The sequence below is a fragment of the Flavobacterium sp. genome, from assembly GCF_017744675.1.
Taxonomy (GTDB): Bacteria; Bacteroidota; Bacteroidia; order Flavobacteriales; family Flavobacteriaceae; genus Flavobacterium.
Map to the genome: position 1 here is coordinate 173015 of NZ_JAGIAV010000006.1, position 115343 is coordinate 288357.

Below are 115343 nucleotides of genomic sequence, written 5' to 3' on the forward strand. Positions count from 1 at the left end.
TTTTGCTTACGGATATGATAATGACGGTAAGATTCAGGAAAAAGACAAAGATAATGCCCCAAGAGGAGCGGGAACACTAGAAACTACTATAGAAGATTATAGTAAGTTTATAACGGCAGTTTTGAACAAAAAAATACTAAGTGCTAAATCGTATAAAGAAATGTTTAGTCCGCAGATTCGTATTCGTTCTAAAAATCAATTTGGACCTGGAGCCTTAGAAGACGGAAATTGGAATGACAAAACCGAGCTTTCTTATGGTCTAGGTTGGGGATTGGTAAAAACACCTTATGGTTATGGTGCATTTAAAGAAGGTCAAGGCTCTGGATTTCAGCATTACGGAATTGTTTTCCAAGACAAGGGAATTGCAATGGTAATCATGTCAAATAGTTATCCAACAGGAAAAATAATTAAGTATTTACTGGAAACAGGAATAAAAGACACTTTCACGCCATGGGAATGGGATCAATATATTCCGTATGATAAAAACTTTTAAGCTTCTAAGATGCTAAGCTCCTAAGCTTCTAAGTTTGTTTACCTTAGTGTTCAGAAGCTTAAAAAACTTAGAACCTTAGCATCTTAGAACCTCAGAACCTTAGATAGAATTTCTATCAATAAAATTAAAAGGAACTTTTACCTGACCTCTTTCTTTATTCAAGATCATTCTCGCGGCGGTTTCTCCCATTACATTAAAATCGGTAGACATTACGGTAATGCCTAGCAAATCTTTTAAAGGAGTATCGTTGTATGAAATGACGCCAATATCTTTTCCTAAAACAAATTCTTCATCACGAATCTGCTTTACTAAATTCACCAAATCAGATTCTTCAATAGTAATAAATAAATCTCCTTTTTTAAGGATCATATCATCGTAAACTTCACTCAGAATTTCAAAATTGATTTCGTGTTCAACGCAGAATTTTCTGAATCCGTGTAGAATTCGTCTCGGATAAGGATAAACCGCTTTGTCTGGATAAACCAGAATCAAACGCTTGTATTTTGATATTTTAGAAAGGCCTTCAATTAGCGCATTATAAATATCATTTTCAAAATCCTGATAAATTTTGATTACATCATCACCAGTTCCTAATTTGATATTGTCTAAAACAACCAGCTTTTCTTGCGGGATATTTTTAATGGCATTTACAACATTATCCGTAAAACTTAAGTGCTTCAGTTCATCTGTTTTAAAATGTGTTGTGATAACATAATAATCGTAAGCTCCTTCAAACTTATCTAAGATATTTAAAAACAGCGTTTCGTCACAGTGGTAAATTTGAAGATCTACATGTGCATTGGCTCCCAAAGTATCAATAAACGAACTGTAGGTTTTCATTTTGTACGAACTCAGTTTGTTGGTTAAGAACAAAATATTAACCTTAGATTCTAGCTTAGTTCGGGTAATATAATACCCTTTTCCTCTAATAGAAGAAATGATTTTTCGCTCTTTTAAAATATTATACGCTTTTTCAACAGTATCGCGCGACATGTAGAACTCTTCGCTAAAACTGTTGATAGATGGAATTTTTTGATTGATTTTTAAATTTCCGTTGGCGATGTTCTGCAGAATAGAGTCAACAATTTGTTTGTATTTGGGAACTCGAGAATCTTCGTCTATTTTAATAAATTTAATCATGTTCATTGTGAGGAAATTTATCTCGCCCTTCAGCGAAACTCATTTTTAATCTAACTAACTAAAAAAATCTCTTCTGTATAAAAGAATCTGTTATACAGAATCATTTTAAGCACGAAAAAGAGAATTTGACAAGGCTTGTAATCTTTTTTTTATGATTTGCAAATTTTAACCCTAATGCAGAATCAATAATTACGAAATCGATTGCTAAAATAGCCATTTTAAATTTGTTTACCCAATAATTACAGGTCGTTATTTCTAATAATCTTTAGTTTTAACAAAAAATATAAAATATGTAAAGGATAGTACAGGACAGTTTTGTTTTTGACATTCTCTTATTTTACAAAACCAAATTACTATCTAACAAACCAAAAACTAAAATTTATTAAATGGAATCATTATTAGGAATCATTTTTCATTCTATCGGAGGATTTTCTTCGGGTAGTTTTTATATGCCTTTTAAGAAAGTGAAGGACTGGGCTTGGGAAAGCTACTGGCTCGTAGGAGGATTTTTCTCTTGGCTGATTGTGCCGCCAATTGCAGCTTACTTAACGATTCCAAATTTTACTGAAATTATTGCAGCAGCTTCTCCATCAATAAAAACCTTCACATTTACAATGGGGCTAATCTGGGGAATTGGCGGTTTGACCTATGGTCTGGGAGTTCGTTATTTAGGAATGTCTTTAGGGAATTCTATTACTTTAGGATTCTGCTCGGCATTTGGAGCTTTGGTTCCATCTATATATTATGATTTAGTTCCAACTGATGGGAAAATTTCATTCTCTCATATGCTTTCTAATCCTGGCGGACAGCTTGTTTTATTAGGAGTTGTAGTGTATCTGGTTGGAATTGCCATTTCTGGGAAAGCAGGAATGCTGAAAGAGAAAGATTTTGCAACTGGTCATGAAGATAAGGATAAAGACTTCAATCTGGTAAAAGGTTTGATTGTAGCGGTGATTTCAGGAATTTTAAGTTCGTTTTTTAATTATGGAATCGAAGCTGGAAAATCGATGGCAGAACATGCTGTAGTAAATGGTGCAAATCCGTTGTTTCAAAATAATGTGACTTATGTTGTCTTGTTATGGGGAGGACTTACAACCAATTTCATCTGGTGTCTTTATTTGAATTTTAAAAATAAATCAATTAAAAATTATACCGACAAATCTACGCCAATAACTAAAAACGTTTTGTTTTCTGCTCTTGCTGGAACCATGTGGTTTTTACAGTTTTTCTTTTATGGAATGGGAGAAAGCAAATTAGGAAATGGAGCCAGTTCGTGGATTCTGCACATGGCAACCATTATTCTAACAGCAAATTTTTGGGGATTTTACCTAAAAGAATGGACGGGAGTTTCTAAGAAAACATTAAGAACTTTTTTCTGGGGAATTGGGCTTATTATGCTAGCAATCATCTTGGTAGGAATTGGGAACTCATTATAAATAATTACAAGAAATAATCTAAAATACTATATGTCGAATACAAACACAATTAATAATATGAATTTTAAGCATGTAAGCTACCTTTGGGATGAAGCTAAGGCAGCAGCACTAGCAGGTGATGAAGTAGCGCTTTTTATTTATCGTTCTAACTTGTTAGGAGCTGATTTAAGATTGACCAATTACGGAGGAGGAAACACTTCTGTGAAAATTACAGATAAAGATCCTCTTACTGGAGCCTCTTCTGAAGTAATGTGGATTAAAGGTTCTGGCGGAGATATTGGAACGTTGACAAAATCAGGTTGTGCGGCTTTGTATTTGGACAGACTTCGTAATCTTGAAAATGTTTACAGAGGCATTGAGTTTGAAGATGAAATGGTAGAATTATTCAACCACTGTATTTTCGATTTAGCGTCAAAAGCGCCTTCTATCGATACGCCTTTGCATGGTTTTCTTCCATTCAAACATATCGATCACTTGCATCCAGATGCAGCAATTGCGATCGCTGCAGCGAAAGATGGAAAGAAAATTACAGAAGAATTATTCAACGGAGAAATCGGCTGGGTAGGCTGGCAGCGTCCAGGATTTGATCTTGGCCTTCAATTGAGAGCTTGTCTAGAAGAAGCAGAAAAAAACGGTAAAAAACTGCGCGGTATCATGTTAGGTTCTCATGGTTTATTTACTTGGGGAGACACTGCATTTGACAGTTACATTAATACATTGGAAGTAATCGAGAAATGTGCTTCTTATTTAGAAGATAACTACGGAAAAAAACGTCCCGTTTTTGGAGGAAAGAAAATCGACAGTCTTTCAGAAGCAGACCGTAAATTGAAAGCGGCAAAAGTAGCTCCAATTTTAAGAGGCTTCTGTTCGTCAGAACGCCAAATGATTGGGCACTACACAGATGATGCAAGAGTTTTAGAATTCATTAATTCTAATGATCTTTCAAAATTAGCTCCATTAGGAACTTCATGTCCAGATCACTTTTTGAGAACTAAAATCAGCCCGTTGGTTTTAGAATTAGATCCAAACGAAGATTTATCTGATGTTGCGGCTGTAAAAGCAAAATTAGCGCCAGCTTTTGAAGCTTACCGTGCTATGTACAAAGACTATTACAATGCATGTAAAAAATCAAATTCACCAGCAATGCGTGACCCAAACCCAGTGGTTATTTTATATCCTGGAGTTGGTATGTTCACCTTTGCTAAAGACAAAACAATGGCACGTTTAGCATCTGAATATTACATCAATGCAGTAAACGTAATGAAAGGTGCAGAAGCAGTTTCAGAATATACTTCTTTACCGCATCAAGAAGCTTTTGATATTGAATATTGGTTATTAGAAGAAGCAAAATTACAGCGTATGCCAAAACCAAAAGCATTGTCTGGAAGAGTGGCTTTAATCACGGGTTCTGGAGGCGGAATTGGAAAAGCTATCGCTAAAAAATTCGCTCAAGAAGGCGCCTGTGTTGTTTTGAATGATATTAACGAAGAGCGTTTAGAAGGCGCTGCAGCAGAGTTTGTAAAAGCATTTGGTAAAGATGCGGTTTCGAGCACATTATTGAATGTTACGGATGAAGTAAGTACAGAAAAAGCATTAGACGAAGCTTCTTTAGCTTTTGGAGGTGTTGACATTATTGTAAACAATGCTGGAATCAGTATTTCAAAATCTATCGCAGAACACACTTTAGAAGAGTGGGACAGATTGTACGATATCTTGGTTAAAGGACAATTTATTGTTTCTAAAGCCGGAATCGAAGTAATGCGCAAACAAGGTTTTGGAGGTGATATTGTAAATATCGTTTCTAAAAATGCTGTGGTTGCTGGTCCGAACAATCCGGGTTACGGTTCGGCAAAAGCAGCTCAAGCGCACCTAACACGTCTTATGGCTGCAGAACTTGGTGCAGATAAAATTCGTGTCAATACAGTAAATCCTGATGCTGTAATTTCAGATTCAAATATTTGGTCTGGAGGATGGGCAGAAGGTCGTGCAAAAGCATACGGAATTACAGTTGAAGAACTTCCGGCTTACTATGCAAAACGTACGCTATTAAATGAAATCATATTGCCCGATGATATCGCAAATGCTTGTTATGCTTTTGTTGGAGGTTTACTTGATAAATCTACAGGAAACGCTTTAAACGTAGACGGCGGCGTTGCCATGGGCTTTTATAGATAAAGATTGTTTAGGTTTTTATATAAGTTTGTTTAAGCAAAAGTGGTTTTTTGTGGTCTAGCGTTCGAATTCTTTCGAACGTTAGATTTTTTTAGCATATAACATTCGCTTTAAGCAAAGAAAACGTAACAAAAAAGTGAAGTAAAACCAGAGTACAGTATATAAGTTTAGAATATTAAATGCGTAAAATTGAACGCAGATGACGCAGATTCGCTATCGCGAAAACGCTGATTGAAGCAGATCTTTATTTTATGGTTTCACGCAGATTTAAAAAGATTCTAGCAGAGAACGCAGATTTTTTTTAGATCATCTCAAATTAGAATCTTTAGATCTGCTTAAATCTGTCTAAATCTGCCTAAATCTGCCTAAATCTGCGTGAGACAAAAAAATCGTTTTTTTCCGCGTCTTCGCGATAGCGAATCCGTAAAATCCGCGTCCCAAAATTTAGGCAATGCGTGTTAAAAAAATATACTAGAAATATAAAATTTATATATTGTAAACTCTATTAAAGAATAAATAACTATGTTAATCTCATCAAACCACATTGAATCTCATAACGAAGATTTATTAAAAAAACACCAGAATAAATTAATTTTTACAGCGTCAGAAATAAATGATACAGAAGCGATTATCCAAAAATTAATCGACTTTCAAATTGCCATTCCATCTTGGGCTCTAGGGACAGGAGGAACAAGATTTGGGCGTTTTGCTGGAGGAGGAGAGCCTCGTTCTTTAGAAGAGAAAATCGAAGATGTGGGATTGCTTCACAAATTAAACAATGCTTCAGGAGCGATTTCACTTCACATTCCGTGGGATATTCCAACCAATTATCACGAAATTAAAATATTAGCAGCGCAGCACGGATTAAAATTCGATGCCATGAACTCGAATACGTTTCAAGATCAGGCAAGCGCTGAGTACACTTACAAATACGGCTCTTTACAAAACGTAAACAAAGCAGTTCGTAAACAGGCAATTGCCCACAATATCGAAGTGATTAAACACGGAATCGAATTAGGATCGGAGTCTTTGACCGTTTGGTTAGCGGATGGTTCTAATTTTCCTGGACAATTAAACTTCAGAAAAGCGTATCAGAATACATTAGAAAGTTTAGAAGAAATCTACGATGCATTGCCTTCAAACTGGAAATTATTTTTGGAATACAAATGTGCTGAGCCTAATTTTTATTCTACAACAGTGGCAGATTGGGGACAGTCTTATTCTTATGTTCAAAAATTAGGAGACAAAGCAAAAACACTGGTAGATTTAGGACATCATCTTCCAAATGCAAACATCGAACAAATTGTTTCTATTTTATTAATGGATAATAAATTAGGAGGTTTTCACTTCAATGATTCAAAATACGGAGACGACGATTTAACCGCTGGAGCATTAAAACCATATCAATTATTCTTGATTTTCAATGAATTGGTTGAAGGAATGGATGCAAGAGGAATGAATCACGCCAAAGATTTAGGATGGATGATCGATGCTTCTCACAACATCAAAGATCCGTTAGAAGATTTACTGCAATCTGTTGAAGCGATTATGATTGCTTACGCTCAAGCGCTTTCTGTAGATAGAAAAGCATTAGAACAAGCGCAAGAAGAAAATGACGTCGTAAAAGCACAAGAAATTCTTCAAAATGCATTCCGTACAGATGTTCGCGCACTAGTTGCAGAAGCTCGTCTGCGTTCTGGAGCAGCATTAAATCCGGTAGCATTATACCGTTCGCTTCAGGTTAGAGAAAACCTAGTTGGCGAGAGAGGTTTAAAAACAATGGCAACAGGCTTATAATTATAAATTGACAATTGATAATTAACAATTTACAATTAAAATAAATGAATGTAGTTGCGATTTTTGATATTGGTAAAACAAACAAAAAGGTTTTTTTATTTAACGAAAATTATAAAATTGTCTGGGAGAAATCGGTAAATCTGGAGGAAACGACAGACGAAGACGGATTTCCGTGTGAAGATATCGAAGTGCTGAAAAACTGGATTTTAGATCGATTGTCTGAAATAAAAGCACTTAGTGATTATGTTTTAAAAGCAATCAATTTCAGCACTTACGGAGCCAGTTTTGTTTATATTGACGAAAACGGAAAAGTTTTAACTCCTCTGTATAATTATCTAAAAGATTATCCAGAGGATTTAAAAACTGATTTCTATGAAAAATACAAAGGAGAAAAGAAGTTTGCGGTAAAAACAGCTTCTCCGGTTTTAGGCAGTTTAAATTCTGGAATGCAGATTTACCGATTGAAAGAACAAAAGCCAGAAATCTTCGAAAAAGTAAAATACTGTTTGCATTTGCCGCAGTTTTTGAGTTTTCTTTTAACGAATGAAGCTTACGCCGATATTACCAGTATTGGCTGTCACACCAATTTGTGGAATTTCAAAAAAATGAAATACCATAAATGGCTCAAAGAAGAAAATATTTCAGAAAAAATACCGCCAATACATTTTGGCAAAGATGTCATTATGACCCGCGAGAACCTTGCAATTGGAGTTGGTTTGCATGATAGCTCATCGGCGATCATACCATATACAATCAACTTTACAGAACCATTTGTATTGTTGTCTACGGGAACTTGGAGTATTTCTTTAAATCCATTCAACAACAAACGACTGACTTTTGACGAATTGCAGAACGATTGCCTTTGCTACATGCAATACACCGAAAAACCAGTAAAAGCAGCGCGTTTATTTGCTGGAAACGAGCATGAAGTACAGACCAAACGTTTGGCACAGCATTTCAATGTTTCTGTTGATGCCTACAAAGAAGTTTATTTTGACAAAAAAATCGTAGCCAACTTGCGAGCGCTCAATTATCAGATTATCTATCCTAAAAAGTACAATTTCGATATTCTGAAAGAATGCCCTTTTCAAAAAAGAGATCTTTCGTATTATAAAAATTACGAAACCGCTTATCATCAATTAATGTTGGATTTGGTAGAGCAGCAGGTTTTTTCTACAAATTTGGTCATTCAGAACAGTCCGGTAAAAAAGATTTTTGTGGACGGAGGTTTCAGTAAAAATTCGATTTACATGAACTTATTGGCAGAAGCTTTTCCCGACGTAGAAGTGTATGCCGCTTCGATGGCGCAGGCTAGTGCTTTGGGAGCAGCATTGGCCATTCATGATAACTGGAATCCAAAACCGATACAGAATGATTTAATTGACTTGAAATTCTATAAACATTAGGTAAAAACGGTCTGTATGTTGTAAATTTGCTGAGAAACGTAATTTCTACATTTTTTATCCTACACGCCTAATGAACAACACACTAAAAACTACAACATGAAAATTGGACTTTTTATACCTTGTTATGTCGACCAATTTTATCCAAAAGTAGGAATAGCAACCTACGAATTACTTCAAAAATTAGGTTGTGACGTCGAATTTCCGATGGGACAAACCTGTTGCGGACAACCAATGGCCAATAGCGGTTACGCGCATTTAACAAAAGGATGCGATGCCAATTTTATTGCCAATTTTTCTGGATTTGATTACATAGTCTGTCCCTCTGGAAGTTGTGTTTTGCATGTAAAAGACCATTTGCATGACGAAAAGCAAGAAGAGAAGGCAACAGCCATTCGAAATACGGTTTACGAACTTACGGAGTTTATAACCGACGTTTTAAAAATCGACCATATCGACGGAAGATTTCCGTATAAAGTCGGAATGCACGTAAGCTGTCACGGCCAGCGCGGATTAAAGCTTTCGCAAATGTCTGAATTGAACGCGCCATTTTTCTCTAAACCAGAACAACTATTGCACAGTATCAAAGATCTTGATTTAGTTGAATTGACTAGAAAAGACGAATGCTGTGGTTTTGGAGGTACATTTTGCGTTACCGAAGAAGCCGTTTCTGTAAAAATGGGTCAAGACAGAATTAAAGATCACGAAAGTCATAATGTGGATTATATTACAGGCGGAGATATGTCTTGCTTAATGCATTTAGACGGAATTCTAAAAAGGCAAAAAAGCAAAATCAAAACCATTCACATTGCTGAAATATTAAATTCACTCGAAAATTAATTTTTTTCTACCATTAAGATATTAAGTGAATTAAGTTTAGCTTGAAATATTTAATTGATAAAAAAATAAGAGATTTAAGTGATTTTAAAGTAAGCTTAATTTTCTTGGTCATAAAGTTTAGCTTAATTTACTTAATATCTTAATGGTAAAAACAATTTTTACAGATGTCATCAGAAAAAATAATACCGCACAGCGAAGCCGCAGCCAAGTTTAACAAAGACGTAGAGCGTGTCAATTGGCACGACGAAACACTTTGGTTTGTGCGTGCCAAAAGAGATAAATCAGCGTATCAGATTAAAGATTGGGAACTGCTTCGAGAAACAGCTTCTCAAATAAAATTTAATGTGCTTTCTAATATTCATGATTATTTAGTTGAATTTGAAGCGAATGCGCAACGAAACGGAATAATCGTGCATTGGGCAGCCGATGCCAAAGAACACAACGAAATCGTGCATTCTATCATGGCCAAACATGAGGTTAAGCAAATGGTGAAATCCAAATCGATGCTTACAGAAGAATGCCATTTAAACGATTATTTAGCCGAAAAAGGAATAGAAGTAATCGATTCTGATTTAGGTGAATACATCGTTCAGCTTCGTAAAGAACCGCCAAGCCATATTGTACTTCCGGCGATTCACTTGAAGAAAGAAGATGTAAGCGAAACTTTCCACGAACATTTGGGTACGGAAAAAGGAAACTTCAATCCGCAATATTTGACAGAATCGGCTCGCCAGAGTTTAAGAAATACTTTTTTAACTAGAAAAGTAGCTTTAACAGGAGTCAATTTTGCGGTAGCCGAAACAGGAGAATTTGTGGTGTGCACCAACGAAGGAAATGCTGATATGGGCGCGCATTTAGCAGATGTTCATATTGCCTGCATGGGATTCGAGAAATTAATTCCGAAGAGAGAGCATTTAGGCGTTTTCTTAAGATTATTGGCAAGAAGCGCAACAGGACAGCCAATAACTACTTTCTCAAGCCATTTTAAGAAGCCAAGAGACGGAAAAGAAATGCATATCGTAATTGTAGACAACGGAAGAAGCACGCAATTAGGAAGAGAAGATTTTAGAAATTCATTAAAATGTATTCGTTGCGGCGCTTGCATGAACACTTGCCCAGTTTACAGACGCAGTGGCGGACACAGCTATCACAACGCGGTTGCGGGACCAATTGGTTCTATTTTAGCGCCAAATTTAGATATGAGCAAAAATGCCGATTTGCCATTTGCAAGTACGCTTTGCGGTTCGTGTACCAATGTTTGCCCTGTAAAAATCGATATTCACGACCAATTGTACAAATGGCGTCAGGTTTTGGTAAAAGAAGGTTATACGCCCAAAGCCAAAACGGTAGCCATGAAAACAATGGCAACTGTACTGGCAAATCCGACAGTTTTTACTATTGCTGGAAAGTCAGGACGATTTGTAATGAAGAACATTCCGGGAATGGTCAATAATAAGATGAACAAATGGTACGATCAACGCGAAATGCCAGATGTTCCCGAAGAATCTTTTAGAGAATGGTACAAGAAAAATTCGAGAGAATCTAAAGATAAAAAGAATGAGTAGTAAAGGCGAAATTTTAAAAAGAATAAAAGCAAACCAGCCTAATGAGGCTGCACAATTACCAGATCTGAATCTTTTAGGTTCTGAACAATTCGATGTGTTAGAAACTTATAAAACCGTTTTAAAAGGAATTGGAGGCGATCCTGTAGAAGTTGCAGATTACAGCGAAATCATCAATTATATCAAATCGAATTATAATTTAGAAAAGAGACTCATCACTACGATTCCAGAGCTTTCAGAAATTGCTTCTTTAGATTGGAAAACGGTTGATCCGCATTCGCTTCAAGATGTGGAGTTAACGGTTGTAAAAGCACATTTTGGAGTTGCAGAAAACAGCGCGCTTTGGGTAACCGATGATATTTTAGGTCAGCGTGTTGCACCTTTCATAGCGCAATATTTGGCCATTATCGTTCATAAAAAAGATCTTGTTCCAACAATGCAGCAAGCGTATCAAAGAATTGGAAACATGGAATATGGTTTTGGAACTTTTATAGCTGGTCCGTCAAAAACAGCTGATATTGAGCAGTCTCTGGTTCTTGGAGCCCACGGAGCAAGAGGATTAATCGTATTTTTATTGGATTAAGTTTTTTATCTTTTTACTGGTGAAAATATTCCCATAGAAATAATGCTCAGTAGGGAATGGTTTATTAAAAAACAAGACCAAACATAAAATCACAATTAGAAAGCAGGAATGTTTGCCATTTCTGCTTTCTTTTTTTAAAATTTTCCTAAAATTAGCTTATAATTGTACTTTTTACAATAATATAATAATGTACATTTTGAAGCGTTTAGTTCTACATCTTCTACTGCTAATTGGGTTTTCTTTGGTAGGATATTCGCAGGATTATCCGATCAAATTTCTTGATATTTCAGACGGTTTGTCCAATAATTCCATCATCACAATTTATCAGGACAAAGAAGGTTATATGTGGTTTGGAACCTATGATGGTTTAAACCGTTATGACGGCTATAATTTTAAAGTCTTTAGAAACAGAATCAACGATAAGAAATCTCTGTTATTCAATACCATTTACAATATTGAAGGCGATTCTAGAAATAATATTTGGGTAGGAGGAACTAGCGGAATCTGTATTTATGATAAAACAAAAGCATCATTTCATACCGTCCAGTATACGATGTGGGACGATAAACCCAAAGTGCTTCAAGATATTATACATCAGATGCGTTCCGTGTCAGATAATTTGGTTTTGGTTGCTTCACAGAAACTTGGATTATTGGCTTTTGAAAACGGTTCTTTCACAGGAAAACATATTCCGCTCAACGCATTAGGAAACAGAATTACGATTTCTAATTATGATGCTATTGCAATTCAGGAAAATAAACAAAAATCTGGATGTTGGATATATGTCCGCAATGTTGGAGTTTGCGCATATAATTATAAAGAAAAAGACTTAAAAGTTGTATTCCCGCTTTCAATTGGCGTAAAAGCCATGAAACTTTCTTCTGATGGAAATCTTCTGTTAGGAACAGACGAAGGTTTATTTTTAATGAATACCAAAACAGGTTCTATTTCAGAAAACTATTTTACCAATAAATGCAGCGTTACAGATGTTTTAGAAGATAAAAAGGGAAAAACTTGGGTTACAACAGACGGTTGCGGGATTTTCTACATTAATCCAAACAGTAAAAAACTTCTTTCTTATAACGAACAGTTGGCCAAAAGCAATTCGGTTTGGAGTTTGTACGAAGATAAATCGGGCAACAAATGGTTTGGTTCGCTTCGTGGCGGAATCAGTATGCTGAGCGATACGCCAAAATATTTCAAAAGTATTCGTTATAATGCTCAAGATCCAGCAGACAACTTTATTTTGTCTTTTTGCGAAGACGAAAAAAAGAACGTTTGGGTCGGTACAGACGGCGCTGGTTTGAAATATTGGGATAGAAAAAACAACAGTTATACCAATTATGGGAACGCGCTTTCTAGTCCTTTTATAACGGGAATAGTTCGTGACAATCATAACGATATCTGGATTTCGACTTGGGCTGGAGGAATCAATAAAATAAACAAGAGCACTAATAGCGTAAAAAATTATTCTTGCTATAATACGCATACCAAACAAACCGAGAAAAATATCTGGTTTATCTTTAAAGATTCAAAGGCAAATATTTGGGCAAGCTCGACAAACGAAGGTACGCTGTATCTTTTAAACCGAGATAAAGACGCCTTTGAACTTTTTGATAAAAGAATCGATAATCTGCAGTGCATGATCGAAACTTCTGATGGAAAACTATGGGCAGGAAATTACACTTCGCTTTTATCTATTGATAAAAATACTCGGAAAATCACTAAAAAAATAATCGGAAATCCGATAAGATGTATTCACGAAGACAAGGACAAAAATCTTTGGGTGGGAACCCAAGAAGGCGGTCTGCTTTTATTTGACCGAAAAACAAATACATTTAAAAGATTAACAATAGATGATGGTCTGCCTTCAAATTCCATTCTGAGGTTATTAGAAGATAAGGAAGGAAATTTATGGATGAGCACGTACAACGGAATCTGCCGTTACGATAAAAAAAGTAAAACATTCCGCAATTTTTCTGTAAATGACGGACTTCAAAGCAATCAGTTTAGTTTTAATGCTGGAACAAAACTTTCATCTGGAGAATTTCTTTTTGGAGGTATAAACGGCTTTAATGTTTTTTATCCCCAAACGATAAAAGGCTTTATTCAAAAAAACAATGTGCTTCTTACTGATTTCTACGTCAATAATCAGCTTATTGAAGAAAGTAAGGCTGAGGTTGATGTCGATTCAAATAAAATAAAAGAAGTTAGTCTGGAATACGATCAAACCACTCTGTCATTAGAATTTGTGGCATTAGACTATAATAATGCAGATAAAATAAATTACGCCTATTTTTTAGAAGGCTGGGATCAGCAATGGAATTATGTAGGCCAAACTCGAAAGGCAAATTATTCAAGACTTCCTGAAGGAAAATATACTTTTAAAGTAAAAACTACCAATTTTAAAGGAGGCTGGAATAAAGAAGTCAGTTTAGTTTCTATCGAGGTTTTACCGCCTTGGTACAGAACCTGGTGGGCGTATACATTGTACCTTTCTGCAATTGGCGGAATCTTGTTCTTGTATTTGGATTACAATAAAAACAAAGAAAAATTAAAGTATAAGGTAAAAATCGCTGAGCTTGAAAGTAAAAAAGAAAAAGAGATTGCCGAAAAGCAGTCTTCTATGTTTACTTATATTTCACACGAATTTAGAACACCGCTTTCGCTGATTATTAATCCGCTGAAAAAAGCAGTTCAGAAAGAAATTGTAGAAAATGGTTCTTCTGGAAGCGATTTGGCCATTGCACATCGTAATGCCAGAAGACTTTTGAGTTTGGTTGATCAGCTTCTCTTATTAAGAAAAGCAGAAAACGATGCTGATTCTCTTCGCTTGTCGCCAATTAATGTAAACAATCTTTCTAATGAAGTGTACCAATGCTTTGTCAATCAGGCCAAAGATAAAAGCATTCATTATACTTTTACAATTCCAGATCATGAAATAACCCTTATTGGAGATTATGAAAAGATCGAAATTTCGCTTTTCAATTTAATGTCAAATGCTTTCAAGTACACGCCAGTAGGAGGTGAGATCAATTTGACTTTGACGGAAAATGATCAAGAAGTTTTTCTTGAAATAGCGGATAGCGGAGACGGAATTGATAAAAAAGATATTGATGTTATTTTTGAAAAATTCAAACAGATCAATTCAAAAGTTTCGGTTGGAACTGGATTTGGCATTGGACTTTATATCGTAAAATATTTCGTTGACAAACATAAAGGTTCTGTAACCTGCAGCAGTGAAAAAGGAAAAGGAAGCACTTTTAAATTGGCATTTTTAAAAGGAAATAGTCATTTTGAGGATATAGAAATTACGAATGAAAAACCGCAGCGAAGCCAATTATTTGACGAATTGATTCCAGATGAAATCGAAGAACCGATTTCTACAGCAATGACTTCTATTGCCGACAGTGATTTTAAAAAGACCATGTTAACCGATAAGCGAACTGTTCTTATAATTGATGATAATGCAGAAATTAGAGCCTATCTCATTAAGTTATTTGCGGATAATTACATAGTTTATAGTGCCGAGAATGGAGAAGAAGGTTTAAAAATGACCAAAAAACAGATGCCAGATCTTGTCATTAGTGATATTACTATGGAAGCTATGGACGGTTTAGAGTTGTGTCGAAGAATTAAAGAAGATAGTGCGTTATCGCATATTCCAGTAATTTTATTAACGGCATCTAAAAATCCGGAGACCCATTTGCAGGGCATTAATGAAGGCGCAGACGATTACATCACCAAACCATTTGATGATGATATTCTTACCGCAAGAGTCGAATCGTTATTGCGAAACCGCCATAACCTGCGTACCTATTTCTTAGATCATATAACATTAAAAGAAAATACGCAGAAAGTTCCTGTCGAATATCAAGAGATATTAAAAAAATGTATCGAGATTGTGGAAGCTAATATTCATAAAAAAGATTTTACGATTCGAACTTTTGCCCTTGAAATGGGCATGAGCCACAGAACGCTTTATACCAAAATCAAAATTATTTCTGGTCAAACCTTAAATGCTTTTATTCGTTCACTGCGAATTAGAAGAGCAGCAATGCTCATGCTAACCGAAGATATGAATATTACTCAGGCCAGTACAGAAGTAGGTTTTGAAGATCCGAAATATTTCAGGCAACAGTTTGTTAAACTCTTTGGCATGACGCCTTCAGAATACATCAAAAAGTATAAAACGTCATTCAATTCTGACTTGAATATCATTAAATAAGCAATAGATTCCTTTTTGCCGTTGCATAATTTGCGTCTTTTTAAAATGAAAACCCGATTTTTTTTATCCGACTCAAACGTTTTAGCTGAAAAACTGCGTTTTATTCAATAATTGTATATTTTGTAAAAAATCCCCCATGATTTTAAATACTCTTCAAAATTTGACTCAAAATAATGGTTAATTGCAATTTTGACCTCCTTTTTTTTCCAATTTACCCCTCATTAGAAGTGTTATTTAAACATTTCTTTGCAGTGATAGCAATCGAGAAATAGACTTTTGCTATTAGTCATAAGTGTTAATTAAGATAGTTAGTTATCTGTTTAAAGAGATGAGCCCTCTTTAAATTTTAGATTAGTAGTGGTTGGTTTACATTACTTATCATCCCGCAGTTTAAAAACATAAACTGCGGGTTACTTAAAAAAGACACTTATTATAAACTTAAAAGGAAATAAAAAAGAAATATCTAACCATTAACCAAACTCAAAATAATATGAAAATGACCACATAATGATGTACTGCTGTTTTTTCTGCCTCGTATAAAAATAGCATAACCTCGAATAACCTACGATAATTAAAAAACAAACTTTGACTTTAGAAAAAAAACTAACTAACCTAACCTCAAAAATTAAAGAAATGAAAAAAAATGTATTTTTATTTTTTCTTGCTCTTTTTGGCCTTCTCGCAACAACTGGATGCCAAAACAATGAATCAGGATTTCCAAGTTCTGATAACCCTACGGTGGTAGTTTCTACAAAAGAGATTTATGGAGCTCCAAGTAGAAAATTTGAAATAAAAGCTGCACTTGCAGATGATCTAGGATTAAAAAGCGTAGAGATTCAGATTCCAGAATTATCGCTGGATAAAGTAATTTCTTTTGGAACAGATCCGCTTTTAAAAACCTATAATTTAAGTTACTTTTTTGAAGTTCCTGCAGATAGAGGAACGTCAGAAGCTTTCAAAATTAAATTAGCGATTACAGACGTTTCAGGAAATGTAGTCAACGAAGAGATTAACCTGCGTTTGGATGGTGAATTTGCGGCTCCTAGCATAACCATGGTGACGCCAAAAGAAGGTGCGGTTATTTTGTTGTCTACGAGCAATGACATGCCAGTAAATTTTGTGGTAAACGATGATTCAGGAATCGATTATGTACAAGTAAAATGTGAAGCTTTAGGAATCGATGAAATGATTCAGCTATCGGGAGCACCACAGTCGTATACATTCAATAAAACGTATAAATTGCCAGTAACGGCTGCCAATTATGTTTTAACGATTACAGCAAAAGACAAATTTGCGATTCCGAATACAGGAACATTAAACGTAAATATCGTAGCTACAAACGAGTATCCAGCCATTTATTTATGCGATCAGCCAAAAGGAACCAATTTAACGACAGATGCAGTTGGGGTTCCGATGTATTTCCATGAAAAGAACGGACAGGATTTCGAATTCAAGTATTATGCTGATAAAGACAACAAAGAAGTCTATTTCTTAGGTCAGGAATCTGATTTTGCCCCTCACTGTTTTGGCTTAAATAGTTCAGGAGAATTAGCAGATGATGTGGCTTCAACTCCAATTATTTTACCAACAAAAGGATATTACAAAATAAAAGTAAATCCAAATACCTTAAAATATACTGTAGAGAAATATACGCCAACAAGTAAAGTTTGGGCAGATGTTGCAAACGGTTTATGGCATGATGATGCTGCACAAAGAAGACCATTTGTAAGTGTTTGCGGCGGCGGAATTCAAGGAGCAACTTGGGATACTTGGGATGCTTGGACTCAAAAAAGTTTACACCTTGCAAACAATCCTAGCAATCCTTATCAATTAGTGGGCGAATATACTTTAACAGGAACATTGGAGGCAACTTTTACAGGCCAATGGTGGGATCCTTCTTGGAGACTAATCAAAAACGGAATTGCAACTATGTCGCCAGGAGAAAATGGAAATGCCAAATATCCTGCCGCTCCAGGTGTATATAAAGTAGTTTTAGATACCGAATTAGAAAGAGTATTTATCACAAAAAAATAGTGTGTTATAACATAGTTGTAACAGTAAACAAATAAAACAGCTTGATATGAAATTTAAATATATAGGATTTTTTATTGCCCTTTTGTGTACTGCTGTATCTTTTGGACAAATAAAAATAAAAGGTACTGTTAAGGATAAAGCCAATGTGCCGATTCCAGGAGTAAATATAATAGTGAAAGGAACTTCGACATCGGCAGCAACCGATTTTGATGGAAATTATGTTATCAGTGTTCCAAACAAAAATGCACAAATCGAATTTTCATTCGTAGGGTTTACTTCTCAGCTTGTGCCTGTTGGAGATAAAACAGAGATTAGTGTTGTAATGCAAGAATCAAGTCAGACATTAGATGAGATAGTGGTAGTAGGTTATGCCGCTGTAAAAAAGAGCGATGTTACGAGTTCGATTTCTTCTGTAAAAGGAAAAGAACTGCAAACGATGACTGTTGGTAACGTAGCAGAATCGCTTCAAGGAAAAGTTTCTGGGGTGCAGGTTACAGGACAAGGTGGTCCGGGCGCACAGCCAAGGGTTTTAATTCGCGGTATTTCGACTTTAAACTTAAACACAGATCCGTTGTATGTAGTAGACGGAATCCCGATGGGAACAAGCATCAATTTCTTAAGCACTAATGAAATTGAATCTATGGAGGTTTTGAAAGATGCTTCTGCAAGTGCAATTTATGGTTCTCGTGCTTCTAATGGTGTTATTTTAATTACCACTAAAAAAGGGAAAGTAGGCAAAACGAGATTCAATTTTGATTTAAGTTCTGGTATGCAAATTATGAATAATCCTTATAATATGGCTGATGCCGAGGGTTATGCGACAATTATGAATAAAGCTTATAACAATTCTGGCTATTCCGACTATCTTCCGAACCCATCTCAATACCGAGGAAAAACGACAGATTGGTGGAAAGCAGGAATTAGAACAGGAACACCAGTTACAAATGCTTCTTTAGGTCTTTCAGGAGGTTCTGATAAGCATACCTATGCCATCAGTTTAAATTACTATGATTCTGACTCTATGTACGGAATTGGCGGTTGGGAAAGAGTAACTATGAGAATTGCGAATGATTTCAAATTCTCTGATAAATTCTCAGCAGGAATTACTTTAAACCCACGTTATGAAACTTGGGGAGCACCAAACAACTGGGCAGATTTTGATAAAATTGATCCAATTACGCCAATTTACAAACCAGCAGATCAGTTAAGCGGAACAGAAAATGAATACAGCATTTATGCAAGATCTCCATCTTATGTTTGGAATCCGGTTGCAGCTGTAAAACGTTATGATGATTATACAAACAAATACAACTTAAATACAAACGGGTATTTACAATACGAACCTATCAAAGGTTTAGTATTCCGTACACAAGCGTCTGTTGAAGTTGGAGACGAAGTAAGAAATAAATTTGTTCCAGACTTTATAATTGATGCGGCTCACGAAAAACAAGAAATTAATACGGTTGAAAAGTGGAATACTACAAACGTAGATTGGACATGGCAAAATACCATTACGTATTCTAAAACATTTGCAGAGAAACACAATGCTTCTTTGATGATTGGTAACACGATGGAAGAATACAACGGAAATAATCTTTGGGGTTACGGAGAAGGTGTGCCAAATAACTCAGATTCTATGAGAGAGTTAAATGCTGCTACTAAAAATAAAGACAGTAAAGGAAACAGCTGGTCTAGTTCGTTGATGTCTTATATTTCTCGTTTTTCTTATAACTATGATGGTAAATACTATTTTACAGGAACATTTAGACGTGATGGTTCTTCAAAATTCATGACCAATAACAAATGGGCAAATTTCCCTTCGGCATCGGTTTCTTGGAGAATTTTAAACGAAGGTTTTATGGAATCTGCCAAAGAGGTTGTTAGCGATTTAAGATTAAGAGCAGGATGGGGTAAAGTAGGTAACCAAGGTTTGCCAGATGCAGTTTATCAGTCAAATATCGGACAAGGATATTATGTAATTGGTGGTAACGTGGTAGATACTTCTTTTCCTTCTTCAATGGCAAATAAAGACATTAAATGGGAAACGGTAGAAGATATAAGTTTTGGTCTTGATTTCGGGTTCTGGAAAAATAAAGTTACAGGTTCATTGGAATACTACAAAAAGCAGACACATGATATGCTGTTCTTAAAACAGTTTCCAACTTATAGCGGATTCCCAGGATATTCTACAATGTGGACAAATATTGGATCAATGCAGTCAAGCGGTATCGATTTATTGCTTTCTTATAAAGATAAAAAAGGCGATTTCTCGTATGGTGTAGATGTAACTTTTACAACGGTAAATGTAGATATGTTGTCGCTTTCTGCTGACGGAGAAAGGCTTTATGGATCAAGCAATAGAACTTTGACTGTAAAAGGAGATGAGCCAGGTTATTTCTACGGATATGTAGCTGACGGATTATTCCAAAACCAAACCGAACTTAATGCGCATACAGATGAGCATGGAACTAAATTACAGCCTTACGCAAAAGTGGGAGATGTTCGTTTTAAAGATATTAACGGCGACGGAAAACTAGACGACAAAGACAGAACTAAAATTGGTTCTCCTTGGGCAGATTACAATATTGGTTTGAATTTGAATTTTGCCTACAAAAACTTCGATTTAGTAGCCAATTTTTATTCAAGCATTGGAAACGATATTGTAAACACCAATATTTCAGATTTGTATAATGGTGCAAGCTTAACAAACAAAGTTAGCGGATTAGATCAGATGGCTTGGCATGGAGAAGGAACTTCAAATTATATTCCTCGTTTGTCTAAAGATGATAACAATGAAAACTTTACCAAATTCTCTTCTCTTTATGTGGAAGACGGCTCTTATGTGCGTATGAAAAATTTACAGGTAGGATATTCTTTCTACAACAAATTTGGATTAGATAAATTAAGAGTTTCATTATCGGGTCAAAATTTATGGACATGGACCAACTATACAGGTGTTGACCCTGAGGTAGCTGGAGGTGACCCAGATAAACAAGATAGAGTAAAAGGATCAGGTTTTGGAGGATGGAATTATCCGGTACAGCCAACAATCTTGATGGGACTTAATGTTGCATTTTAATCAAAACGATCATGAAAAAAATAATAGTATCAATAATAGCTTTTTCTCTATTAGCAGTTTCTTGCAGCGATTTTATTGAAAAAGAACAGAGAGGAACGCAGACTTTGGAAAACTATTTCCAAACCGCGCAAGAATGCGAAAATTATACCAATGAATTAACGCAACGTTTATTGCTGGCAAAAGACTGGTGGACTTTGACTGCGCCAAGAGTAACCAACGAAATGTCAACAGACGACGCTTGGATGGGAAATACAGGACAAGACAGCGGAGCACATAGACCATGTTCGCAATATCTTATCACTCCTGATAATATGGGTGATATGAATAGTATTTATACAGCCCATTATTATACCATTCAATCTGCCAATATAGGTTTAGAAAGAATGGCTCAATCGCCAATTACAGATGCTCAGAAAAACCAATATATGGGCGAATCTTTATTTGTGCGTGCGTATTGCTATTACGAATTGGTAAATCTTTTTGGAGGAGTTCCTTTGTACACAAAATCATTAGGAACGGGAGATTTAACTTTACAGAGAAGTTCTGCTGCAGAGGTATATGCGCAAATTGAAACCGATCTTAAAGATGCCGCTGCTAAATTAGAAAGCGCTCCTGTAAATAAAGACGGTAGAATAAACAAATGGGCGGCTTATGCTTTATTGGCGCGTGTTTCTTTATTTCAAGAAAAATGGGCTGAAGCAAAAACATATTCAAACAAAGTAATTACAGAAGGGCCTTTCCAATTAGAAGCAGATTTCTTAAATATTTGGAATGTCAACAATCACAATGGAGTTGAATCTATTTTAGAAGCGCAGTCTTCTTCAGTTCAAAACAGAGATTTAGGAGCTGCTTTGCCAACTTTAGCTGGAGCTAGAGGAGAAGACAAAAAGAACTTTCCAAGCAATGATGCCGCTGATGTTTTAGACGGATGGGGATGGTGCATGCCAACAAGTGACTTAGAAAATGCCTATCTTTCTGAAAATGATGTAATTCGTCGCAGAAGCACAATCACAAAATGGGGAGAAGCAGCTTACGGAGATGAAGTTTTAAATCCAACGCATAAATTTAGTTTAAACGACAATAAATCAGGACGTATTTGCCGCAAATATTATATTCCGATTGCAACACGTCGTTCTTTAGATAAAAAAGACGGCCACTTGCCATTAAACATTCCATTGATTCGTTTGGCGGAAATGTATTTGACAAGAGCAGAAGCAAATTACCATTTAGGTGGAGATGCATTAGCAGATATCAACATCATTAGAGCACGTGTAAAATTAGATCCAAAAACAGGAATTTCTGGCCCAACTTTATTGAAACAAATCTATAAAGAACGCCGTTTAGAATTGGCTTTTGAAGGATTGCGTTTATTTGATATCCGTCGCGAAAAAGACCCAACAACAGGAAGACCGGTAATAGAATCTTTAATGGGGCCAAACGGAACTTTTGTAAAATACAATTTAAGTTCAACAGATCCTTATGAAACCACTAACTTGAGAGAACCGCAAGACAAAGGAATCAATTTTGATCCTTCGAAACACTTATTGTGGCCAATTCCGCAATTAGAAATCGATTTGAGTGGTAATGTCATTAAACAAAATCCTGGATACTAACATGAAGTTTAATAATCAAAATAAAGTGAGTCTGCTATGTGCAGGCTTACTTTTCGCAAGTTCCCTTTTCGTAAGCTGTGATGCTGAAAAATCTGAAAATTCAGGTTCAGAAAATGCAGTAGCAGAATTGAATGTGAGTTTAGATATGAATCTTCAAACCATGGAAAGTTTCGGAGCTTCTGATGCTTGGCAATGTAATTTCATTGGAAAAAATTGGCCAACAGACAAAAAAAATAAAATAGCCGATTTACTATTTAGCCAAGGTGTAGATGCTGACGGAAATCCAAAAGGAATTGGATTATCATTATGGCGTTTCAATCTTGGAGCAGGAAGTACAGAACAAGGCGAAGCAAGTGATATTGCCGACGAATGGAGAAGAACAGAATGTTTTACTGCAGATGGAGTTTCGTACAATATGTCAAAACAAGCAGGTCAAGTTTGGTTTATGAAAGCGGCAAGAGAACGCGGTGTAGATAAACTTTTGGCTTTTGCCAACAGTGCTCCAGTTTATTTAACTCAAAACGGAAAAGCTCACGCAACAATCAAAGAATTTTACAACCTAAAAGAAGGTAAAATGCCAGATTTAGCCGATTTCTGGGCAACATCTTTAGATAAACTAAAAACAGAACAAGGATTAACCATAGATTACGTGAGCCCGTTTAACGAACCTCAATATGAATGGGATGGTTCTGGACAAGAAGGTTCTCCAGCTACCAATGCTAATATTTATAGTTTTATAAATGTTCTTTCTCCAAAATTATTGGCAAAAGGCTTAGAGGCAAAAATTGTAGTAGGAGAAGCAGGAGCTTACGAACCTTTATACAAAACTGTTTCAGGAAAAGAAAGCAGATCCAACCAGATCGATTATTTTTTTGCAGCTAATTCTACTAAAAATATCAGTGGTTTAAGCAATGTGAAAAAGACAATTTCTGGACATAGCTATTGGCAAGCTTGGCCATTGAACGAAATGATTTCTTCAAGACAGTCGGCAGCAGCGAGAATCCAATCAGTTGGGGGAATTAGCCTTTGGTCATCGGAATATTCTGTTTTAGAAAGTCCGGGAACATCTGAATTGCCAGGAGGTGCAGGACCGGGAAGAGATTTAGGAATGTCATTGGCGCTTTGGACAGCACGTATCATCAGCACAGACATTGCAGTTGGAGGCGTCACGTCTTGGCAGTGGTGGACAGCAATTAGCCGTGGAGATTACAAAGACGGTTTGGTTCATGTGGATGATGGCGCAACTAACGGAGCAGGAAATGCAGATTATTGCAAAAATGATGGATACATCAGAGACTCTAAAACGCTTTGGGCTTTGGGTAACTTTTCGTTCTTCGTAAAACCTGGAATGGTAAGAGTTCAGATTCCAAGTATTGACAATTCAACTGCTTTAAACGATGTTATGGTTACGGCTTATAAAGATGCAGTAAATAAAAAAGTAGTAATTGTTGCAGTAAACATTAGTAAATCGGCCAAAAAGTACAATCTAAAGCTTTCAGGAGGAACAGTTACAGATAACAAATTGACTCCTTACACAACTTCAGAAACAATGAGTTTGAAAAAAGGAACTACGGTTGATGCAGCGAGTTTAGAAATTCCAGCAAGATCGGTTGTGACGTATGTTGGGAATTATAAGTAGAATGTAAAATTAACCGCAAAGACACAAAGAAAAGCGCAAAGTTCGCAAAGCTTAATAAAACTTAGCGAACCTTGCGGAAACTTAGCGCCTTTGCGGTTAAAAAACAAAAAATTAAATGAGGAAAATATATCTCTCGCTTTTACTAGTAACATGCTCGCTGTCTTTTGCACAACGAACGGTTACTATAAGCACAGATAACGTAGTACAAACCATGGACGGTTTTGGAGGTTCTGATGCCTGGAGAACACAGTTTGTAGGCAAGAATTGGCCAGAACAGAAAAAAAATGCCATTGCAGATTTGCTGTTTAGCAAAGAAATCGATACACAAGGAAATCCAAAAGGAATTGGGCTTTCGATTTGGAGATTTAACCTTGGTGCAGGAAGTACTGAGCAAGGAGAAAACAGTAAAGTTTCAGACGAATGGAGAAGAAGCGAATGTTTTTTAAATGCTGACGGAACTTACGATTTTTCAAAACAAGAAGGACAAAGATGGTTTCTGCAAGCGGCCAAAAAACGCGGAGTAGAAAAGTTTCTGATTTTTACCAATAGTCCGCCAGTGCATATGACGAACAACGGATTGTCTTTTGCTTCTCAAAAGAATAAACTGAATCTAAAAGATGGTGCAATTCCAAAATTTGCCGATTTCTTAGTTCAAAGTATTCAAGGATTGGAGAAAAAAGAAGGGATAAAATTCGATTATGTGAGTCCGATAAACGAACCGCAATGGGAATGGATGCCAAAAAATGGAGACACTAACAGTCAAGAAGGAACACCGGCAACCAATCAGGAAATATACGATTTGACCAAAGCGCTTTCAGAAAAACTGAAAACTAAAAAAATGAGCACCGAGATTGTAATTGCTGAAGCCGCACAAATCGATTATTTGTACGAAAATGTAAATGCCGAAAACCGCGACAATCAGATTGATTATTTTTTCGGAAACACTAAAACGAATGTAACTAAGTTTTCAAACGTAAAAAATGTAATTCTCGGGCACAGTTATTTTACAACATGGCCAGTTGAAAGACAAGTTTTAAGCAGAAAATTAATTGCTGCAGCAATAAAACAAAAACCAGGTTTGAAATACTGGCAATCGGAATATTGCATTTTAGAAAATCCAGGAGAAGCTGAAATTCCGGGAGGTTCTGGCGGAGGAAGAGATTTGGGAATGCAGACTGCTTTGTTTGTAGCCCGCTTAATTCATAATGATATTGCAGTAGCCAATGCCGCATCATGGCAATGGTGGACTTCTATTACAAGAGTAGATTACAAAGACGGCTTAATTTATCTGGATGATGGACAAAGCAACGGAGGAACAGCTCCAGACTATGTGAGAAATGATGGCCAATTCCATGATTCTAAACTGCTTTGGGCTTTAGGGAACTATTCGCTTTTTGTTCGTCCAGGAATGCTTAGATTAGATGTTCCAAACCAAAACGAATTAGACAAAGCAAATGATGTAATGCTTACTGCTTACAAAGACGTTCAAAATAAAAAACTGATTGTAGTGGCAGTCAATTGCGGAAAATCAGCTCAGCAATACAAATTTGATTTATCAAAAGGAACTTTAAAAAACAACGAGTTCACACCTTACGTAACTTCTGATACATTAAACTTAAAAAGAGCCGAAGTTCAAAAAAATGGAAACCTAGAAATCCCAGCAAGGTCTATAGTGACGTTTGTGGGAGAGTTGCAGTATTAAAAAATTGTTTCACGTTTCAGGTTTCAAGTTACGTTTGAACGTGAAACCTGAAACGTGAAACCTGAAACAAAAGAAACAATTAATAAACAAAAAGAAGCTTAGAACCTCAGAATCTTAGCATCTTAGAACCTTTAGAAAAAATGTTAACTAAGAAAACTTTAATCCCCGTACTTCTCTTTTCATGCGTATCGGCATTTAGCCAGATATCGTTTGGAGATTCTAAAAAAATAAATGACAACTGGAAATTCAATCTTCAAGAAACTCCAGATGCAAAAAATAATGCTTTTGATGATAGTAAATGGCAACAAGTAAATGTGCCGCACGACTGGAGCGTAAAAGGACAGTTGAGTCCAACTTTGGCAAGCTGTACAGGATATCTTCCAGGCGGAATTGGCTGGTATAGAAAATCAATTAATATTCCGCAAAGCAAATCTGGTGAAAAAGTCTATTTGTATTTTGAAGGAGTGTACAACAGAAGCGAAGTTTTCATTAACGGACATTCTTTAGGAAAACGTCCAAACGGCTATATTTCATTTGCTTATGACGCCACTGAGTTCGTCAAATTTGGTGGAGAAAATACTATTTCAGTTCGTGTCGACCACAGTCAAAGTGCCGATTCAAGATGGTACACAGGTTCCGGAATTTACAGAAATGTTTGGTTGGTTTATGCAAATCCTGTTCACATTGCGCAATGGGGTGTTTACGCTTATCCAGAAGTAAATAAAGGCAACGGAATTTTGAATGTTGAGGTTGAGGTTGAAAACGCATCAAAAGGAAAAGCAAGTTTGACAATTGTAAATGAACTTTTCTCAAAAGACGGAAAATCAGTAGCAAAATCATCTTCTAAAGTAGACGTGGCGGCGAACCAGAACGGAAAAATTTCGACAAAAATCAATGTTAAGAATCCGAAACTTTGGGATTTAGAGAATCCAAATTTATACGAATTAAAAACTACTGTTTTACAAGACGGAAAAGAAATCGATAAAACAGTAACGCAAACTGGTTTTAGAAGTTTTACATTCGATCCTAATAATGGTTTTGCCCTTAACGGGAAATGGATGAAAATGAAAGGCGTTTGCTTGCACCATGATGCAGGAGTTTTAGGATCTGCAGTTCCAAGAGAAGTTTGGGAAACCAGATTAAAAACCTTGAAAGAAATAGGCGTAAATGCCATTCGTACCAGTCATAATCCGCAAGCACCAGATTTTTATGAACTTTGTGATGAATTAGGATTGTTAGTTTTAAACGAAGCGTATGACGAATGGGAGTTCCCAAAACGCAAATGGTTAGAAGGCTGGAACTATGGAACGCCAGGATTTGAAGGTTCGTTTGATATTTTTGCTGATTGGGCAGAAAAAGACCTAGAAGATTTTGTGCGTCGTGACAGAAACCATCTTTCTGTTTTCGGATGGAGTATTGGTAACGAAGTAGATTATCCAAACGATCCATATTCGCACCCTGTTTTAGATCAAGGAAAAAACGGATTCGGACAAGCTGCTTACGGAGGTTACAAAAAAGACGCTCCAGATGCGATGCGTCTTGGCGCGATCGCAAAACGTTTGGTTGCAGCGGTTAAAAAATACGACAAATCACGCCCGACAACAGCAGGTTTAGCTGGAGTTGCGATGTCTAATGAAACAGAATATCCAGGCGCTTTAGACATTACAGGCTACAATTATACAGAAAGCAAATATCAGTCAGATCACCAAAAATATCCAAAAAGAGTAATTTTTGGAAGTGAAAATGTTCACGATATGGAACCTTGGCTCGCCGTAAAAAACAACAAACATATTTTCGGGCAGTTCCTTTGGACAGGAATCGATTATTTAGGAGAATCAGGAAGATGGCCTTCAAGAGGATTTTATTCTGGTTTAGTTGATTTTGCTGGAGTTATCAAGCCAAGAGGCTATTTCCGCCAGTCATTGTGGTCAGATAAACCAATGGCATATTTAGGAACATATCCGTTGACAAACGATAAAGATGTTTCTAAAGATGCATGGGCAATCTGGAATTACGAAAACGGACAAAAAATCCGAGTGGTTTGTTATACCAATGTAGCAAAAGCCCGTTTAGAATTGAATGGAAAAGTAGTGGGAGAAACGAAGTTGTATGATGAAAAAACGGGAATTATCTATTGGGATATTCCGTTTGCATCAGGAAAATTAGAGGCAGTTGGTTTAGATGCAACCGACAAGGAAGTAAGCCGTTATGCCATCAATTCTACTCAACAGCCATTTGAATTAACCATTGCCGCTAAAGATATTACCATTAACAAAGACAAAGGCGTGGCTAAAATTATGGTTCAGGTAAAAGACCAAAACGGACTTCCAGTAATGCTTTCAGACAACGAAGTGACTTGTACCATCAATGGCGCAGCAACATTATTAGGATTGGAAGCAGGAAACAACAGCGACATGACTGATTATACAGATAATGTACAGCGTGTTTTCCACGGACATATTGCCGCATATATTCAGGCAAATGGAGATTCGACAGCACCCATTAAAGTGAAATTTACAAGCCAGTGGTTAAAACCTGTTGAGGTTACTGTAAATGTGAAATAACAAAGCAAGAAAAGACCTGACAGGTTTTTAAAACCTGTCAGGTCTAATTTTTGTCTGTAACAATAAAATTTCATTATATTTAAAGTGTAAAAACCACACATAAAAAACGCAATGAAAATTACAAACTTACTTACAATGGCGATAGGAGCCTTTTTTCTATCAGCTGGAACTAACGCTCAAAACAAAACATTTCAAAAAGAAGAATTCAAACAATGGGCCAAGACCCCGCCAATGGGCTGGAACAGCTGGGATTGCTACGGACCAACAGTTGAAGAACACGAAGTAAAAGCCAATGCCGATTATATGGCAAAAGAGCTTAAGAAATTTGGATGGGAATATGTTGTTGTAGACATTCGATGGTTTGTTGAAAATGACAAAGCAGGAGGTTACAATCAAACAGATCCGCGTTACGTAATCGATCAATACGGAAGATATCTTCCAGCCGTTAATAGATTTCCTTCAGCAAAAGACGGACAAGGTTTTAAACCATTAGCCGATTACATCCATAAAAAAGGATTAAAATTCGGAATCCATATTATGCGCGGAATTCCTAAAAAAGCGGTTGAAGACAAATTGCCAATCAAAGGAGCAAACGGAATCACAGCAGACCAAGTTTATTCTACAGCATTGCAATGCGAATGGCTGAGAGATAATTATACCATTGTAGCAGACAAACCAGGAGCGCAGGAATATTATGATTCTATTTTTGAATTATATGCGCAATGGGGAGTAGATTTTATTAAAATTGATGATTTATCAAGACCGTATCACGAAGGCGAAATCAATTTAATCAGAAATGCAATTGACAAATGCGGACGTAAAATTGTTTTAAGCACATCGCCAGGAGAAACACCAATTTCAGCAGCGCCACACGTATCTACACATGCCAATATGTGGCGTATGGTAGATGATGTTTGGGACACATGGCCGCATATCACACATTTAATGGATGTTGCTCAAAAATGGTATCCGTATATCGCGCCGGGAACATGGCCAGATTGCGATATGATTCCGTTAGGACGCATTTCAATCAGAGGAGAAAGAGGCAATGACCGTATGACACGTTTAACAAAAGACGAGCAATATACTTTGATTACATTTTTCAACATCTTCAAGTCTCCCTTATTCTTTGGAGGCGATTTGCCAAGTAATGATGCCTTTACCTTATCATTATTGACAAATAAAGAAGTCGTAAAAATGCACAATCAAAGCACCGAGGTTAAACAGCTTTTCCAGAAAGACGGAAAAATTGCCATTACTTCAAAAAATCCAAATGATGGAAGTGTTTATCTAGCCTTGTTTAATATTTCGGATAATGCTTCGCAAAAAGTTGCCGTAAACCTTTCTGATTTAGGAATTTCAGGTTCAGCAGAAATTTTGAATATGTGGACAGGCGAAAAATCAAAAACAACTTCAAAAGAAATCGGATTAGAATTAAAACCTCACAGTTCTGTTTTATATCAATTAAAAAGTAAAAAATAAATGAAAAGAATATTTCTTTGCCTTGTATCATTACTAAGCCTTTTTGATCCTTTACAAGCCCAAAATACAGCAAAAGGAATTCCGCCCGTTATTGCCGACAAAGATCTAACAGCGTATTTGTTCGTTTATTTTATTGGAAATAAAGTCGAAGAAGAAGCAGTTAATTATGCCGTTAGCACTGATGGGTATCATTATTATGTACTTAATAACAACAAACCTATTTTAGACAGTAAAACGATCAGTTCGACAGGAGGAGTCCGTGATCCGCATATATTGCGTGGCGAAGACGGCAAGACATTTTATATGGTTTTGACCGATATGACTTCTTCAAAAGGTTGGGATAGCAATCGTGCCATGGTTTTACTAAAAAGCACTGATTTGGTAAACTGGAAAAGCAACGTTGTCAATATCCAAACTGCATTTTCAGGAAACGAAGACTTAAAACGTGTTTGGGCGCCACAAACTATTTACGACGCAAAAGCAGGTAAATACATGATTTACTTTAGCATGCAGCATGCAGGAGGACCAGATAAAATTTATTACGCTTATGCGAATAAAGATTTCACGGCTTTAGAAAGTGCTCCAAAATTGTTATTTGTTCCAAAGTCGGGAAATGCCTGTATTGACGGTGATATCATCGAAAAAAATGGAGAATACCATCTTTTTTACAAAACAGAAACCAATACGCCAGGAATCAAAGTGGCAGTTACAAAAGATTTGACTTCAGGAAATTGGATTGAAAATGATAACTACCTGCAGCAGACCAAAGATGGAGTAGAAGGTTCGAGTGTTTTCAAACTAAATAATTCAGACGAGTATATTTTGATGTACGATGTGTACACCAAAGGAAGATATCAATTTACAAAAACGAAAGATTTAGAAAATTTCAGCGTAATTGACAATGACATCTCAATGGATTTTAATCCGCGTCATGGAACTATTCTTCCGATAACTTGTTCTGAATTAAAGCGAATTACAGACAAATGGGGAACGCCAGCAAAGCTTCCAAAAGTAAACCATAATCCAGTTTTGGAAGGGTATTATGCCGATCCTGAGATTTTGTATTCCAACAAAACAAAGAAATATTACATCTATCCAACAAGCGACGGATTTGATGGCTGGTCGGGTTATTATTTTAAAACTTTTTCTTCTGATAATTTAGTCGATTGGAAAGATGAAGGGATCATTATCGATCTCAAAAAAGACGTGACTTGGGCAAACAGAAATGCTTGGGCGCCTTGTATCGTGGAGAAAAAGATAAAAGGGAAATACAAATATTTCTACTATTTTACAGCAGCACAAAAAGTTGGAGTTGCCGTTTCGGATAATCCAACTGGACCATTTAAAGACAGCGGAAAAGCAATTGTGGCGACAAGACCCGAAGGCATAAAAGACGGACAAGAAATTGATCCAGATGTTTTTACAGATCCAAAAACGGGTAAAAGTTATTTGTATTGGGGAAATATGTATATAGGAGTTGCGGAATTAAATCCTGATATGGTTTCGATCAAAGCAGGAACAACTCAAGTAATTGCAGTTGATGATACTTTCCGTGAAGGAACCTACGTAATCTATAGAAACGGAAAATATTATTTCTTTTGGAGCGAAGACGATACAAGAAGTCCGAAATACAAAGTGAGATATGGAATTTCAAATTCTCCAACAGGACCGCTTGAAATTCCAAAAGATAATATCGTCATTCAAGGAAACCCAGAAGAAGGCATTTATGCAACAGGACACAATTCTGTTTTACAACTTCCGAACAAAGACGAATGGTATATTACCTATCACAGATTCTCTTATCCAACAGGAATCAAAATGGGAGATGCTGGAGGTTTTCATCGAGAAGTCTGCATCGATAAATTAGAGTTTAATGCAGATGGAACTATCAAACAAGTTGTTCCAACTCATGCGGGAATTGAAGCTTTGAAGAAGTAATTTCAGCATTTAATTTCCAATAAAAAAAGCTGTTTCTAAATAAATAGAAACAGCTTTTTGTTTTATGATAAAATAGGTATTAAGCCGTTTGATCGTCTATAGTAGCGTCAGGAGCATTTTTCTTTACCGATTCGATTCCGTTTTCTCTCGCGGCTACGCTTTCGTACATTTCGCTTGAACCGATGATTTGGCCATTTCCAGCTTTTAAATTGAAATATGGTTTTCCGCTTTTAGATTCTAATCTGTCATAACGATCATCGTCTGCCGCATTTTTTTTAACAGACTCAATTCCATTATTACATGCCGCTTTTGTAGTGTAGCCTTCGCTTGTTAAAATGGTCTGACCATTACCGGCTTTTAAATTAAATTGAAACTCTCCGTTGGCTCTAGTAGTGATTACAAATTTTCCCATGTAGTTTATTTTTAAAGTTAGGTAATATTATATTTTGCTATTGATAAAAATACAAAACTTAGTAATATAAATCATACGCCTGTTTAAAAAAATGATTACCTTATTGATAAAAAATTAAAACTGAGTTTATATGCCTAAACGGAAGTCAGAAACACTTTTTTCTTCTAGATTGATTTCTTCAAAAATACTTTGCGTTCCTTTGTCTACAGGACATTGTGTGCTAATTCCCATCCAGATTTCTTTTGGATAATTGTTTTTGTACAAACGAACCATCTGCCAATTCTTTTTATCTAGCGAATAATAACTTGCAACCGTTTTAGTATCAGAACTGATTTTCATGTAAACAGAAGGTACTTTCACCACATCATGATTATTATCGTCAGAAGTTCCCATGGTACGAACGGTTACCACTCTGTGATTGCCTCTTTCGTCCTGTTCGAAACAAAATTTCTGATAAAAACGATCATTCACATAAAGATATAAAACACCAGCATTATACAAACCTTTCTCTGTAAACTCAGGCGTAACTTTCGCGCTAAGCGTAAAAGGTTTTGTGTTGTCTACTTTAGACAAAAGCATGGGTGCAGTTGTGTTGGACAATTTTCCGTTTGGATCAGAAAAGTAATCTGATTTTTCACCCGCTTTAAAAGTGATTTTTTCATTTGCTTCTAGTTTTATTAGCGAGTCGGCACCGTTAACCGCTTTTGTAAAATGTATAGAAGACAGTTTAATATCGCAAGGCGAACCATTGACAAATGCAGAATCTGTTTTTGTTTCTTCTTTCGATGCGGCTTTTGAAGATTCGTTTTTATTATTGCAGCTTAACAAAACAGAAAGACTAAGAATAATAAAAATGTTAGGAAAAAATGTTTTCATAGATTATTTTTTTGGGATAGAAAGTGATATTTTTAATGTTCCAAAAATAGAATTGCTTTAAAAAAGAGGCAATACGTAAAATTAACCAATTACAGATTTAAATGCCACAGACTTCTTCGATCGAAAACCAATTAATGACCACATTTTTAGAACAAAAATTTGAAATTGGAGAATCTAATGATATCGAAATGTACAAGCAGTTTGTGAACAATTATGTCAAAATTGAACAATGTGTGGCCGTGTTATCCGATTATCAATCTGATAAAAGCTATATCTACGCTGGAAATTTCGGTTCTGTTTTCGGACTCCCAAATGAAAATGCTGTAATCGATTCTGCTTTTGAAGAATGTATTTTTACCAAAATCAATTCAGAAGATTTGATCGAAAGACATGTTTTAGAACTTAATTTCTATCAGTTTTTAAAAGGAATACCAAAAGAAGAATATAGTAATTACAGCACGTTTAGCCGACTAAGAATGAAAGAATCGGTAGAAAAATGTGCTTATATAAATCATCGAACAATTTATCTCAAAACGTTTAGCAACGGCAGTATTTCTCTTGCATTGTGCCTTTATATTCCATCGACCGATTTACAACCTAGAAAAGGAATTGATGGAAAGATTTTTAATATTCAGACAGGCGAGGTAATCGAGTCTGAGAAATATAAAAATAAGGCAGAAGCCATTCTTTCAAAAAGAGAAATAGAAGTTCTAACCAATGTTGCAAAAGGATACAAAAGCGAACAGATTGCATCAGAAATGCATATTTCGGTCTATACTGTAAGACGTCATAGGCAAAACATCATCGAAAAATTGAAAGTTACCAATACTGCAGAGGCAATACAAACAGCCATGGTCATGGGAATTATTTAGCTTTAAACTTTAATAGTTAAATTTGATATTACGTAAGAATAATCTTTATATTTGAAGAAAAAAAATAATATGAAGAAAATATTTATTCTTGCGTTTGCAGCTGTTATTGTAACATCTTGCAATTCTAAAAATAGTAAAGATGAAAATAATGCTGTTTTGACAGACACCATTGCAAATAATGAAAAAGAAGATACCGTTGAGAGCATTTCTGTATATGAAGGAACATTGCCATGTGCAGATTGCGAAGGAATAAAAACAATTTTAAAAATTGATGCTGTAGATAATAAATTCCAGTTATCCAGTATATACCAAGGAAAACAGCCTGAAAAAAGCTTTACAGAAAAAGGTAATATCAACACAGAAAGAGGTTTAGAAAAAGATCCTGATGGAACAATTTTTGTTCTTAATTGGGACAAACCAGAAAAAGATCAAACGTATTATGGTTACTACAGCAAAAATCCTGAAAAGCTCTATTTGCTAGACAGGAACAAAAAAGTAATCAAATCTAAGCTGGATTATTTTTTAGAATTAAACGAGTAAAATAATGTAAGACCGTTTAAATAAAGCTTTTCAAAGAAAATATTATAAACTTAACGACTTTGACAGTACTTAAGTTTGTAATATTTTTTTATTTTTAGGCTGATAAAAAAGTACCATCAATATTAATTTCTATTGATGAAGATTGACTATGAAAGAAATCAGCGAAATCCTGAAAGCTTACACCCAAGCAAAATCTGAGGGAAAGAAAACGGCTTTAGCAACAGTAGTAAAAGTTGAAGGTTCGTCTTACAGACAGCCTGGCGCGCGCATGCTTGTTACCGAAGACGGCATGCTTACCGGTGCAATTAGTGGAGGCTGTTTGGAAGGCGATGCATTACGAAAAGCACTTCTTTCTATAAATCAGAAGCAAAATAAACTTGTAACCTACAATACAAATAACGAAGATGATGCTGAAGTGGGACTGCAGCTTGGGTGCAACGGAATTGTTCATATCCTTTTTGAATATATAAATGAAGAGGTTGAAAACAATCCGATTTGGCTTTTAAAACAATTAGAATTAGAAAGAAAAGAAGCGGTGATCGTAACCGTTTTTTCTTTAAAAAGAAATACTTTTCAGATGGGAACCGCTTTGTTTTTCAGAAAAGACAGTCCGCTTATAAATTATAATGATGAAGTTTTAAACCTAATTTCTGATGTAAAAGAAGTGTTGGAAAACAAAACATCGGTAGTAAAAAGACTTCAAGAGGAAAACAGCAACGAAGCCTTAATCGAATATGTAAAACCCTCTATTTCACTTGTAATTGCTGGAGCAGGAAATGATATTCAGCCATTGGTAAAAATGGCTGTAGTTTTAGGGTGGAGAATTACTGTTGGAGAAGGGCGAGCGACACACGCGACAGCAAAACGTTTTCCGAAAGCCAATGAGGTTTCGGTTGTAAAAGCAGAACAATTTCTGCATAATATAACAATTGACGATCAGACGTATTTTCTTTTAATGACGCACAATTACAAATACGATTTGGCAGTTTTAAAAGAGTTATTAAAGACCGATTTTCATTATATCGGAATTCTGGGACCAAAATCAAAATTCAACAGAATGCTCGACGATCTTTTGATGGAAGGAATTACTGTAAACAAAGAACAGCTTAAAAGAATTCACAGCCCTGTTGGTTTAGATATTGGCACAGAAACCTCTGAAGAAATCGCTTTGTCAATTGTATCAGAAATAAAAGCTGTAGCTTCAGAAAAAAGCGGAACTTCGTTGAAATATAAAGAAGGGAAAATACACGACGAAATTCATTATGGAGAATAAACTTCATCATAAAACAGGTATTATTATTCTGGCCGCTGGCAATTCTTCCAGATTAGACAGGCCAAAACAATTACTGAAATACAAAGAATCGACTCTGCTCAAGAATACAATTTCAGAAACCTTAAAAGTTAAAAATTCGTTTGTTATAGTGGTAACAGGCGCTAATTATGATGTAATCGAAAAAGAAATTAATGCATCTGAAATAACATTTTCTTTCAATCCAGATTGGAAAACAGGAATGTCTTCGTCAATTGTAAAAGGAGTTAGCAAATTACTAGTTGCAAATCCAGATTGCGAACAATGTATTTTAGCAGTCTGCGATCAACCTTTTGTCACGAGTTTTATTTTTGAAAGTTTAATTTTGGAATCCAATAAAACTAAAAAAAGAATCGCTGCTTCGGCATATTCAGAAACCTTAGGAACGCCGGTTCTATTTCAAAAAAAATATTTTCAAGAGCTTTTGGAATTAAAAGGTAAAGAAGGCGCCAAAAAACTCATTAAAAAATATATTGATGATGTAGTTTCAATTCCTTTCGAAAAAGGAAATATTGATATTGATACGGAAGAAGATTATTCTAAGTTGATTTCGAATTGAGTAACAGAGTTACAAAGAGACAGAGAAACAGAGAAACAAAGGTTTTTATGTCGATTGTCTAGATCCAGTTTGTCATCCTGACGAAGGAAGGATCACACTAGAAGCTCCATTATAGAATGTCTCAATCTTTGTCGATTCTCGTGTGTGATCCTTCCTTCGTCAGGATGACAAAAAAACTTCGCGTCTCTGCGACTTTGCGAGATTAAAAAAGAAAAAAACTTTGCGAACTTTGCGCCTTTGCGGTGAAAAATTATCAGCCACGTAGCTTCCCAGCCAATTCCAAAACCCGCTCCACAGCAGTATCAATTTCCTCAGAAGTCGTAAATCTTCCCAAACTAAAACGAATCGAACTCAAAGCTTCTTCATCAGATAATCCCATTGCTTTTAAAACATGCGAAGGTTCAGAAGTCACTGCCGAACATGAAGCGCCATTTGAAACCGAAATATTTCCCAAACCCAAAATCAACTGTTCTGAATTTACACCTGGAAAACAAATGTTTGAAGTATTGTAAATTCGGTTTTGAGTATTTCCGTTTACAAAAGAATCTTCAAATTGCAATAAACCTTTTTCAAGTCTGTCTCGCAATAGAGAAACTCTATTTTGATCTTTTTCTAATTCATTTACAGCAACTTCACAAGCTTTTCCTAAACCGATAATTCCGGGAACGTTTAGCGTTCCGCTTCTTAATTTTCTCTGTTGTCCGCCTCCAAGAATTTGAGGGGACAATTTGATTTTGGCTTTCGCCGAAATGTATAAAGCGCCAACTCCTTTCGGACCATAAAATTTATGTGCAGATAAAGTCAAAAGATCAATTCCGAGGTTTCTTATATCAATCGGAATCTTGCCGACAGCCTGTGTGGCATCACACATAAAAAGCACATTTTTAGCTTTCAGAATTTTAGAAATTGCGCTACTATTTTGTATGACACCTGTCTCATTATTAGAAATCATTCCAATGAAAACCAGTGTTTTATCAGTAATTATTTCTTCCAAAAGTTGAAGATTTAAAAGTCCGTCAGAACCAGTCGGCAAATAAGTAACTTCAAAACCAATGCTTTCCATAAAACGGCAAGTTTCAAGAACTGCTTTATGTTCGGTTTGAACGGTAACAATATGTTTTCGGTTTTGATCAGCCAAACCTTTTATAGCTAAATTAATAGCTTCTGTAGCGCCAGAAGTAAAGACGATTTCATCAGCATCTGCATGAATCAAATCTGCGACTTGCCAAGCCGCATTTTCAACCGCCTCTTTTACCGTTAATCCAGCCAAATGAGTTCCCGTTGAATTCGCATATAAGTCAGTAAAATACGGAAGCATCGCATTTACAACACGTTCATCAACACGGGTTGTGGCATTATTATCAAGATAAATGATTTCTTGTTGTGGCATAATTTGGGCTTATTTCAGTAAAAATACAATTTTATAATCTCGCAAAGTCGCAGAGACGCAAAGTTTTTTAAACCATATAAGTGATATAATTTCAATTAAGAAAAAACTTAAAATTCCTTATATCCCTTATATGGTTATTTTTTTGAATTAAACTTTGCGTCTCTGCGACTTTGCGAGAATTTATTTATCATGCTTTGCGAACTTTGCGAAAACATTGCGCCTTTGCGGTTAAAAAATACGAAATTGTAATTATTCTAAATAAGAGTAATGTTTGAATTTCATAACTTTTTGTGATAGAAGATCATTAAATTTGTTAGAATGACAAAAGTGAATTGGCTAATTTAACAAATAGACTGAATGGCTTCTAAAAAAACAAACCAAGATAAAGTAACGCCCGAAGATGCAAGTTCGCGTCGTGACTTTATAAAGAAATCAGGACTTTTTACCGCTCTTGCTCTGGCACCTCCTTCATTGGTAATGGCTTCAGACAAGAAATGGGATGAAAAAATTGCGGAGTATTTAGAAACCGTACCACTTTCTATTGAAGTAAATGGCACAAAACACAATTTGAATATTGAGCCTAGAACTACACTGTTGGATTTACTTCGCGAACAATTACAGCTTACGGGAACCAAAAAAGGCTGCGACCACGGACAATGTGGCGCTTGTACCGTTCATGTAAATGGAACTCGAATTTTGTCTTGTCTTTCTCTGGCAACGATGCAGCAAAATGCCCAAGTAACTACAATCGAAGGACTCTCAAAAGGAAAAAAACTGCATCCCATGCAGGAAGCTTTTATCAAAAACGATGGCTTTCAATGCGGATATTGCACTCCAGGACAAATCATGTCGGGAATTGCCTGTATCAAAGAAGGCCATGCCAACAGCAGAGAAGAAATCAGGGAATATATGAGCGGCAACATCTGCAGATGCGGTGCTTATCACAATATTGTGGACGCTATAACTGAAGTGAAGGAAGGAGGGAAGGAACTATGAAAAACTTTCAGATCATTAAAGCCTTGTCGTCTTCATCGGCAGTTACAGGAAAAGCAAAAGATGATTCTTCTATGTTTATCGCTGGAGGAACCAATCTGGTTGATTTAATGAAGAAGAACATTGTGGCACCAGACAAATTAGTTGACATCAATGGATTAGATTTAAAGAAAATCGAGTTTTTAAAAGGAAAAGTATCAATAGGGGCTTTGGCTAAAAACAGTCAGGTTGCCGAAGATGCTTCTATAAAAGAAAAATATCCTTTGCTGGCATTGGCTTTGGCCGCAGGTGCTTCTCAGCAGATCAGGCATATGGCAACGGTTGGCGGTAATATGCTTCAAAAAACACGTTGCTCGTATTATTACAATGCCGATATGCCTTGCAATAAACGTAATCCAAAAAGCGGATGCGGTGCTATTGGAGGTTCTAATAGAATGGCGGCGGTTTTTGGCGCTTCAGATAGTTGTATTGCGGTTCACCCAAGTGATATGTGTGTGGCTTTGGCTGCGCTTGACGCGAAAGTTTTGGTAGAAGGTCCAAAAGGAAAAAGAGAAATTAATTTTACTGATTTCCACAGACTTCCAGGAAACACGCCTGAAAAAGACAATACTTTAGATAGTAGAGAATTGATTACCTCGGTAGAAATTCCAGATAATAATTTTACTAAAAATGTCCATTATCTAAAAGTTCGCGACCGAACAAGTTATGCCTTTGCATTGGTATCGGTCGCAGTAGCATTAGATATAAAAAATAATACTATAAATGATGTCAAACTAGCAATGGGCGGTGTGGCACATAAACCTTGGAGATTGACTGAAACTGAAAAATTCTTGAAGGGAAAAACAGTTTCAGATGATCTATTCAAACAAGCAGGTGATTTGTCTATGAAAGGCGCCAAAGGATATGGGGACAATGATTTTAAACTAACGCTTGGAAGAAACGCAGTAACAGAAGCACTTACAATAGCAGCATCAAAATAATTAAATTATGAGCAAGACAAGTAATATTAATAGAGTTGACGGATTTGCTAAAGTAACGGGCTCTGCAACTTATTCAGCCGAATATAAAACACCGGGTGTGGTTTACGCCTGCCTTGTAGGAAGTACAATTGCAAAAGGAAGAATCAAAAGCATTGATACTAAAAAAGCCGAATGGGCGCCAGGAGTTTTGGCAGTAATTACCCATTTGAATGTAGACAAGCCTTCTGGATATCAGAAAGCAAAAGACAAACATAATTTTGGACAGCCGCTTCAGATTTTTAAAGACGATTCGGTTTTGTATTACGATCAGCCAATTGCTTTGGTGATTGCCGATACTTTTGAGCGTATGCGTTATGCAGCAAGCTTGATTAAAGCAGATTATCTTAAAGAAGAACATTCGACAGAACTTAAAAAAGCAGCGGAAAAAGAGAAAAAAGTAGAAACCGATAAAGGAAATGATTACCATCGCGGCGAACACGATGGTTATAAAAATGCTGAGGTTATTTTGGAAACAGAATATACGATTCCAACCGAAGTTCATAACCCGATGGAATTAGCAAATATCATTGCCAAATGGGATGGGAATAAACCGATTTTATATACCAAAAGTCAAGGTGTTGAAGGAACGCGCCGAAGCGTAGCTGGAGTTTTTGATGTTCCAGTAGAAAATGTTGAAGTGCATGCAGAATACGTTGGAGGTGCTTTCGGTATGGGACTGCACACGTGGCCGTATGAAATTGCAGCCTTGATTGGTGCGAAAAAATTAAATCGTCCCGTAAAATTGGTTTTGCATCGCGAACAGATGTTTACCAATGTCGGTTTTAGACCTTACACCATTCAAAAAATGGGATTGGGCGCTACGAAAGATGGAAAATTGACTGGATTGACGCATGAAGCCGTTGCTATGACTTCGAGTTACGAAGATTTTATGGAAGGAACGGTAAACATGTCTCGATTTATTTACGATTGTCCGAATGTTTCTACGCGTTACAGAATTGTGCCTTTAGATACTTGTACGCCAATCTGGATGCGCGGTCCAGGAGAAGCAACAGGTTCTTTTGCTTTGGAAAGTGCCATGGACGAATTAGCATATAAATTAAACTTAGATCCGATTGAATTCAGAAAACGCAATTATGCTGAAAAAGATCTGGAACAAAATAAACCGTGGAGCAGCAAATTTCTTTTAGAATGTTACGAAGCAGGAATGGAACGCATTGGCTGGAACAATCGTAAAAATGAACCAGGTTCTGTAAAAGAAGGAAGCTGGCTCGTAGGTTACGGAATGGGAACGGGAACTTTTGGCTGTTATCGAAGTCCAACTTCGGTAAAAGCAAAATTCTTAGCCAATGGAGATTTAGTGCTGCAATGCAGTGTCAACGATATGGGACCTGGAACAGCAACAATGATGACGGCAATTGGAGCCGAAGCAATTGGTTTGCCTACTGAAAATGTCATTATCGAAATGGGTAAAAGCGGGTTGCCGAAAGGTCCAACGCAAGGAGGATCGGCAACGACTTCATCTGTGGGTTCTGCAGTGCACGATGCCTGCAATTTATTGGTAAACAAAATAATCGAAATAGGAAGCAAAAATGCTGCTTTAAAAGGAATCGCCATTACAGATCTAACTTTTGAAAATGGTGCTGTTTCTTCTAAAAAAGACAAATCAAAATCGGTTACGTTAGCCACACTTTTGAGCAGTAATAAATTAGAAGATTTTGAAGTAGAAAATCTTTCTAAAGCCGCCGAAGAAGCTAAGAAATATTCGATTTATTCGTTTTCTGTTCATTTTGTAAAAGTACTTGTGAACCCGAATTTGGGTAAAATCAGATTGGCTCATGTGGTTTCTTGCGCCGATATTGGAACCGTTATCAGTCAGAAAACTTCTGCTGGACAAATGTTTGGTGGAGCAGTAGGTGGAATCGGAATGGGATTGATGGAAGCGTTAGAAATCGATCATCGTTTTGGTCGTCCAATCAATAATAACTTCGCCGATTATCATGTTCCTGTAAATGCAGATATTGAAAAGCAGGAAGTATTTTTCGTAAACAAAAAAGATCCAATCAGCAACCCAATGGGAACAAAAGGTCTTGGAGAAACAGCTTTAGTAGGAATGGCACCCGCAATTGCAAATGCGGTTTTTAACGCCACAGGAAAACGCGTGAGAGATTTGCCAATTACATTGGATAAGATTTTAGAAACTATTGCATAAATTTTTAGCTACAGATTAAAGAGGATTAGAAATGATTTTTATTATAGCCGCGAATTACACAAATTAGCACGATTTTTTTTTCTAATTGATAATTTAAATTTGTGGGAATTTGTGTAATTCGTGGCAAAAAAAAAGTCGCAAAGCTTAAAAAAAAGGGACATTTATAATGTCTCTTTTTTAGTTTCAATAAGACAAAATATGTCGCTCCTCTGGAGCTTTAGTTTCATGACTTAGAATTTTCTATAAATATTAAGCTCCGCTGGAGCTACTAAATGTTCTAAGAGAGTCCCAGCGGGATGAAATATTTGTAGAAATCAGTTTCTTCCATTTCTAAAAGCCCCAGCGGGGCGATATAAATCGTTATTGTAAACAATCTAAATCAAACATAGCCCAAGGTTTCAACCTTGGGAACGTAATGTGAATCTCTTCCTGTTTATTCCGCATGTTTCCCATGGTTGAAACCATGGGCTATGTTCTGAAAATATTTGTCTAAAACATAGAATAAAAAAAGAGACATTTTTTTGATGTCTCTTTTTTTTATTTGATTATGATTGTCAATTTATTATTTAACAGTAATAGGCAATTCAACCGTTGTTTTATCCCATCCAATAACTAAATTAGCGATATTACCTTGAGCTGTAAATGCGATAGATAAAGCTTCAATCGTTTCGCTTACAGATTTAACTGGAACAGAAACTCTCACAACATCTTTGCTTTCATCATAAGCATAACTACCCCATAAATCTATTTCTTTATTGATGATAATTGTCCATTTATCTTTTTCTGGAATAGCAAATAAACTGTAGTATCCCGCAGGAACTTTTTTACCACCAATTGTTACGTCTTTGTAGAATTTGATTTCTGTATTTTCATTAGCGCCAACTCTCCAAACCTCACCAAATTTTACTACATCGCCAAAAATAGTTCTTCCTTTTGCAGAAGGTCTTGCATAAAGAACTTTGATAACTGGATTCGGATTGTCCGTTTTTTTGAATTTAACGGCTTTGTTTGGGAAATAAGAAATATCAACCGGACTAGCATCAAGAGGAGCAAATTTTACTATATCTTGTGCCTGAACTGTAAAAGCAGCAAACAATGTAACTGCTAGTAAATAAAATTTTTTCATAGGATTACAATTTTTAGATTAACTACAAAGTAAATTAATAATGAAGAAAAATCATATAATTTACAACCTGTTTTTTGTTAATGAATTGATAATAGGTGTTATAATTTATTGCTCCTTTTTCTTTTTGGCGTACCAATCCTGCATGATATAAAACGCTTTTTTCTTTTCGCCATCATTCGAAATTAAACCTTTACGATTGTAGCCGTCCTGAATTCCTGGCAGCAGTCTTTTCGGTGATCTGAAATCAACCAGAATCCACGGACTTAATCCGCTTAGGTGTGGAATCTTTTCGATCATTTTTAAATTCTGAATGTATAAATATTCCTGATATTCTTCGGTCCAGCGCTCGTTTTTCTCTCCGTGGAAACCTGCTTTAGCATCGCCTCCAAATTCAGAAACAATAATCGGTTTGTTGTATTTTGATTTCCAAGTGATTTTTTCGGCATCTTCTAGATTTCCGCCGTACCAGCCCAAATATTGGTTGAAAGCCACAACATCTAAAACTTCACCAATTGGATCATCAATGGTTTCTTTTTTAGTTAATAAAGCAGCGCTGATTAATCTTGTGTTATCTAAAGATCTTGTGTGTGAAGCTAAGTTTTTAATGAAAGTATTTCTAGCATCAGAAATCGGAGTTTCATTTGCCATAGACCAAATAATAATACAGGCTCTGTTTTTGTCTCTCGTGATAGAAGCAGTTAATTGATCTTCGGCATTTTGATACGTATTTTTATTCGTGAATTCGACAGTCCAATACACTGGAATTTCTTCCCAAACCATGATTCCCATTTTATCAGCTTCGCGAATGATATTTTCGTTATGCGGATAGTGCGCCAAACGAACATAATTACAACCTAATTCTTTTGCCCAGTTTAGCAAACGCAAAGCATCTTCGGGAGAATTAGCACGTCCGCCTTTAGCATTTTCTTCATGAATCGAAATACCGCGTAGAAAGATTGGTTTTCCGTTTAGCAGAATTTTGTCTTCTTTGGTTTCGATGGTTCTAAATCCAATTTGATCTTTTAATTTTTTTCCGTTAAAGTCAATCGTTACTTCATATAATTTCGGATTTTCGGGTGACCAATACGAGATTTTTTTAGCAGGAATTTCGAAGTTTAAAATTCCCTTTGCATCCGCTTTTCCTTTATAATTGATTTTCAATTCCGGAATAGAAATCGAAACATTATTCTGAGAAGCTTCTAAATTATTGATTTTAATAAAACCAGAAATAGCATTGGCATTACCTTTTTTCAGCTGAATGCTATAATCTTCTACAAATGAAGCTTCTTCTTCAATCAAAGTCACATCGCGTGTGATACCGCCATAATTCCACCAATCGGTATTGACAGTTGGAACATCTTCTTTATGGCGCGTGTTATCTACTTTTATAACCAGATAATTGTCTTTTGGCTGTACGATTGAAGTCACTTCATAATTAAATGGTGTAAAACCGCCTTCATGAGTTCCCAGTTTTTTTCCGTTCAAATAAACATCAGCCTTATAATTGATGGCTCCCAAATATAAAAACAGACGTTTCTTGACAGCCAAATTATAATTGAAAGACTTTTTGAACCAAACATTTCCTTCGTAATATTTCAGTTCAGGAATCTGTGAATTCCAATCGCTAGGGATATTGATTGTTGGTGATTTATCAAAATCGTATTCTACCAGTTCCTGTTTGTTTTGAGCATGATAATTGGTAAAAAATGCTCCTTTGGCTGGTTTTTCACTTTTATCGTATTGATCTAAGTGAAAACTGTAAAACCCAGTTTGATAGGGATCGACAATATAATTCCAAACTCCATTTAGTGAAGTGATGTTTCGGTTTGGGACGTTAGAAATTAAACCTTGCGACTGTCCAATTGCGAATGATGTAAGGAATAATAATGTTAGAATTTTTTTCATTTTGTAATCTTGTTTGCGTAATATATGTCGTTCCTATGGAACTTAATTGGTGTGACGTAATTAATTCCACCGGATTTCATCCGGTGCTACCGATCTTTCGTTCCTAACGGAACTTTTTTATCTTTTTAATCCATTAATCTGCGGTATAAAAAACTTAGAATCTTAGCACCTTAGCATCTTAGAGTCTTAGAATCTTTTTACTCAATAGGAATCTTTAAATATTCCCCTTTAAAACTTTGATTCAAAGCTGTCATTTCGATTGGAGTATTAGAACCGTCAGGAATCACTTCGATAGACGCTTTTCCGTTTGCCATTCTGATGGATTCGCTTCCGGTTGGTGTTCCTTGATTTTTTAGTGTTTTTCCTCCCTTTAAACATTGAAAATAAACACTTGCTTCATAATCCAAACAGCGTAAATTGTTATTGTCTACTGCAATTGCGGTTACTAAGTAATTCCCGTTTTTTAGCTTCTCTGATGACAATTGTAATGAAACCGCCGTGTCATTTTTATTGAAACGGTAATTCACTTTCAAGGTATCAGAAACTATTTTTCCTTCTTTTGTTTTTCCAATGGCAATTAAAACATTTTCACCTTTTGCAAAATTGACATCCCAAGTTAAGCCATTTGCAGGATAAAGGGAAAGATTTCGCTGTTTTTCTCCTAATGATTTTCCGTTATGGGATAAAGTCACTTTATCGCAGTTACTAAAAACACTGATAGTTCTCGGTGTATTTTCAGGTCCTTGACGTTCTGCCCACGTATGCGATTCGATGTAGGTGAAAGGTGCTGTCGCCCAATAACTTTTGAAAACATAATATGCGTCTTTCGGAACTCCATTTCTGTCTGTAAGTCCTTTTTGGTTCATGTACGGAATGTCATCTTCTGGACGTAATGGCGTTGCAAAATCCTTAAATGCCCATTGAATATTCCCTACAAACGTTGGGTCATTCTCGGATATATGCAAATGCCAGTCAAACAAATCAACTATATAATTTTCGCTCCAGTCACCAATTTGTGCTATGTTTGCCACTTTTGTCTGAACAATCGCTTCTTCCCAACCTTCGGCTTTTATGACATTTTCTCCTGTAACCGGATTTTCGCTGTGACGACCTACGTGGCTGTCTCCGCCATATTCGGCATGAATAAAATGTTTGTATTCTTTTTTGTAAACGTCAATTGCTTTTTGATAGCTTTTGTAGCTTCCAGAATACCATCCTGACCAAATAGAAGGGGAGAAAACATCTACAATATGCGAACCTTCATAATATTTTCTAATGGCAGTTTTTCTCGTCGGATCTAATTTGTGTGCGATATCATTCAATTCGGTTAAAAACGTATTTGTTTTTTCTGCATTATCGCCATCAGGAAAATCGGGAAGCCAGTTGATTTCGTTTCCTAAAGACCAGATTATAATACTCGGATGATTGTAATTTTGATTGATGATTTCTTCCAGCATATTTTTGGTGTTGGTTTTCCAAACCTCATTTCCAATTCCGCCACGGCACCAAGGCAGTTCATCCCAAACCAATAAACCCAATTCGTCACACGCTTTATACACTTCTGGATCTTGCGGATAATGTGCCAATCGCACAAAATTTGCACCCATATCTTTTATCGATTTCATGTCGGCCCAATGCTGTTCGTTGGTCATTGCGGCGCCAACTCCAGCTTGTTCTTCATGTCGATGCGTTCCGCGAATCAGGAGACGTTTTCCATTAAGGTAAAAAGGGCCGTGATCTTTAAACTCAAACCATCTAAAACCAACTTTTTCAGAAACGCTGTCTTTGATTTGATTTTTTTCGGATAAAGAAGCCGTCAGTTTATATAAATTTGGTTTTTCGGTATCCCAAAGCTCTGGGTTTTTGATGTTTTCGAAAGTAATGGTTGCAGTTTTATCTGAAACTGAAATTGTTTTACTTGCTACTTTTTTGCCTTTCGGATTTTTTAAAGTTATCGTTAATGATAACTCTTTTGAATTATCAGGATTTATGATCGAAGAAACAACTTGTACAGAAGCTTTTTTAGCTGAAACTTCGGGAGTTGTGATTTTGATATTGCCGATATGATTTTTGTTTTTCGAAACCAACCACACATCACGTGTAATTCCTCCGTAAATAAAGAAATCGCTTTTTTGAGATGGAATAATTTCGATATCATAACTGTTGTCTACGCGAACAAAAATGTCGTTGTTTCCTTCTTTGATTAGTTTAGTAATGTCGATCGAAAAGCCAATGTAACCGCCAATGTGCGAACCAGCTTCCTTACCGTTTACATAGACTTTAGTCGTTACGTTTGATCCTTCAAAATACAAAGAATAAACCTGATTTTGATCGATTTTAGGAATATTGAGTTTCTTTTGGTACCAGCTGGCATCACGTCTGTACCCAGGTACCAAATCAGTGGCATCTTCGGCATTCCAAGTGTGTGGTAAATTTAACGAAACCCAATTTGAAGCTTTTTGTGCTTCGTTGAGGTTTGAAGTATGATTTTCTAAATAAAGCCAATTGTCGTTAATGTTCATTTTTGTCTGAGCAAAACTGCCCAGACAAATCTGAAACAAAACAAAAAGTGCAAAAATTGAGAATGTATTGTTGTGTTGTTTTTTCATAGGTTATTTTTTTAGTGACAAAGGCTCAAAGTGACAAAGGCTCAAAGTGCCAAAGAGACAAAGTGACAAAGGCTAAAAAAATTTGTCACTTTGTAACTCTGTTCCTTTGTTACTTCTTCCTCAAAAGTGCTTCCAAAAAATAATAATCGGCATAGATTATTGGTTCGTCTATCTCGTCGTGTTTTGGCCAGTTTCCAGTGCTGTGATCCAATAGGAATGGTGCTTTGATTTGTGTATCCAAAATATATTTTTCTGTCTGTACTGAAGCCATTAGTTTATCAGCGAAAGTCAAATAACTTTTATTTTTAGTATAAGTATACAATTCGTATAATCCTGATGCCATAACCATTGCGGCAGAAACATCGCGTGGAGCATTTGGAATACTTGGGTCTTTTAAATCCCAATACGGAATTCCGTCTTCTGGCAGGTTTTTATTGGTCATAAAAAATTTTGCCGTTCCTTCGGCTTGTTTTAAATAGGCAAGGTCTTTTGTGTATCGGTACGACATAGTGAATCCGTAAACTGCCCAAGCTTGACCTCGAGCCCAAACCGAATCATCGTTGTAACCCTGAAGTGTTGTTTTCTTTTGTACTTCGCCTGTAGTGGGGTTATAATCGATAACATGATAACAAGAGTTGTCTTCTCTAAATTGGTTTTTTAAAGTTGTATTGGCATGTTGAATCGCAACATCACGGTATTTCGGATTTCCAGATATTTTAGAGGCTTCAAATAGCAATTCTAAATTCATCATATTGTCGATAATTACCGGAAAATCCCAGATCTCTTTGTTGAAATCCCAAGAACGTATAGAACCCACTTTTGGATTAAACCTTGTGCATAAAGTTTCGGCGCCTTTAACAATTACGGCTTCGTATTCTTTCTTGTTTTCCACTTTTAGAGCTTCTCCAAAACTGCAAAACACTTTAAAACCTACGTCATGCGAATTACTATTGACACTTTCCTTTTTGCTGAAAGGAGTCCATTTTTGAGCTTGTTCTTTGTATTTTGAATTGCCTGTAAGTCGGTACAATTGCCAAAGGTTTCCAGCAAAAAAACCGCTTGTCCAGTCTCTCGACGGCACTTTGCGAATCTCAAGGGTTTTGGTATTCATACTTCTCGGCATCGACATCGAATCGGCTGGATAATCTAGCAGCATTTTGTAACGCGTCTCTAGTTTTTCAGCCGCTGCTGATGCGGTTTTGGTTTGAGGGTTAATCCCAGGCTTGCATGCCGTTACCAGCGATGCAAAGCCTAGAATTAGAGAAATGAAACTGACATTCTTCATATTAAAATAATATATATTGTGATATTTGGACGCGGATTGGACGGATTTGCTATCGCAATCCCGATAGCTATCGGGAGCGGATTTAAACGGATTTTTTATTTCACGCAGATTTTTCAGATTAAAGCAGATTTAAACAGATTATTTTAAAATGCGTTTAAAAAATATTCTCTCGCTCCCGATAGCTATCGGGATTGCAGATTTTGGAGATTTTTTATTTCATCTAATACGCATTGATTGTAATTAGATCTGCTTAATCTGCCAAATCTGCGGGAAAACTAAATCAGCGTTATCTGCTAAAATCTTTTTAAATCTGCGTGAAACCAAATGCGCTGATTTTTTCTCTCGCAGATCTCGCAGATTTGGCTGATTTTTTTTCAAGCAGATTAAAATTAAATTTAATCTGCTCAATCTGCTCAATCTGCGGGAGAATAATTATGCATTAAGCAATAAATAAAATCCGTTTCATCCGCGTCCTAAATACGATTAATAACCAGGATTATTCGGTTTTAAATTCGGATTAATAGCCAATTCTGTTCCCGGCAATGGCCATAAATAATCCCTATTTGGATCAAAATTAGCATGCGGTTCTAAGCCGTTTGGTCCAAAAACTTCTGGTCCGATTTTTAGCCTTTTAATATCGTACCATCTCACATATTCAAAAGCTAGTTCTAATCTTCTTTCGTCGATCACCATTTTTCTGAAATTAACTTGAGATAATCCAGGCGTTACGTTTGCTGGAAAAGAAACCAATTTTCCTGCTTTGTTTCTTGCTCTAGCGCGAACGCGATTTACGTAACCATCGGCTTCTGTTGTTCCTGGATTAATTTCATTTAAAGCTTCGGCAGCCGTTAATAAAACTTCAGCAAAGCGCATGGTAATGTAATTATGCTGCGAAGTTCTTCCGTTAGCACCTGCTTTTCCCGGAAAACGGAAATATTTCGCAATATGCGGACGAGGCGCTTTTTCGTTGTCGCTAGAAGGATAAACTTGAAGCGATCCGCCTGGACCTGTTTTCTTTCTGATGATCGTATCAAAACTTACCGCTCTTCTGTAATCTCTCTGATCCCAAGTGTTGAACACTTTTAAGGAAGGAACAGCAACAGAGAAACCTTGTCCGTAGCTATAACTGTCATCTTTTAACGATCCTGTAAAGAACGCTGTATAATCCTGACCGTAATTTCCTGATGTTAAGTTGTTAAAGTCGATTGTAAAAAGAGGTTCTTTTAAAGAAGCCGTTTTAGTAGCATTAAATAAATCTTGAAAATCGGCATCTAGTCCTAAACCAAATTTCGCTTCATTTGTAATGACATATTTTGCTTCGTCATAGGCTTTTTGGAAATTTCCTAAAGTAAGGTACACAGAAGCCAAATATCCTGCAGCTGTACCTTTTCCTGGAACTGCTTTTACTTTTGGTTTATCATCTAGCCACTGTTTTGCAAATTCTAAATCGGCAATAATTTTCGGATAAACATCTGCTTCTTTGGTTTTATGCAAAGAGTTTACTTGCGACACATCATTCACCACAAAATCAACATACGGAATATCTCCGAAAAGACGAACCAAATGATAATAGGCAAAAGCTCTTGCAAAATAAGCCTGTGCTACAATAGCGTTGACTTTTGCTGGATCTCCAGGTGTTTTTTTAGCGCCTTCAATCGCCTGATTTGCTGCTGTGATAATAACATAAGATTGAGGCCAAAAGTTGGCTACAAGAGCATTTGTATCATTCATAGACATGTCATTTACGTCGATACGCGCGGCTTGCGTCGTTCTATCGCCAATATCGGCCATATCGTCGCGAAGCATTAGGGCAATTGTAAATTCTCTTCCCCAATAATTGTTGTGGGCAATATTAGCGAAAGCTCCATTTACAGCGGCCTGTAAATCGTCTGTGTTGTTGAAAAAGTTTTCTGGACGAATAATTCCTACTGGTTTTTCTTCTAGATCAGAACAGCTGAAAAAAGCGAGTGTTCCAAAACAAAGAAGAGCTATATATTTTTTCATAGTTGTATTAGATTAAAATTTTAAATTGAATCCTGCTGTAAACGTTCTTACGTTTGGATATCCTCCGTAATCCAATCCTAAATAAGTGTTGCTTCTTGAATTAGAATCGTTTAGATAGTTTGTTTCAGGATCTGTTCCAGGATAATTGGTAATTGTCCAAATGTTTTGCGCACTGATATAAAAACGAACTTTGCTTAATCCCATTTTTGCAACTATTTTTTCGTCTAAACTGTATCCTAAAGAGATGTTTTTTAAACGGATATAACTTCCATCATAAACAAATCGTGAAGTAATTCTTTTCGTTCTTGCTGCATTTGCAGGAACATTGGTATCGGTATGAGTTGGTGTCCAAGCATCTAAAACCTCAGTTGTAGCATTATTGTTTCCAGAAGCCAATTCCATCAAAGTATAATTTAAGATTTGACCTCCTTGCGAACCTTGGAAGAAGATATTCAAGTCCAGATTTTTATACGTGAAATCATTGTTGAACCCGAAGATGAAATCTGGGTTCGGATTCCCGATAATGGTTTTATCCTGAGAATCCAATTTTCCGTCACCGTTTACATCTCTGAATTTCTCACCACCTGGAGCCGTTTCAAAGTTTCCTGGCAAAACGGTTTCACCTTGCTGAATTACACCATCATAAATAAATCCGAAGAAAGAACCAACAGGCTGGCCAACTCTTAAAATCTGCGACTCTGTAGCTAAGAAATGTCCAGGAGCAGAATTGATTAATAGATCTTTGTTGTCAGCTAATTTCAACACTTTATTTTTGTTTGAAGAAATATTGAAGTTCGTCGACCAAGTAAAATCGGCACCGATAAAGTTGCGCGTATTAATTCCTAATTCCCATCCCTTATTTTCCAATTCTCCCACGTTTTGGAGCTGAGAAGCAATTCCAGAGATTCCTGGAAGCGGTCTGTTGAACAATAAATCTTTGGTGATCGTTTTATAATAATCTGCTGTAATGCTAATTCGGTTATCAAACAAACCTAAATCAATTCCGTAATCCTGCTGATAAGATGTTTCCCATTTTAAGTTCGGATTATCCAATGAAGTCAGCTGTACCGCATTGGTAATCACGTCGCCGCTCACAAAATAAATTTCAGAAAATCGAGAAAGAGTAGAGTAGGCACCGATTGAAGGGTTTCCTGTTGCTCCATAACTCGCTCTTAATTTCAAGTTAGAAACCGTTTTATTGTCTTTTAAGAAGTTTTCTTTGCTAATGTTCCATCCAATGGCTCCCGAAGGGAAAGTTCCGTATTTGTAATTTTTACTAAAACTTGAAGAGCCGTCTCGTCTTGCAGTAAACGTTATCAAATATTTATCAGCATAATCAAAATTTAACCTTCCGAAAGCAGAAATCAATTCCGTTTCAGATAAGCCAGAATCAGGTTTTAAGAAAACGGTTCCAGCGCCTAAATTTCGGTATGAATTGGTATTCGTTAAAAATCCTCTAGAAGCAGCATACGAATTTTCGTTTTTGTTTTTCTGATAAGAATATCCTCCCAAAACCGTCAACATTCCTTTGTCGATAATTTCACGTTTGAAAGTCAGATAATTCTCTGTTAGGAAAGAAGAAAATCTGGTATTGTTTACAGAAGCTTCTCCTTTGATATTTTTTCCTGCAATTAAAGTAGAAGGGATAAATCTTCCTGTTTGCGAATTGTTGTCTGTTAAACCTAAAGTAGTTTTAAAATCAAGATCTTTTGTGATTTGGTATTGGGCAAAGAAGTTGTTTCGATTTACGACAGAAACCGTTTCCAAGATATTTTCCATTGCGGTTGCGTATGGGTTGTCAATATCGTCTCCAATTGGAGCAGTGGTGGTATACGTTCCGTCTGCATTGTAAATTCCTTTATCAGGCATAAAACGATAAGCTGAAGCAATTACACCAGCGGCACCAGTTCCTCCAGCGCTTGTCTGGCTCACAATTCCTTCTTTGTTTTGTTTGCTTGTAAAAGTGTTTAAACCCACTTTAAACTTTGGCGATAAATCGGCTTCAAGATTACCTACAATAGTGTATTTGTCAATTCCAGAATTGATTACCACTCCATTTTGATTGAAATACGTTCCAGAAACATAATATCTCACGCTATCCGATCCGCCAGAAAAAGACAATTGCGTATTCGAAATCATTCCTTCACGATAAATAACATCTTGCCAATCTGTATTTGCAGGACCTTGTGTATGAGTAGTAAAACTTTTTCTGTAAGCAGCAAACTGATCTGCGTCTAACAAATCCAATTTATTATTTACCGACTGAATAGAAGTCGAATTACTGAATTCTATTACAGGTTTTCCCGCTTTTCCTTTCTTGGTTGTTACCATAATAACCCCATTCGATCCGCGAGATCCGTAAATTGCCGTTGCCGAAGCATCTTTTAAAACTTCAATAGAAGCAATGTCTTGTGGAGCTGGCATAGAAACTCCTGCAAAGCCGTCAACCACAATCAGAGCGTCTCCGCTGGCATTAATTGAGGTTCCTCCACGAACTCTGATTTTTGTAGGAGCTCCAGGCTCGCCACCATTATTAGACATTACCGAAACACCCGCTGCACGACCTTGCAAAGCCTGTTCTGCATTTAAAACAGGATAAGCCGTCAGTTCTTTTGCTGTGACAGAAGAAACAGATCCTGTAATGTCGCTCTTTTTACGCGTACCGTAACCTACTACAATAACTTCGTCCAGTGCTTTTGTGTCTGGTTTTAAACTTACGTTGATAACATTTTTAGTTCCTACAGGGACTTCAACGGTCTGAAATCCGACGAAATTGAAAACTAAAACAGCATTTTTCTCTCCTACAATTACCGTATAATTTCCGTCCATATCGGCAGAAGCGCCAACAGAGGAGTTTTTGATATATACATTAGCACCAGGAAGTCCGAGTAAATCTTCGCTGGAAGTTATTTTTCCAGTCACTTTTCGTTCTTGTGCGTGCATCACGATATTTGCCAGTAAAAAAGATACCAGCAAACACCATTTAAACGATTTGTTTTTTTGGTTTGTAAACATTCATTTTTTGGTTTTAAGGTTAATAAGTTAGATAAAGTAGAAAAGCAATAAACTCATTCCGATTATGAGGATTACAAATAGAATTTGCAGCAATAAGAAATTTGTTTTTTTGATTTTCATATCGCAAATGTATAAGTGGCAAAAGAAATAGAAATACAAAAAAGGGTATCTAAAAATACAGATACCCTTTTTAAAGCCTTTAAAAATACGGATTTTCTAAAAAGTGGCCGAAGATTTATAAAATTTGTCGGCGTATTGAGAGGGAGTTTCTCCGTACTTTTTCTGGAAGCATTTGCTAAAGTATTTCGGATTGTTGAAACCGACTTTATAGCTGATTTCTGAAACCGTCAATTTATTTTGTTCTAATAATTGAGCCGCACGTTTTAATCTGATTTCGTGAATAAACTCATTTGGCGTGCAATTGGTCCAAGCTTTAATTTTTAGAAACAGCATGGTTCGGCTTACGCCTAATTCTGAACAGAAAAACGGAATATCAAATTGTTCGTTTGAAATGTTTTCTTCTACAATTTTAAAAGCTTTTTTCAAAAGTTCTTCATCTAGAGAAGAAACCGTGATTTCTGACGGAATAAAACTGTCTTCGCTTGAAAATTTAATTCGTAGACGTTCCGTTGTGTTGAGAAGATTTTTTACGCGAAGCCTGAATTCCATTAAATTAAAAGGCTTACTGATGTAATCATCGGCTCCGCTTTCCAATCCTTCAAATTTGTAAACCAATGATGATCTAGAAGTGAGCAGAATAACCGGAATATGACTGGTTTTAATGTTTTCTTTAATTTTCGAACAAAGCTCTGTTCCAACCATTTCAGGCATAATCACATCACTGATAATCAAATTCGGAACAAACTTCAACGCTTTTTCTAAAGCGATTCTGCCATTTTCGGCTTCAATAATGTTGTAGTCTTTTTTGAGAAGATTTTTCATGAACTTTCTCAAGACTTTATGGTCTTCAACAAGTAGAATAGTCTGTTTTTCATCGTTCACAATTAAGTCTTCGATGTCATCATTTTCAACAACTTCCGATGATTCCAATTGGGCTGCATATTGCGCCACATCATCACTGATTTTAAAATCAGGAATAATTTCGCTGTCCAAAAGATGTTCGCGTCCAAGCGGCAAAGTCACTTTAAAAATAACGCCTCCCGTTGTTTTGTTGGTAACATCAATTTTTCCTTTATGCAGTTCTACAATGTTTTTTACGATCGAAAGGCCAATTCCTGTTCCTTTATTATAATTCTTCTGAACCTGATTGTGCATCGGAATTTCAAAAAACAAATCGAAAATTTTATCAATATGTTCTTCAGAAATGCCCACGCCAGAATCTTCAACAGCAATAAAAAGATTCTGCTGATCGTGATTGATTTTGACTTTGATAGAACCACCTTTTGGAGTGTATCTAAAAGCATTTGAAATCAGATTATAAAAGACACGCTCCAATTTATAGCGGTCAAAATATACCAGAATTTCTTCGTTTTCAGTTTCAAATGTATAGTCGTAACCGCCGTCTTTGGCATATTCGATAAAAGATAAAAAGATTTCTTTGGTGAATTTGACAATATTTCCGTTTGCAGATTCTAGCGTAACTTGATGATTTTCTAGTTTTCTGAAATCCATTAAGCGGTTAATCAAACTCAACAGATGATTGGCGCTTCCTTCAATAACCAGAAGCTTTTTGTACATTTCGTTGGTTCCGTTATAATCGGCTAAAATTTGCTGCAACGGACCTAGAATCAAAGTTAAAGGCGTTCTGAATTCATGCGAAATATTGGTAAAGAAGTCTAGTTTCAGTTTGTTATTTTCTTCAATTCGCTGCGTTTCCAGATATTCCAGTTCCAATTTTTGTTTCAGTCGGGCTTTCGATTTCATAATCCAAATCAAACCGTATAAACCTAAACCAATTACAATTCCGTACAACATAAATGCCCAGATACTGCGCCACGGAGCGGGATTTACAATAACAGTTAAAGTTGCAGGAGTCTTATTCCAAACGCCGTCGTTATTTGCTCCGCGTACTTCAAAGGTATACGTTCCTGGGTTCTGAATAGCAAAATTAACCTCACTGTTTTTCGTAGTTGTCCAGTTGTTTTCTAAACCTGTTAGACGATAACTATATTGATTGTTTTTGGATCGAATGTAATTTGGAATTGCAAAACTGATTGAGAAATTCGCTTTGTCGTAATCAAGGGTTATCGTTTTGGTAAAACCGATGCTTTTTTCTAAAATTCCGTCTTTATCATGCGCATTTACTGTTTCGTTTTTAATTTTTAAATCGGTAATTAGAACCTGAGGAGCATAATGGTTTAAGGAGATTTTTGTGGCATCAAAAAAAGTTGCTCCCGACGGACTTCCGAAATAAAACTGATTTGAATCTAATTTTAAAGCCGAGTTATCATTGAATTCGTTACTCGCTAAACCGTCTTTCTGATCGTAAATTGCGATAGACTTCTTGATTGTATTGTATTTAATGATTCCTTGATTGGTACTGATCCATAAGTTTTTATCGTCATCTTCTAAAATAGAATGGATGGAAGTAATGACGCTGTTTCCAACTTTTAGATTGACTGGATTGAATTTTTTTCCATCAAAATAATGAAGTCCTTTTGCTTTTGTTCCGACCCAGATTTTGTTTTGGGAATCTTGAAACAAAGTCAGGATATCATCACCTGATAAAGCTGAATGATCGTAAAAGAAATGCTGTATTTGGTATTTCTTCGGATTAAAATTTTGAAGCGGAATGCGATTTAGACCATTTTGTGTTCCTACCCAAAGGAAGTTTTGACTGTCAACTAAGATTGTTCTTAGAATATTGTTGGTTAAAAAAACAGGTTTGGTGTTGTCGTTTCCAATAGAATCAAAAGTTTTGCTGACCGTATTGTAGCGAATCAGTCCTTTTCCAAAAGTGCCAATCCATAAAATAGTGCCTTCTGTTTTTAGAGCATATACGCCGCTGTCTTTTAGCAAAGCGGCTAAGTCTGACGCAATTCGGTTGTCTTCTATTCGTTTAGAAACGGTGTTATAAGCCGATAATCCTTTAGAAAAAGTCCCAATCCATAAAATATGATCGTCTGCCAAACACATGGCTTTGATGTCATTTTTGTTGGCTTGCCCAGTCGTGCTGTTAATATAATTTACAGCTTGGGTATTTTTATTGTAAATCGTGATTCCTCCGCCTTCAGTACCAAAATAAATGTTCTGGTTTTTATCTGCAATGATCGAACTTACCACATCAAAACTCATCGGAATCTTTTTAGAATTCTGATTGTAATTGGAGAAATTAACGTTTGAAACATCCCAAAGATTTACTCCTTTGTAATAACATCCGATCCAAATGGAACCTTTTTTATCCATAAAAACGGACTTTACTTTGTCGATTCCGTTGTTATTATTGGTGTTGTTAATTTTCTGCAGACTTTTATCTTGTCCTAAAATATAAATTCCGTCGTAAGCGCCAACCCATAAAGCGCCTTGTTTGTCTATTACTAAAGAACGAATATCCGTATTGATTTCGCGGTATTTGTCGGCAGGTAAAAACGAAACAAAAGCCTTTTCTTTTAAGTTGAATTTTAAAAGCCCTTTGTTCTTTGTTCCCACCCATAAACTGCCATCTTTGTCTTCGATTACAGATTGCACATTAAGTAAATCTGTTGTGTTTAACGGATAATTTTTAAAGCTGAATTTTCCGTTAATTCTATCTTTCAGCTGACATAAACCTTTTGTGGTTCCGATCCAGATTTCGCCATTTTTAGTTTTTAGAATGTTTAAAATATTATTGCTCGGAAGGGTAGAAGCATCATCATCTGAATGAAAAACGGAAGTGAACAATCCTGATTTTTTGTTGTAAATCGTTAATCCTTTTGAAGTTCCGAACCACATTTCGCCGCCAATTTCCCTAATGCTCCAAACGGCATTATTACTGATCGTATGATTGGCTTTGGTATGAAGATATCTGGTAAAACGATTCGAAACAGGATCGTAACAGTTTAAACCATTGTAAGTTCCGACCCAGATTTTTCCCGAATTGTCTTCTTCAATCGCTAAAATATCATTGTTGCTGATGGAATATTTATCAGTAGCATCATTTCTGAAAATCGTAAATCGGCTTCCGTCATATTTGTTTAAACCATCGCGGGTTCCAAACCACATTTGCCCCAATTTATCCTGATGAATAGCAATGACAGAACTCTGTGAAAGCCCATCAGTTGTGGAAAAATTTTTAAGGCGGTATTTATTTTGGGAAAATAGATTCCCGAAAACAAATACAATTGTGAGAAAAGCTATTTTATATTTCATAGCGTTTATGTTTAATTTTTTTTAGCCACGAATTGCTTCGCCAATTCGCTGTCGCTCGAGTCACGAATTTACTCTAATCTTTAGGACTCGATTTATGTGGTATTTGTTAGCTGCAAATCCACGAATTATTCGCAATCTTAATTTGAATAATTCGTGTGTATTTAACCATTTCAACACAAATAAAATCAATTTAATGGATTAGAGAAAATTCGTGAATTCGTGGCGAAAAAATCCTTGCAAACTGTAGCAGATATTTTGGCTATTTTAAGCGTTTTTTTAACTGATAATCATACAACGAAGGAATTTTTTCGATCGGCATATTCAAAAATTCAATATAAGGATCAATATCGTATTTGATTTCGAATTTTGCATTTCCAAGAACACCAATAATTCTGGCTAAAGCACCGTCTTTCATTCCGTATAGTAAAACTGGTTTTGAAGTATCTGGATTCTCAACTTGAACGTTTAGATTCCAAAAAGTGCTGAAAGGTCCGTGAGAAGGTTTCCAGTATTCAGCGCCGCCTCCGCCAAACAAAGCGTAACTATTGTTTTTATCAGCTTTTAAATGAACGGTAATATTGTCAAACAAATTTTGGTGATTGGCTCCAGAATGCTGGTCTAAAACAGGATCTGTAAATATTTCACAATCTTTATAGACGTTTTTAGTCGCAAAAGTATTGAAACTTAAGGGATGAACAGCAGAATTATATATTTTCAGATTTTGAACCAAAACGTTATGTACTCCGCCTAAAGTTACGGTATAATGCGCCAAATGTGGGCCGTCGGTTGTTATATCTTGAATCGTTATGTTAGAAACTTCTTCGGCTAAAATGCCGCTATCAGCATTGGTGATTTTAACATCTTTAACCCAACTATTGAAAAGACGAGTCAGGAAAATCCCATTATTGCCAGGTTCAACATGATGCGCTACTCTCGGAATGTCAGGAAAAGTAAAACGAAGATGCTCAATTCCGACTTCGTTTAAATGTTTCCATTCTACCAACTGTGCCTGATAACTTGGTTTAACCGAAATGGTTAATGGTGTTTTTAAGGTAATTTTAGAGCCTGAAATTTTAGTGATTTCAACCTGCTGTCTCACAATTGGCAGCTTTGGAAATTTCCAATGATGAGAACCAGGCTTTACTTTGGCTCCTTGATATAAATCTTTAATGATTTCGCCGTTTTCGCCATCTTTATTAAACAATTGCAATTCGACAATATCTCCAACTTTCAAGTCTTTTACATCCGAAACGGTTATAATATGTTCGCCCATTTTCCCCGAACTGACTTTCGCCAACGGATTAGATTCAGGTTCGTATTTATCGAGATACGATTTTACACGTTCGCCTGGAACTTGCGTCCATATAAAACCGCCCGACCATGCGTATTGCGAAAAAGGAAGATCGATATTGTTTTCGGGTTCGCGCTGTCTTTTGTCGAAAGTAGTGAGATATTCGCGGAGTTCAGCCAAGACTTCCGAATCTTTAAGATACATCATCGGTCTCGGACAATAAATCTCGGTTCCATTTTCAGTGGAACCAGCACCGCGTAAGACAAAATTGCTTCTTTCGATGTAGAGAATTTCGCTAAGAATAATTCGTCCTGCAGGCAATTGCAAAATTACGTTTCCTTCAACGGCATTAGCTACTTTAAAAGCTTTTAAAAGCGCTTTTGAATCATCTAATTCGTCATTGGCTTTTACTCCAAAATCCGTGGCATTAATGACCTTTCCTTTGGCTTCAGGAATTTGGCTTTCGCCGAAATGATATCCTGCGTAACTGAAATCAGGGAGATAATTGGTTTTGGATGTAATTATTTTAGGTAATTCCTGCGCCAATAAAGTATTCATGAAAAGACCGCAGGATGTAAGAAGGATTTGGCGAATCATGGTTTTGTGGTTTTTGTGGTTAGTTAGTTTTTTTGAGAGTTTGCTACTAAGGCGCTAAGGCTTTATATAAAAACTTTGTGTTCTAGTCTCGCAAAGACGCTAAGTCGCAAAGGTTTTGTATCATTAAGTCACGAATTTTCTTCTCTCGCAGATCACGCAGATTTAGCGATTTTTTTCTCATAGCCAATGGTTTCAACCATTGGAACGCAACGTAAATCACAATACATTTCCCAAGGTTGAAACCTTGGGCTATGTTTGCTTGTATGTCTTAAAAACTTTGCGTCTTAGCGCCTTTGCGAGATTAAAAAAAACAAGTTTTATTTTATTTCACGCTCCCGATAGCTATCGGGATTAAAATGATTTAAGCAGATTGCACAGATTTATTAAATTTAAATCTCATTAAAATCTGCATAATCTGCAAGATCTGCGAGAGAAATAAAAAAACTTCGTGTCTTAGCGCCTTAGCGGCAAAATCCTATAAAGATCGTTTTATTCCAATCTCAAGTCCGCGGAGTTCTGCAAGACCTCGCAAGCGGCCGATAGCAGAATAACCCGGATTTGTTTTTTTCTTCAAATCGTCCAGCATTTGGTGTCCGTGATCTGGACGCATTGGCAATTTGCTGTTGTTTCTTTTTTCAACTTCCAAAATTGCTTTTACCACTTCGTACATATCAACATCACCCTCCAAATGGTTGGCTTCGTAGAAACTTCCTTCTTCGTCGCGTTGGGTGCTTCTTAAGTGAATAAAATTCATTTTATCGCCATGACGTCTTACTATTCCTGGCAAGTCATTATCAGCACGAACACCGTAAGAACCTGTACACATGGTAAAACCATTGGATGGAGAAGGAGCAGCATTCATTAATTCGATCAAATCTTCTTCTGTGCTCACCACTCTTGGCAAACCTAAAATTGGGTAAGGCGGATCGTCTGGGTGAATGGCCATCAAAACACCCTTACTTTCAGCAACCGGAATAATTTCTTTTAAAAAGTGAAAAAGATTATTCTTTAAAGCTTGTCTGTCAATATGATTGTAAGCGCTTAAAGTCACTAAGAAATCTTCAACGGTATAAGCTTCCTCTGCACCCGGAAGTCCAGCCAGAATATTCTGTTGAAGTTTTACTTTATCATCAGCAGTCATGGCCTCAAAATAGCTTTTTGCCTTTTGTTTCTGCTCTTCAGAATATTCATTTTCAGCACCTGGTCTTTTCAAAATAAATAATTCAAAAGCAGCAAAAGCGTTGATGTCAAAACGTAAAGCTTTTGAACCGTCTTCAACCGTATAAGACAAATCGGTTCTTGACCAATCTAAAACCGGCATGAAATTATAGCACACGCATTTAATGCCGCATAAAGCCAAATTTCTGATGCTTTCTTTATAGTTTTCAATGTATTGAAGATAATTTCCAGTCTGTTTTTTAATGTCTTCGTGAACGGGAATACTCTCCACAACCGACCAAGTCAAGCCAGAAGCTCCTTTTTTAGGATCTCCATCTTCGTGTTCAATTTCCACTTTTCTTTTAATGATTTCATCAATACTCCAAACTTGCCCGTTTGGAATGTGATGTAAAGCTGTTACAATTCCAGTTGCACCGGTTTGTTTAATATCTTGTAAAGAAACAGGATCATTTGGTCCGAACCATCTTAATGTTTGTTCCATTTTTATGTACTTGTTTTAATATTTTTAAATACTTGTAGCGGCAAAACCTCCGTCTACTTTTAATGTTATTCCCGTAACGAATTTCGACATGTCGCTGCATAAAAATAAAAGCGCACCGTCAATATCTTCTGGAGTTCCAAATCTTCCCATTGGCGTGTGATCAATGATTTTTTCGCCTCTTGGAGTCAGTTTTCCTTCTGGAGTCAGTAATAAAGCGCGATTTTGCTCTCCAATGAAAAAGCCTGGAGAAATAGCGTTTACACGAATTCCTTCGCCGTATTTTTGAGCCAATTCAACCGCCATCCATTGTGTAAAATTGTCAATTGCCGCTTTGGAAGCCGAATAACCCACCACTCTCGTTAAAGGTCTTTGCGCCGATGCCGAAGAAATGTTGATGATGTTTCCTGATTTCTGCTTTGCAAAAAGCTCAGAAAAAACCTGAGTTGGAAGCATAGTTCCAATAATATTTAGGTCGATTACTTTTTGTAAATCATCACTTTTCATGTCATAAATAGCTTGATCTGGCTGAATCGTGGCACCTGGCATATTTCCGCCGGCAGCATTAATCAAAATATCAAGACGGCCGTATTTTTCAACGATAAAATCTCTAATTTTTTCTAATTCTTCTTTAACCAAAACATTCGCTTGAACAGCAAAACCTTTTCCTCCGTTTGCTTCAATAGCTTTTACAGTACTCTCTGCTTTTTCAAGCGACTGAGAAACGATTCCGACAATAACACCTTGTTTTGCCAATACATTTGCAAAATTGCTTCCTAAAACTCCGGCACCTCCCGTAATCAAGGCAATTTTTCCTTCTAGATTGAATATCGAATCCATTATTTAGTTTAATTTTCAATACTTTAAATTCCAAATTCCAATTTGGAATATAAAGTGTGGTTATGATTAGTTTTAATATTTTGTTTTTTAAAATTCCCAATTATTCGTCACTGAGTTTGGAATTTGGAATTTCAAATTTTGGAATTTTAACTTCTGATAGCTTCAATCAGATCCAAAACTCTCTTTGTTTCTTTTTCAATTGTCTCATAAGCTTCGTATTCCATTACTTCTTTGCTGATTAATTTGCTGCCCATTCCAACGGCAGAAACGCCAGCATTAAACCAAGTTTCAATGCTTTGTCTGGTAGTATCAACGCCTCCTGTAGGCATGAAAATTAAGTTTGGAAAAATGTCTTTAATGGCACTCATAAAATCTGGACCTAAAATATTTCCAGGAAAAAGTTTAATGAATTGTACTCCGGCATTTTCAGCTGCAATAATTTCAGTTGGAGTCATACAGCCCGGAGCGTATAAAATATCTTTTGAAATTAAAAATGAAGCTACTTCAGGAACAAAACCCGGACTGATAAAAAAGTCGGCTCCTGCTACATAATAGGTTTCTGCCTGCGCCAAATTTTTGATGGTTCCAATTCCTAAGAGCATTCCTGGCATTTCGGCATTTCTTACTTCAATCATTTTTTTGAAATTAGAAAGCGCTTCAGGGCCACGGCTTGTATATTCAACGGCTCTAATTCCGATATTATATAAGGTTTTTAAAACCGCAAGACTTTTGCTTTCGTCAGCATTAAAATAAAGCGGAAGCATTCCTTGTTTTACAATAACATCAATCGAGTTCTGAATCGTACTCATAATTATATTTTTACTTTAATAACAATCTTTTTAAGCGCTCCCTTACCAATCATTGCAGTATGAACATCTTCTGGAAATAAGATGGCAAATTGTTTTTCCTGCATTTCAAAAAAGGTATCTGGTGCATCATGGAAAAATCGAACGTCTCTTTCGTCACTGTATTCGCCATTCGGATTCACACATTTCTCTCTAGGTTTCCACGCAAAAGTTTCAGGACCTTTAATCGAGATCTGTATGTCAATGTTTTTGTCATGGCATTCAAATCCTTTTACCGCTTCTTCTTTTGTGTTTCCTTCTCCCACAATTACAATTAGTTTTAAACCTTCACCAATTTCAAAAGCGCCTTCTTCAAGATTCGCAATATCATTTTGGCTTACATAATCAAAAGCTTTCTTGAAATTGGGATGCAAACCGTAGTATTTTGATGCATTATGTAAGGAATCTAGTATCATTTTAGTATGTTTTATTTTTGTTTTTTAATGTTATGTGTATATTTGCGTGTGCGTACACGGTATTTTACAAATGTATGCAAAATGTAATGTAAAACAACTTATTTTTGATAAAATAAATTAATTTTACCCTACTGCTTTTATTTTTTTAACTTAAAAAGAATCAATATCATAACAATAAAAAAAATTGCCGAATTAGCTAATGTTTCTGCCGGAACTGTCGACAGGATTATACACAAACGCGGACAAGTAGCACAAGAGACCGTTGATAAGGTTAATGCTATAATTGAAGAGTTTGGATATACTCGAAATATATTGGCAAGTAATTTGGCTCTGAACAAAAAGTTTCATTTTGCGGTTTTCCTTCCAAAATCAGAAACGCTGGAATATTGGAAAAGTCAGATTGATGGAATTGAAAAAGCGGCTTCGGAATTCAGTAAGTTCGGAATTGTTTTAGACTATTTTTTCTACGATTACAATCTGGCATCGTTTAAAGAATCTGCACAAAAAGTGCTAGAATGCGATAACGATGGTTTATTGTTTGCACCAATTTTTTATGAAGATTCTGTTCAGTTTTTAAAAGAATATGAAAAGAAGAATATCCCGATTGTAATGGTCGATTCGAATGTTTCTGAAGAAAACGAACATGCCTATGTGGGACAAGATGCCTTTCAGAGCGGTTATTTGGCTGGAAGGTTAATTAGTTTTGCTGTGAAAAACGAACGCCATGTTTTGATTTTTAAAATTACAAGAGAAATTGAAAGCACTTCTGTGTATAAGCAGCGCATAAAGGGTTTTTATTCTTATTTTGAGGATCACGATGAATTGACGAATTTTAAATTTTCTGAGTTTTCTCTAAAAGATTCAGGAAGAGATCAGCTCAATCTGGAAATGTTCTCGGGAGTAAATAGCGTTTTTGTACCGAATTCGAGAGCTTATATTGTGGCAGAATTTTTAGAAAAAAACAATATAAAAGGGGTTCGAATTATTGGTTTTGATTTGCTGAAAGAAAACATCGAATACTTAAACAAAGGAGTTATTGATTTCTTAATCAACCAAAGACCCGAAGATCAAGGTTATATGGGAATTAATTATTTGTATAAAAAACTGGTTCTTCAAGAAGAAACGGAACGGACGCATTATATTCCGCTGGAGATTATTTTGAAGGAGAATTATTTTCCGGCTAAGCGATAGTTTTTTTGCCACGAAGGCGCTAAGTCGCTAAGTTTTTTAATCTCGCAAAGTCGCTGAGACGCAAAGTTTTTTGTTTCACGCAGATTTAAAAAGATTTAAGCAGATTTGTTTTGAATTAAAATCTGAATTAATCTGCTTCAATCAGCAAAATCTGCGTGAAATAAAATCATTTTAATCCTCTAATCTGTGGCTTAAAAATCTTCGTATCTTAGCGCCTTCGCGACAAAACCATTACTTCCTCACCTTAACAATCAAAGGATTATTAATCTTTTCTGCAAAAGAACTCAAATAGTTTTCCCATTCTTGTTTGGTTTGAAACGGACTTCCTTTTTTCCATCCAAAACCTGCATAATAAATGGCTTTATTGTTTTTTACAGCAATGTTTCCGTATAAGTTGCTCAGATCTTTTTCGTTCGTAACATGATGGTCAAAACTAGTTAAAGAACCTTTTGGAGTAACTAAACCAATTCCGATTTCAGAATCATCGATAGGTTCCCAATAGCTCAGCCAGCCTTCTTTTAAATTAGTACCAATTGTTCCTTTTTTATCATGAAGCGTTAAACCTGCAGAAATGGTTTTGGTTCCTGTAATATTGATTTCAAAACGAGAAAGCTGACTTCCGTAATCCAAACTAATCAATTTTGATTCGGTTATTTTGTTTCCTTTCGCATCCCAATCGGCATACGTTAAAATAAAACTCGTTCTGATCGGACCTGTTGTAATGGTTTTCCAGCTGATGAAATTCTTTGAAAAGTAATATTTCCCGTCAACGTTTACAGCAATTCCGCCTACGCCGCGACTGTCGCCCACGTGAAAATTATCCAAACCTTCTCCAGTATCTTTATGATAAGTTCCTGTTCCGTTAGTAGCTTTTTCGTACCACTTATTAATGATTGGATAATCGACTCTTTTGAGCCAAGCGTCGATTCCGCTAGTTAAAGTTCCGCCAGGAATTTTGTCTTCCACCATTTTTTGTGCGACAGGTCCGTAAGTTCTAAAAGCGACTTTGTTGTTTTCCCAAGCATAATCGTCTGTGCGTTCTGGAACAAAACGCGAATAACAGCTAATCACTTTTGAAGAGGAAGGATTTGATCCAACCAAAACTTCAAAATCTTGTTTAGAAGAAGCTTTGATTTTTGGTTGAAATAAAAGCAAATCTGCATTTCCGTCTCCATCAGTATCTACGGTTTGCGTTTCTAAAAATGTATTGCCGTTTTTAATTGAATAATCTTCGAGTTTTGCATTAGAAGCCAATCCAAGAGATTTTTTAGTTAATTCGATGGTTTCAAATTCTCGATCTACTTTTAAAGTGTTGCTAACGGTAATGATTTTATTCTGAGAGAAAGCCGTAAAATTAGCCGTTAGAAGAGTTATAATAAAAAGATGTTTTTTCAAAATTCTTTGGTTTTATATTTAAAAAAAATAGGTTGGATAGGAATATAAAAGTACAAAGCAAAACGGAATTGAAAATACAGAATAGGAGTAATTCTGTACAGAATGCTGAAAATCAAATTTATAAGTGATAAAATTTATTTATTGCTTTTTTATTTCTTTTAATAAATAACTTATGTTTACGGAAAACAGTAATCTTAGAAAATTGGAATTTAATAAGTTTGAATCTTAAAAGATAAAGATAATAATATGAAGTATGTACCTAATTTGATTCCAGAAAAATCACAAGTTTTAAAGCATTATTTTACTGGACGTATTGATCAAACTAAAAAAGTTAATCCTATTCAGAATTTTTTAAGTTGGAGTGGTGGATTGATTTTTTTATTATGGGCAGTAGTATCTTTAAAACATCCATTATTGACTTTATTTTTAGGTGTTATTGGGTTTTTGATAATTCCTCCAGGACATAAGTGGATCGAAAAAAAATTTAGATTTAATCTTACCACAAAAATAAAATTTAGTTTTGGACTGGTTCTTTTCTTGTTTTCAATACCGCTTTTAGCTCATTATGCTTCGATCGATAAAAAGGAGGCTCATTTATTAAAACTTAAAATAGCACAAGAAGAAAAACAGAAAGCTGAATTAGAAAAGGAAGAAAAAAATAGGAATGATAGTTTATCCTTCTATCTCAATGCAATTTCAGAAAAAGCGGATAAGCATAAAATAAGTGATGCAAAAAAACTATTAGGCAGAGCAATGTTTTTTGCTAAATTACCCTTGGATAGAGATAAAATCGAAATTGAAAAAAGTAATATTTCGAGAATAGTAGCACTAGACCTTATTAATTCTGGAGAATATAGAAGGGCGATTCCTTTTTTAGATACACTTATTGATAATAATGGAAATGATGCTGGTTTACGTGTAAAACGAGCGATATGTTATAGCAAGACAGGTAATCTCAAAGAGGCTGTTTCTGATAGTAAAACTGCAATTGGTCTTGGAGATAAAGATGCTGAGAAGCTTTATAACAAAATTAATCCTTTAAAAAAACGAATTGCATATTATGTAACAAGATGTTGTGATGGAACAACGTCAAATTCAACAGGAAGAGGGACTTGTTCTCATCATGGAGGTGTTTGCAATTGGAGCGAACCAGTTTACGAAGAATATAGAAAATACGAATAAATTATGGTAAATAATGTTTTTCAAGAAGTTCCTTTAGTGCAGGTTAGTTTTTTTCAAAGAATATTTAAGCAATTGCCAGTAGAAAATAGTGTTATTGAGTTAAATAATTTATTGGCATCATATCCTATAAATCAGATTTCTAAAGATCTTATTTATGAAATAGAAGAGCGTTATCAAATTAGTCTTAAAGATGAATTCAAACTAAACCTAGAAGAATTTTATGCTGTTTATTTAAATCATTGCTTAGATGATGGAATATTATGTGATTCAGATTTTGATAACTTAAATAATTTAAAATCAATTTTATCGCTAAGTGAAGAATCGATAGGGAAATTAAATAAAGATATTGGAGTTATAGTCTATAAAAAGTTTTTCGATAAATCTATCTCAAATGGAAGGTTAGTAAAAAAAGAAGAAATTTTACTGGAGAAAATTGAAAAGGATCTTAAACTTCCAAAGTCATTGGTTAATAAAATTTGTAGAGATGGCAAACAAAATTTCATGCAAAATTACCTTGAAAATATTATTCATAAATTAGATTTTTCACCTTCCCTTCAACAGGAAGTTTTGGAAACAGGAGAAAGATTAAATATTGATTTAAACTTTAATAAAGAAATCAATAAACAATTAGAAAGACTCAGAATTTATTGGAAACTGGAAAATTTACCTCTTGAAACAATTAAATGTGATATTCAGATTCAGAAATCCGAAGAATGTTATTTCAAAATTGATGCTGTAGAATGGCATGAATTAAAAAACTATAAACACAAACCTATTAATTACAATTCTGATACTAAAAAAATAAAAAGATTTTTTTTAAATCCTCAAAAAAATAATAATGCGGTTTATACAAAATATATTGATTCTGGAAGTTTATATCTTACCAACAAAAGGGTTATTTTTATAGGAAGTAATAAAAATTTAAACATAAGATTTGAGAAAATTTTAAGACTAACTCCACAATCAGATGGAATTGAGATAGATAAAGAAACTATAAAATCTGTGTATGTCAAGATTTTTAATCAAGCTGATGAATTTTCTTTAATTTTAGATAAGTTAATAAAGCAAGTAAAGTAGATTATTTAATTGAAAAATGTAAATGAATGTAACTAAATATATTTATAATGGAATATAAAAAATGGCTTACATATTGGAAAAAAAATTTATCTGACTCTTTAAAAAGTGATATTGATCTTAAAAACCTTAAACATTTTGAAGTTGATGTCTTTAATATTGAAGATACTGTCATAAATGAACTTGAAAAAATAAATAAGTTAATAGATTTTGAAGAAGAAAATTTAAATAAGAAAAAGGGAATAACAAATAAAGAAAGTGAAAATTGGGTTTCTCTAAAAGATATACACATTTTAATTTCTCCTATTAAAATTAAGCCTACTACCGAAAATTTGGTGTATTTAAAGGATAAAAAACCAAAATTTCCTTTTTGGTTTTTTGCAAAAGTAGATAGGTTCGGTAAATTAAATGTTCCAGATGATACTTTTCCCATTTTTCAAAGAAAATATTTAGAGCCGCTTGCTGATGAGCGTACAGAGTTCATTTTTGGATCCCTAGAAAATATTGATAAAGCTACTGCCGTAGGAAAAGAAAAATTTACCAACTATTTGGATTATATAAACTATCTGCAAGATGTTTTTAAATTGGCAATTGACCAAGATTTTAAAGATTATATAACCTCAGGATATGAAACGTTAAAAAGTGGAATCATTCTTTTGCCTAATGAAGAAATTAATGCTGCTATCGGTATAATAAAATTGTATGAAAAAATATTAAAAGAAAAAGAGATTCCAAATTTATTAAAGAACGTCATTACATTACAAAACAATACTGTAAATCTGCCATTGGAAGTAAAGCAATTTATAGATTCCAATTTTTTGCATTTAGGACAAATGGGATATGAACACCCTCTTTCCATTTCACAGAGAAAAAGTTTGTATACCTTTTTACAGCATAATGATAAAGTTTTTGCAGTAAATGGTCCTCCTGGAACAGGAAAAACTACTTTATTGCAGAGCATGGTTGCGAATAAAATAGTTGAAAGTGCAATTAAAGGTGGTGAAGCATCTTTAATTCTGGCTTGTTCAACAAATAATCAAGCTGTTACAAATATTATAGATAGTTTTTCTAAATCAAATACAAAAGAAGGAGATTTACAAGGAAGGTGGATTCCTAAAATCAATGGATATGCAACTTATTTATCATCAAAAATAAAAACAATAGAAGAATTAAAGGGGATTAATTATAAGAAAGAAGATGGTGAAGGATTGTTTAATGATATAGAAAATCAATCTTATCTCAAAGAAGCTAAGAGTTATTTTATTGAAAAAAGCAAAATTTATTTTAAGAAGGAAATTTTAAATATTCAATCGGTAACCACTGAGCTTAGAAATGAGATAATTAAGATTGAAAATAATCTGAAAGAAGCTTCTGCTATTTGGAATGATTATTTAAGTATGGAAAGCCAATTTGAGAATGAATATTATGTTTCTAAAGCAATTAAAGATAAATATTATACAGGTGTACTTTTAAACGAATCTTATTTTGATTCAGATATTAGTGATCTTAAAACATTGGAAGAAAAAATTATCTTTTACTTTAGTAATGAACCATTTTTCAGAAAGCTGTTTTGTTTTTTTAGATTTAAATCAGCTCTTCAAAATAGAAAATCCGAGATTAGAATTTTGTTGAGAGATTCATTAGTAGAAGAAACTGATGTTTTTTTATATAATAAGATTGATATTCTTGATAAAATAGATAAAAAAATAAGATTAGCTGATTCAATTTCAAACTCTGTAAAAAGATGGAAAGATTGGAAAGTTAAAAATTCAATTATTGGAAATCCTCCACAGAATGAAGATAAATATTGGGATTCTGAATATTCTAAGATAAGAAATAAAACAGAACCAAATTGCTTTTATGATGAACTAGATGTAAGCCTTCGTCATAAGGCTTTTCAATTAGCCTTACACTATTGGGAGGGCAGATGGCTTATGAAATTAGAAATAGATTTAACAGATCCTAATTTTAAGAAAAAAGGCATTGGTGCTATTAAAAATAGATGGAGACGCCATGCTATGCTAACGCCTTGTTTTGTTAGTACATTTTATATGGCTCCGAAATTTTTCAGTTATTATAAATTTTTCAAACAAAGTGAGGACGGAACTAATATTTTTGACAATCCACCACTTTATGATTTTGTAGATTTATTACTTGTTGATGAAGCAGGACAGGTAACACCAGAAGTTGGTGTTGCAACCTTTTCTCTTGCAAAACAAGCAGTAATCGTTGGAGATGTCAAACAAATTGAGCCAATTTGGAATGTATCTAATAAAGTTGATATTGGTAATCTTAAAAAGTGCGAAATAATAACGAATTATGAGAATGAGATTTATGAGAAAGAGTATGACCACAAAGGATTTTTATCTTCAACAGGAAGTATAATGAAAATGGCTCAAAATGCATGTAATGTTAAATCAGACAATTTTGATGAAAAAGGATTAACATTATTGGAGCATAGACGTTGTTATAATGAAATAATTGAGTATTGTAATGTTTTGGCATATAAAGGTCAATTGAAAGCTCTTAAAGGAAAAGCTCCTGACAATTTATTATTTCCTCCAATGTATTGCATACATGTAGAAGGAAAATCAACAACTTTAAATTCCAGTAGATATAATCAAAATGAAGTAGATGCGATTGTAAATTGGCTAATTTCTAATAAAAGCAATATCGAACTAAAGTATAAAAAGAATGGAATTGGAGAGAGTATTGAAAACATTGTTGGAATCATTACACCTTTTGTTGGACAAAAAAATACTTTGCGTAACGCATTGAGAAATGCTGGATTTGATGTAAACCTTTTAAAATTAGGAACAGTCCATGCTCTGCAAGGAGCAGAAAGACCTATTATTTTATTTTCAATGGTCTATGGAAAAGATGATTCGGGAACAATGTTTTTTGATAGGGATAACAAGCCTAATATGCTCAATGTCGCAGTTTCTAGAGCAAAGGATAATTTTATTGTTTTTGCAAATACAGAAATACTAAACAAACAATCAAAAATACCTTCTGGAATATTAGCAAATCACTTGGTTTATAATTCCAAGCTTTAATTAAGAGAATAATATATTAAATCAATTATGGAAATTAAATGCATAATTTTCGATTGTGACGGAGTTTTGGTCGATACAGAGAAAATCGGTAACGGAATATTGCTGGCAATGGCACAAGAACACGGATTTGAAATGGAATTGGAAGATGCTTACCGACATTTTAATGGTAGAAATCTAAAAGATTGTTTCCGTCATATCGAAGAAGCCATAGACCAAAAACTGCCTGAAAATTTTGAAAGCGAATATCGAGAAAAGAGTTTTGAAGCTTTTAAAACGCAAGTAAAACCAATGAAAGGCATTGAAGATTTTATTGTAAAATTAAAGATTCCTTATTGCGTTGCGTCGAGCGGACCTGTAGATAAAATTCGTTTGAATCTGGAAGTTGCGGGTTTGTTGGATAAATTCGAGAATAAAATATTTAGCTCCTATCAAATTGGAAGCTGGAAGCCAGAACCTGGAATATTTTTGCATGCTGCCCAAGAAATGGGTTTTGAAGTAAAAGACTGCATTGTGGTGGAAGACAGCAAAGCGGGAGTAAAAGCAGGAGTACGTGGCGGATTTAAAGTCTACGGTTTTGCCAACGGTTTTAATAACGAAGATTTAGAAGAAGAAGGAGCAGAGCTTTTTTCTTCTTATGAAGAGTTGAGTGAGAAACTTGGGGTTTGAGGTTTTAGTTTTGTTTCAGGTTTCAAGTTTCAGGTTTTGTTGTAGCGAGCTTCGACTTCGCTCAGCCTGAATAATAAGTTTTAAGTTGTCTTGTCTGCCTAAGCGAAGTCGAAGACTACCAGTTTTAATTCTTAGTCAACTTTGTCAAAGTTCAAAACTTTGACAAAGTTTATCGTTGGAATTTGGGCTCGAGCGATAGCGAACAGGCGAAGCAATTTCAGAATTTAGAATTTTCTAATTGTCACATTTTCTAATTGGCTAATTTTCTAATTACCACATTTTCTAATTTCAATCCAATTTGTTGCACTAAAATTAATTTTATTATATTTGAGTTTGCACATTCTCTTTTTTACTTGAGTATTAATGAATAATTGTTAATAATACATTTAAAAGAAAGAATGTTTTTTGTCTAGAAAATAACTTTTCCCAAAGAAGTATTCTCCGGATTGTGATTCCAAAAAAATCACAAAACTAACCTACAGACGCAAACAGAATGATGAAATTTAAAATTAGAATTTTACTTCTATTCCTATTATTTTCTCCAATTATCAATTCTCAAATCAAGAAGATTGGAGTTCCTTTTATTGCCAATTATAGTCCGAAAGCTTATAAAGCCGCATCTGAAAATTGGGATGTTTTGCAAGATTCAAAAGGCATGATGTTTTTTGCCAACCATTTTGGGATTATGCAGTTTGACGGCATTCGCTGGGCCATTGTAACGCAGCCAGAAAACCGAAGCATGGTGCGTTCGATGGCAATTGATAAAAAGGATAAAATATATATCGGTGCTCAGGGCGATTTCGGATTCATGATTCAGCTTCCAAACGGGCAATATCAATATACTTCTTTGGTAAAATTGCTTCCAAAATCGGCTCGAAATTTTGGCGACGTGCTTCACACTGTTGTTCGAGACAGTGAAGTGATTTTTTTCTCTTACGAAAGGATTTTTATCTATAAAAGCAATGCAATCAAAGTAATAGATGCCAAAACGAGTTTTGATGATTTCTTCGAAGTTGGAAGAGAAATCTATGTTTCAGACAATGAAAAAGGATTATTACAGCTAAAAGGCGATGCTTTAATTCCTGTAGAAAGTGGCGAAAAGTTTGTTGGATTGCAGGTGAGAAAGATTTTTCAAATTAAAGACGGACTTTTATTGTTTACGCAAAAAAAAGGCCTTTTTATTTTTAGCGAAAATCAAATAAAGCCATTTGTAACCGAAGTAGATCCTTTATTAAAACAAAATCAGATTTCGGCAGGAATTGAACTTTCTGATGGTTATTTTGGAATCGGAACTCGCCAATCGGGCTTGATAGTTATAGACAGTGCAGGACATTTGATTCAGCATATCGATAAACAAATGGGACTTCAGAATGAGTACGTGACCAACTTTAAAATCGATAAAGAAGGAAACTTATGGGTCACGCTTAAAGGCGGAATTTCTCTGATTCAGATTTCGTCTCCTTTGTCAAAAATTATAGATGGCACTAATTCTGAAACCAAAATTTATTGCAGTCAGATTTACCAGAATAAATTGTATATCGGTACAGACAACGGTTTGTTTTGGCTAGATTGGGAAGCGTATAAAAGCGGAAAAAGGGAAAATATAGCCTTTCAGCATGTTTTTGGAATGTCTGAAAATGTTTGGAATGTGGGGGGGTTTGACAACTCGTTATTGGCTTTTGAAAAAAACGGAATATTCGAAATCAATGGAAATTCCGCGAAAGCGATAGCCAAAATTGATGGCGCGTGGCAGGGAATTTTAATTCCGAATCATTCTGATTTACTGCTTGTTGGCGGTTATACTGGATTGTACTTGCTGAAGAAAATAAATGGTTCTTGGGTTTTTCAGCATCGAATAAAAGGCTTTGAAGAAAGCAGCAGAATTATGGAAACCGATAAAAATGGAAACATTTGGATTGCACATGGTTATAAAGGGATTTATAAACTGAAATTCAATGCCACATTTGATGCTGTTGCTTCTATTCAGTTTTATAATGACAAAAATGGTTTTCCGTCGAGTTTGTTTTTGAATACGTTTAAAGTCGATAATCAGATTTTATTTGGAACCACAAAAGGTGTTTATAGACAGGATGTATCTTCAAAAAAAATGATTCCAGATCCTGTTTTCAGAAAGTACCTCGGATTGGAAAATCATATTCGATTATTAAAACCGGATCATCAGGATAATATTTGGTACGTTTCTGGCGAAAACACAGGAAAAATAAGCAGACAGAAAAATGGAAGTTTTAAAATTGAAGAACTTCCTTTTCGAAAGCTTCGCTATATTTATGTTCCCGGTTTCGAAAATATCCAAACCACAAATAGCGGTGATGTTTTCTTTGGAACGCAAGAAGGCCTGATTCATTATAGCGCCATTAAAAACAAGAGATATCAAACGAAGTATCAAGCTGTTATTTCTGAGGTGAAATGCATTTTTCCGAAAGATAGTTTGCTATTTTCCAGCCGTTATGATGTCCTTCCGAACAAGAAAGGATCAATAAGTGATAAGCTTTCGACTGTTTTATCGTATTCTAATAATGCCATTCATTTTTCTTTCGCTTCACTTTGTTTTGAAGATGCCGATGCAACAAAGTATGAATATTGGCTAGAAGGTTTTGAACCAACTTGGTCGGATTATACTCTTCAGACTGAGAAAGAATATACCAATTTGCCTGAAAACGAATATGTTTTTCACGTAAGGGCAAAAAATATGTATGACGTGGTGAGTGAAGAAGCTGTTTTTAGATTTGAAATTTTACCACCTTGGTATAGAACTTTTTGGGCTTACTTATTTTATTTTGCGCTTTATAGCATTGTAATTTATTTGATTGTTAGATATCAGAAATCTGTTGCAGAGCGTCAACGTCGCCAATTAATAGAGAATCAGGAAAAAGAATTGCTTCGAAGCCGTGCAGAACTTAATGAACAGAAACTGACATTTGAACAGCAAAATATGGCTATTGTACGCGAAAATCTTCAAAATACAATAAATCTTAAAAATGCTAAAGTAGCTTCAAACACCGTCAATCTGATTCATTTGAATGAAATTTTGCTTTCGATAAAAGAATTGATCGGACAGATTGATAAGAAAAACGATCCGAATGTAAACTTTGGCATTCTCACGAAAATCAATAAATTAATTGACCACGAATTGCAAGGAGACAAACATTGGAACGAATTTGAAGAAATTTTCAATCAGTTGCATGATAATTTTATGCAACGGTTAAAATCAAGTTATCCAGAATTGACTCCGCGTGATATGCGATTGTGTGCGTATCTGCGAATGAATTTCAATACAAAAGAAATAGCACCGCTTTTAGGAATTTCAGTTCGAGGTGTTGAAGATACCCGATACCGTATTCGCAAAAAACTGCAGCTTCCGTCTGATGTGAATATTACCGAATTTATTCTCAATTTTTAAATTTTGCATTATAAGTTAAATCCTAAGTAGTTTTACGCTTTTTAAAGTGCAATTTGTTACATTTTTTTAATAGTACCGTAGTCAAACCGTACTCCAAAATGTAAGTCTTGCCTGATTTTTTGGTTAATATTGCGCTGTTGTTGTCGGAAAATACAATCTGTTTTAGAAATAGATTTGTTTTGAAGCAATAGCAATTACTAACTAAAAACCTATTTTAAAATGAAGCAAAATGACTTTTTTTTCGGCCGACCACCGAAAAGCAATTCTTATTTATTTAAACAATTCTGTGTAGCAGTTTTATTTTTGCTGATGCCATTTCTCAAGACTCAAGCCCAATGTAATACGCTCGTTTGGTCTGATGAATTTAATGGCACAACGGTAGATTTAACCAAATGGCAGAGTATTTCAGGAAACGGCTGTCCGTCGCTCTGCGGATTTGGAAATGCTGAGGCACAGCGTTACGATCCCAATCAGGCGACAATTGTAAAAGAAGGAACAAACAGTTACTTAAACATCGAGGCGAAATATGCGCCGAATTCACAATTTCCTGATCAGCCGTATGCTTCTTCAAAACTCACAACAGAAGGAAAGTATTCTTTAAAGTACGGAAGGATAGAAGCCCGAATGAAGTTGTCTAATGGACAAGGAGCATGGCCAGCTTTTTGGATGCTTCCTGTAAACGGAAACTGGCCGTATACTGGTGAAATTGATATAATGGAAGCCAAACACAGAAATCCGCAATCTATAGACGGAACTATCCATTATGATGGAAACGGATATCATTTTACAGGAAGAAGCTACAGTTCTCCAACAGATTTATCTTCGGATTTTCATGTTTATGCCGTAGAATGGGGACCAAATATCATTAAATGGTTTGTTGATGATGTTTTGTTTCATACAGCAACGCCAAATACAACCGTAAACGGAGGCTGGCCTTTTAACGATAGTCAGTTTTACATCATTTTAAACCTTGCTGTTGGTAGTGCAGGAACGCCTTACACCAGTGTAAACGGAGCTGGAGTAGCGCCAGTTCCAGGTGATTTCCCAGCAAAATTACAAGTCGATTATGTTCGTGTTTACGATGGGAGTTTCAAATATGCGGTAACAGGCGATAACAAAGTGTACCAAAATGAAACTAGTAAAACCTATTCTGTAAATGCAATTGCGGGGGCGACCTACAACTGGACTGTTCCAGCAGGAGCAACAATTGCATCAGGACAGGGAACAAATTCGATTACTGTAAATTGGGGAACTTCTGGAGGAGATGTTTCTGTAGCTGCAACAGTTTCTGGCTGTAATGTCAATAACTACAAATTGGCGGTTACGACCGAACCAGCATTGCCAGTTGAAAAAATACATGAAGATTTTCAAAGTAATCGAAATGTATTGTACCCAGTAAAAACGGGAGTTTTGACAGAAGCTGTTGCGAATCCTTCTGCAACTGGAATTAACACTTCGGCTTTGGTTGGAAAATACGTTAGAAATTCAAGCGAATTGTACGATGTTTTAAACATCAGAAACGTAACCATTACCAACGCCAACGATTATGTTTACGGAAGAAAAAGACTTTCGTTTGATATTTATACTTCTGCGCCAGTTGGAACAAAAATTTCGATGCAATTAGAAAACAGCAATGTTACAACAGCAACAAATTATCCGTCGGGAAGACATAGCGGATTTAAAGCAACAACGACAGTTCAGAATAAATGGGAAACTTTAGAATTTGAGTTTGAAAAAATAATCGATCCCAATACGAGCGCTTTGTCAATCAATAATGTGGTGATTCTTTTTGAATCGAATTCGAATTCTGGAGCGACATATTATTTTGATAATCTGCTGACAAAAGCAGCGCCAGAAAAACCAATTATTGCAACAGATGTGTTGCAAAATTATGATGGCGTAAATAAAATCATAAAAGGAACAACCACTGGAACGTATTCTGTTGTAGCAAATCCCGGAACTAATTCGGTTAACGCTTCCGCGAATGTGGCAAAGTACATTAGAAATGCGTCTGAACAATATGATGTTCTTTTCTTTAATACACAAACTTCAATTGAAGATGCTGGTTTATTTAAAAATCAGACGAATAAAATTATGATCGATGTGTATACATCGGCACCTATAGGAACAGTTGTCAGCATGAATTTCGAAAATAGCGCCACATCGCTTCCCGCCAATTATCCGACAGGAAGAAATAGCAACTATGTCGCGATTACAACCAAACAAAATCAATGGGAAACGCTGACATTCTATTACAATTCAAGTCCAGATGCAGGAACTTCAAACTTAGCGGTAAATCAAATGGTTTTATTGTTTAATTCAGGTTCTTATACAGCTGATACCTATTATTTTGATAATATTCGAATAGGATCGACTAAACTTCCAGATACTTTTACGCCAGGCGTGGTGTACGAAGATTATCAAACCATTCACAATATCACATTTAGAGATGCGATTGGAACGTATACGCCAAACACGGCAAATCCAAACGCAAGCGGAATCAATACTTCTACAAACGTTGGAAAATACGTTCGCAAATCGACTGAATTGTATGATAATTTTTCATTCAATAGTACGATAACTAATATCGGAGATTTCAAAGGCGGCGTTAAAAAGTTCGCTATGGATGTTTATACTTCGGCACCAGTTGGGTCTATTATTTCTTGGCAGGCAGAAAGCAGTGCATCGGTTCCAGCAAATTATCCTGTTGGAAGACACAGTATTTATCAAGGAGTAGTCAAACAAAGCAATGCTTGGCACACCGTAACTTTTACCTATGTAAGTTCACCAGATGCTTCCACTTTAGACAGCGAAGTAAACCGTTTTGTTTTCTTGTTTGAACCGGGAACCAATTCTGGAAACACGTATTACTTTGATAATCTAAGAGCTTTAAATTTAGTTTCTACAGAAAATCCGAACACTTTGCCAGCACCTTGGACAAGTACAGATCTTGGCGCGGTAACTCCTGCAGGAGAAGCTACACATGCTAGCGGAACATTTACGATCAAAGGTGCAGGAAATGATATTTGGGATACAACTGATCAATTTCAGTTTGTGAATCAGCCTATTACTGGCGATGCTGAAATTATTGCTAAAGTAAATTCCTTGACCAACACCAATACGTATGCAAAAGCAGGAGTAATGTTCCGTGAAACGCTTACACCGACTTCAAAACACGCTATGACCGATGCAAGTGCAGCAGCAGGAATTGAGTTTCTAACTCGCGATACCACTTCTGGAATAACAACTGCAGAAGTTACAACAGGCGCGGCTCCAAAATGGGTTCGTTTAGTAAGATCAGGAAATGTATTTACTTCTTATTCTTCAGATAATGGAACAACGTGGACGCCAGTAGGAACGCCAAGAACAATCGCAATGGCAAGCACTATTTATGTTGGAATGGCAGTTACTTCTCATGCAAATGGAACTTTAACAACAGGAGTTTTCACCGACGTAACGATTAGAAATATCACTCCAAATCCGAATGTAAATTTAGCTTTAGGCAAAACAGCGACAGCTTCTACAGAAGAAAATGCAACTTTTACAGCCAATAAAGCAACAGATGGAGATGCAGGTACAAGATGGGCAAGTTCTTTTGCCAATGCGACTGAATGGATTTATGTTGATTTAGGAAGCAATTACAACATCAACAGAGTGGTTTTAAAATGGGAAGCAGCTTATGCAACGCAATACAAAGTGCAGCTTTCTACAGATAATGTTTTCACAGAAAGCGAAACAATAAACACGCAAACTGCCTCAGACGGAGGAACAGATGATTTAGCGGTAAGCGGAACAGGAAGATACCTTCGAATTTTATGTACTGCGAAAGCTTTGGCGCCTTACGGATATTCTTTATTTGAAATTGAAGCTTACGGATCGTCTTCTACAGCGAGAATGGCTTTGAATGTTACAGAAGAACCTCAGGAAGAAGAAGTTGTTTTTGCTGTGTATCCAAACCCGACAACAAATTATGTTCAAGTTTCATCTCCTGAAAACTTGGAGAATAAAGTCATTACAATTTATGACAATACAGGGACTTTGATTCTGCAAAACAAAGCAGAAGGAAGTGAAAGCGTAATTGACGTAAGCAAACTTCGAAGAGGAATCTATATTCTGAACTTCAAATCAGATCAAAAAAGCTGGACTAAAAAACTGATTAAGAAATAATTTTTAAATCTGTTGGGTGCAATTTAAGGAGGGCAGACCAATTGCACCTGGCGGATTTTCTAGTCATTCATTTGAAAATGGCTTTGGTTTAAAATCTATTTACATAACCCTAAAATTATTTAGATATGAATAAAATTAGACTTCAAAGATTTTCTTTTTTGATGACACTTTTTTTAGTGTTTTCAAATTTAATGCATGCTCAAGGACCAGTTCCTTTTACGATTAGTAATAATTCGCCGTTTGCAGACAGTGAGTTATATGTTGCCATTGTGGGTATCGATTATAGCACTGGAAATCACGTTTGGGTCAATGCCAAGACAAGTCAGGTTTTGCCCATGAGCGCTTCTTACAATACAGTTACTGGACCCACTTATGGAGGAAATACAGGACCGGGACAAAATTCTAAGTATGCTGCTTGTTTTACCAAGTTAAGCGAAATTCCAAATAAAACTTTCACATTGCCATTAATTGCAGGATGTCGAGTTTTTATTTCTAAAGGTTCACAACTGTATTTTTACTTTTTTGGTGCCAGCGGAGCTCCTTCAGGATATGCATCGCCAAATCCGCAGAATGCCACAGACCCGAATCAAGGAATTTTGTATGAAATGATAGAATTGACCAACAATCAATACGGTTTCTTTGGAAATCCAACAAGAGTCGATTCATACAAATATCCAATGGGATTGGAGTTATTCGGCGCAAACGGTTATCAGAAAAAAGTAGGCGATTTGAAAAAACACGCTGATATTGTGGCGGCTTTTAAAGCGAATGTTCCAGCAGAATTTCAAGGTTGCGTAAATGATGCAACGGGAGAAATTACAGCGCCTTCTAAAACGGCAGCTTACGCCGAAGGAACTGGACAATATGCCAACTATTTAAAATCGTACATCGATGCAATTTGGAATAAATACAAAAATGAAGATTTGATCTTTTATGCAGGCGATGCAGGAGTATTTAAAGGAAGAGTGATTGGAGAACAGCTAGAAATGGTAGGACAATCTGGCGCTTTTGTGGGAAGAACGGGACGCGTGCAAAATCGACCAACTACGCAAGAAGCTTTAGAAGGAAAAGGAGTTTTGGACAGAAGATTGGTTGATGGAGATTTAGATCTCGTAATTCAAGCACAATTAACGGCTGCGATTAACCGACATGTGGTGAATGTAACCACAACAAATCCAGGCCAGCAAAACTGGTACGATGCATCGAAGTTTTATCAGGTAAATCCAACGAATCATTATTCTAAATTTTGGCATTTGCCAGGAATCAATATCGATAATTTGGCTTATGGATTTGCTTACGATGATGTTGCCGATCAGTCACCATCGCTTCATTCGCCCCAGCCAACAAAAGTTATTGCCACATTTGGAGGTTATTACGGACTCACTACGCCTTCGGTTCCAGCTACGACAGATGTAATTACGGTTTACAAAGATTGCAACTACACAGGATTCTCTGGCGGATTAACCATCGGAGATTACGATCTGGCTCGTTTAAATTCTTTAGGTGTTTTAAATGATGATATTTCTTCATTAAAAATTACACAAGGCTATCAAGCTATTTTGTATCAAGATGATAATTTTGGTGGAGCTTCAACCGTAATCAATTCTGATAATGCTTGTTTAAATACTACTTGGAACGATAAAGTAAGTTCAATTAGAGTAATTGCAAACGGAACGACAACTTTAGGAAATCAGACTTTCTTTCTTCAAAACAGAAATAGCGGTTTATACATGGACGTTTGGAATTCAAGCCTGTCAAACGGAGCAGGAATCAATCAAGGCGCTTTGAATTCTGGAAACAATCAGAAATTTACGTTTACGCATTTAGGAGACGGAATGTATAAAATCATTGCCAACCATAGCGGATTTTCAATGGACATTAATAATTTCAATAAAGCTAATGGGGCAAGAGTAGAGCAGTATCCATACAATGCAACGACAAATCAGCAGTTTATTTTGGTTTCGACCGGTGATGGCTATTATAAAATTGTGGCCCGTCACAGCGGAAGAATCGTTGAAGTGGCAGGAGCAAGCACAGCTTCTGGAGCGATTGTACAGCAATGGGATAACAATAATCAGACTTGCGGACAATGGAAATTAGTTCCTGCAACAAGTTCTCAAACTTCAGTTTTAATTCAAGCAGAAGATTATTCAGCCATGAGCGGTATTCAAGTGGAAGCTACGACAGATACTGGTGGAGGTTCAAATGTAGGGTATACAGAAACAGGCGATTGGTTGGCGTATAACAATATCAATTTCCCAACAACAGGCTCTTATTTAATTGAATATCGAGTAGCAAGTGCGGTTACCGGTGGAAGATTATCTTCTGACTTAAATGCAGGAGCAATTGTTTTAGGAAACGTTGACATTCCAAATACTGGAGGGTGGCAAAACTGGCAAACGGTTTCTCAGATTGTAAACGTAAATGCAGGAACGTATAATTTCGGAATCTACATTCAAAATACTGGAATGAACATCAACTGGATTAAAATTACAAAAGTGGCCGGAACAGCAAAGATGGCTGCAGTTGAAACAGTTGAGGAACCTGCCGTAACAGAATTAAATGTTTACCCAAGTCCAGCAGAAAACACCCTTTTTGTTACCACTTCTGTAAATGGAGAGAAAGTAAGCGTCATAGATCAGACAGGAACGTTGGTTTCTGAGCAAAAAATAAATAATAGCAGTATTGATGTTTCACGCCTTAGAACGGGAATCTATTTTGTTGTTTTCCACAAAGACGGTGCAAAAACGGTGAAACGTTTTATCAAAAAATAATTTCAAAAGAAGTAAAAGCCTTGAACATTCAAAATAGAATTGTTCAAGGCTGCTTTTAAGCAATAATTAAACCCTACTATTAACTATTGAAAATTGAATATTATGAAAAACAATTACAAAAAAATGCCACTAAAATGGACGATCATTTTAGTATTAGGAGTTTTCAATCTGGGAATTGCCCAAAAAAAGGTAATCGCGTATATTCCCAATTGGATTGATTTGAATGCTTTTTCAAGTACGATTCAGTACAGTAAACTAACGCACATCAATATTGCTTTCGAAAATCCTGATGCAAACGGATATTTGAGTTTTAATTCAGGCAGCAATACGATTATAAATGCGGCACATGCTCAAAATGTAAAAGTTTTTGTATCGCTAGGAGGAGGTTCGGTTTCAGAAGGAGGAGCCATTCGAGACAATTATTTTAATCTGATCACTCCAGCAAATAGAACGGCTTTTATCCAAAAAATATACGATTATGTTGTTGCTCACAATTTTGATGGAGTCGATGTCGATTTAGAAGGTCCAGCGATTAATGGAGATTACGGAGGATTTGTTATTGCCTTAGCAAATAAATTGCACGCCAATGGAAAATTGATTTCAGCAGCGCTTTCAGAAGGATATGGTGGTGCAAATGTACCTTCATCTACTTTTGCAGCTTACGACTGGATCAATATTATGGCTTATGATGCAACAGGACCTTGGGCGCCAAACAATCCAGGGCAGCATTCTCCGTACAGCATGGCGGTAAATCAGTTTAATTATTGGACAGGAAGAGGATTGCCTGCAAGCAAAGCTGTAATCGGACTTCCGTTTTACGGATATGGTTTTGGCGCTTCTGCCAATCAAGGAATTTCTTATGCCAATATTGTAGCGCAATATCCAGGTGCTGAAAACTTAGATCAAGTTGGAAACACGATTTATTACAACGGAATTCCAACCATCAAACAAAAAACAACTTTTGCAATTCAAAATGCAGCAGGAGTAATGATTTGGGAATTGTCTCAAGATGCAACAGGTTCTAAATCTTTGCTGAATGCCATCAATCAAGTTATTACAGGCAGTAACCCGCCAGCAACAGGAACTTTAATTCAAGCAGAAAATTACAATACGATGAGCGGTGTTCAAACCGAAGCGACAACAGACACAGGCGGTGGACTAAATGTTGGCTACTGCGACACAGGCGATTGGATGGCGTATTACAATATTAATTTCCCAACTTCTGGAACTTATCAAATTGAATATCGAGTTGCAAGTGCGGTTACAGGCGGAAGATTATCCTCTGATTTAAATGCAGGAACAATTCAGCTTGGTGCTATAAATGTGCCTAATACAGGAGGCTGGCAAAACTGGCAAACAATTACGCAAACTGTAAACGTAAATGCTGGAACGTACAATTTTGGGATATATGTTCAAAATACAGGTTTTAATATCAACTGGTTTAGAATTACAAAATCAGGTTCAACAGCAAGAACCGCTGCACCAACTACTGAACAATCGATTGCTAGTTTAGAAATTTATCCAAATCCAACAGAAAGTCAAATCTTTTTCACCACAGAAGTTTCGGGAGGAAATGTAAATATCATTAATACAGAAGGTGGAGCAACTGTTTCGTCTCAAACGGTAAATAATAACAGTGTCGATGTTTCGACTTTAAAAACGGGTATTTACTTGATTTCAGTAGAGAAAAACGGAATCAAAACGGTAAGACGTTTTATTAAAAAATAACCCATTTGCCATAATGGTTTTAGATACATTAAATTTTTAGGTTTTAATGTGATAAAAGGGCTGTCTATTTTAGATGGCCTTTTTTTTAACCGCAAAGCACGCTAAGAATTACGCAAAGCACGCAAAGTTTTTTTAATCTCGCAAAGTCGCAGAGTCGCAAAGTTATTCCTATTCTTTGCGACTCTGCGACTTTGCGAGCGATTTAAAAGCAAAGTTAGCAAAGCTTTATCCATATAGCTTTGCTAACTTTGCGTTTCTATGCGCAATCATGAACAAAAAACCTTGCGTGCTTTGCGGTAAATTTTAAGGAATGATTTTTTTGAGACGAAATTCATCAAAAAGAGCATAAAACATTTCCTCGGTATCTATAAATTCGTGAAAACCTAAACGTCGTGCTTTAGTTCCATCCGAGAAAAAATCATAATCCCAAGAAAAGACAAAATCTCCAAACTCCCAAGCTGCTAATTTCTCATAATTGTGTTTTTCTAAATTGTATTTTTCCTGCATATCTTTCCAAACGATATCTTTATCTGCCATTACAGATTTTAATTGCATTGGAAGCGGTTGTGCAACAGGAATTTCGAAATAAGTAGCAACTTTTGGCCAAAGTTCTTCCCATCTAAATAAATCGCCATTGGTAATATTAAAAGCTTGATTGGCACATTTCGGATTTGTTGCTGCCCAAACAGTAGCTTTTGCTAGTAATCCAGCATCAGTCATTTCCATTAGTTTATCATACGCTCCAAGTTTTCCTGGAAATCGAAGCGGAATATTTAATTCTTTTGAAATTGAGGCATAAACAGCAATTAAAAGAGCCAGATTCATTGGGTTTCCTAATGCCGTTCCGCCAACAACAGACGGACGGATAGCACTCCAAGTCCAATTTTTACCTTCTTGTTTTTTCTCTAAATAATGTTGTTGCGACGTATTAAATTCTGGTGGCATATGTCCAGCATCCGTTTCTTTAGCTGGAGTTTTGAAAGGGCCAAGGTGAGCGCCATATACTTTATAGCCTTGCATTAGACTAATATGCTGCAAATCTGTAGAAATAGGCTCAATGGTTTCAACCACATTTTGAAGCATTTTCATATTGGGTTCAACAAGTTCAGACCAAGAAGGACGATCCTGATAAGCGGTATAAAAAATATGAGTGATATTTTTCAGCTGAGATAGCTGCTTTTTACAGCTTTCGCTATCGAGTAAATCAACAGAAATAAATTGTAGATTTTCGCGGTCTGCACCTCCTTTTCTAGAAAGTCCAATAACATTCCAATTTTTTGTAGATAAAAGATAATCAATAAGATTGGCGCCGATTACTCCGTTTGCTCCAACTACTAAAGCGGTATTTTTATTTGTTTCCATTTTCTTTGTGTTTAAATTCTTTACAAAGATCTGGCGGTTAAAATGGACTAAAAATGAAGTAGATTATGAAAAAAGGTTGAAGTAATTCAACTTTTATTTCTTCAATTTCTTGTTTCGTATTTTAGATAAAAATTCAGTTGTCATTCCTAAGTACGAAGCTAAAGTATATTGTGGCACACGTTTTACAACCAAAGGAAATTCAGCATTAAAACTTTCGAAACGTTCTTCTGCAGATGAGGTAAGATTCGTAATAATTCTTCGCTGAAAAGAAGCGGCAGTTCGTTCTGCCGTAATACGGAAAAAGGTTTCAAATTTAGGGTTGGCTTTCTTCAATTTAGTTTCAGAATCAAAATCGATTTGTAAAAGAACCGAATCTTCAAGTGCCACCACAAACATAGTCGCAGGCTTTTGATAAATGTAACTGTTGTAGTCCGAAATCCACCAATCTTCAATCGCAAACGCAATGGTATGTTCCTGTCCATCATCGCTTACTACATAAGCCCTTAAAGCACCTTTTACGACATAACTTCTATATTTAGCTACAAAATCAGGCTGTACAATAAACTGTCTCTTTTTTATTTTAGTGATTTTAAATTCAGATATAAATTGATTAAGCTCTTCGTCAGAAAAGGCTACTCGAGCTTTCAAATGATCAATTAAGGATTGGTATTCTGACATTTTTTCCAATTTATTTCTTTTCTAGGTTTTGCATTCAATCAAAATTACAAAACAACGCGTTTGGTGAAATTATTTTTTTTCAAATTTATTTACCAATTTAAATTTAAATCATTAAAAATCTGCTTTAATCTGTATAAATCTGCGTGAAATATTTTATGGGTCTATTTTTTCACGCAGATTAATATAGATTTCGGCAGATCATATTAGATTTCATTTGTCGAATGAAACTATTTTAGTCTATTTCACCCAAAGGAGTTAAAAATATTATTATTCCATAACACTAACATAAACTGATTTCTGGTTTAAATGAATAAAATTGCAATGCGTTAAAAAGTCCAAAACTTCTAATAAGTGTCCCCAATTTATTAAAGTTAAAACCTATGAAATTAAAAATCACTTCACTTTTTATAGTGACCTTTTTTGCTGTTTTTAATAGTTCGATTTCGGCTCAAAAAACTCAGAATTTAAACGGAACACAAATTGCGTTTTTATCTGATGTCCATTTGCAAGACTTATTTGGCCGATTTTCAGATTCAGAATATAAAGGCGTTCTGAATCCGAAAACGAATCAATATACCTTGGTTAGAACGATGTCTTCGCAATTGCATTCTACTCGAATTTTTAATGAAAACTATTTTGCTTTTTTAGCGGCTTTAGATGATATCGCCAAGCGAAAGATCAAATACGTTGCATTGCCTGGAGATTATACCGATGACGGACAACCAATTCATGTACGCGGATTAGCTGAAATTTTAGAACAATATTCAAATAAATACGGAATAGAATTCTTTATTACAACAGGAAATCACGATCCGGTTGGGCCATTTGCACAGGAATCTGGGAAAGAAGATTTTTTAGGGAAAGAAGGTAAGAGCCAGCCCATTTTTAGCAAAGACGGCATGTATAAGCCCAATTTAAACATCGAACAGCCTGTTGTCATCACAGCCGATATTGCTAAAATGGGTTATTTAGGAATTACGGATAATCTGAAAGATTTTGGTTTTCATCCGAACAAAAAATATAAATTTTGGGCAACTCCTTTTTCGAATTATTCTAGCCAAAATTATTCGTTTGATAAAGCTTTAGAAAGTGCAAAATTGTCCAATCGAGTTTACGAAGTTGCACCAGGTTATGAAGTCCCAGACGTTAGTTATGTCGTTGAACCAATTGACGGACTTTGGTTAATGGCAATTGATGGAAACGTTTATATTCCGAAGAAAACAGACGGTGATCCAAAAGATTCCAAAAGTTATTCTGAAGCTAGTACGGGATATAATAATGTACTTTCAAACAAAAAACATTTGATTAAATGGGTTGAGAACATTTCGGCTCAAGCCAAAAAACAAGGAAAAACTTTGGTTGCTTTTAGCCATTTCCCGATGATTGATTTTAATGATGGCGCTTCCGCGGAAATAAAAGAACTGCTAGGGCCCAATAAATGGCAGTTAAACCGAGTTCCAGTTGAAGAAGTCGCTCAGGTTTTTGCCGATGCCGGATTGAAGATTCATTTTGCAGGCCACATGCATATAAACGATACGGGAGTTAGAACTTCGCCAAAAGGAAATACAATGGTAAATGTTCAAACACCGTCGCTTGCCGCTTATATTCCAGCTTACAAATTACTGACTTTAAAGAAAGATAATGTAGTCGATATTCAGACCATTACAATTGATAATGTGCGGCGATACGATGAACTTTTTGATTTGTATAAAATGGAATATCAGTTTTTGGAAAGTCAGAATGCGAAAGATATTTGGAATGCTGCCATTTTGAAGACTAAAAATTATCATGATTTTACTGATTTTCATTTGAAAGAACTAGTTCGTCTAAGTTTCTTAAAAGACGATTGGCCATCAGATTTTGCTAATTTTCTATTAAATGTTTCTGCGAAAGATTTATTGGTTTTGGCAAATATCAAATCAGATAAAGATTTCGATTTTATTCTGAAAAATAAAGAACAATTGCAAAAAGAATGGAAAGAAGCAGAAACAAAATCGGAACAGATTTTAGTTAAAAACAAACTCAAAAAAACAGATTTCAATTGGACAGGAAATGATCTTTTAATTGATTTTTATCGTTTTAGAAGTGCAGACGAATTGGCTCTTGCCGATGTTGGCCTTCAAAGAGCAAAACAATACAAAGTTTTATCCGATTTATTTTTAGAAGGTGCTAAAGCTAATTTTTCAAACAATACTCCGTTACAAAAGCAAATGAAGCTGTTCTTAATTATCTTCAATAAATTCATGCATGAAGTTCCTGCAGATCATTTTACTGTTGATTTGAAAACGGGAGAGATTAGGAGTTTAAAGTGATTTTTTGTTTAACCGCAAAGCACGCTAAGAATTACGCAAAGTTCGCTAAGATTTTTTTTAATCTCGCAAAGGCGCGGAGACGCAAAGTTATTTCTATTCTTTGCGACTCTGTGACTTTGCGAGCAATTCATAAATATGTTTACGCAGAGGTCGCTAAGATTTTACGCAGAGTTGAAGAGAATTTTAATTTGAGTTAGTGCTCAAAAGCAAAGTTCGCAAAGCTAAATGACAAAGCTTTGCGAACTTTTTATTTATAAACTTAGCTTAAAAAACTTCGCGAACTTTGCGTAAAATCTTTGCGAACTCTGCGGTTAAATTCTCAATCTTTATCCAAACTAATTAGTTACAGGATTATTTCGAACATAACTTCCGTCATCGTATTTAATTTGGTACGGAGAATTGAAGAAAGTGCTTGGCAGATAATAATCAGTAGTAATGATTTGCGCGCCTGATTTTTTGGCGGCCTCAAAATGTGTGTAATCATTGGCACGTGCTTCTTTAGTATCAGAATCGGCTCGGGTTCTTATGATGTAACCTTTTTTTACTAAATTGGTAATTGTTGGATCTTCGGCATTATTTCTGAATAAAGTTGCGGCTTCTGGTTTTCCTGGCTCTGCGTTAATAAAAACGGCGCGTCCCTTAAGGGACGGATGATTCAATGCGTACAAATCTCTTTTTGCGCCGTTGTTATCTAGTAAGAATAAAAATCGTCCTTTGGCTTCTTTTAAAGTTGGCCAATTGTTGTTTAACACTGCTTCTCCGAGTGTTTTGTATTTTCCGCGTACCATGTCGGGCGTAATCAGTTTGCCTTTTCCTAATTCTTTACGGATCACTTTATCCATTTGATCGAAAACCGCTGCGGTAAAATCTTCTGGTTTTGTTCCGAAGAAATTTGCGTCTCCGTCTTTTGGTTCCAAAGTGATGAAAACAGGAATATGACCTGGATTAGCATCCGACCATTTTTTTAATTCCTGAAGGCAGATTTCGAATGTATAGCAAGAAGTTCTAAAATCGATATCGGGCATGTGAAAAACTTTAAAACCTGGTTTTTTCATCAATCCGTTTGGGTCGTAAGCTTCTTCAGATTTCGCGATATCCAAACCTTTCGGATGTGCATATTTTCCGCCTTTAGTGTCAGCAAAAATATCAATTTCTAGATTGCGTAAACCTTTGTTGAGCTGATCGGTAATACTAATATGAGTGTATTGCAAACCTTTAAGAGAACGAGTGGTGTCTCTGGCTTGAATGAGATTGTATAAATCAGTTTCGATCGCTTGACGATAACTGTTATGCGATCCGATAACCTGAATCTGGTTAATTTTCAGATTGTCGTCTTGCGACTGAGCACTTAGATTTAAAGAGCTGGCAAATAATAAAGTGAGTAAAAATGGTTTCATGATTCTAAAATGTAATTGATACTGTTGACTGGGGACGCACCAAAAGAAAATTGCATTTTTTGAAAGGGACTAAGTTAAAATCGGAATGCGATATGTGTGTTAGATTAAAAAAAAGAAATCGCAAAGTCATTTCTATTTCTGCTTCAAAAAAGTAGTATTTCTACAGCAAAAGTATTTATTTATTAATTTAAAGATAACCTTGACGCAAAAAACATTGGCTTTTCATTTTATTATTTTACGGTATTAAAAAGCCTGTAATTGCCGTATGAATAATCCTGAAATTTTTGAAAAAACGTATAACCAATATTGGAAAAAGCTCAATGCATTTTCTTATACGATGACTCAGGACAAAGACTTGGCGCAGAACATTGTTCAGGATGTTTTTGTAGATTTATGGGAAAGAAAAGAAGAACTGAATATTAATGCGATCGAACCATTTTTATTTCGTGCGGTTAAAAATCAGGTTTTCAAACATTATCAGAACAATCGTTTTGATAAGACTATTTTAGAAGAAAAATTCGAAGATTACATTATAGACAATTTTTCAACTATAGATCCAGAAATTATGGATCTGCTTTATGCTGCATTAGACAAACTTCCAGAGAAAAGAAAAGAGGTTTTATTGATGTATAAGTTTCAAGATATGACCATCGATCAGATTGCAGACGAACTCGGAATTTCAAAGCAAACTGTAAAAAATCAAATTTCATCTGCTGTAAAACAACTTCGCGAAGGCTTAAAAGACTTGGCTTGGCTGGCTCCAATCATTATTTTTAACACTAAATTTTAAAATAACTTTCGCTTGATGTTTTCATAATATTCGGCAATAGTACGATTTCGAGTTCCTAGTACTTATCTATAACAATAAGTATTATGATAAAAAGAATTAAACATAGTTTAGACTATTTGCTCGATAAAAGTTCGCGAGGAAAAACTTCATCGGCAGAAGAAAATTTATTGCACGATTTTGCTTTTGAGGAATATCAAAATTCAAAATGGGATAATGATCTTATGGGAAATCCAGAGATCGAATCTCAAAATATCTACGACGAAATTCAGCTAAGAATTGGAAAGAAGAAATCTTTCCGTGCTTACATAAAATATATGGCCGCTGCCAGCATTCTTTTTCTGCTTGGTTTAGGATTTTTCTTGAAACCAGATGTTTTAAACCAAAAACAAATCACATTTAATACGTCATCGATCCCCCAATCTATCCAATTAAGTGACGGTTCGAAAATTTATCTGGCAGCAAACTCATCATTTCAGTATCCTGAAAAATTTGAAGGCGATCAAAGGACAGTTTCTTTGCTAAAAGGAAACGCATTTTTTGAAGTGGCCAAAGATAAAAAGCACCCCTTTATTATTTATTCTGGTGAAATACAAACCAGAGTTGTAGGAACTTCATTTCACATTCAATTATCAAAATCAAACTGTAAGGTAATTGTAGTAACCGGAAAAGTAAATGTTTCTGGAAAAGGGCAGAGTGTAGATTTAGTGCCTAATCAAGAAGCTTTATTTGAAGCTCAAAAGTTAACCAAACAAATGGCAGATAAAGCATTTTTGGTGAATTGGTACAATCAAGATGTAACGCTAGATCAAACTACTTTAAAGCAAGTTATTGCCATTTTACAATATAAATACGGAGTTTCATTTCAGTATAACAACGAACACGTATTAGCAACGCCGTTAACGGTATTCATCAAGAAGGACGCGACATTAGAAAATGTTTTGGAACAAATAAATTATATCACCAACCTAAAATTTAAAGTCTATGGCGAAATAGTAAAAGTGGATTAAAAACAAAAAAAGCAGTTGCGGGAACAACTGCTATTAATAATTAAGCATCGTAAAAACAATTACTTAAATCATGTATTTTAAACCTTCTTATTTAAATCTAAAGAGTTTTGTCTTTTTAGTCCTGGCTTTACTTGCCTTTCAGAGCGGCTACAGTAAAACGAACTTAAAAGAATCAAAAGTAGCAAATAAAATAGAAAAAGCGACCCTTGTATCTATTTTTTCAAAATTAACACAACAAACCGATTACAAATTCAGTTACGGACAAGCTGTAATTGCTGATAATACTGCCTATGCTGTAAATTTTAGCAATACCTCGATTACTGCCATTTTGAATGACCTTTCGCAAAAAGCAAATTTCAATTATAATATTAATGGCAAACTGATTTTAATTCAAAAAACAGCTGCACCAAAAGCGGTAAACACAAAAGTTGTAGATAGAATTAAAGTAAAAGGAAAAGTTGTTGACGAAAATAAACTGCCAATTCCTGGCGCAACAGTAACAGAAACAAGTTCGTCAAATGCGGCAGTTACCAATTTTGACGGAGAATTTGAAATTACAGTTGGAGAAGGAAAAACGCTTGATATTTCTTATATGGGTTATAAAACCAAAACGGTTGCAGTGCAAACTGGTTTTATGACCATTCAATTAGAACCAAATACGGCTGAATTAAATGAGGTTTTGGTTGTAGGTTACGGAAAACAATCTAAAAAAGACGTTACGGGCGCCGTTACGCAATTGGAAGCAGCAAACTTCAAACAAGGTGTCAACGTTTCTGTAGATAATTTAATGCAAGGAAAAGTGGCTGGTGTGCGTGTGGTAAACACAAGCGGTGAGCCAGGAGCGGGAGTAAACGTAACCATTCGTGGAGTTGGATCTATTAGAAGCGGAAGTACGCCTTTGTTTGTTGTAGATGGTGTGCCTTTGTCTAATGATGATGTAAGCCCTTCTGGAAGTAACGTAGGTTTTGGAACTTCTTCGGCTAAAAATCCGTTAAACTTTTTGAACACAAGCGATATCGAATCGATTACCGTTTTGAAAGATGCATCGGCTGCTGCCATTTATGGAGCAAGAGGTTCTAACGGAGTAGTTTTGGTAACGACTAAAAAAGGTTCTAAAGGTGAAGGAACATTAACTTTTGATACTTATACGGGAGTTGCCACTGTGGCGAACAAATTGGATGTTTTAAGCGCAAGCCAATATAGAAATGCAATTAAAGATAAAGCATTTGACCACGGAGGAAATACAGATTGGCAAGATGTAATATACAGAAGTGCAATTACTACAAACAATTCGCTTTCTTTTTCTAAACAGACAGATTCTGGAAACTATTATGCTTCGATTGCACAAATGGATCAGGAAGGTGTGGTTCGCAACAGTAATTTCAAACGTCTTTCTGGAAGAATTAACGCAGCAGAATCATTTTTGGATAACAAACGTTTGAAAGTAAAAATGAATCTTACAGCGAGTGAAACAAAAGATGATGGAGTTCCAACAAGTGATGACGGAGGTTCTAACGGACAATTGATCGTTCATACTTTGATGGCAAATCCAACGCGTTCGGTTTTTGATGCAAATGGAAAATACACGAATTTCAACATGAACGCGCATTACAATCCGGCCTATTTGTTGAGCATCTACCAAGATCAAACGAGAACATTGAGAGTTTTAGGAAACTTAGAAGCTTCTTTAAGAATCATTGATGGATTAGAATACAAATTAAATATCGGCGTTGATCGTTCGATGGCAGAAAGAAACACGACTATTTTTCCAAACTTGACCGATTTAAATCCGAAAGGAAAATATGTTCAGAATAATTTAGATTCTAAAAACTCTCTAGTTGAGCATTATTTGACTTACAATTTAAATTTAGATAAGCATAAAATTGAAGCTTTGGCTGGTTTCTCTTATCAAAAATTTGAAAGATCGGGAACAAGTTTCAGTATCGACGGAATTGCGAATCAAGGCGAGGGAGTTCCTCCATCAATCAATCCTGGATTTAAAGGAACACAATCTGGAACAACGGGTTATGCACAAGAAAACGAATTGCAGTCTTATTTTGGAAGGTTGAATTATAGTTTCGACAACCGATATTTGGTAACGGCTTCTATGAGAGGCGACGGATCGACTCGTTTTGGTAAAAACAATAAATACGGTTATTTCCCATCTTTTGCTTTAGGATGGAATATTGCTAACGAAAGTTTCCTGAAAGAGTCTTCGACTTTGAACAATTTAAAATTAAGAGCGAGCTGGGGACAAACAGGAAATCAGGAAGTTGAAAATAAAATTACGCAGGCAAGTTATTCATTATCTGGAGCTGATGGCTATTATTTATACGACGATTTAAATTTAGTAAACGGAGTATCTGTAAACAGAACGCCAAATCCTGATTTGAAATGGGAAGTGGTAACGCAGTATAACGTAGGTTTAGATTTCAATTTATGGAACGACAAATTGTACGGAACATTAGATTATTTCAATAAAACCACTACCGATGCAATTTTGAATGTTCCTTCTCAAGCTTTGAGTCCGACCACTACAATCTGGACCAATATTGACGGTAAAATTATCAATAAAGGTATCGAGTTTATGTTAGGTTCAAAAATAGTCGATACTAAAAACTTCACTTGGAATATTGATATGAACGGTGCGACTTTGAATAATAAAATTGAAGATCTTCCGGTTTCAGAAATTTTAACAGGAACCATTTCAGGACCTGGACAATCGGGTGTAAATGCCAATATTTATAAAAGCGGTTACGCAGCGGGATCATTTTATTTATTAGAGCATATTGGCTTTGATGCAAACGGAGGAAATATATTTAAAGATCAGAACGGAGACGGCAAAATTGATAATAGCGATAGAATTATTATTGAAGGAGCCTTGCCAACTTTCTACTACGGATTTAACAGTGATATGAGATACAAAAACTTTACGTTCTCATTCTCTATTATCGGACAAACAGGCGGTTATTTATTGAATAATACAGGTTTAAATGCTTTAAATATAAACAACTTGGCATCAGATCGTAACGTAGCTACAGGTTATTATGAGTCTGGAGCAAATCCTGCCAACTCGCCAATTTTGTCTACTTTATTCTTAGAAAAATCAGATTTCATTAGATTGAATACAGCTCGTATTGGTTACAATTTTGACTTAAAAGGATTAAACTGGATCAACGGATTAACGCTTTACATAACGGGTCAGAACTTAATTACGATTACAAATTACACAGGTTACGATCCGTTAATCAATAGTCCGAAATCAAATGGAGGAAACCAATCGATTGGTATCGATTATGCAAGTTATCCAACTTCTAGAACATTCAGTTTTGGAGCAACTTTAAAACTATAATTATTATGAAGACAACTACAATTTTTAATATAAAAACATTAGCAATATTTTCTTTTATATGGCTTTTTGCAAGCTGTACAAACCTTGACGAAGTGGTGTTGGATGAGGTTTTAGGAGAAGATGCTTCAAATCCTGCTGGAGCTCTTGCAGCAGCTTATGATCGTTTGGGAGACGGAACTTTTGTAGATCACGGAGGTGTTTTTTCTTTACAGGAATACACTACAGATGAAGCAATTTTGCCAACTCGCGGTAGTGACTGGGGAGATGGTGGAAAATGGAGAGACATGCACGAGTTTACATGGAAATCGGATAATGCGATTGTGGTGGATAACTGGAATAAATTGACCAACGGAATTACGCGTTCGTTAACTGCAATTCAATCAGTGGAAGAAAGTTCAATTCCAGAGAAGAAATTATTTTTAGCGGAAGCGAAAGGACTTTTAGCGTATTATTTATACACAACTTTAGATTTGTACGGACAAGCGCCATACAGAGATCCGATGAATCCGAATGCGCCTTTGCAGATTTTAAAAGCCGATACGCAAATCGATAAATTAATAGCTGATGTAGAAGCTCTTCTTCCAGATTTGGCAGAAATGGGAACACAGCAAACGCACCACGGAAGATTTACAAAAGAAGCGGCTTACGGATTTTTAGCAACCATGTATTTAAACCGTGCTGTTTTTAAAGATCGTTTCAATACAGCTTCAACCTTCAATTTTAATGAAGCGGCTGCAACTGGAACAGGAACAGACATGGATCGTGTAATTTATTATACTTCATTGCTGATTAATTCTGGAAAATATTCTTTAGAAAGTGATTATTTCAAAAACTTCGCAAGAGACAATGAGAAAGGAAAAGAATTGATTTTTGCGATTTCTCAAAAGATCGATTACATCAGAAACGGTTCAAACAGTTTCGCTTATGTGTGTATGGAGCGTAACCAAAGAACTTCTGCTGCAAATAGAGGTACAAACGCTGCGTGTACAACTCCTGAGTTTTTTGCAACATGGGATGGAAACCATGACGACCCAAGATTCCAACAGAAATACCAATATGGAGATGGAACGTGGTTTATGAATGACGGTACAGACGTGAGCGTTCCTGCAACTGATATTGTACCTAAAAGCGCTAATTTGCCTTGGTTTCACTTTAATAGAGGAATTCAGTACGGACCACAATATGGACCAATCTTATTGTCTTCTGGTTCGTTGGAAATGCTTAACGGACGTATCAAAGTTTCGCCATTAGTAATGGAAAAAAGCACCACAACAAGAATGGATTTTACACCTTCTTTAACTTTCAAAAATCCTGCTCAAGCGGTTTTTGCTCAAAACGAAATCAATCAGGGAGCACGTATTTTTAAATATGAGTTTGATCCAGAAGGAGGAAACGGAAACAGCAATGTAGATATTCCGTTATATCGTTTAGGAGGAATTTACACGATGAGAGCTGAGGCGTATTTTAGAAAAGGAAATACAGGTCAAGCCATGGACGATTTGAACAAATTGCGTACAAGCAGAAAAAGAGAATCTTTATATGGAGGCGTAACTGGTAAAGCTTTGACTTCAATTGACCAGACTATTCTATATAACGAAATTGGTTTTGAATTGTATTGGGAATTGTACAGAAGACCACAAATGATCCGTTTCGGAAAATTTGATCTTCCAGGAACAGCAAAATCAGCTTCAGAACCTTATAGAAGAGTTTTCCCAATTCCGCAGTCCACAATTGATGTGACTAAAGAATTCAAACAAAACCAAGGATACAATTAAGTTTGTGTGTTAGTTTATTTTTTATTTTTTTCAAAAAGCCTGTTTCGATTAGATGCAGGCTTTTTTTTTGAGATTCTAAGGGACTAAGATGCTAAGATTCTAAGTTTTTTTCTTTGCTTATTTTTTACAAATTGTAAAAATTTTACACACAAAGATTATCCGTAAACACGCACTGCAGTGTGTCTCTTCGGCATGACGATTTTATAAAAAAATGTCCGCAAAGATTAATTGTAGAGACGCACTGCAGTGCGTCTAACGTATTTTAGGGAAAATAAGAATGGAAAAACCTTGCGTTAGATGCACAGCAGTGCATCTCTATAAGTAACAACGAGAAAAAACTTAGAATCTCAGAACCTTAGCATCTTAGTATCTTAAAAAAATATAATAAACGTATAGTTAAATGTAAGTGTTATCTGATTGATAATGAGTATATTTGAGTTGGAATTAAAAATGCTAAAATATTTCAAATAGAATTTCATTAAGTAACTCAAAAAGTATAAAAATCATGATACATCAAATTGATACTACAGATAATATTGTTGCCTTTAGAGCATTGGCAGAAGTAACAAAAGAAGATTTTTTGACTACTGTAACTCCAGCAGTTGAACATTTGGTAAAACAGATCAATGAAATTAATTTTTTGCTGGTTTTGGATACTGACATTAAAAATTTTACACCTGGCGCTTGGCTAGAAGACGGACTTTTGGGACTTAAGCATTTAGGAAAATGGAATAGGGCTGCAATAGTTACAGATACAGAAGAAATTATCTCTTTTACAAACGGATTTAGTTATATTGTCCCAGGTGAATTTCGTGGTTATAAAAAAATAGATTTTAATAAAGCATTAAATTGGGTTGAAGGAAATATCTCGTAACGCAATCTTCTAAAATTGAAAAGAGCGCTCATCTTAGATAAGCGCTCTTTTTTATGATAGTCTATATACGATTAATGATTATATTCGATACCGCTACTAGATTGTGCATCAATTTTTTCTTTAGTTACTTGATTGTATTTTTTATAACAAGCCGATGCTAAAATTGGCAACGCAAGACTTCCTACTACTGCACTTGCTTTTTTGTGCCCTGTTTTCTTTAAAACTGCCGATGCCAAAAGAACACCAACACCAGCGCATACCATTTGTTTTACTGACAGATTTAATGGTTTACTTTCAGGTTTAATTCCGTGTAACAATGGGTCTATAAAATTCAAATTCTCCATGATGTCAATTTATTTTAATTATACTTACTTTAATAGTTATTTTTAATTTTTATTCTCGTTGCTGTCAGTTTCGCTTTCAATTTTCTCTATTTCGACCTTTTCTTTCTTAATCGCTTGGCGTAGTAGAGCAAAAAGGCTCATGTAGACATTTGCCATAAAAACCAGAGAAAACCCTGCCAAAATATATCCTCTCCAATCATTTAACAAAAGTTTATAATCGCAAATAATCAGAAAGGCAATTGTAACGTAATGGCTAAAGCAATATTCGCACGTAAGAAGGTAAAAGAACTTTCTCGATAGTATGTATTTGTCATTTTTGGAATGTCTGACACACCATTCGTGAGGTTCTCTAAAAATCTCTTCGTGAGTGACAGTCCAGCTAATACAAGCAATTGGAATTGCAAGTAAAAAAAGCCAGACAATTTGAGTTGCTAAAGTCATATCAATTATGCATTACAATTTACAAAATTTTCGCTATTCTCTAGGATGATTTTCAGGATAATGTTCGGCGTCAAAATCATTTAATTCTTCATCCTTATCCAGATCGGTGTCTTTTTCGATATCGTTTTTATAATCTGAATCAGGATCATATTCGTCGTTTAAATCATCTGGAGTGTCATCATTTGTTATGGCATCATCTTCATTAACAACTCTTTCTTGATTCGGAATATTTTCTGCTCTTATAGTATTGTGTTCAAAATCTCCTTTTGGATGCGACGGATCTTCAACAAACTCTTCGTGATATTGATACGGATCTTCATCTCGTGCATAATTATCATTATCAATCAGAGTATTTTGTTCATAATAATCGGGATCGCTTTCGCCAAATTCGCGGTTATCATGTTTCTTCAGAACTTGCTTAAACTGGTCTTCATTAGAATAAGTACCATCAGCAAGCGTATTTTGTTCGATATAATCAGGATCAAATTGACCATAATCATGGTTGTGTTGCTTTTCCATAATAGTGTTTTTTTGATTTGTTATTTTCTAATTCTTGAATCTTCGCATAGAAGACTAATGTTCTTTACAGTTATTCTGTAATACTGTGCAAAATAGCTTTCTTCGTTATGAGTATTTTGAGCTCGTATCGATTATTTTGGCATATAAAAAGCATAACTCAAAAAAGCTGTATTTACAAATTTAGCTAGTTAATACTTCAGAATCTTTATAAGAAATTATATTATAGTTGCATAATTAACAGTTACTTATAATATAAATATTGTAAGAAATTATGTAAGTTTAGTAGAATGGAAAGAATCTACATTTGAGATGAAATTAATGTGTAATTAAATCTATACCAATATGGCATCAGAAAAGGTAACAGCTTGCTGTCAGGCTTTAATAGAGAAGAACATGACAATATCATTTGCAGAAAGTGCTTCTGCTGGAAAGATGTGTTATGAATTTTCGACAGTTGTTAATTCGGGAAAAATTCTAATAGGAGGAATAGTTTGTTATCATTCTTCGATGAAAGAGGATTTATTGCACATACCGTGGGGAACAATTGAACACTACAGTGCCGAATCTGCGGAGGTAACCAAATTGATGGCACAGAATTTTTGCCGTTATATCAATTCTGATATTTGTGTTGGATTAACAGGACTGACTACACCAGGCGGAAGTGAAAGCGACTCAAAACCTGTAGGAACGATTTTTATCCACATAATTTTTGCCGAAAAAGAGATTGCCAAGCGTTTTGAATTTAAAGGAACACCAGAAGGCATTATCAATCAGGCAATAGATGTGGTAGCCGATTTGATTTTGAAAGAAATATAATTTAAAATTTAGATAGATATAAAGCCGTAAAGAAATTAAACTTTACGGCTTTTTAATTTTTAAATTTGCATCTCAAGAATCTTGATTTCCTTTTTATGAAACCTCTCTCTAGTTTTAATGTAAGAACATATGCTATTTGCGAAAGCAATAATAAGATTTTAGCACTTTACGAATATCACAAAGGCCAACTATTTTGCAAACTTCCAGGCGGCGGTGTAGAATTCGGCGAAGGTATTCTAGATTGCCTTCACAGAGAGTTTTTGGAGGAACTCAATGTAAAAATAGAAATAATAGAACACTTGTACACCCAAGAACATTTTGTTGAATCTATTCTAGACGACGGAAGGCAGATTCTTCTGATTTATTATATCGTAAAAATCACTAATCTAGAAGATATGAAAATCAGCACTCCCGATATTAACCGATTTGAATGGATTGATGTAAATGAAAACCCATTTGTTCTGCCAACTGATAAAATTGCTCTTGATAGATATAGAGAAAAATCTAAAACAAAAAATCAATAGTCTTCTACTTTTTAATATAAAGAGAACCGTTTTTGATTGTCTTTTTATCTAATAAACCTTGCTGATACAATGTTTCCAAAGTAGCTTTAGCCTCAGAGATTGATTTGTCTAAAATAACAGCGTATTCTTTTGTCGCCAATGTGGGGAAAATATCAAATAAATCTAACGGATTTTCATTTTTAATCTTCTTCTTTTTTGCATCTGGAAATAAGGCTAACAAAGCATTTTCATAAGAAGCATAAGGTTTAGAACCGTAAATAGTAAGTTGGTTGTTATTAGCATCAGCAAAAAACAAAGTAGGAAAACCTCGTACGCCAAGCGTTCTGCCCAAGTTTAAATCTTCTTGAAAAAGCTTTTTAGCAACCCCATCATAATCTGCTTTTAGTTTTTCGACATCTAAACCAGCGATTTTGGCTGCTTCGGCTATGTTTTCCCATTTTGCAATATTCTTTTTATCGAGATAAAGTTTTTCGCGAAGAATTCGCATAAAAGAAACCGCTTTTGCTTTATTCTGCATTTGTGCCGCTTTCATGGCAATACAAGAAGGATAAGAAGAATCTAACGGATCTTCAATCCAAACATTGCCGTCGATTGGCATTTCGTAATGTAAACTAGCTTCTTCCCAATGATGCGCTACATCTGAAGGTTTGCTTATTCCGCCACTGTTGTAACTCCAATCGGGCAATAAACCACCCATTCGGTAATCAATTTCAAAATAATCACCATATTCTAGTTTTAATTTTCGAAGTTGAGGTTCGATGCCCCAGCAAGAAGAGCAGATTGGATCAGTATAGTAGACAATTTTCACAGGTTTATTTTCTGTTGAGATTGCTGTTTTTTCATTCGATTTTTCGCCAATAGGCATTTCGCACATTCCGCTCACAGGATCGCATAGCAACGGATTTGTTTTCTCTTCATTCATTTTAGAACTCGTTTGCGATTGGCAGCTCACACTGCAAATCAAGATTAATAGCATCGATAGTATTTTCATAAAAACTTTTTAAATCTACTCTCGAGATTTTTTTGTGAATTTACAGCAAAGTTGAGGTGAATATCAGTGCCAGTCAATTAGTCAAAAAAAGATGACTGGAAAAAAAGATGATGATAAAATGTTTCGAATCTACGATTCTCGATTTCTAATGTCATAATTTTTCGTTGGATTAAAATCCAACGCTACAATATTAATCGAGCCTAATGGCTCTTTTTTATATTAGATTTGTATAATTTGATTTTTAAAATTCCATAGGATGTTTGTTTTGCAGTGACTCAATTTCTAATGACATAATTTTTTCGTTGGATTAAAATCCAACTCTACAATATTGGTTGAGCCTAACGGCTCTTTTTTACATTAGATTTTATAATTTACTTTTTTTAAAATTCCATAGGAATGTTCTATTTTGTAGCAACGGATTTTAATCCGTTGTAAAATATTATACAAAGATTTAAAGTTCTGTAGGAACGAAACATAAAGAAAAACTTAGAACCGTAGTATCTCAGAATCTTAGCATCTTAAAAAAAAGACCATTAAATTTTCATTAACAAAATCTAATTACGCATTAGTTTATATTTGTAAGAAACAAATTAATTTTAAGGTCAAAAGATCTATGAAAAATAAACTTTTAAAAATTTCCTTTTTTCTGTTTTTGCTTTTTTCTGTAAAAGGATACAATCAGAATGTGAAGCTATTGACAATTAATCAGCTGAACGAGCGAATCAAAAACGGAAAAGACAGCACTTATGTCGTTAACTTTTGGGCGACGTGGTGTGCACCATGCATAAAAGAATTGCCACATTTCGAAAAATTGGGAGCAGAACATAAATCAAAGAAATTGGCTGTTTTATTGGTGAGTTTGGACTTTAAATCAAAGCTAGCTTCAAATGTAGTTCCGTTTGTGAAAAGGAAAAATTTAAAGAATGAAGTTTTTCTATTAAACGAGAGCAGTCCGCAGGAATTTATAGATAGAATAGACCCAAGTTGGTCGGGAAGTATTCCGGCAACGCTTTTTATTAAAAATGACAAACGAAAATTTATCGAAAGCGAGTTTACCTACGAACAATTATTAACTGAATATAAAAAACTGTAAACCATTATGAAGAAAATAATCTTATTACTAGCATTGGCATTTTCTGCTTTTCTATCTCACGCACAAAATGCAGCAACGCTTAAAGCAGGCGATGCAGCTCCAGATTTCAAACTGAAAAACGTTGACAACAAAGACGTTTCTTTCGGAACTTTTAAAGATGCAAAAGGATATATCGTAGTTTTTACGTGTAATACTTGTCCGTATGCAATCGGATATGAGCAGAGAATTATCGATTTGAATAAAAAATTCAAACCACAAGGATATCCAGTAATTGCCATTAATCCAAACGATCCAGAAGCTTCTACTGCAGATACATTTGCAAAAATGCAAGATTTGGCAAAAGAGAAAAAGTATTCTTTCCCATATTTATTTGATCCAGGGCAAAAAATTACTGATGAGTATGGAGCAAAACGCACTCCTCATATTTTTATCGTTTCTAAAACAGCAAAAGGAAATGTAGTGGAATATGTTGGAGCAATTGATAACGATCCAGAAGGAAACAATCCTCAAAAAGTGAAATACGCAGAAGATGTAATCGCATCACTAAAAAGCGGACAAAAACCAGCAATAACACAAACTAAAGAAATTGGCTGTACAGTAAAAAGAAAAGCGAAAGCTTAGTTTTTTTGTTTCAGGTTTCAAGTTTCAAGTTTCATGTTTCATGTTTCAAGTTTCAAGTTCTACCTTGATGCATAGTGTAAAAACATGAAACTTGAAACTAAAAAAAACAAAATCTTTAAAAACACGAAACGCCCCATATTGGGGCGTTTTTGGCATGTAATAATGAACAAGTTTACTTTTTATTTTTTATCAATTTTGTAAAGTCTTCCTTGATCGGTAACGGCGTATAATGCTTCATCTTTTCCTTGTGTAATATCTCTAAATCTTTGCCCTTCTCCGGCTAATAATCTTTCTTCACCAGCCACTTTATTGTCTTTAAAAGCTAAACGTACGATATGCATGCCACTCAACGAGCCAATAAATAGATTATTTTGCCATTCAGGAATGCGGTTTCCAGCGTAGAAAGTCATGCCACTTGGCGACACTACAGGATCCCAGTAATAAACAGGCTGCTCCATTCCGTCTTTTTGTGTAATACCCTCTCCAATTTTCGTACCACTATATTCAATTCCGTAAGTAATTGTTGGCCAGCCATAATTTGCTCCCGCTTTAATTCGGTTAATTTCGTCTCCACCTCTAGGTCCGTGTTCGCTTTGCCATAATTCACCCGTTGTTGGATGGATCGCCAGACCTTGCGGATTTCTATGCCCGATAGTGTAAAGTTCTGGTAAAGCTCCCGTTTGGGTAAAAGGAGGATTTCCTGGTGCAGCTTGTCCGTTTGTGGTAATACGAACAATTTTACCTAAACTGCTAGTTACAGATTGCGCCAACGGACGCGTTTCTAATACAGATCTTTCTCCAATGCTGACAAATAAATTTCCAGTTTTGTCAAATAAAACGCGGCCTCCATAATGTAGTGTGCTTGCGTTTGGTGTATTCGAACGGTAAATTACAGTTGTATTTTCAATAGCCGTTTCATTGTTTGATATTCGCCCTTTTGCTACAGCGGTAATATTTCCGCCAGCTACAACCTCAGAGAATACCCAATAAATCATTCGGTTTGTTTCAAATGATGGATCTAAACAAATTCCTAATAACCCTCCTTGATCTGCAGGATTTACGGATGGAACTCCAGTTAGAGGATTGCCAATAACACCAGCTTGTGTCACAATTCTAATTTTACCCGATTTTTCGGTTACCAAAAGACGTCCGTCAGGAAGATAGGCAACTCCCCATGGTGCGCTTAAACCGTTGGTGATTACTTTAGCTTCGTAGTTTGTGGTAGTTTGGATGCTTCCTGCACGCGTTTGTCCAGAAAATGCGGGCTTATAAGTGGTATTGGCTGCGCCAGTTTCAACAGGAGGTCCTGTTGGGCCCGGATCGGTGCCAGGGTTAGTATTGTCGTTATTCGAACAGCTGGCTAAAGCAAGAATTCCGGCAAGAAGAAAAATACTTTTTTGAATTATCATAATGCTTTCATTTTAATGGTTAAAAAATAATTTTTGCATTATCAACATTTCGAAAGAGAAGTAGAGATTCGTTAACTATGAAATGGTCAGTTTCGCACGAAATCCTACGTTTTATTTTCAATTAAGAATGCCTAAATGCTTTTATCATTTTATGTGAAGCGAAGAATTTCAAAACAGAAATTAAACTTCATTTTTGAAAAGCATTTAGTGGGACATGCCTAATTGGAACGGAAAATTGCTATAAAATATTGCCAGTAAGAATTCGATTGTTTTTTTCTTGGCAGAAATTTAACATTCAAAATTTAAAGAAAAATCGCGCTGAGGGCTGATTTTTAAAGAAGATTTTAAAGACTTTTTAATTTTTTCATGAAGATGGGAAAAACTTCATTCAATTCTTCAAAAAGAGGATTTTTTCTGTTTTTTAATTTGATTTCAGTAAACAATTTTAATCCTAAAGCAAATTGAACAGCTTCAGATTCGTTTGCAAAAATGTTTTTAGATTTTATTCGTTCTATAATTCCGAAGATTTCGTCGTGATTGTCAAATTCGATTCCAAGTTCTTTTGCTGGTTTGGTCTCTCCATTAGCATATTCCTTAAGGCTTAGAGTAAGGTAATATTTGTTTGATCTTTTTTCCATGATTATTGTAATTCTAATTCTAATTTTATTTTAGCCACTTATCGACCAATGTTTTAAAAGCTTCTTTGTATTGTTCTCCAACCGTGATTTCTATTTTGTCGATAAAAATTGAGTTTTTGCTTATGGCGCTTATTTTGTCTAGAGAAACAATAAACGAGCGATGGACGCGCATAAACTTGGATGAAGGCAATTTTTCTTCTAATGCTTTAAGTGAAATAAGAGACATTAAAGCTTTTTGAGAATCTTCAAGATGTACTTTTACATAATCTTTTAAACTTTCGATATAAGTGATGTCTTTCAATGAAATTCTAACCCATTGGTATTCTACTTTCAAGAAAATAAATTCATCGTCTGCGGCAATAGAAGTAAAGGTATTGTTGGCTTCTTCTGTTAATTGTAAAACCTTGCTCGAAGCGCGAAGAAATTCTTCGTAGCTGAAAGGTTTAAGGAGATAATCTACGGCATTTACACGATAGCCTTCAATCGCATAATGATTGTAAGCTGTAGTAAAAACGATTTTTGGCAATGGTCCCGCTTGATCTTGAAGAAGTCTTGCCAACTCCATTCCGCTCAAATTGGGCATATTAATGTCTAAGAAAACCAAATCGGGTTTTGTCTCTCGAATGATGCCCATTGCGTCTACTGCATTGTCGCAAGTTGTTATTAATTCTAAAAAAGGAGTCTGTTGTATAAACGTTTCTACCAGTTTTAAAGCCAATGGTTCATCATCTACTGCTATACATTTTAATACGGTCATTGCTCTAAAGTTATTTTCAATTTAATTTTATAAGTTCCGTGATCGGTAACGCCAAAAGAAATATAATGCTGATTCGGATAAATCAATTGCAGTCTTCGTTTGGTGTTTGTTAAACCAATTCCGCCTTCCTCTGAAACCGATGTTTTTTCGAAAAAAGTATTTTCTACTTCAAATTCCAAATTCGTATTATTTTGCCAAAGTTTAATGTGTATTTCGCTTTTATCAGTTGCATGCACACCATGTTTAAATGCATTTTCTACTAAAGGTAGTAATAACATTGGTACAATTGGGTAATCGTGCAGTTTTTCAGGTATTTCTGTTGTAATCGTCAATTTGCTGTTGGCACGAAGTTTCATTAAAGCGATAAAATCTTTTAAGAATTCTACTTCTTTAAGTAATGTCGTACGTTCACCTTCGGTGCTGTAAAGCAAATAGCGCATCATTCTGCTTAAAGTATGCAAGGCATTTCTAGAATCTTCGATATCAGTATAAGTCAAAGAATAGATGCTGTTTAACGAATTAAAAAAGAAATGCGGATTTATTTGCGCTTTCAGCATGGCCAATTCTGCCATTGTTTTGTCTTGTTCCAATTTCAGTTTGTGCTGAGCCGCTTTTTGCCAATGCGTTAACATGGCCCAACTGGTACTGATTCCTAAAACTAGTAATGTAAGGGTGAAAACGTAATTGTCAAAATATGGATTTTTGTATTTTTTAAAGCCAATAGCCTTCATAATCTGATTGTGAAGGTCGGTTTGCGAAGTATAAAAATAGGCAATTAACTGCATGGCAATAACTGCAGCAAATGCCCAAATTAAAAAAGCCGAAGTATTGTCTTTAATGATGGTTTTGGGAACTATAATTTTTGCCGTTGAATAAAAAAGAATAATGAGTAAAAACAGTACAATGCTCTGCCAAAGCCAGAATGCTTGCGGAAGCACAACATTCCAAGTTAGCGGGATATAAAACAGCATAAGGTACCCTAATAGAGACCAGCCAAGAATGTGTAATCCGGTAAATAAATAAGGCCTAAAAAAATTTGGTGCCATTAGAATTTATGATTTTAGGGACAATATTACATTTTATTTGAATATGAAATTTAGGCAATCGCTAAACCCCGATTTAGAGTCTCTAAAAAGCATTTTAGAGCCGATAAGACAAAAATTAAACACTTGTTTAATATTTGAAAAAATTCCGTCGGCTCTCATCTTGCCTTTATCGATTGTCTTTCGGTCTTCGTCTATTTGAAAATTTTTGTGTGTTATATTTTAGTTCTTTTGTTGGCATATAATAGATAATTACACATTTTTTACAATGAATAAGCAATCATTTTTAAGCATTCTAGCAGCATCACTTATTATCGCTTCTTGCGGTAAAAATGATAAATCGGCACAAGCCGGAGGAGCTCCGCAGATTAAAGAATATAAGACTGTGGTATTACAGCCAGAATCAGCTACGTTACACAGCGATTTTCCGGCTAGTATACAAGGACAGCAAAATATAGAAATCCGCCCAAGAGTTGAAGGTTACATCGACAAGATTTTTGTTGATGAAGGCGCAGTTGTAAAAGCAGGACAGCCATTGTTTAAGATTAGTGCTCCAGAATATGAGCAGCAAGTTCGTACAGCAACGGCAAGCATTAAAAGTGCTCAGGCAGATGTAAGTTCAGCAAAATTGGCTGTAAACAAAGTAAGACCATTGGTTGAAAAAGGAATTATCAGCAAATACGATTTAGAGTCTGCACAATATACTTATGAGTCGGCTGTTGCTTCTTTAGCGCAGGCAAACGCAGCTTTAGTAAATGCAAAAGTAAACTTAGGGTATACAACGGTAACAAGTCCAGTAAATGGAGTTGTGGGATCAATCCCATTCCGTTTAGGAAGTTTGGTTAGCTCTAACACGGCAGAACCTTTAACAACAGTTTCAAGTATTGGGAATGTATATGCCTATTTTGCTATGAATGAAAAAGTCTTGCTGAATTTTACTAAAGACGCTGGAGGTTCATTAAACCAAAAAATAAAAAGCATGCCGGAAGTTTCTTTATTGCTTTCAGATGGTTCAACTTATGATCAAAAAGGAAAAATAGAAACTGTAAACGGATTAATCAATACAGAAACAGGTACTGTAAATTTTAGAGCACGTTTCCCTAACCCAAAAGGAATTATCAGAAGCGGAAGCAGCACAACGGTTAGAATTCCAAATGACGTTAAAAATGTAATTATAGTTCCTCAAAGCGCAACATTCGAACTTCAAGATAAAATTTTTGCAGTAGTTGTGGGTAAAGACGGAAAAACTAAAAATGCCAATATCACAGTTCTAGACAATTCAGCTGGCAATTATTATGTAGTGACAAGCGGTTTAAATGCTGGAGATCAAATTGTATTAGAAGGCGTAGCCTCTCTAAAAGAAGGAACTGAAATTAAAGCCCAAAATCAAAGCCCAGAAACAGTTTACGCCGATTTAAAATAAAAAAAATGTTTAAAAAATTTATACAAAGACCCGTACTCTCGACGGTAATATCTGTTATTATCGTTATTTTAGGTGTTTTAGGCCTAATTGAGTTACCTATATCGCAGTATCCAGATATTGCGCCTCCAACTGTAAACGTCGCTGCCAGTTATACAGGTGCCAATGCCGACGTGGTACTGAAAAGTATCGTAATTCCGTTGGAAGAACAGATTAATGGTGTAGAAAACATGACTTACATGACTTCTACAGCAACCAATGACGGAAACGCCTCTATTAAAATTTTCTTTAAAGTAGGTACAAATCCAGACCTAGCAGCGGTAAACGTTCAGAACAGGGTTTCTAGAGCAACCAGTTTATTGCCAGTAGAGGTTACTCAAGCTGGGGTTACCGTTACCAAAAGCCAGAGTAGTAACTTGTTGATTTTCTCTTTATATAGTGAAGATAAAGCATACGATCAAACGTTTCTGCAGAACTATGCTAAGATCAACCTTGTACCGCAAATTCAGCGTGTAGTTGGGGTGGGAGATGTGACCGTTTTTGGTGCAAAAGATTACTCTATGAGAATCTGGCTGAAACCAGATGTAATGCAGCAATACAAATTGATTCCGAGCGATATTTCGGCTGCTTTGGCTGAACAAAATATTGAAGCTGCGCCAGGTAAATTTGGTGAAAACGGAGATCAAGCTTTTCAATATGTAATTAAATACAAAGGACGTTTAACAACGGCGCAAGAATTTGAAGACATTGTAATCAAATCGGTTGGAAACGGACAAATGCTTCGACTTAGAGATGTGGCTAAAGTTGAATTAGGATCTTTAAGTTATGCTTCGACAATTAAAACAAACGGTGTAGAATCGGCAGCGATGGCCATTAGCCAGACTCCAGGATCTAACGCGCGTGACGTAATCAACAATTCTAAAAAACTGATTGACGAAGCTGCGAAAAATTTCCCGAAAGGAGTTAAATATACCACTCTTGTTGACGTAAACGAAAACTTGGATGCTTCGATTGAAAAAGTAATCCATACGTTGGTAGAAGCTTTTATTCTAGTTTTTATCGTAGTATTTATTTTCCTTCAAGATTTTAGATCGACTTTAATTCCAGCAATTGCGGTTCCGGTTGCGATTGTAGGTACATTTTTCTTCCTGAATTTATTCGGATTTACGATTAACTTATTGACGCTTTTTGCGATGGTTCTGGCCATTGGTATTGTGGTCGATGATGCAATTGTGGTCGTGGAGGCCGTTCACGCCAAACTCGATCATGGCTATAAATCGGCTAAAAAAGCAACGATACATGCGATGGACGAAATCTCTGGAGCGATTATTTCGATTACTTTGGTAATGGCCGCGGTATTTATTCCAGTAACTTTTATTGGAGGATCAACCGGAGTTTTCTACAAACAATTTGGTATTACATTAGCCGTTGCGATTATTCTTTCGGCAGTCAATGCATTGACTTTAAGTCCAGCGTTGTGTGCACTTTTATTGAAACCTCATGCCGATGACCATAAACATAAAAGCTATTTACAGCGTTTTTATACTTCATTTAACGTGGCGTTTGATAATGTTACGGCAAGATACAAACGTTCGGTAAGTTTTCTTTCTGCAAAGAAATGGATTGCTCTAGCCGCTATTGTAATAGCAGGAGCTGCATTAGTTTATATGATGAAAACAACGCCTTCAGCTTTCGTACCATCTGAAGATCAAGGAACAGTTTTCGCTAATATTAGTTTGCCGCCTTCAGCTTCGATGGAGCGTTCAGATGTTATTGCAAAAAGAGTAGACAGTATTGCAAAGACAATTCCTGGAGTTAAAAATACACTTCGTATTGTTGGGCAAAACTTTACAGCGGGTGCAGGTAGTGCTTATAGTATGGTTATTGTAAAATTGCTTCCGTGGGATCAGCGTGAACTAAGTGTTGACGATGTTATCGGACAGCTTTTTGCCAAGACAAGCGGAATTCGTGAAGCCAATATTTTCTTTATTTCGCCGCCAACCATTCAAGGTTTTGGACAAAGTGGCGGATTCGAATTTCAATTGCAAGATAAAGGAGGCCATACCACTTCTGAATTTTATAAGGTAAATAACGAATTCTTAGCCAAACTATCTGAGCGTCCAGAAATTCAATATGCGACAACACCATTTAACCCTGGATTCCCTCAGTATATGATGGATATTAATTTAGCGAAAGCGAAAGATGCAGGAGTTTCGGTAAATACGATTTTATCAACCATGCAAGGATATTATGGCGGATTGTACGCTTCGAACTTCAACAAATTCGGAAAACAATATCGTGTAATGATTCAAGCTTCACCAGAGTTTAGAACCAATACGCAAGGATTAAATAAAATCTTTGTTCGTAACAGTGCTGGAAACATGGCACCAATTACAGAATTTGTAAAAATGACAAGAGTTTTTGGTCCAGAATCGATTTCAAGATTTAACTTGTTTACTTCGATTTCGATTACAGGAGCTCCAAAACCGGGTTACAGTTCTGGAGATGCAATTAAAGCAATTCAGGAAGTGGCGGCAGAAAATCTTCCCGCAGGTTATGGTTACGAATTCTCAGGTTTAACGCGTGAGGAATTGGCATCAGGAAGTGAGACAATTTTCATTTTCATTCTATGTTTGGTATTCGTTTACTTCTTGTTGAGTGCTCAGTACGAAAGTTATATTTTACCATTTGCCGTTTTATTCTCCATTCCGTTTGGATTGGCGGGAGCATACTTGTTCTCGATTATTTTCAAATTGAACAGTAATATTTACTTGCAGATTTCTTTAATCATGCTGATCGGATTGCTGGCGAAGAACGGTATTTTGATTGTCGAATTTGCCTTAGACAGAAGAAGAAAAGGTCTTCCGATTTTACAAGCCGCAATTGATGGAGCTGTAGCGCGTTTACGACCTATTTTGATGACTTCATTTGCCTTTATTTTAGGATTGGTTCCGTTGATGTTTGCAACAGGAGCAGGTGCGGTCGGTAACAGATCGATTGGTACAGGAGCTGTAGGAGGAATGTTAATCGGTACAATTTTAGGGGTTTTCGTAATTCCTGTATTGTTTATCATTTTCCAAACCTTACAAGAAAAAGTAAGCGGTCCAGCTAAAGAGGGTTATGATGATGAGGATGATGATGAAGACGAAATTCATTTAATAGAAGCTCACAAAGACTAAAATTTAATTACAACAAAGATGACGAATAGTTCAAATAAATATATTTTACTGGCCATCACAGCAGCGCTTATTAGTGCGTGCTCTGTTACCAGTAAATACGAACGTCCCAATACTTTAAAAACCGATCAATTGTATCGCGATCAGTCTTCTGCAGATTCGACTGCAATTGCAGATATGCCTTGGAATACTGTTTTTAAAGATCAAAAACTGAATGCCTTAATTCAGAAAGGATTAGATCAGAACCTGAATCTGAAAAATGCGATTGAGAATATTGTGCAAGCAAGAGCTTCTCTGCGTCAGAGCAAATTGGCTTATTATCCTTCATTGCAATTGGATGCCAACGTAACGCATAACAAACAATCTCAGGCAGGTTTAAACTTTCCGGCAGGAATTAACATCAATACTTTAACAACAACTTATAAATTAGGCGTAAGCACTTCTTGGGAAATTGATGTTTGGGGAAAATTAAGCAGTTCTAAAAGAGCCGCTTTAGCAACTTATTTAGCTTCTGATGCGGCAAAACAAGCAGTTCAGACACAATTGATTGCAGATATTGCGAATAATTATTTCTTGCTTTTAGCTTATGACAAACAGTTGGAAATTACAGAACAGACTTTAAAAACCCGTATCGAAAACGTTGAAACGATTAAAGCTTTAAAAGAAGGTGCAATTGTAACTGGTGCAGCTGTTGTTCAGAGTGAAGCCAATCAGCATGCCGCAGAAGTTTTGATTCCAGATTTGAAACAAAACATTCGTGAGACAGAAAATGCGATAAATATACTTTTAGGACAAGCTCCTGGACCAGTCGACAGAGGTGTTTTAGGAACACAGATTATTCCTGAGAAAATCGCAATCGGAATGCCTGCTCAATTGTTAAACAATCGTCCTGATGTCCGTCAAGCGGAATTTAACTTCAGAGTAGCTTTCGAATCTACTAATTTGGCTAAAACCTATTTCTATCCAAGTTTAACACTTACAGCAAGCACCGGATTCTCAAATTTAGAATTAAACGATTTCTTCAGCCATTCGATTTTTTATTCGATTATTGGCGGATTGACACAGCCTTTATTCAATAATGGAATTAATAAAATGAGATTGACAACTGCACAGTCACAACAATTGCAAGCCTACAATAATTTCCAGCAAAGTCTTTTAGTGGCGGGTCAGGAAGTTTCAAATGCTTTGTATTCGTATCAAATGGCGGTTGAAAAAGAAGATTCGAGAGCAAAACAAATTGCCGCTTTAGAAAAAGCAGTAGACTTTACACAAGAACTTTTAGAATATAGTTCAGCAACCAATTATACAGATGTATTAACATCGCAACAAAACCTTTTAGCGGCGCAGTTAAGCGGAGTAGCTGATAATCTGCAAAAATTACAAGCCGTTATTAATCTATATAGAGCGTTGGGTGGTGGCTGGAAATAGAGACAGAATTTCTTAAAATTGTACGTTTGTCGTTAGAATTGTGTCTTTGGTCTAATAAATATTTAAAATTGCAACCATTTCTTTACTTTTGATTCATCATTCAAATTAATATAAAAGAGAGTTAGTAGAGTTCCACATAGATGATACTTTTGAAGTAAAATCACTAACAAAACATGACAAATAAAACGCCTCAGTAATGAGGCGTTTTTATTTATAATATATAATCTTGCTATTTTAAATTGGCAGACCAAAAGACTTCCACATCAAATACATCGTTTAAAAAATACTGTTCGTCGATTTGTTTAGTATATTTATATAATGAATGCTTAAATCTTAAATTTTGGCATTAATTTCGATTAATAGTTAGTAAATTAACATTTAAATTTAAAGACATGAAAAAGTTAATATTCGCCTCAGTACTTTTTATGAGTGCATTTTTTGCTCAAGCGCAAGTATCGGTAAATGTAAATATTGGCACTCCTCCAAATTGGGGACCAATAGGCTACGATAACAGCAGGTATTATTATTTGCCAGACATCGATGTGTATTATGATATAAATCAAAGTGTATTTCTTTACGATAACAGCGGAAAATGGATTCGCGATAGAAGACTTCCGTCAAGATACAGACAATATGATTTGTACTCTGGTTACAAAGTAGTTTTGACAGATTATAGAGGAGATGCTCCTTATTACTATCATTCAAAACACAGAGCTAAGTATCCAAAAGGCTACCATGGAAAACCTCAAAAAAATAGAGGTGAAAAACCTAAAGGAGACAATGGCAACCATTACGGAAATGATAAAGGAAACAAAAAAGGAAAGTCAGACAAAGATGACCACGACCACGATCACTCTAATGGGAAACACCATTAATTCTAAAGAAATGCGATTAAATAAAACGCTTCCATTCGGAGGCGTTTTTTATTGACACTAATTACACGAATTGGCACGAATTTTTGACAAAACAGATGTTTATAATTAGTGAAAATTCGTGTAATTAGTGGCAAAAAAATTAAATCAATTACCTCCAGCTTTAGCTAGAGGTTAACAGATGCTGCATTTATAGGCTTTAGCCAAATTTATGAGTAAAGCCTTTTGTTTTTTATAAATAAAAACCTCCAGCTTTAGCTGGAGGCAATTGATATTAAAAAAATAAATTTGTGCTAATTCGTGTAATTTGTGGCTAAAAAAAACTATTCTGTAACCGCTTTCACTTTGTGCCCAAACGCTCCAAAAGAAAGAATAATCAAAAAGCACACTAACGGAATAATATATCCAGACTGAATATCATCATGATTCATATCGATTAAAGTTCCCATTCCGTACGGAATAATTGCACCACCCACAATCGACATTACCAGCCAAGAAGAACCCGTTTCGGTATTCGATTTTAAACCTTTAATTCCCAAAGAAAAGATAGTAGGAAACATAATAGACATGAAGAATCCAATTCCTCCAAGCGCATAAATTACCACGATTCCTGAACCGTAAATAGCTACTAAACATAGTAAAACACTCACAACACAATAGATCGATAGCAAGACATAATCTTTTACAAAGCGCAAAAAGAAAGTTCCAATAAAACGTCCTGCCATAAAAAGGAATCCGTAAACTCCTAGGTAATATCCAGCTGTTTTCTCGTCTAACCCAGCTCCTTGCTGGGCAATTCTAATAAAGAAACTCGTAATGCACACTTGTGCTCCCACATAGAAAAACTGTGCTACAACGCCCCAGCTTAAATGTCTAAATTTTAGAACAGAGAAAAAACCAGGTTTAATTTCAGCTTCAGCGTGACTTGCTTTCATTGAAGGCAATTGTACAAAATAGAATATAACCGCAACCAAAACCAAAACGCTTCCTAATACGATATAAGGCATTTTTACAGAAGCCGCTTCACCCAATAAGTAAGCTGCTTTTTCGGCCTCAGGCATTGCTGCCATTTGCTCTTTTGTATGATTGGTTCCAGAAAGAATAAATAACGAACCCACAATTGGCGCTACCATTGCCGCTAATCCGTTGAAAGAAGCCGCTAAGTTCAATCTCTTTGAAGAAGATTCTGCAGGCCCTAAAATCGCTGCGTAAGGGTTGGCGCTAGTTTCTAAAATCGTTAATCCACACCCAATTACAAATAAAGCAAATAAGAATAACTCATACGTTCGCGTATTAGCAGCGGGAAC

At 35.6% G+C, this 115343-nt stretch carries 76 protein-coding genes (2 of these 76 running past the window's edge); 47 read left to right on the forward strand and 29 right to left on the reverse strand.

Annotation, left to right across the window (positions count from 1 at the left end; genetic code table 11):
- Positions 1-493: the final stretch of a serine hydrolase gene (locus J7574_RS19575; RefSeq protein WP_290972643.1), read on the forward strand. Its footprint begins 689 nt before the window's first position; only the last 493 of its 1182 coding nucleotides appear in the window; its start codon lies beyond the left edge, outside the window; it ends in the stop codon at positions 491-493.
- A gap of 99 nt (positions 494-592) precedes the next feature.
- On the opposite strand, the gene J7574_RS19580 is transcribed toward J7574_RS19575, so the two are convergent.
- Positions 593-1633 (reverse strand): GntR family transcriptional regulator, encoded by a 1041-nt coding sequence (locus tag J7574_RS19580; protein ID WP_290973122.1) that lies wholly within the window; start codon positions 1631-1633, stop codon positions 593-595.
- Between the two features lie 386 nt (positions 1634-2019).
- Here J7574_RS19580 and rhaT point away from each other — a divergent pair, with 386 nt between their 5' ends.
- The 16 genes from rhaT (at position 2020) to J7574_RS19660 (ending at position 31705) form a co-directional block, all read left to right on the forward strand.
- Positions 2020-3069, forward strand: coding sequence for an L-rhamnose/proton symporter RhaT (rhaT, locus tag J7574_RS19585; RefSeq protein WP_290972645.1), 1050 nt, complete (start codon positions 2020-2022; stop codon positions 3067-3069).
- Between the two features lie 30 nt (positions 3070-3099).
- Complete coding sequence (locus tag J7574_RS19590) at positions 3100-5244, forward strand: bifunctional aldolase/short-chain dehydrogenase (RefSeq protein ID WP_290972647.1); 2145 nt, start codon at positions 3100-3102, stop codon at positions 5242-5244.
- 519 nt (positions 5245-5763) lie between these two features.
- Positions 5764-7038, forward strand: a complete 1275-nt coding sequence (locus J7574_RS19595) for a TIM barrel protein (protein ID WP_290972649.1) — start codon at positions 5764-5766, stop codon at positions 7036-7038.
- 44 nt (positions 7039-7082) lie between these two features.
- Complete coding sequence (locus tag J7574_RS19600) at positions 7083-8444, forward strand: FGGY-family carbohydrate kinase (protein ID WP_290972651.1); 1362 nt, start codon at positions 7083-7085, stop codon at positions 8442-8444.
- A 96-nt stretch (positions 8445-8540) separates the two neighbouring features.
- Positions 8541-9281: a (Fe-S)-binding protein gene (locus J7574_RS19605; protein WP_290972653.1), complete on the forward strand. Its 741-nt coding sequence runs from the start codon at positions 8541-8543 to the stop codon at positions 9279-9281.
- Positions 9282-9445: 164 nt separating this feature from the next.
- Positions 9446-10846, forward strand: a complete 1401-nt coding sequence (locus J7574_RS19610) for a lactate utilization protein B (protein ID WP_290972655.1) — start codon at positions 9446-9448, stop codon at positions 10844-10846.
- Positions 10839-11426 carry an LUD domain-containing protein gene (locus tag J7574_RS19615; protein ID WP_290972658.1) on the forward strand — a complete coding sequence of 196 codons (588 nt, stop codon included), beginning with the start codon at positions 10839-10841 and terminating at the stop codon, positions 11424-11426. Before J7574_RS19610 ends, J7574_RS19615 begins: the two co-directional genes overlap by 8 nt.
- Positions 11427-11613: 187 nt before the next feature.
- Positions 11614-15654 (forward strand): two-component regulator propeller domain-containing protein, encoded by a 4041-nt coding sequence (locus J7574_RS19620; RefSeq protein ID WP_290972661.1) that lies wholly within the window; start codon positions 11614-11616, stop codon positions 15652-15654.
- Positions 15655-16287: 633 nt separating this feature from the next.
- Positions 16288-17688, forward strand: coding sequence for a hypothetical protein (locus J7574_RS19625; protein ID WP_290972663.1), 1401 nt, complete (start codon positions 16288-16290; stop codon positions 17686-17688).
- A gap of 46 nt (positions 17689-17734) precedes the next feature.
- On the forward strand, positions 17735-20767 hold the full coding sequence (locus J7574_RS19630; protein WP_290972666.1) for a TonB-dependent receptor: 3033 nt from the start codon (positions 17735-17737) through the stop codon (positions 20765-20767).
- Positions 20768-20778: 11 nt separating this feature from the next.
- Positions 20779-22380 (forward strand): RagB/SusD family nutrient uptake outer membrane protein, encoded by a 1602-nt coding sequence (locus tag J7574_RS19635; protein ID WP_290972669.1) that lies wholly within the window; start codon positions 20779-20781, stop codon positions 22378-22380.
- Between the two features lies 1 nt (position 22381).
- Positions 22382-24019, forward strand: a complete 1638-nt coding sequence (locus J7574_RS19640; protein ID WP_290972672.1) for a glycoside hydrolase — start codon at positions 22382-22384, stop codon at positions 24017-24019.
- Positions 24020-24134: 115 nt separating this feature from the next.
- Positions 24135-25721 carry a glycoside hydrolase gene (locus tag J7574_RS19645; RefSeq protein ID WP_290972675.1) on the forward strand — a complete coding sequence of 529 codons (1587 nt, stop codon included), beginning with the start codon at positions 24135-24137 and terminating at the stop codon, positions 25719-25721.
- A gap of 140 nt (positions 25722-25861) precedes the next feature.
- Entirely contained in the window at positions 25862-28285 is a 2424-nt protein-coding gene (locus J7574_RS19650; protein ID WP_290972676.1) for a sugar-binding domain-containing protein, read from the forward strand.
- 111 nt (positions 28286-28396) lie between these two features.
- Positions 28397-29767, forward strand: a complete 1371-nt coding sequence (locus tag J7574_RS19655; protein ID WP_290972679.1) for a glycoside hydrolase family 27 protein — start codon at positions 28397-28399, stop codon at positions 29765-29767.
- Positions 29768-31705, forward strand: coding sequence for a family 43 glycosylhydrolase (locus J7574_RS19660; protein WP_290972681.1), 1938 nt, complete (start codon positions 29768-29770; stop codon positions 31703-31705). It begins immediately after the preceding gene.
- Positions 31706-31784: 79 nt separating this feature from the next.
- Here J7574_RS19660 and J7574_RS19665 read toward each other — a convergent pair whose 3' ends face one another.
- Positions 31785-32117 (reverse strand): YegP family protein, encoded by a 333-nt coding sequence (locus J7574_RS19665; RefSeq protein ID WP_290972684.1) that lies wholly within the window; start codon positions 32115-32117, stop codon positions 31785-31787.
- A 126-nt stretch (positions 32118-32243) separates the two neighbouring features.
- Positions 32244-32993, reverse strand: a complete 750-nt coding sequence (locus J7574_RS19670; protein ID WP_290972687.1) for a DUF1349 domain-containing protein — start codon at positions 32991-32993, stop codon at positions 32244-32246.
- 101 nt (positions 32994-33094) lie between these two features.
- Between J7574_RS19670 and J7574_RS19675 the strand changes: the two genes are divergently transcribed.
- From J7574_RS19675 to J7574_RS19690, 4 genes are all read left to right on the forward strand, one after another.
- Positions 33095-33865 (forward strand): LuxR C-terminal-related transcriptional regulator, encoded by a 771-nt coding sequence (locus J7574_RS19675; protein WP_290972689.1) that lies wholly within the window; start codon positions 33095-33097, stop codon positions 33863-33865.
- Between the two features lie 69 nt (positions 33866-33934).
- The gene (locus J7574_RS19680; RefSeq protein ID WP_290972692.1) at positions 33935-34405 is read left to right on the forward strand and encodes a copper resistance protein NlpE; all 471 of its coding nucleotides are present in this window, start codon (positions 33935-33937) and stop codon (positions 34403-34405) included.
- 148 nt (positions 34406-34553) lie between these two features.
- Positions 34554-35678, forward strand: a complete 1125-nt coding sequence (locus J7574_RS19685; RefSeq protein WP_290972694.1) for an XdhC family protein — start codon at positions 34554-34556, stop codon at positions 35676-35678.
- Positions 35668-36273 carry a nucleotidyltransferase family protein gene (locus J7574_RS19690; RefSeq protein WP_290972697.1) on the forward strand — a complete coding sequence of 202 codons (606 nt, stop codon included), beginning with the start codon at positions 35668-35670 and terminating at the stop codon, positions 36271-36273. The genes J7574_RS19685 and J7574_RS19690 overlap by 11 nt, the downstream gene beginning before the upstream one ends.
- A gap of 253 nt (positions 36274-36526) precedes the next feature.
- Here the strand turns inward: J7574_RS19690 and J7574_RS19695 are convergent, their stop codons facing one another.
- Positions 36527-37663 carry a cysteine desulfurase family protein gene (locus tag J7574_RS19695; RefSeq protein WP_290972704.1) on the reverse strand — a complete coding sequence of 379 codons (1137 nt, stop codon included), beginning with the start codon at positions 37661-37663 and terminating at the stop codon, positions 36527-36529.
- Positions 37664-38020: 357 nt separating this feature from the next.
- Between J7574_RS19695 and J7574_RS19700 the strand changes: the two genes are divergently transcribed.
- The 3 genes from J7574_RS19700 to J7574_RS19710 are packed head-to-tail and all read left to right on the forward strand — an operon-like array spanning position 38021 to position 41845.
- Entirely contained in the window at positions 38021-38659 is a 639-nt protein-coding gene (locus J7574_RS19700; RefSeq protein ID WP_290972707.1) for a 2Fe-2S iron-sulfur cluster-binding protein, read from the forward strand.
- A complete protein-coding gene (locus J7574_RS19705) occupies positions 38656-39636 on the forward strand; it encodes a xanthine dehydrogenase family protein subunit M (RefSeq protein WP_290972710.1) in 981 nt (326 codons plus the stop codon). The genes J7574_RS19700 and J7574_RS19705 overlap by 4 nt, the downstream gene beginning before the upstream one ends.
- A gap of 7 nt (positions 39637-39643) precedes the next feature.
- On the forward strand, positions 39644-41845 hold the full coding sequence (locus tag J7574_RS19710) for a xanthine dehydrogenase family protein molybdopterin-binding subunit (protein WP_290972712.1): 2202 nt from the start codon (positions 39644-39646) through the stop codon (positions 41843-41845).
- A 562-nt stretch (positions 41846-42407) separates the two neighbouring features.
- Here the strand turns inward: J7574_RS19710 and J7574_RS19715 are convergent.
- The 12 genes from J7574_RS19715 to J7574_RS19770 all read right to left on the reverse strand — a co-directional run bounded on the left by J7574_RS19715 (position 42408) and on the right by J7574_RS19770 (position 63743).
- Positions 42408-42971, reverse strand: coding sequence for a DUF2911 domain-containing protein (locus J7574_RS19715; protein ID WP_290972714.1), 564 nt, complete (start codon positions 42969-42971; stop codon positions 42408-42410).
- Between the two features lie 105 nt (positions 42972-43076).
- Positions 43077-44876, reverse strand: coding sequence for a glycoside hydrolase family 2 protein (locus tag J7574_RS19720; protein WP_290972717.1), 1800 nt, complete (start codon positions 44874-44876; stop codon positions 43077-43079).
- A 197-nt stretch (positions 44877-45073) separates the two neighbouring features.
- Positions 45074-47485: a glycoside hydrolase family 2 TIM barrel-domain containing protein gene (locus J7574_RS19725; RefSeq protein ID WP_290972719.1), complete on the reverse strand. Its 2412-nt coding sequence runs from the start codon at positions 47483-47485 to the stop codon at positions 45074-45076.
- 109 nt (positions 47486-47594) lie between these two features.
- Positions 47595-48770, reverse strand: a complete 1176-nt coding sequence (locus tag J7574_RS19730) for a glycoside hydrolase family 88 protein (RefSeq protein WP_290972722.1) — start codon at positions 48768-48770, stop codon at positions 47595-47597.
- 483 nt (positions 48771-49253) lie between these two features.
- Positions 49254-50774, reverse strand: a complete 1521-nt coding sequence (locus tag J7574_RS19735) for a RagB/SusD family nutrient uptake outer membrane protein (RefSeq protein ID WP_290972725.1) — start codon at positions 50772-50774, stop codon at positions 49254-49256.
- Between the two features lie 12 nt (positions 50775-50786).
- On the reverse strand, positions 50787-53789 hold the full coding sequence (locus J7574_RS19740; RefSeq protein WP_290972727.1) for a TonB-dependent receptor: 3003 nt from the start codon (positions 53787-53789) through the stop codon (positions 50787-50789).
- A gap of 216 nt (positions 53790-54005) precedes the next feature.
- Positions 54006-58097: a two-component regulator propeller domain-containing protein gene (locus J7574_RS19745; protein WP_290972730.1), complete on the reverse strand. Its 4092-nt coding sequence runs from the start codon at positions 58095-58097 to the stop codon at positions 54006-54008.
- 259 nt (positions 58098-58356) lie between these two features.
- Positions 58357-59985 (reverse strand): hypothetical protein, encoded by a 1629-nt coding sequence (locus J7574_RS19750; RefSeq protein ID WP_290972732.1) that lies wholly within the window; start codon positions 59983-59985, stop codon positions 58357-58359.
- A 475-nt stretch (positions 59986-60460) separates the two neighbouring features.
- Entirely contained in the window at positions 60461-61645 is a 1185-nt protein-coding gene (gene uxuA / locus J7574_RS19755) for a mannonate dehydratase (RefSeq protein WP_290972735.1), read from the reverse strand.
- A gap of 24 nt (positions 61646-61669) precedes the next feature.
- Positions 61670-62482 carry an SDR family oxidoreductase gene (locus J7574_RS19760; RefSeq protein WP_290972738.1) on the reverse strand — a complete coding sequence of 271 codons (813 nt, stop codon included), beginning with the start codon at positions 62480-62482 and terminating at the stop codon, positions 61670-61672.
- Positions 62483-62628: 146 nt separating this feature from the next.
- Complete coding sequence (locus tag J7574_RS19765) at positions 62629-63291, reverse strand: bifunctional 4-hydroxy-2-oxoglutarate aldolase/2-dehydro-3-deoxy-phosphogluconate aldolase (protein ID WP_290972741.1); 663 nt, start codon at positions 63289-63291, stop codon at positions 62629-62631.
- 2 nt (positions 63292-63293) lie between these two features.
- A complete protein-coding gene (locus J7574_RS19770; protein ID WP_290972744.1) occupies positions 63294-63743 on the reverse strand; it encodes a YhcH/YjgK/YiaL family protein in 450 nt (149 codons plus the stop codon).
- Positions 63744-63926: 183 nt separating this feature from the next.
- Between J7574_RS19770 and J7574_RS19775 the strand changes: the two genes are divergently transcribed.
- Complete coding sequence (locus tag J7574_RS19775) at positions 63927-64934, forward strand: LacI family DNA-binding transcriptional regulator (RefSeq protein ID WP_290973126.1); 1008 nt, start codon at positions 63927-63929, stop codon at positions 64932-64934.
- A 231-nt stretch (positions 64935-65165) separates the two neighbouring features.
- On the opposite strand, the gene J7574_RS19780 is transcribed toward J7574_RS19775, so the two are convergent.
- Entirely contained in the window at positions 65166-66329 is a 1164-nt protein-coding gene (locus tag J7574_RS19780; protein WP_290972746.1) for a DUF4861 family protein, read from the reverse strand.
- Positions 66330-66575: 246 nt separating this feature from the next.
- Here J7574_RS19780 and J7574_RS19785 point away from each other — a divergent pair, with 246 nt between their 5' ends.
- The 8 genes from J7574_RS19785 (at position 66576) to J7574_RS19820 (ending at position 84397) form a co-directional block, all read left to right on the forward strand.
- Entirely contained in the window at positions 66576-67511 is a 936-nt protein-coding gene (locus tag J7574_RS19785; protein WP_290972749.1) for a hypothetical protein, read from the forward strand.
- A gap of 3 nt (positions 67512-67514) precedes the next feature.
- Positions 67515-68588: a hypothetical protein gene (locus J7574_RS19790; protein WP_290972752.1), complete on the forward strand. Its 1074-nt coding sequence runs from the start codon at positions 67515-67517 to the stop codon at positions 68586-68588.
- Positions 68589-68635: 47 nt separating this feature from the next.
- Positions 68636-71641: an AAA domain-containing protein gene (locus J7574_RS19795; protein WP_290972755.1), complete on the forward strand. Its 3006-nt coding sequence runs from the start codon at positions 68636-68638 to the stop codon at positions 71639-71641.
- 27 nt (positions 71642-71668) lie between these two features.
- Positions 71669-72307 carry an HAD family phosphatase gene (locus J7574_RS19800; protein WP_290972757.1) on the forward strand — a complete coding sequence of 213 codons (639 nt, stop codon included), beginning with the start codon at positions 71669-71671 and terminating at the stop codon, positions 72305-72307.
- 493 nt (positions 72308-72800) lie between these two features.
- Positions 72801-75728: a triple tyrosine motif-containing protein gene (locus J7574_RS19805; protein WP_290972760.1), complete on the forward strand. Its 2928-nt coding sequence runs from the start codon at positions 72801-72803 to the stop codon at positions 75726-75728.
- Between the two features lie 309 nt (positions 75729-76037).
- A complete protein-coding gene (locus tag J7574_RS19810) occupies positions 76038-79895 on the forward strand; it encodes a family 16 glycosylhydrolase (protein WP_290972762.1) in 3858 nt (1285 codons plus the stop codon).
- Positions 79896-80020: 125 nt separating this feature from the next.
- Positions 80021-82669, forward strand: a complete 2649-nt coding sequence (locus J7574_RS19815; RefSeq protein WP_290972765.1) for a beta-1,3-glucanase family protein — start codon at positions 80021-80023, stop codon at positions 82667-82669.
- 102 nt (positions 82670-82771) lie between these two features.
- On the forward strand, positions 82772-84397 hold the full coding sequence (locus J7574_RS19820; protein ID WP_290972768.1) for a glycosyl hydrolase family 18 protein: 1626 nt from the start codon (positions 82772-82774) through the stop codon (positions 84395-84397).
- A gap of 303 nt (positions 84398-84700) precedes the next feature.
- Here J7574_RS19820 and J7574_RS19825 read toward each other — a convergent pair whose 3' ends face one another.
- Positions 84701-85759, reverse strand: a complete 1059-nt coding sequence (locus J7574_RS19825) for an SDR family oxidoreductase (RefSeq protein WP_290972771.1) — start codon at positions 85757-85759, stop codon at positions 84701-84703.
- Between the two features lie 93 nt (positions 85760-85852).
- Positions 85853-86437, reverse strand: a complete 585-nt coding sequence (locus J7574_RS19830; protein WP_290972774.1) for a Crp/Fnr family transcriptional regulator — start codon at positions 86435-86437, stop codon at positions 85853-85855.
- Between the two features lie 380 nt (positions 86438-86817).
- On the opposite strand from J7574_RS19830, the gene J7574_RS19835 reads away from it, so the two are divergent.
- Entirely contained in the window at positions 86818-88749 is a 1932-nt protein-coding gene (locus J7574_RS19835; protein WP_290972777.1) for a metallophosphoesterase, read from the forward strand.
- A 335-nt stretch (positions 88750-89084) separates the two neighbouring features.
- Here J7574_RS19835 and J7574_RS19840 read toward each other — a convergent pair whose 3' ends face one another.
- Positions 89085-90146, reverse strand: coding sequence for a phosphatidylinositol-specific phospholipase C1-like protein (locus J7574_RS19840; protein WP_290972780.1), 1062 nt, complete (start codon positions 90144-90146; stop codon positions 89085-89087).
- A gap of 265 nt (positions 90147-90411) precedes the next feature.
- Here J7574_RS19840 and J7574_RS19845 point away from each other — a divergent pair, with 265 nt between their 5' ends.
- The 5 genes from J7574_RS19845 (at position 90412) to J7574_RS19865 (ending at position 97944) form a co-directional block, all read left to right on the forward strand.
- A complete protein-coding gene (locus J7574_RS19845) occupies positions 90412-90936 on the forward strand; it encodes an RNA polymerase sigma-70 factor (RefSeq protein WP_290972788.1) in 525 nt (174 codons plus the stop codon).
- 83 nt (positions 90937-91019) lie between these two features.
- Positions 91020-91943, forward strand: a complete 924-nt coding sequence (locus J7574_RS19850; RefSeq protein WP_290972791.1) for a FecR family protein — start codon at positions 91020-91022, stop codon at positions 91941-91943.
- Positions 91944-92013: 70 nt separating this feature from the next.
- Positions 92014-95295, forward strand: coding sequence for a TonB-dependent receptor (locus J7574_RS19855; RefSeq protein ID WP_290972794.1), 3282 nt, complete (start codon positions 92014-92016; stop codon positions 95293-95295).
- A gap of 5 nt (positions 95296-95300) precedes the next feature.
- A complete protein-coding gene (locus J7574_RS19860; RefSeq protein ID WP_290972797.1) occupies positions 95301-97070 on the forward strand; it encodes a RagB/SusD family nutrient uptake outer membrane protein in 1770 nt (589 codons plus the stop codon).
- A gap of 505 nt (positions 97071-97575) precedes the next feature.
- Complete coding sequence (locus J7574_RS19865; protein WP_202004743.1) at positions 97576-97944, forward strand: STAS/SEC14 domain-containing protein; 369 nt, start codon at positions 97576-97578, stop codon at positions 97942-97944.
- Positions 97945-98015: 71 nt separating this feature from the next.
- Here J7574_RS19865 and J7574_RS19870 read toward each other — a convergent pair whose 3' ends face one another.
- The 3 genes from J7574_RS19870 to J7574_RS19880 are packed head-to-tail and all read right to left on the reverse strand — an operon-like array spanning position 98016 to position 99248.
- A complete protein-coding gene (locus J7574_RS19870; RefSeq protein ID WP_290972802.1) occupies positions 98016-98288 on the reverse strand; it encodes a PrgI family protein in 273 nt (90 codons plus the stop codon).
- Between the two features lie 42 nt (positions 98289-98330).
- Entirely contained in the window at positions 98331-98729 is a 399-nt protein-coding gene (locus tag J7574_RS19875) for a hypothetical protein (RefSeq protein WP_290972805.1), read from the reverse strand.
- 33 nt (positions 98730-98762) lie between these two features.
- Complete coding sequence (locus J7574_RS19880; RefSeq protein ID WP_290972808.1) at positions 98763-99248, reverse strand: hypothetical protein; 486 nt, start codon at positions 99246-99248, stop codon at positions 98763-98765.
- Positions 99249-99590: 342 nt separating this feature from the next.
- On the opposite strand from J7574_RS19880, the gene J7574_RS19885 reads away from it, so the two are divergent.
- On the forward strand, positions 99591-100064 hold the full coding sequence (locus J7574_RS19885; protein WP_290972810.1) for a CinA family protein: 474 nt from the start codon (positions 99591-99593) through the stop codon (positions 100062-100064).
- A 95-nt stretch (positions 100065-100159) separates the two neighbouring features.
- Positions 100160-100588: an NUDIX domain-containing protein gene (locus J7574_RS19890; protein WP_290972812.1), complete on the forward strand. Its 429-nt coding sequence runs from the start codon at positions 100160-100162 to the stop codon at positions 100586-100588.
- Positions 100589-100592: 4 nt separating this feature from the next.
- Here J7574_RS19890 and J7574_RS19895 read toward each other — a convergent pair whose 3' ends face one another.
- On the reverse strand, positions 100593-101510 hold the full coding sequence (locus J7574_RS19895) for a DsbA family protein (RefSeq protein ID WP_290973129.1): 918 nt from the start codon (positions 101508-101510) through the stop codon (positions 100593-100595).
- A 682-nt stretch (positions 101511-102192) separates the two neighbouring features.
- Between J7574_RS19895 and J7574_RS19900 the strand changes: the two genes are divergently transcribed.
- Together J7574_RS19900 and J7574_RS19905 are read left to right on the forward strand one after the other, a co-directional pair.
- Positions 102193-102672: a TlpA disulfide reductase family protein gene (locus J7574_RS19900; protein ID WP_290972815.1), complete on the forward strand. Its 480-nt coding sequence runs from the start codon at positions 102193-102195 to the stop codon at positions 102670-102672.
- 6 nt (positions 102673-102678) lie between these two features.
- Positions 102679-103293 carry a thioredoxin family protein gene (locus tag J7574_RS19905; protein ID WP_290972818.1) on the forward strand — a complete coding sequence of 205 codons (615 nt, stop codon included), beginning with the start codon at positions 102679-102681 and terminating at the stop codon, positions 103291-103293.
- A 179-nt stretch (positions 103294-103472) separates the two neighbouring features.
- On the opposite strand, the gene J7574_RS19910 is transcribed toward J7574_RS19905, so the two are convergent.
- From J7574_RS19910 to J7574_RS19925, 4 genes are all read right to left on the reverse strand, one after another.
- Entirely contained in the window at positions 103473-104702 is a 1230-nt protein-coding gene (locus J7574_RS19910; RefSeq protein ID WP_290972820.1) for a PQQ-dependent sugar dehydrogenase, read from the reverse strand.
- Positions 104703-105046: 344 nt separating this feature from the next.
- A complete protein-coding gene (locus tag J7574_RS19915; RefSeq protein WP_290972823.1) occupies positions 105047-105340 on the reverse strand; it encodes a DUF3861 domain-containing protein in 294 nt (97 codons plus the stop codon).
- A 25-nt stretch (positions 105341-105365) separates the two neighbouring features.
- Complete coding sequence (locus tag J7574_RS19920) at positions 105366-106097, reverse strand: LytTR family DNA-binding domain-containing protein (protein ID WP_290972826.1); 732 nt, start codon at positions 106095-106097, stop codon at positions 105366-105368.
- The gene (locus tag J7574_RS19925) at positions 106094-107143 is read right to left on the reverse strand and encodes a sensor histidine kinase (protein ID WP_290972828.1); all 1050 of its coding nucleotides are present in this window, start codon (positions 107141-107143) and stop codon (positions 106094-106096) included. The genes J7574_RS19920 and J7574_RS19925 overlap by 4 nt, the downstream gene beginning before the upstream one ends.
- A gap of 265 nt (positions 107144-107408) precedes the next feature.
- On the opposite strand from J7574_RS19925, the gene J7574_RS19930 reads away from it, so the two are divergent.
- The 4 genes from J7574_RS19930 (at position 107409) to J7574_RS19945 (ending at position 114039) form a co-directional block, all read left to right on the forward strand.
- Positions 107409-108563, forward strand: coding sequence for an efflux RND transporter periplasmic adaptor subunit (locus J7574_RS19930; RefSeq protein ID WP_290972830.1), 1155 nt, complete (start codon positions 107409-107411; stop codon positions 108561-108563).
- Between the two features lie 5 nt (positions 108564-108568).
- The gene (locus J7574_RS19935) at positions 108569-111739 is read left to right on the forward strand and encodes an efflux RND transporter permease subunit (RefSeq protein WP_290972833.1); all 3171 of its coding nucleotides are present in this window, start codon (positions 108569-108571) and stop codon (positions 111737-111739) included.
- A gap of 18 nt (positions 111740-111757) precedes the next feature.
- Entirely contained in the window at positions 111758-113164 is a 1407-nt protein-coding gene (locus J7574_RS19940) for an efflux transporter outer membrane subunit (protein WP_290972835.1), read from the forward strand.
- Positions 113165-113556: 392 nt separating this feature from the next.
- Positions 113557-114039, forward strand: a complete 483-nt coding sequence (locus J7574_RS19945) for a hypothetical protein (RefSeq protein WP_290972838.1) — start codon at positions 113557-113559, stop codon at positions 114037-114039.
- Positions 114040-114359: 320 nt separating this feature from the next.
- Here the strand turns inward: J7574_RS19945 and fucP are convergent, their stop codons facing one another.
- Positions 114360-115343, reverse strand: partial view of an L-fucose:H+ symporter permease gene (gene fucP / locus J7574_RS19950; protein WP_290972841.1) — the 3' portion only. The gene runs 321 nt beyond the window's last position; only the last 984 of its 1305 coding nucleotides appear in the window; its start codon lies off the right edge, out of view; the stop codon is at positions 114360-114362.

What these genes read in the sequence shown, in the direction of transcription:
- J7574_RS19580 (WP_290973122.1), bottom strand. Translation starts at nt 1,633, where the DNA reads ATGATTAAATTTATTAAAATAGACGAAGATTCTCGAGTTCCCAAATAC.
- rhaT (WP_290972645.1), top strand. Translation starts at nt 2,020, where the DNA reads ATGGAATCATTATTAGGAATCATTTTTCATTCTATCGGAGGATTTTCT.
- J7574_RS19590 (WP_290972647.1), top strand. Translation starts at nt 3,100, where the DNA reads ATGTCGAATACAAACACAATTAATAATATGAATTTTAAGCATGTAAGC.
- J7574_RS19595 (WP_290972649.1), top strand. Translation starts at nt 5,764, where the DNA reads ATGTTAATCTCATCAAACCACATTGAATCTCATAACGAAGATTTATTA.
- J7574_RS19600 (WP_290972651.1), top strand. Translation starts at nt 7,083, where the DNA reads ATGAATGTAGTTGCGATTTTTGATATTGGTAAAACAAACAAAAAGGTT.
- J7574_RS19605 (WP_290972653.1), top strand. Translation starts at nt 8,541, where the DNA reads ATGAAAATTGGACTTTTTATACCTTGTTATGTCGACCAATTTTATCCA.
- J7574_RS19610 (WP_290972655.1), top strand. Translation starts at nt 9,446, where the DNA reads ATGTCATCAGAAAAAATAATACCGCACAGCGAAGCCGCAGCCAAGTTT.
- J7574_RS19615 (WP_290972658.1), top strand. Translation starts at nt 10,839, where the DNA reads ATGAGTAGTAAAGGCGAAATTTTAAAAAGAATAAAAGCAAACCAGCCT.
- J7574_RS19620 (WP_290972661.1), top strand. Translation starts at nt 11,614, where the DNA reads ATGTACATTTTGAAGCGTTTAGTTCTACATCTTCTACTGCTAATTGGG.
- J7574_RS19625 (WP_290972663.1), top strand. Translation starts at nt 16,288, where the DNA reads ATGAAAAAAAATGTATTTTTATTTTTTCTTGCTCTTTTTGGCCTTCTC.
- J7574_RS19630 (WP_290972666.1), top strand. Translation starts at nt 17,735, where the DNA reads ATGAAATTTAAATATATAGGATTTTTTATTGCCCTTTTGTGTACTGCT.
- J7574_RS19635 (WP_290972669.1), top strand. Translation starts at nt 20,779, where the DNA reads ATGAAAAAAATAATAGTATCAATAATAGCTTTTTCTCTATTAGCAGTT.
- J7574_RS19640 (WP_290972672.1), top strand. Translation starts at nt 22,382, where the DNA reads ATGAAGTTTAATAATCAAAATAAAGTGAGTCTGCTATGTGCAGGCTTA.
- J7574_RS19645 (WP_290972675.1), top strand. Translation starts at nt 24,135, where the DNA reads ATGAGGAAAATATATCTCTCGCTTTTACTAGTAACATGCTCGCTGTCT.
- J7574_RS19650 (WP_290972676.1), top strand. Translation starts at nt 25,862, where the DNA reads ATGTTAACTAAGAAAACTTTAATCCCCGTACTTCTCTTTTCATGCGTA.
- J7574_RS19655 (WP_290972679.1), top strand. Translation starts at nt 28,397, where the DNA reads ATGAAAATTACAAACTTACTTACAATGGCGATAGGAGCCTTTTTTCTA.
- J7574_RS19660 (WP_290972681.1), top strand. Translation starts at nt 29,768, where the DNA reads ATGAAAAGAATATTTCTTTGCCTTGTATCATTACTAAGCCTTTTTGAT.
- J7574_RS19665 (WP_290972684.1), bottom strand. Translation starts at nt 32,117, where the DNA reads ATGGGAAAATTTGTAATCACTACTAGAGCCAACGGAGAGTTTCAATTT.
- J7574_RS19670 (WP_290972687.1), bottom strand. Translation starts at nt 32,993, where the DNA reads ATGAAAACATTTTTTCCTAACATTTTTATTATTCTTAGTCTTTCTGTT.
- J7574_RS19675 (WP_290972689.1), top strand. Translation starts at nt 33,095, where the DNA reads ATGCCACAGACTTCTTCGATCGAAAACCAATTAATGACCACATTTTTA.
- J7574_RS19680 (WP_290972692.1), top strand. Translation starts at nt 33,935, where the DNA reads ATGAAGAAAATATTTATTCTTGCGTTTGCAGCTGTTATTGTAACATCT.
- J7574_RS19685 (WP_290972694.1), top strand. Translation starts at nt 34,554, where the DNA reads ATGAAAGAAATCAGCGAAATCCTGAAAGCTTACACCCAAGCAAAATCT.
- J7574_RS19690 (WP_290972697.1), top strand. Translation starts at nt 35,668, where the DNA reads ATGGAGAATAAACTTCATCATAAAACAGGTATTATTATTCTGGCCGCT.
- J7574_RS19695 (WP_290972704.1), bottom strand. Translation starts at nt 37,663, where the DNA reads ATGCCACAACAAGAAATCATTTATCTTGATAATAATGCCACAACCCGT.
- J7574_RS19700 (WP_290972707.1), top strand. Translation starts at nt 38,021, where the DNA reads ATGGCTTCTAAAAAAACAAACCAAGATAAAGTAACGCCCGAAGATGCA.
- J7574_RS19705 (WP_290972710.1), top strand. Translation starts at nt 38,656, where the DNA reads ATGAAAAACTTTCAGATCATTAAAGCCTTGTCGTCTTCATCGGCAGTT.
- J7574_RS19710 (WP_290972712.1), top strand. Translation starts at nt 39,644, where the DNA reads ATGAGCAAGACAAGTAATATTAATAGAGTTGACGGATTTGCTAAAGTA.
- J7574_RS19715 (WP_290972714.1), bottom strand. Translation starts at nt 42,971, where the DNA reads ATGAAAAAATTTTATTTACTAGCAGTTACATTGTTTGCTGCTTTTACA.
- J7574_RS19720 (WP_290972717.1), bottom strand. Translation starts at nt 44,876, where the DNA reads ATGAAAAAAATTCTAACATTATTATTCCTTACATCATTCGCAATTGGA.
- J7574_RS19725 (WP_290972719.1), bottom strand. Translation starts at nt 47,485, where the DNA reads ATGAAAAAACAACACAACAATACATTCTCAATTTTTGCACTTTTTGTT.
- J7574_RS19730 (WP_290972722.1), bottom strand. Translation starts at nt 48,770, where the DNA reads ATGAAGAATGTCAGTTTCATTTCTCTAATTCTAGGCTTTGCATCGCTG.
- J7574_RS19735 (WP_290972725.1), bottom strand. Translation starts at nt 50,774, where the DNA reads ATGAAAAAATATATAGCTCTTCTTTGTTTTGGAACACTCGCTTTTTTC.
- J7574_RS19740 (WP_290972727.1), bottom strand. Translation starts at nt 53,789, where the DNA reads ATGTTTACAAACCAAAAAAACAAATCGTTTAAATGGTGTTTGCTGGTA.
- J7574_RS19745 (WP_290972730.1), bottom strand. Translation starts at nt 58,097, where the DNA reads ATGAAATATAAAATAGCTTTTCTCACAATTGTATTTGTTTTCGGGAAT.
- J7574_RS19750 (WP_290972732.1), bottom strand. Translation starts at nt 59,985, where the DNA reads ATGATTCGCCAAATCCTTCTTACATCCTGCGGTCTTTTCATGAATACT.
- uxuA (WP_290972735.1), bottom strand. Translation starts at nt 61,645, where the DNA reads ATGGAACAAACATTAAGATGGTTCGGACCAAATGATCCTGTTTCTTTA.
- J7574_RS19760 (WP_290972738.1), bottom strand. Translation starts at nt 62,482, where the DNA reads ATGGATTCGATATTCAATCTAGAAGGAAAAATTGCCTTGATTACGGGA.
- J7574_RS19765 (WP_290972741.1), bottom strand. Translation starts at nt 63,291, where the DNA reads ATGAGTACGATTCAGAACTCGATTGATGTTATTGTAAAACAAGGAATG.
- J7574_RS19770 (WP_290972744.1), bottom strand. Translation starts at nt 63,743, where the DNA reads ATGATACTAGATTCCTTACATAATGCATCAAAATACTACGGTTTGCAT.
- J7574_RS19785 (WP_290972749.1), top strand. Translation starts at nt 66,576, where the DNA reads ATGAAGTATGTACCTAATTTGATTCCAGAAAAATCACAAGTTTTAAAG.
- J7574_RS19790 (WP_290972752.1), top strand. Translation starts at nt 67,515, where the DNA reads ATGGTAAATAATGTTTTTCAAGAAGTTCCTTTAGTGCAGGTTAGTTTT.
- J7574_RS19795 (WP_290972755.1), top strand. Translation starts at nt 68,636, where the DNA reads ATGGAATATAAAAAATGGCTTACATATTGGAAAAAAAATTTATCTGAC.
- J7574_RS19800 (WP_290972757.1), top strand. Translation starts at nt 71,669, where the DNA reads ATGGAAATTAAATGCATAATTTTCGATTGTGACGGAGTTTTGGTCGAT.
- J7574_RS19805 (WP_290972760.1), top strand. Translation starts at nt 72,801, where the DNA reads ATGATGAAATTTAAAATTAGAATTTTACTTCTATTCCTATTATTTTCT.
- J7574_RS19810 (WP_290972762.1), top strand. Translation starts at nt 76,038, where the DNA reads ATGCCATTTCTCAAGACTCAAGCCCAATGTAATACGCTCGTTTGGTCT.
- J7574_RS19815 (WP_290972765.1), top strand. Translation starts at nt 80,021, where the DNA reads ATGAATAAAATTAGACTTCAAAGATTTTCTTTTTTGATGACACTTTTT.
- J7574_RS19820 (WP_290972768.1), top strand. Translation starts at nt 82,772, where the DNA reads ATGAAAAACAATTACAAAAAAATGCCACTAAAATGGACGATCATTTTA.
- J7574_RS19825 (WP_290972771.1), bottom strand. Translation starts at nt 85,759, where the DNA reads ATGGAAACAAATAAAAATACCGCTTTAGTAGTTGGAGCAAACGGAGTA.
- J7574_RS19830 (WP_290972774.1), bottom strand. Translation starts at nt 86,437, where the DNA reads ATGTCAGAATACCAATCCTTAATTGATCATTTGAAAGCTCGAGTAGCC.
- J7574_RS19835 (WP_290972777.1), top strand. Translation starts at nt 86,818, where the DNA reads ATGAAATTAAAAATCACTTCACTTTTTATAGTGACCTTTTTTGCTGTT.
- J7574_RS19840 (WP_290972780.1), bottom strand. Translation starts at nt 90,146, where the DNA reads ATGAAACCATTTTTACTCACTTTATTATTTGCCAGCTCTTTAAATCTA.
- J7574_RS19845 (WP_290972788.1), top strand. Translation starts at nt 90,412, where the DNA reads ATGAATAATCCTGAAATTTTTGAAAAAACGTATAACCAATATTGGAAA.
- J7574_RS19850 (WP_290972791.1), top strand. Translation starts at nt 91,020, where the DNA reads ATGATAAAAAGAATTAAACATAGTTTAGACTATTTGCTCGATAAAAGT.
- J7574_RS19855 (WP_290972794.1), top strand. Translation starts at nt 92,014, where the DNA reads ATGTATTTTAAACCTTCTTATTTAAATCTAAAGAGTTTTGTCTTTTTA.
- J7574_RS19860 (WP_290972797.1), top strand. Translation starts at nt 95,301, where the DNA reads ATGAAGACAACTACAATTTTTAATATAAAAACATTAGCAATATTTTCT.
- J7574_RS19865 (WP_202004743.1), top strand. Translation starts at nt 97,576, where the DNA reads ATGATACATCAAATTGATACTACAGATAATATTGTTGCCTTTAGAGCA.
- J7574_RS19870 (WP_290972802.1), bottom strand. Translation starts at nt 98,288, where the DNA reads ATGGAGAATTTGAATTTTATAGACCCATTGTTACACGGAATTAAACCT.
- J7574_RS19875 (WP_290972805.1), bottom strand. Translation starts at nt 98,729, where the DNA reads ATGACTTTAGCAACTCAAATTGTCTGGCTTTTTTTACTTGCAATTCCA.
- J7574_RS19880 (WP_290972808.1), bottom strand. Translation starts at nt 99,248, where the DNA reads ATGGAAAAGCAACACAACCATGATTATGGTCAATTTGATCCTGATTAT.
- J7574_RS19885 (WP_290972810.1), top strand. Translation starts at nt 99,591, where the DNA reads ATGGCATCAGAAAAGGTAACAGCTTGCTGTCAGGCTTTAATAGAGAAG.
- J7574_RS19890 (WP_290972812.1), top strand. Translation starts at nt 100,160, where the DNA reads ATGAAACCTCTCTCTAGTTTTAATGTAAGAACATATGCTATTTGCGAA.
- J7574_RS19895 (WP_290973129.1), bottom strand. Translation starts at nt 101,510, where the DNA reads ATGAATGAAGAGAAAACAAATCCGTTGCTATGCGATCCTGTGAGCGGA.
- J7574_RS19900 (WP_290972815.1), top strand. Translation starts at nt 102,193, where the DNA reads ATGAAAAATAAACTTTTAAAAATTTCCTTTTTTCTGTTTTTGCTTTTT.
- J7574_RS19905 (WP_290972818.1), top strand. Translation starts at nt 102,679, where the DNA reads ATGAAGAAAATAATCTTATTACTAGCATTGGCATTTTCTGCTTTTCTA.
- J7574_RS19910 (WP_290972820.1), bottom strand. Translation starts at nt 104,702, where the DNA reads ATGATAATTCAAAAAAGTATTTTTCTTCTTGCCGGAATTCTTGCTTTA.
- J7574_RS19915 (WP_290972823.1), bottom strand. Translation starts at nt 105,340, where the DNA reads ATGGAAAAAAGATCAAACAAATATTACCTTACTCTAAGCCTTAAGGAA.
- J7574_RS19920 (WP_290972826.1), bottom strand. Translation starts at nt 106,097, where the DNA reads ATGACCGTATTAAAATGTATAGCAGTAGATGATGAACCATTGGCTTTA.
- J7574_RS19925 (WP_290972828.1), bottom strand. Translation starts at nt 107,143, where the DNA reads ATGGCACCAAATTTTTTTAGGCCTTATTTATTTACCGGATTACACATT.
- J7574_RS19930 (WP_290972830.1), top strand. Translation starts at nt 107,409, where the DNA reads ATGAATAAGCAATCATTTTTAAGCATTCTAGCAGCATCACTTATTATC.
- J7574_RS19935 (WP_290972833.1), top strand. Translation starts at nt 108,569, where the DNA reads ATGTTTAAAAAATTTATACAAAGACCCGTACTCTCGACGGTAATATCT.
- J7574_RS19940 (WP_290972835.1), top strand. Translation starts at nt 111,758, where the DNA reads ATGACGAATAGTTCAAATAAATATATTTTACTGGCCATCACAGCAGCG.
- J7574_RS19945 (WP_290972838.1), top strand. Translation starts at nt 113,557, where the DNA reads ATGAAAAAGTTAATATTCGCCTCAGTACTTTTTATGAGTGCATTTTTT.